This is a genomic window from Kineosporia rhizophila (assembly GCF_021277265.1).
GTDB lineage: Bacteria > Actinomycetota > Actinomycetes > Actinomycetales > Kineosporiaceae > Kineosporia > Kineosporia rhizophila.
Genome location: NZ_JAJSOH010000028.1, coordinates 1 through 104,626 on the forward strand (window position 1 = coordinate 1; position 104,626 = coordinate 104,626).

Here is a 104,626-nt window from a genome sequence, read left to right on the forward strand (position 1 = left end):
CCTGCTCGCCCCCGACCTGGTGGCGCGGCAGGAGATCCCGGCCGGGCACAAGGCGGTCCTGCGGGATCTGCCGGCCGGGGCCGAGGTGCGCAAGTACGGTCAGGTCATCGGTGTGACCACCCGCGAGGTGCAGGCGGGCGAGCACCTGCACACCAGCAACCTGGCCTTCGTCGACGGGGGCGCCGCGTCGGAATCCGCCGTCGGGCACGGTTCCACGCTGGAGCTGCCGGCCGGCCTGCGCCGCACCTTCCTGGGCTACCACCGCGGCGACGGCCGGGTCGGCACCCGCAACAGCATCGCGGTGCTGACCACGGTGAACTGCTCGGCGGGGGTGGCCAAGGCGATCGCCCGCCGCACCGACGAGCTCGTGCGCACGGAGACCGACGGCTCGGTCGACGGGGTGGTCGCCCTCACCCACGGCACCGGCTGCGGCATGGCCAACAGCGGCCCGGGCTGGGACATCCTGCGCCGCACCCTCACCGGCTACGCGCGCCACCCCAACATCGCCGGCCTGGTGGTGGTCGGCCTGGGCTGCGAGATCAACGAGATGTCCGGCGTACTGTCCGATCTCGATCTCTCGCCCGAGGTCCCGGTGGTCTCCTACACGATTCAGGACGCCGGTGGCACCAAGGCGGCCGTGGCCAGGGGAGCGGGCGTGGTGCGGGAGATGGCGCAGTCCCTGGCCGGGCTCCGACGCGAACCGGCCGGGGTCGAGCACCTCGTCCTGGGCCTGCAGTGCGGGGGCTCGGACGGCTGGTCCGGCCTGACCGCGAACCCGGCCCTCGGGGTGGCCAGCGATCTGCTGGTCGCGGCGGGCGGCACCAGCATCCTCGGCGAGACCCCCGAGATCTACGGCGCCGAGGTGCTGCTCATGCGCCGCGCGGTCAGTGAGCAGGTCTCGGCGGACCTGCGCGAGCGGATCGAGTGGTGGCGCGAGTACACGGCCTCGCTGGGCACCACCCTCGACGGCAATCCCTCCCCGGGCAACAAGGCCGGCGGCATCACCACCATCCTGGAGAAGTCGCTCGGGGCGGTGGCCAAGGCCGGCCACAGCCCGCTGTCGGCGGTGGTCGGCTACGGCGAGCAGGTGCCCCGGCCCGGGCTGGTGTTCATGGACACGCCCGGCTACGACCCGGTGTCGGTCACCGGCATGGTGGCCGGCGGGGCGAACGTGCTCTGCTTCACCACCGGCCGCGGATCGGTGCTGGGCAGCCGCCCGGCGCCCACCCTCAAGCTCGGTACCAACGCCGAACTGGCCCGCACCATGGCCGACGACATCGACATCGACTGCTCCGGCATCGTCGAACAGGGCCTGGACGTGGCCGACGTGGGGCGGCAGATCTACGACCGGGTGCTCGACGTGGCCTCCGGCGAGCCCACCCTCAGCGAAGAACTCGGCGCCGGGCAGGAAGAGATCGTGCCCTGGCAGATCGGAGCCGTGCTGTGAAACGACTTTCCCCTGAGGCGCTCGACCGCGGGGAGCACGAGTTCGGGCCGCAGGCTCCGGTCGGCATCGTGCACCTCGGCATCGGCGCGTTCCACCGTGCCCACCAGGCCGTGTACACCCAGCTCGCGGCCGCGCCGGGGGAGTGGGGCATCTGCGGGGTCACCCAGCGCTCGGCCACGGTCGCCGAGCAGTTGCGGCCGCAGCAGGGCCTGTACTCGGTGCTCGAACGCGGCCCGCAGGGCGTCCGCCTCGATGTGATCGACGTGGTGCGTGACGTGGTCGACGGCAGCAGCGAGCCCGAGCGCCTCACCGAGCGCCTGGCCCAGGAACAGGTGCAGGTGGTCACGCTGACCATCACCGAGAAGGGCTACCGCCCCGGCCCGGGCGGCGCCCTCGACCGGCTGATCACCGGCCTGGCCGCCCGCCGGGCTGCCGGGGGCGCGCCGCTGACCGTGCTGTCCTGCGACAACCTCAACGGCAACGGCGAGGTGCTGCGCGAGCTGGTCCTCGAGCACAGCCCGGCCCCGCTGGCCGCCTGGGTGGCCGACCACGTCCGTTTCCCCTGTTCCATGGTCGACCGCATCGTGCCGGCCACCACCGCCGCCGACCGCGCCGAGGCCGCCGAGCGTCTCGGCCTGCTCGACGAGGCGCTCGTGGTGGCCGAACCGTTCCGGCAGTGGGTGATCCAGGACGACTTCGCCGCCGCCCGCCCGGCCTGGGAGAAGGCCGGCGCCGAACTGGTGGCCGATGTGGCCCCCTACGAGCGGCGCAAGCTGCGGGTGCTCAACGGCGCCCACTCCCTGCTGGCCTACCTCGGCGCCCTGGCCGGTCACACCACGATCGCCCAGGCCGCCTCCGACGACGCCCTCGCCGCGGCGGCGTGGCGCCTGATCGAGGAAGACGTCGCCCCCACCCTGGCCCCCGACGGCCTGGAGGTTCTGGAGTACGGGCGCACGGTGCTGCAGCGCTTCGGCAATCCGGCCCTGCCGCACCGCACCGTGCAGGTGGCCATGGACGGCAGCCTCAAGCTCGGCCCCCGCCTGCTGGGCACCATCCGCGACGCCCGCGCGGCCGGCCGCCTGCCCCAGGCCGCGATCCTCGGCGTCGCGGCCTGGATGGCCTACGTAGAGGCGACCACCCACTCCACCGGCCTTCCCCTCGACGACCCGCACGCCGACGTCCTCAGTTCTGCTGTTACCGCTGCCCCCGACAGTGCCGCGGGGCTGGTGGAGGCACTGCTGGGGGTGGACGAGGTCTTCGCCCCAGACTTACGGGACGACGGGGAACTGCGGGCCGCGTTGGTCGAGCAGGTTCAGGTGGCGCGAAGCTGGCGCCGCAAGGGGTAGGTCAGGCTCCCGGCGTGCGGGGGTTCGCGTCCGCGTGCCAGGGAGCCGATATCGTGATCAGTTCATGGACATGGACCGGCGGTTGCAGGCAGGACGCCCTTTGCGCATTGCGCTGCTGTCGTACCGCAGCAAGCCGCACAGTGGCGGGCAGGGCATCTACGTCCGGCATCTGTCCCGTGAGCTGGTCACGCTCGGCCATCAGGTCGAGGTGTTCTCCGGACCGCCGCTGCCGGAGCTCGATCCGGGGGTGCGGCTGACCCACCTGCGCAACCTCGACCTGTACCGCGAGCCCGATCCGTTCCGTACCCCGCGGCTGCGTGAGTTCCGCTCGCCGGTCGACGTGCTGGAGTGGGGGCTGATGTGTACGGCGGCGTTCCCGGAGCCCCTGACCTTCTCGCTGCGGGCGTGGCACCATCTGCGCTCGCGGTTGGGCGAGTTCGATGTGGTGCACGACAACCAGTCGCTGGGCTACGGGTTGCTGGGGTTGCGGGCAGAACTGGCGCGGCGGGGGATTCCGCTGGTGGCCACGATTCACCATCCCATCACCGTCGATCGTGACCTGGAGCTGGCGGCGGCGCGGGAGGCGGGCGACCGGGCGAAGCAGTTGTCGCTGCGGCGGTGGTACGCGTTCTGCCGGATGCAGGGGCGGGTCGCGCGGCGGCTTCCCTGGCTCACCACCGTCTCCCAGGCCTCGCGCGACGAGATCGTGCGGGCTTTCGGGGTGCGCGCTGAGAAGTTGCGGGTGATCGGGGTCGGAGTGAACGAGGAGACGTTCGCCCCGACCGCCGGCCCGGAGCCGGTGGCCGGGCGGGTGGTGGCGGTGGCCAGCGCCGACGTTCCCCTGAAGGGGCTGAACGACCTGATCGAGGCGGTTGCCAAGGTGGCCGTGGAGCGGCCGGTGGAGCTGGTCGTGGTGGGGGCGGCGCGGCCCGGTGGGGCGGCTGATCAGGCCATCACCCGGCTGGGGCTGAGCGGTGTGGTGCGTTTCGTGAAAGGGCTTACGGACGAGGCGCTGGCGGCTTTGTTCCGCAGCGCCCAGGTCGCGGTGGTTCCCTCGCGCTACGAGGGGTTCTCGCTGCCGGCGGTGGAGGCGATGGCCTGCGGTGTGCCCCTGGTGGTCACCACTGCGGGCGCGCTGCCGGAGGTGGTGGGGCCGGACGGGCTGGCCGCCCTGCACGTGCCCTCCGGGGACGTGGACGCCCTGGGCCGCTCGATCGGGCGGCTTCTGGACGATGCCGCCCTGGCCCGCCGGCTGGGCGAGGCCGGAAGGTCGCGGGTGGTCGAGCAGTTCACCTGGCGGCTGACGGCCAGCCGTACGGCGCAGTGGTATTCGGACGCGATCGCGGCCGTGGGTTCCTGATGTGTTCGACGAGCGGAATGGTAGGGCGGGGTAGGTGCTGACGCTGGACTACGACCGGCTGGACGTGCAGGCCGGGATGGATGTGCTGGACCTGGGGTGCGGTGAGGGCAGGCACACGTTCGAGGCGTACCGGCGCGGCGCGCACGTGGTCTCGCTCGACCTGTCGCACAAGGACCTGGCCACCACCCGCACCTGGACCGGCGCGATGGACCTGGCCGGGGAGACGCCGGCCGGTACCCGCACCGCCCCGGTCGTCGGTGACCTGCGCACCCTTCCGTTCCCCGACGCGTCCTTCGACCGGGTCATCGCTTCGGAGGTGATGGAGCACATCGAGGACGACGCAAGTGCGGTGGCCGAGCTGGCGCGGGTGCTGAAACCGGGTGGCCGGGCGGCGATCACCGTTCCGCGGTGGCTGCCGGAGCGGATCTGCTGGGCGTTGTCGGACGAGTACCACGCCAACGAGGGTGGGCACGTACGCATCTACAAGGCCTCGGAACTGGCGTCGCTGTGCCAGGACGCGGGCCTGCAGCACACCGGCACCGCCCACGCCCACGCCCTGCACAGCGTGTACTGGTGGCTGAAGTGCGCGGTCGGCGTGAACCGGGACGCGGCCGTGGTGCGCGCCTACCACCGGCTGCTGGTCTGGGACATCGTGAAGAAGCCGCGCACCACCCGGGTGCTGGAGGCGGCGCTGAACCCGCTGATCGGCAAGAGCGTCGTCCTCTATCTGCACAAGCCGGCGTGAGCCACACTCTTCCGGTACTGCCTCAGGCTGCGGACCTGCTGGAGACGGCGCACAGCATCGCCGCGGTGCAGCTTCCGGGCGGAGCGGTGCCGTGGGAGGCCGGCGGGCAGGTCGACGCCTGGGACCACGTCGAGTGCCTGATGGCGCTGGACGTGGCGGGCCTGAACGACCAGGCGCTGGCCGGTTACGAGTGGTTGCGGCGCGAGCAGCGTGCCGACGGCAGCTGGGCCGCCCGCTACGCAGCGGACGGATCGGTCACCGACGCGACGGCCGAGAGCAACCACGCCGCCTACGTCGCGGTCGGGGTGCTGCACCACTGGCTCAGCGGGGGTGGCGACGAGTTCCTGGCGCGGATGTGGCCCATGGTCCGCCGGGCCCTGGGATTCGTTCTGGGGCTGGCCAATCCGAACGGCACGATCGGCTGGGCCCGCTCACCCCAGGGTTCTGCCGATCCCACGGCCCTGCTCACCGGCTGCTCGAGCATCCACCACGCTCTTCGGTGTGGGGCCCGGATCGCGCACCAGATGGGACGTCTGGACGTTGCGGGCGAGTGGGAGCGCGCGGCGACGCGTCTGGCTCTGATGATCAGTGGACACGGCAGCCCGGTGACCCTGCTCGAAAAGTCGCGCCAAACGTCCGTTTTTGCTGATCGTAACCGCTTCTCGATGGACTGGTACTACCCCGTGCTCGGGGGCGCACTGCGTGGCCAGGCCGCACTCGAACGACTCTCGGCCGACTGGGAACGGTTCGTGGTGCCGGGCTGGGGAATCCGGTGTGTGGACGACCGGCCCTGGGTCACCGGGGCCGAGACCTGCGAACTGGCCCTTGCCCTGGCCGGCGCGGGCGACCTGGGGCGGGCTGCCGAACTGGTCGCCGCCATGCAGCATCTGCGCGAGAGCGACGGCTCCTACTGGACAGGGCTGGTGCTCGAGGACGGCAAGCGCTGGCCGGTGGAACGCAGCACCTGGACCGGCGCGGCGGTGGTGCTGGCCGTCGACCTGATCGGCGGTGGGCGGGCCACCGCCGATGTGTTCGGCCACCGGTCGGCCGAGGACGACGACCTGGACGGCGTCGCGTCCTGACCGGCCTCCTGAGGGCTGATTCAGGGTTTGCGGCGCAGCAGCCGCAGCGAGTGCGTCCCTTCCAGTTCCTCGTAGGCGCCGGTGGCGAGGGCGGCCTGGTACATCCGGTACGGGGCCTGGCCGCCGTCGTCCGGATCAGGGAAGACGTCGTGGATGGCCAGGGTGCCGTTCGGGGCCAGGTGCGGGGCCCAGGCGGCCAGGTCACGCTGCGCCGACTCGTCGGTGTGGCTGCCGTCGATGAACAGGAACGCCAGCGGGGTGCTCCAGATCGCGGCCAGGGTCTCGCCGCGGGCGACCACGGCCACCACCACGTCCTCTGCGTCGGCCTCGGCGATGGTGCGGCGGAACGCCGGGAGGGTGTCGATGCGGCCGAGCCCGTCGAGCAGGCCCGGGTCGTGGTACTCCCAGCCGGGCTGGTGCTCCTCGGAGCCCCGGTGGTGGTCGACGGTGACCACCTGGGTTCCGCGCTGCCGGGCGGCCGCGGCCAGGTACAGCGCCGACTTGCCCATCCAGCTGCCCACCTCCAGCAGCGGCCCCTCGGCGCTCGCGGCCAGGGCGGCCCGGTACAGGGCCTGGCCCTCGTGCGGCGGCATGAAGCCCGGGGCGGCCTGGGCGGCGGCGAGCAGGGCGGTGGGCGAGGCCATGGCGTGAGGATAGGGGAGCCCCTGGTGCAGGGGTTTGTCCGGTGACCGGGGCACTGCGCATAGGCTGCGGACCATGGCTGGGAACCTGACCCGAGACGAAGCAGCACAGCGTAGCCGACTGCTCACCGTCCACTCGTACGACGTCGAGCTCGACCTCACCACCGGGCCCGAGACGTTCCGCTCCACCACCCTCGTGCGGTTCACCTCCTCCCAGCCCGGCGCCACCACCTTCGCCGAGATCGCCGAGGCCACCTGCCGCGAGGCCGACCTGAACGGCACCCCGGTCACCGCCGACCCGCACGGCCGGATCACCCTGGCCGGCCTGGAGGCCGAGAACACGCTGCGGGTGGTCGCCGACTTCGCCTACTCCGGCACCGGCCAGGGCCTGCACCGCTTCGTCGACCCGGTGGACGATCGGGTCTACCTGCACAGCCAGTTCGCCACCGCCGACGCCCAGCGGGTGTTCGCCTGCTTCGACCAGCCCGACCTCAAGGCCCGCTACACCTTCACGGTCACCGCCCCGGCCGACTGGGAGGTGGTCTCCAACTCGCCCGAGACCGCGGTCGAGCCGGTGGCACAGGGCCGGCGGTGGCGCTTCGCCGAGACCGAGCGCCTGTCCACCTACCTGGCCGCGATCGTCGCCGGGCCGTACCACGTGGTCTCCGGCGAGTACCGGGGTGAGGTGGACGGCGCCGAGGTGGTGATCCCGCTGCGCACGCTGTGCCGGCAGTCACTGGCCCCGCACTTCGACGCCGAGGCCGTCCTCGACGTCACCCGGCAGGGCTTCGGCTACTTCCAGAGCGCGTTCGGGATGGCCTACCCCTTCGGCAAGTACGACCAGGCCTTCGTGCCCGAGTTCAACCTCGGCGCGATGGAGAACCCCGGCTGCGTCACCTTCACCGAGACGTACGTGTTCCGCTCGCGGGTCACCGACGCCGAGTACGAGAACCGGGCCGCGACGATCCTGCACGAGATGTCGCACATGTGGTTTGGCGACCTGGTCACCATGCAGTGGTGGGACGACCTGTGGCTGAACGAGTCGTTCGCCACCTACGCCGCGGCCAGCGCCATGGTCGGGGCCACCCGCTGGAGCGACGCCTGGGTCACCTTCGCCGACAACGCCAAGGCCCGCGCCTACCGGCAGGACCAGCTCAGCACCACCCACCCGATCGCGGCCGACATCGTCGACATCCGCTCGATGGAGGTGAACTTCGACGCGATCACCTACCACAAGGGCGCGTCGGTGCTGAAACAGTTGGTGGCGACGATCGGCCAGGAGACCTTCTGGGCGGCCCTGCGCCGCTACTTCGCCCGGCACGCCTGGGGTACCGCCACCCTGGCCGACCTGCTCGCCGCGCTGACCGAGGAGACCGGCCGGGAAATGAACGGCTGGGCCGCCGAATGGCTGCAGACCACCGGCCCGAACACCCTGCACGCCGAGTTCACGCTGGACGAGTCCGGCACCTACAGCAGCTTCGCCGTGCTGCAGACCGCCCCGCCGGAGCACCCCACGCTGCGCTCGCACCGGATCGCGATCGGCCTGTACGACGAGAAGGCCGGTGCCGTGGTGCGCCGGCACCGGGTCGAGCTGGAGGTCTCCGGCGCCCGCACCGAGGTGCTGGAGCTGATCGGGCAGGCCCGCGCCGACCTGGTGCTGGTCAACGACGACGACCTCACCTACGCCAAGGTCCGCCTCGACGAGGCCTCACTGGCCCTGGTCACGGCCCCGGACGGGCAGGGCGTGGGGCGCATCGGCGACCCGCTGGCCCAGGCCGTGTGCTGGACGATCGTCTGGGACATGGTGCGCGACGCGCAGTTCCCGCCCGGGCGCTACGTCGACCTGGTGCTCGAGAACGTGGGCACGGTGCCGAACGCGGTGGTGCGCCGCACGCTGCTGAACCAGGCCGTCACCGCGGCCAAGCGGTACCTGGAGCCCTCGGCCCGCGCGCAGAAGCTTCCCGAGCTGGCCGCCGTGACGCTCGAACTGGCCCGGTCCGTCGGTGCCGGATCTCCCGAACAGCTCGCCTACGTGCGCGCTTTCGCCGCCTCGGCCTCGGCGCCCGAGCAGCTCGACCTGGTCGAGGCGCTGCTCGAGGGTACCGACAGCGAGACCGTGCCGGGTCTGGTCGTGGACACCGACCTGCGCTGGAGCCTGCTGCTGCGCCTGGCCACCACCGGCCGGGCCACCCAGGAGCGCATCGACGCCGAACTGCAGCGCGACCTCACCGACAAGGGGCGCTCGCAGGCCGCGGCCTGTTCCGCGGCGCGTCCGGCCGCAGAGGCGAAGTCGGCCGCCTGGAAGGCGATCACCTCGGGCACGCAGCCGCTCGGCACTCTGCAGTCGGCGCTGGTTGGGCTGCGGGCGGCCGAACACGGCGAGCTGGTGCGTCCTTTCACCCAGGCGTACTTCGACGTGCTGGTCAACGTGGCCGCGGTCTGGCCGAGCGAGCGCACGCAGGCGTTCGCCGAGGACGCCTATCCGGCAGCGGCCGAGACGGCGGCCGAGGCCCTCGCGCTGACGGAGCAGTATCTGGCCGAGGCGCAGCCGCCGTCGTGGCTGCGCCGGCTGGTGCTGGAGGGGCGCGACGAGCTGGTGCGGGTGCAGAAGATTCAGGGCCGCTGAGCGGGAGCCCCTAGCCGGGGGCGTGTGCGGGCAGCTACGGTTCGGTTGCTACGCGCAACGCCGTCGGTGGGTCAGTGTCGACCATGGGGGATCGCATGTCCGTACGCTCCTCGTCCCTGAGTGCTCTGGCCGTCCTGGCCGCGATCGGTCTGCCGCTCGGGGGCATGGCCGCTCTGGAGCGCGACCGCCCGGCGCCCCCTGAACAACAGGTGGTGCAGGCGGCCGGGACGGGACGTTCGGACGTGATGGCCAACCTGTTCGAGTGGAACTGGACGTCCGTGGCGAAGGAGTGCACGAACGTCCTCGGGCCCTCTGGTTACGCCGGCGTCCAGGTCTCCCAGCCCGCCGACTCGCTCAAGCGCACCAAGCTCGGCGACGGTAGCGACACCGTGCTCCATCCCTGGTGGGAGATCTATCAGCCGGTCTCGTACGAGCTGGCCGGGCGGATGGGCACCGAGGCCGAGTTCCGGGCCATGGTGAAGACCTGCCGGCAGGCCGGGGTGAAGGTCTACGTGGACGCCGTGGTGAACCACATGACGGGGCAGGGATCGGTCTCGTACGGCGGCCGCTCGTACTCGCACTTCGAGTATCCGGGACTGTACGACGCGGCCGACTTCCACCAGAAGGGCACCGACTGCCCGTCCGCCACCGGTGGTATCGACGACTTCAACAACCTGCAGCAGGTGCTGAAGTGTGAGCTGGTCGGTCTCGCCGACCTGCGTACCGACCGGCCCGAGGTGCAGAAGGAGCTGGCCGGCTACCTGAACAAGCTGCTCGGCTGGGGAGTCTCGGGGTTCCGGGTGGACGCGGCCAAGCACATCGGCCAGGCCGACCTGATCGCCCTGCAGAAGAAGCTGCGCGACACCGTGGACGGCACCCGCCCCTACGTGGCCTTGGAGGTGTTCGGTGGGGGACCGGGCATCCTCTCGCCGCACGCCTTCACCGAGGCGGGCTCGGCGGTGCTCGGGCTGGACGCCGACATCCAGCTGAAGAACGCGTTCAAGAGCTACCCGGAGAACGCCACCGGCAGTCTGGCCACGTTGCAGGGGTTCGGTGAGGGCTCCGGGCTGACGCCGAGCAGGAAGACGCTGAGCTTCGTGCAGAACCACGACACCGAGCGCAACGGCGACTCGCTGAACTACAAGGACGGCGCGACCAACGTGCTGGCCAACCAGTTCCTGCTCGGCTACGGCTACGGAACCCCGCAGGTGTACAGCAGTTTCGCGTGGGAGACCACGGATGCCTCGCCGCCCGCGGACAAGGATGGGTACATCACCGACACCGACTGCACCTCGAAGGCGTGGGTGTGCGTGCACTCGGACCCGGCGGTGACCGGGATGGTCTCGTTCCACAACCACGTGGGCCGTTCCCCGGTGCGTAACTGGTGGGACGACGGCGGCAACCTGATCGCCTTCAGTCGCGGCAAGGCCGGTTGGATGGCTCTGAACAACGACAAGCAGCCGCGTACGGCCACTTTCGACACCGGGCTGCCCGGGGGCACCTACTGCGACGTCACCACCGGCACGGTGAAGAAGGGCAAGTGCTCGGGCTCGACGGTCCAGGTGGGCTCGGACGGGCGGGCCAAGGTCACCGTGAAGGGCAAGAGTGCGGTGGCGTTCACCAAGGCCGACCGCCTGTAGGGCTCGGGCGCTGGCAGGGACTTCGGCGCTGGTAGGACTCCGGCGCTGGTAGGGACTCGGGCCTTTATGTCCCGGCTGCCCCGGCATCATCTGCACGGCTCTCCCGACACGCCGAGCTAATTACCTCTCTGTAATTCGCGCTCTACCTAGAGTCACCCACGCCACGTCGGGGGATGTGGGGGACTCTGGGGGAGTGCGGGCATGCGCGCGTGGCATCGGTTGCTCGGTGATAACAGGCTGGCAGCCTGGGTAAGTGGACGGGTTCGGGGCGAACCAAGCACGGACGTCGGTGGCCACGGTCCGCTCGATCGACCGGGTCGCTCAGGTGGCCCGGTTGGGTCGCCCGATCCTGGTCGCTTGGGTGGCTCGGTCGGGTTGCTCGGTTCTGGTCGCTCGGGTGGCTTGGTCGGGTTGCCCGGTTCTGGTCGCGCGGAGGGTTCGTCCGGGTGGCCCGCTCCTGATCGGGCGGACGGCCGGGATGGGGTGCCTGGTTCTGGTCGCGCGGGTGGCCGGGTTGGGTTGCCCGGCCTCGGTCGCGCGGGTGGCCGGGTCGGGTTGCTCGGTTCTGGTCGCGCGGTTCGCTCGCCCGGGTTTCCTGGTCCTGGTCGAGCGGACGGCCGGGGCAGGTTGCCCGGGTCTGCTCCGGCGGCGGGGTCGGGTGGGCTCGGTCGGCTGGGCGGGATGCGTCGGGCGACGGCCCGGGGTCTGGCTGCGGCGCTGGTCGCCGGGGCCGTGGTTCCGGTTGCCGCGCAGCCGGGTTCGGCGTTCACCGGCACCGTCATCTCCAATGCCAACGTGCTCAACGGCAGTGTCGCCCTGCTCGGGGCGGCCAACGTCAACATCGCCAGTGTGATCGCCTCGCAGTACCCGGGCACCACCAGCAACTCGGCCGTGAACACCTCCGGTCTGGGCCTGGACTCGGTGCTCTCGGCCGGTGTGCTGCAGAGCGCGGCCACCGCCGATCCGCTCTACGACCGGGCCAACTCCAGTGCCGAACTGGCCAACCTGAACGTGGCCAGCGGCCTGGTGCGGCTCGGCCCGACCCAGTCGCAGTGCGCGGCCACCGGCAGCGGTGTCACCGGCTCCGCCACCGTGACCGGCCTGCAGCTGGGGGGCGGGCTGAATCTGGGGGCGGCGATCCCGGCCGGGCCGATCCCGGTCAACTACACGATCCCGCTGACCGTCACTGTGCTCGGTGCGCCGGTCTCGGCCGGGTCGATCATCCTGAACTACCAGAGCACCTCCAGCCAGGGCGCCGGGCAGTACGCCCGGAAGGTGGTCGCCGTGAGGGTGTCCATCAACGTGGCCGGCCTGGCCGCGGTGAACCTGGACGTTGGCACCAGCGAGTGCGGCACCACCGTGCCGCCCACGCCCGCGGTCACGGGGATCTCGCCGATCCGGGGCAGCGAGGCGGGAGGCACCAGCGTCACGGTCACCGGCACCGGCTTCCTCGGCACTACGGACGTGCGGTTCGGCTCGACCAGCGCCACCAGCTACACCATCAACTCGCTGACCAGCATCACCGCGGTCGCCCCGCCGGGCACGAGCACGGTGGACGTACGCGTGGTGAACCCGACCGCCAGCTCCGCCAACACTGCCGCGGACGACTACACCTACGTCCCCAAACCGGTCATCACCGCGATGAATCCGACGCGCGGCCCGACCGCGGGCGGCACGAGCGTGACCATCACCGGCACCAATCTCACCGGCGCGACCGGCGTCAGCTTCGGCGGTACCGCCGCCACCAGTTTCAGCGTGGACAGCGCCACGCAGATCACTGCGGTGGCCCCGGCCGGCTCGGCCGGTCCGGTGGACGTGCGGGTGAATACGTCCGGCGGCCAGTCCGACGTGGTCACGGCCGATGAGTACACCTACGTCGCGGTTCCGACGGTCTCCGGGCTCTCCCCGTCCGTGGGTGATCTCGCCGGTGGAACGAGCGTCACCATCTCCGGTACCGGGCTGGCCAACGCGACGGCCGTGAAGTTCGGCAACGCAAGCGCCGCCATCACCGCGAACACCGGCACCAGCATCACGGTCACCGCCCCGGCAGGCTCGGCCGGCACCGTGGACGTCGCGGTCACCACCGCCGGGGGGACGTCGGCCAACACGAGCGCCGACAACTTCACGTACGTCACCCAGCCCACCGTGACGAATGTGGCGCCTTCCAGCGGCCCGAGTGCCGGGGGTACGTCGGTTACCATCACCGGCACCGGGTTCGCGGGTCTGACCGGGGCCGCGGCCGTGAAGTTCGGCAACGCCAATGCGACCAGCTACACGGTGAACTCGCCGACCAGCATCACCGCCATCGCCCCGGCGGGCACTGCCGGCACGATCGACATCACCGTCACGAACCCGTCCGGCACCTCCAGCGCCTCGGCCGCCGACCAGTTCACCTACATCGCTCTGCCCACGGTGACCAACGTCAGCCCGTCTGCCGGGCCGACGGCCGGCGGTACGCCGGTCACCATTACCGGTACGGGCTTCACCGGTGCGAGCGCGGTGAGCTTCGGCGCGGGGAACAACGCCTCGGCGTTCACCGTGGTCAGCCCCACCCAGATCACCACCACGGCTCCGGCGCACTCGGCCGGAACGGTCGACGTCCGGGTGCTCACGCCCGGTGGCACGTCGGCCGACACCAGCGCCGACAACTACACGTATGCGGCCGCGCCCACGGTGAGCGGTATTTCGCCGTCAGCCGGTCCGGTGGCCGGGGGTACCAGCGTCACCATCACCGGTACCAACTTCACCGGGGCCAGCACGGTGCGTTTCGGCGGCGTGGACGCCACCAGTTACACGGTGAACAACTCCACCAGCATCACTGCCGTCACTCCTGCCGGCGCAGCCGGCCCGGCAGCCATCGCTGTGACCACCGCCGGTGGCACGGTCACCACCAGCGGAGCCAATCGCTTCACCTACGTGGCGGCTCCGGTGGTGACGTCGGTGACGCCTGATCAGGGGCCGGCCCTGGGGCTGCCGGTGACCTCGGTGGTGATCCGGGGCAGCGGATTCAGCAACGCCAGCGCGGTCAGCTTCGGGGGCACGAACCCGCTGGCCTTCACCGTTGACAACGACACCCAGATCACCGTGCCGGTCCTGCCGGGCCATCCGACCGGGCCGGTGTACGTGCGGGTCAGCACGCCCAACGGCGGGATCAGCGCCCAGGACCCGGGATCGGTGTTCACCTATCGCGGTGCCCCCACCCTGACCACGCTCAGTCCCACCAGTGGTCCGGTCTCCGGCGGCACGAGCGTGACGATCACCGGTACCGGGTTCACTGGTACCACCGGCGCGGCGGCGGTGAAGTTCGGTGCCACGAACGCCACCAGTTACACCGTGGACTCGGACACGCAGATCACTGCGGTGGCTCCGGCCGCGCCCTTGGGGCTGGCCGGACCGGTGAATGTCACGGTGACCACGCCCATCGCCGCCACCCTCAACCTGGCGGCCACGTTCACCTACGTGGCTGCGCCGACCGTGTCCGGGCTGCTCCCGGCCTCCGGGCCGGAGGCCGGCGGGACGAACGTGGTGATCACCGGTACCGGTTTCACCGGGGCCACCAGCGTCACCTTCGACGGTGTCCCGGCCGACGGGCCGATCACCGTCTCCAGTGACCTGAGCATCACCGCCAAGGCGCCGGCTGGCACCGGAACGGCCCAGGTCGTGGTGACCGCGCCCGGCGGAACCTCTTCCACCGCAGGGGCGGGCAACGACTTCACCTACGTCGCCGCGCCGGCCGTCACGTCGTTGTCGCCCAGCAGCGGCCCGGCGATCGGGGGTACCACGGTCACCATCACCGGCACCGACTTCACCGGCACCAGCAGCGTCACCTTCGACGGAACACCGGTCGTGTTCACCCAGTTCACGCCCACGACCATCACCGTCCCGCTGGCTCCCGCCCACGCGGCCGGGGACGTGGACGTCGTCGTCACCACCCTCAACGGTGGACCGGGCGCGCCCGCGACCTACACCTACCTGGGCGCGCCGACCCTGGGATCCGTCGCTCCCGCCCGCGGGCCGCTGGTCGGCGGTAACCAGGTCGTTCTGACCGGCACCGGGTTCAACCAGGCCACCGACGTCGACTTCGGCCTTCTCGCGGCGACGTTCACCATCAACTCGGACACCCAGATCACCGCCACGGCCCCGGCCGGCGTCGGCACGGTGAACGTGACGGTCTCCTCGGGCCTGGGCAACACCTCGAACTCGCGCTCGTACACCTATGCGGGCGTGCCCACGGTGCTGACGCTGTCCAAGAACACCGGGCCGATCGGCGGGGGCACGCCGGTGACGCTGACGGGCACCGGATTCACGGGGGCCACCGAGGTGAGGTTCGGCACGACTTCCGTGGTGCCGACCGTGAGCAGCGACAACAGCCTCGACGTGCTCGCCCCGCCGCACGGGGCAGGCACGGTTCAGGTGACCGTGGTGGCGCCCGGGGGTACGTCGGTGCCTCTGGCCCTGCTGAACGACTTCACCTACATCGCCCAGCCCGTGGTCAGCACGGTGAGCCCGGACGCCGGCCCGACCACGGGGCTGACCGCGGTCACGATCAACGGCAGTGGCTTCGACACGGTGAGCGGCGCTGCGGCGGTCAGGTTCGGCGGGGTCAACGCGGTCAGCTACCTCAAGGTCAGCGACTCCGTGATCACGGCGGTCACTCCGGCGCACGGTGCCGGCACCGTGGACGTCACGGTCACCACCGCCGACGGCGGGTCTTCTGCCCCGGGTACTTTCACCTACCTGGGGGCGCCGGCCGTGAGCGGGATCAACCCGAGCACGGGCCCGCTGGCCGGTGGGAACACGGTGACCATCACGGGTGCCGGGTTCACGCCCGCCAGCACGGTGAACTTCGGCCTGGCCGCGGCCACCAGCGTGGTGGTGAACAGTTCGAGCAGCATCACCGCCACCGCCCCGCAGTCCCTGGTGCCGGGCACGGTGAACGTGCGGGTGAGCACGGCGGGCGGCATCTCGTCGAGCACAGCGGCCGACGACTACACCTACGTGGGGACGCCGGTGGTCTCCGGGCTGTCACCGACAGTCGGCGGGGAGGCCGGTGGTGAGACGGTGAGCATCACAGGCACCGGGTTCACCGGCGTCACCGGTGTCGACTTCGGGGGAACGGCAGCCCAGTTCACCCGTCAGAGCGACACCCTGATCACCGCGAGCGCCCCGGCACACACGGCGGGCACGTTCAACGTGCGGGTGAGCACGCTGCTGGGCGGCACATCGGCGAACGCCCCCGCCAACGAGTACACCTACGTGCCCACCCCAGTGGTCGGCAACCTCACACCCACGTCCGGGCCGGTGGCCGGTGGGACGCTCGTGACCATCAACGGTTCCGGGTTCACCAACGCGACCGGTGTGCGCTTCGGCAACGTCCTGGCCGCGAACCCGAACGTGGTCAACGACAACCAGATGACGGCCGTGGCCCCCGGGGGTAGCGCGGGAACGGTCAGGGTCACGATCGTCGGGCCCTACGCTTCCTCGGCGAGCACCCCGGCGGGCGAGTTCACCTACCTGGACAGCCCGGTCGTCACCGGTGTCTCCCCAGACTCCGGCTCCGCCGCAGGGGGCACGGTGGTGACCATCAGCGGGACGGGCTTCACCCCCGGCTCGACGGTCAGCTTCGGCGCGACCCCGGGCACCAATGTGCAGTTCGTGAACTCCACGACGCTGCGGGCGAGCGCCCCCGCCGGGCCCGCGGGCCTGGTGGACGTCGCGGTCACCACCACGGGTGGCACGTCGTCGACGGCGGGCAGCCGGGACGACTTCCGCTACGTGGGGCAGCCGACGGTCTCGGGGGTGGCCCCGGCGGCCGGACCGCTCGACGGCGGCAACCAGGTCGTCATCACCGGTACCCAGTTCTTCGACGTGACCACCGTGACCTTCGGCGGTACCCCGGCCACCAACGTCACTCGTGACAGCGCCACCCAGCTCACCGTCACCGCCCCCGCGCACGCGGCCGGGCCGGTCGCCGTCGTGGTCACCACCTCAGCCGGCGGCGCCTCGGCGGCCGGGCAGTACACCTACCAGCCCGCGCCCACCGTCACCGGGCTCAGCCCGGCGTCCGGACCCGTGGCCGGCGGAACCCCCGTCGTGATCACCGGAACCGGCTTCACCACCGTCAGCGGCCCGGGCCGGGTCAAATTCGGCACCGAGAACGCCACGTACACGGTGGACTCGGACACCCAGATCACCGCCACCAGCCCGGCGATGAGCATGGCCGGAACCTTCCACGTCACCGTCACCGGCCAGTTCGGTACCTCCCCGGAGACCACGGCCGACCAGTTCACCTATGCCGGCCTGCCGACCCTGGGCGGCATCACGCCCAACCGGGGAGCGCTCGGCGGGGGCACACCGGTGACCGTCACGGGTACCGGATTCACCAGCGCCTCCCGGGTTTTCGTGGACGGCGTGGAGGTCACCCCGGTCACCTTCGTGGACGCGACCGAGCTGCGGTTCCTGACTCCCGCCCACGCGGCCGGGATCGGTCAGGTGAGCGTGCAGACCACCTACGGCACCTCGGGTTCGGTGAACTTCACCTACGTCGACATCCCGCAGATCACCTCGGTGACCCCGGCCGAAGGACCGGAGACCGGAGGGACGGCCGTGGTGGTGCGTGGTTCCGGGTTCGCCTCGGCCAGTTCGGTGCGCTTCGGTGGCGACACCGCCTCGTTCAGCATCGTCGGAGACACCGAGATCCGTACCACCTCCCCGGGCGGCACCGGCACCGTGAACCTGCGGATCACCGGCGACGGCGGGCTCTCGCAGATCAGCCCGGCCACGGCCTTCGAGTACCTCCCGGCCCCGACCGTCACCTCGATCGCACCGGCCTCGGGCCCGCTCGCCGGCCGGGCGGTGGTCATCACCGGAACCGGGTTCACCGGCAGCACCGCGGTGCGCTTCGGTGCCACCGCGGCGACCACGTTCAGCGTGGACAGCCCCACCCAGATCACTGCGACCGCCCCGCCCTCGGGTACTGCCGCCACCGTGGAGGTCGTGGTCAGCACGCCCAACGGTGACTCCGGCACGGCCGGGAACGGCAACGACTTCAGCTACGTGGCCGCGCCGGTGGTCGGCGACGTCACCCCGGACGCGGGCCCGCTCACCGGTGGCACGGTGGTCACGATCACCGGCAGCGGTTTCACCGGGGCGACCCTCGTGCGTTTCGGGTCGCTGCCGGCCACCCTGGTCACGGTCAGCACGGACGGCCTGATCACGGCCACCGCGCCGGCGCAGTCGGCGGGCGTCGTGGATGTGACGGTCACGGCTCCGGGCGGTACGTCGGCGACGAGTCCGGCGGATCAGTTCCGCTACCAGGGCCCGGCGGTGATCACTTCGATCACCCCGGACTCGGGCTCGGTCCAGGGCGGCAGCGCGGTCACCATCCGGGGCTCCGGCTTCAGCGGGACCACCCAGGTGTTCTTCGGTGGGGTGGGCGCGCAGTCGTTCACCGTCGTGGACGACACCACGATCACCGCGGTCACCCCGGCCGGTCTGGTGGGTGACCGCAGCGTGCGGCTGCAGACCCCGGCGGGTCTGTCCCCGGCGGCGACCTACACGTACGTGGCCGCTCCGAACGTCACCGGCCTCGACCCGTCCGTAGGCCCGATCGCCGGTGGCACCCGGGTGACCATCACGGGCACCGGATTCACCGGGGCCACCGCCGTGTCCTTCGGCGGCACGAGCGTGACCCCGACGGTCAGCAGCAACACCTCCCTGACGGTCACCACCCCGGCGCACGCGGCCGGCACGGTGGACATCACGGTCACCGGCCCCAACGGAACCAGCGCCCCGGACGCCAGCAGCCGCTTCCGGTACGTCGAACCCGGTGCTGCACCGCTGCTCTCACGGGTCGATCCGAACCGTGGACCGGCGGCCGGGGGCAACACGGTGACGTTGAGCGGGATCGGGTTCACCGGCGCCACCGCAGTGACGGTCGGGGGTACGGCCGCGCAGTTCACGGTGCTCAGCGACACCCAGATCACGGTGACGGTGCCGCCGGACGGTACCGGCACCCTCACCGTCCAGGTGACCACCCCGAACGGCACCAGCAGCGAGAACGTCGGCTACACCTACGTTCCGCTGTCGGAACTGCCGCGGGTGGACTCGCTGAGCCCGAACGTGGGCCCGGTCGCCGGTGGCACGGTGCTGACCATCAACGGGGCCCGGTTCGACGAGCAGACCATGGTGACGTTCGACGGCGTACCGGGAACCGGCGTGACGCTGGGCCCGGACGTCGGTGGGACGGGTCTGCGGCCGGTGGCACCGGCCGCGTTCCGCGCCGCCTACTCGAACTCGCTCAGCGTGGTGGCCCCGCCGCACCCGGCCGGCCCGGTGACCATCGAGGTCTCCAACGCGGCCGGTACGACCAGCTTCGTGCAGTCGTTCACCTTCATCCCGGTACCCTCCGCGACCACGTTCGCGATCGAGGTGCCGGCCGGGACCACCTCGGTCATCGCGCCGCGGGGCCCGGAGTACACCGGCCTGAAGGTGCAGGCCTGCGGCACCCCCACCGGCGGCGGCTCGACGCAGGTCGGCGCCGGCGACCTGGCCTGCGCGTACACCGCCCCGACGGAACCGGGGACGGACTCGTTCACGATGGACGTGGTCGACGTGATCGGGCAGCAGGCCACCCAGACCGTCCAGATCACGGTCGTGGAGGAGGGCGACGGCACCGGCGGAGGCGGCGGCAACAACGGGGGCGGCGACGGTAGCGGTACCGGCGGCGGGGGAGGCAACGACAACGGTGAGGGCTCGGGCACCGGGGGCGGCGGAGGCAACGACGGCTCAGGTCCCGGCGACGGTTCCGGTGACGGCTCCGGCACGGGTTCCGGCAGTGGCTCGGGCGCGGACTCGGGCGACGGGCTGGCCTTCACCGGCACGCCGTACTTCCTGGTGCCGGCCATCGCCTTCGGTTTCGTGCTGATCCTGCTGGGCAGTGGCCTGATCAGCCTCGACCGGCTGCGCAGCCGCCCGGGCAGGCGCAGGTAACGACCCGGCCGGGGGCATCTCCGTCTCAGGAGGGATGTCCCCGGCCGCCGCCCTGCCTACGGTGGAAGCGTGCTGAACCGGGTGTTGCTGGGGGTGGTGCGCCTGGCCGACGCGGCGTTCCCGTTGGTCCTGGCCCTCTTCCTGATGTCGTTGGTGGAATGGAGCACCACCGACAATTCGTCCGCGGTCCGCTGGGGTACGGCGCTGGCCGCCATGGTCGCGGGCCTGTCGCTGTACAAGCGGCGCACCTACCCGGTCCAGGTGATGGTGGCGAACCTGGTCGCGGGGGTCCCGCTGCAGCTTCATGCCCCCGAAGGCCTGTTCCCCTGGGGGGCGCTGGTGGCTCTGTGGGCCCTGAGCGCGCGCCGCCCGGTGGTCTACTCGCTGCCCGCGCTCGCCGGGGTGGTCGGGTTGACCTTGCTGGTGATGCCGCAGTCGGTCTTCCTGCGTGAGGACGTGGAGTTCGCCGTGATCGTGGCGGTGGCGGTCTGGGCCGTCTCGTGGGGCATGCGCAGTCACCGCCTGATGATCGAGCAGGCCGTGGCCCGTCAGGCCGTGGAGGACCAGTCCCGCCTGGCCCGGGACATCCACGACGTGATCGCCCACAGCGTCTCGGTGATCGTGGTGCAGGCCGCGGCCGCGGACGACGTGTTCGACCGCCGGCCCGAGCGGGCCCGTGAGGCGTTGCGCTCGATCGAGGCCACGGGCCGCGACGCCCTGACCGAGCTGAGACGCCTGCTGGCGGCCGGGCCGGGTCCGAGCTCGCCGGTGAACTCTGCGGTGAACTCGGCGGCTGCCGAGCCGTCCCAGGGGCCGGGGCGTCCGTGGGTGTTCCGTAGGTTCCAGGAGCAGGGCGCGGAGGCCGTGAAGCCGCTGGCCCCCCAGCCCACGCTGGCCCGCCTGCGTCCTGACATCATTTCCCCTCTCGAAGCGGCCGGTCTGGAGATCGACCTCGCTGTGGACGGGGACGTGGACGGGCTGTCCCTGGGAGTTCAGCTGACCGCGTTCCGGATCGTTCAGGAGGCCCTGACGAACGTTCTGCGTCACGGCGGGGGAGCTGGGGCGCAGGTGCGGTTGGACGTGGGGGACAAGGAGCTGTCCATCGTGGTGGAGAACGTGTGCCGCCGCCTGGATGGGGTGCGCCCGCCTGGGATTGCGGGCGCGGGACGGGGTCTGCAGGGGATGCGGGAGCGGGCGGCGCTGGTGGGTGGAGTACTGGAGGCAGGGGCTGTGGGGGACGAGGGATTCCGGGTGGTGGCGCGTCTGCCCGCTCACAGCGCGGTGCGTCTGTGAGCGCGCTGCGGGTGCTCGTGGCCGACGACCAGGAACTCGTGCGCAGCGGTTTCGGCATGGTCCTGGACGCCCGCGACGATCTGGAGGTGGTCGGTGAGGCGGCGGACGGGGCCGAGGCGGTACGCCTGACGGCCGAGCTGGTGCCCGACGTGGTGCTGATGGACGTACGGATGCCGGTGATGGACGGGCTGGAGGCCACCCGTCGCATCGTTGCCTCCGGCGTGGGCTCGCGGGTGCTGGTGCTGACCACGTACGACGTGGACGACGCGGTGCACGCCGCGCTGCGCGCCGGGGCCAGTGGTTTCCTGCTGAAGGATGTGCGCCCGGCCGACCTGGCCGAGGCGATCCGGGTGGTGGTGCGCGGGGATGCGCTGCTGGCGCCCTCGGTCACCCGCCGGCTGATCACCGAGTTCAACGCCCTCTCGCCCGGCGGCCCGCCGCCCGACCTGCAGGCCCTGACCGAGCGCGAGGTCGAGGTCCTGCGGCTGGTGGCCCTTCCGCTGTCGAACGCCGAGATCGCGGCCCGGCTGTGGATCAGCGAGGCCACGGTCAAGACCCACGTCTCGGCGGTGCTGCGCAAGCTGGGCCTGCGCGACCGGGTGCATGCCGTGGTCGCCGCCTACGATGCCGGGCTGGTTCATCCCCGGCGCTGAACGGCTCCGTCCCAGGACGGATGTGCGGGCACCGGCCGCGCTCCTAGCGTCGAGATCATGGACGTTCAAAGGTTCCGTCTCGCACCGGTCATCACCCTCGCTGTGCTGGCCCCGTTCTGCGCGGAGTATCTGCTGGGCGGGATCTCGCTGAGAGATCTGGTCAATCTTCCTTTTCTGATGCCGCTGTACGGAGCGGCGGCGGTGCTCATCCACGAGATCGTGCGCCGCACCGGCCGCGGCTACCCCACGATCGTGGGGCTGGGGGCGGCCTTCGGGACGTTCCAGGCGGGCCTGGTCGACGCCTCCATGTTCGATTCCGGCTACGGCGGCTTCGACCTGGCCGGACCGGTGGTGCCGTGGATCGACTGGAACATCTACTGGGGCATGGCCTTCGTGGTCAACCACGCCGTGTTCAGCATCGCCGTGCCGATCGCGCTGACCGAGGCCCTGTACGACCACGGGGAAGAGCACGGGGGAGAGCACGGGCCGTGGCTGGGGCGCACCGGCTACTGGTCCACGGTGGCCTGGCTGGGGGGAGGGTTCGCGCTGATCGGGACGGACGCCCGGGAGGTCGAGGACTACTGGCTGACGCTGCCGCAGCAGGGCTTCACCTTGCTGCTCGCGGCCGCCTTCGTGGTCGCTGCGTTCTGGGGGGACGAGGAACTCTCCCCATTGTTTGATAACAGGCCGTCGCAAGAACGAGAGTCCAAGAAGCGGAAGTCGCGCACGGACCCACCAAGAATCGAACAGTCCAGCGGGAGCCACAGGTCCAGCGGGGGCCACAGGACCAGCAAGGACCACAAGACCGGCCACAAGACCACGAAGGTCGAGGGAGCCGGCGGGTACCGCGAAGCCAGGTCGTTCCTGAAGAACCGCCGAATCGGCCGGGTCCACCGAGCCGGACACCCGCCCAAGGCGCCCTCTGTGAGCGTTACCTGGCTCGCCTCGTCCATTGTTCTGCTCCTCTTCAACCTCCTGCCCCCGAGCTGGCCCGGCGTCGCGATCGGGATCGCCCTGGCCATAACCACCCTCACCACCGGCCTGCGCTGGAGCCGGCGCACGGGCTGGAGCGAGCGCCATCGTCTGGCGCTGGTGGCCGGGGCCATCACGGTTGCCGCGCCGTTCGCGTTCGTCGTGGGCGACTTCGTGGGGGCGACGGACGGGGTGTCGATGACCGGGTACGCGGTGTTCGGGGTGCTGGGCGCGCTGCTGGTGGGGGTTGCGTTCCGGGCTCAGACACGCCGGGCGGGGTAGCCGTCGAGGGGTGCCCGGTCACGGAGGGTGGTCGGCCGATGGGGCGAATTCGATGCGCGGGCCTGCAGCCCAGAGGTGTTTGGACGATGGACCGAACATGGTGAACCCTGCGGCGCGGAGCCGAGGGCTAGCTGCGCTCGCTGTGCTGACGGCCGTAAGCGTGCCGGCTGCCACTCTGCCTCCGTACAGCGAGCGCGTCTCGTACTACACGTACCTGGTCGCGTTCGGCCTGTGCATGCTCCTGACCGTGGTGGCGGTGCGGCGGATCCCGGCCGTGCAGCGGGGGCCGTGGAACCTGCTGCTGCTGAGCTCCGCGTTCTGGGCCACGGGCGAGGTGTACACCGTGGTGGCCTTCGAGCAGGGGTGGGAGACCTATCCCTCGTTGGCGGACCTGGTCTATTTCTTCGGGTACTTCCCGATGGCCATGGCCGTGCTGCGCCTGGACCGTAAGGACATTCCGGGCCGGCGGTCGGGCTCGCTGCTGGACGCCGCGATCGTCTCGCTGAGTGTGGCCACGCTGGCCGTGACGTTCCTGGTCCAGCCGGTGGTCTCGGACAGTTCGCAGCCTCTGCTGGTGCGGGCGGTCTCCAGCGTGTACCCGTTGATCGACGTGATGCTGGTGTATCTGATCGCCCGTCTGCTGGGGGGCGACCGTACGCGCACGCGCTCGGTGCTGTGGCTGGCGACGGCGATGATCAGCACGCTGACCGCCGACGTGATGATGAACGTCCAGTCGCTGAGCAGCCTGCTGGGCTACACGGCGGTGCAGAACCTGCTGTGGCTGGCGTTCTACCTGTTCACCGGGTTCGCTGCCATGGCCATCGGCCGGCCCTCGCGGCAGGCTGAGCGGCAGGCGGAAGTACGGGCCGAGGAGTCCGGCGTCGATCTGGGGGCGCTGCGCTTGGCCGTGCTCACGTTCGCGGCGATGCTGCCCTCGCTGGTGATCATCACCTACGGTTCGTGGGACTCCCCGGACCTGAGCTCGGTGGTCCAGCTGGGGGTGGGCTCGGCGTTCCTGATCTCTCTGGTGGCGGTGCGGATCTGGGGGCTGATCCGGCAGTTGCGGCGTCAGGCCTGGCGGCTGGACGTGCTGGCGGCCACGGATCCGCTGACCAAGGTGGCGAACCGGCGGACCTGGGACGCGCAGATGAGCTCGACGATGCTGCGGGCGCAGAGCGGCGGGGAGCCGGGCGTGCTCCTGGTGGCGTTGCTGGACCTGGACCACTTCAAGGAGTTCAACGACTCGCACGGTCACCAGGCGGGTGATGATCTGCTGCGCCGTACCGCGCTGGAGTGGCAGGACGTGCTGGGGCCGGAAGGGCTGCTGGCCCGGTGGGGCGGCGAGGAGTTCGCCGTGCTGTTGCGCGCCGAGGACGAGATCGCCGGGTTGGCGCGGCTGGATGCCCTGCGCCGGGTCGTGCCGGAGGGTCGCACGGTGTCGTTGGGTGTGTCCCGGTGGGACGGGCGTACCCCGCCGGGCGAGCTGATGCTGAAGGTGGACCAGGCGCTGTACGAGGCGAAGGCGCGGGGGCGCAACCGGATGGTGGTGGCCGATGACAGCGGTGGGCCGGGGCCGGCCGAGCGGCCCCGGCCGGTCCAGGTGGCCTGAGATTCAGGCGTTGCGGGCGTTCTGGGCGAAGTCGAGCACGCCGTCGGGGTCGTACTTCTTGACCACCTTCCTCAGCCGGGTCAGGTTCTTGCCCCAGTAGGCGCTGCCCCAGTCGTTCTGGCCGGCGTTCAGGTAGTTCACGTACGAGCCGGGGCCGGTGAGCGGGGTCAGGGCCTTCTGCACGGCGAGCACGGCCGGGTCGCCGGTGGCGCTGGAGGTGTAGATCTGCACCGAGGCCAGGGCCTTGCGGTGCACGAAGGCGGTGTCGGTGGGGGACAGGTCGGCCACCTCGCCGCCCAGGGAGTCCAGCAGCAGGACCAGCCCGCGCCGGGCGGCCATGAGGTCGGTGACCTGCTGGGCCTGGGCGGTGCTGAGCGTGCCCTTGAGCACGCGCGAGGCGGCGCGGAACTTCTCCCGGCCGGTGTTCTGGCCCGCGAAGTGCTGCATGGCCCCGAGGTAGGTGTAGCTCCTGACGGTCCTGGCCGTGGGGTCGGTGCCGACGGCGGCGATCAGGGTGCTCAGGTGCGGGGGCAGTTTGGACGGGGTGCCCACGAAGGTACCCACGATCCGGTTGCGTGCGGACGGGTCGGTGGCGGTGCCGCTGTTGATGTGGCAGACCGAGGAGATCGCCTTGGGGGCGGTCTCGATCCACTGGCTCCAGGCGCTGAGCGCGGCCGGGGTGGCCGGGTTGGGGAAGGTCAGTGAGAACACGGTGACGGTGGGCGCGGCGACGGTGGCGAAGGTCAGGTCGGTGACCACCCCGCCCTGGCCGCCGCCCCCGCCGCGCAGGGCCCAGAACAGGTCGGCGTTGCGCTTGGCGTCGGCCCGCAGCAGTTCCCCGCCGGCGGTGACGACGTGCGCGGAGGTGAGGTGGTCGCAGGTCAGGCCGTAGGGGCGGGACAGCACGCCGATGCCGCCGCCGAGGGTGAGCCCGGCGATGCCCACGCTGGGGCAGGATCCCCCGGGCAGTGCGCGGCCCCGCGCGGCCAGCGCGGCGTAGACCTCGGACAGGCGGGCGCCCGCTCCGATCTGGACGGTGCCGTCGTCCTTGATCGTGATCTTGTTGGCCCGGCTCACGTCGATCACCAGGCCGCCGTCGGGCGTGGAGTACCCGGCGTAGCTGTGGCCGCCGGAGCGTGGGGCGATCGGGATGCCGTGCCCGGCCGCGCGGGTCAGGCAGCGTTTGATGTCGGTGCGGCCGTTGACCATGGCGATGGCTGCCGGGGTGCGGGGGCCCAGGGCGCTGTTGTACGGCAGCGCGGCCTGCGCGTAGGCCGGGTCGCCGGGTAGGTACAGCGAACCGTCGAGGGCCTTGCGCAGGCCGGGCCAGTCGACGTCGCCCGCGCCCTGCAGGCCGCCGGCGAGTGCTGCGCTCGAGCCACCGGCGATGGTGAGGGCGGCCGCGCCCCCGAGGGAGAACAGGTTGCGTCTGCTCAGGCCCTTGCCGCTGCGGGGTGCTGTGGTCATCAGGCCCTCCTCCGTCCGTGCTCGTGCGGTGCTTTCCCGCCGGTGATCATTTTGGATGCAGGCGGGACCGGAAAAGTTCGCCCCTTCTGCTCCGGGGTGCGGTCCCGGTTCCCGGTGCTGATCTTCACCCGGACCGGTACAGCTCCGGCCGCCGGGCGAACACCGGTCCGGTTGCGGCCGATGGGGTACCGGTGATCGGGCTGCCCTCGCGTGGACGTGTGCGCACGCCAGGACTCCCACTCGCGCTCGGTCCCTCGTGGACGGCCCTCGTCGTCGCCGGTGGCCTGGCGGTGCTGGCGGCTCCGGTGTGCACCCTGCTGGTGCCGGCCGTCATGCCGGGCAGTCTGCTGGCCCAGCTGGGATACCTGATCTCGGTCGGATTCTCGGCGGTGTTCCTGTGCGTGGCCGCGTTCCGTGTGCCGCGCGAGCACCGGCGGCCCTGGACGATCCTGATGTGGATGATGGTGCTGTCCCTGGTCGCTGAGACGTGGACCGCAGTGCTGGAGATCAGAGGCGACGAGCAGTGGCCCACCGGCGCCGACGTTTTGTTCATCGCCGGTTACGTGATGATGGGGTGCGCGGTCATGGCCCTGGTCCGCCAGCGCAACGACCGCCCGGCCTTCGGCAGCCTGCTGGACGCCGGGATCGTGACCACCGGTGTGGGTGTGCTGGCGCTGGTGTTCGTGATCGGGCCGGCAGCGGCCGACTCCACCCAGTCGGTGGCGGCCCGGGTGGTGGGAAGCGCGTACCCGCTGATCGACGTACTGATCACGTTCCTGGTGGCACGGATCCTGATCGGTTCACGACGTGACTCTGCGCTCTGGTGGGTGGCGGCCGGGCTCGTGGCCTCGCTGGTGGCCGACACCCTGCAGAACGTGATGGTCCTGACCTCCTCGAGCGCGCAGTCCCCTTCCTACATGAACCTGTTGTGGGCCTTCTACTACGCCACTCTCGGCCTGGCGGCGGTGTTCGCCCGCTCGGGGTCCGGGGCGCCGGCCGAGCCGCAGCCGCAGACCGGCCTGACCATGCTGCGGCTGGTGGTGCTGGCGGTCGGGGCCGCCACCCCGGCGATCGTGCAGGTGGTGCTGGCCGCGCTGGGCCGCCCGGAGAACGGTGCGCAGCTGGGCGCGGGCTCGCTGCTGCTGCTGGTGATGGTGCTGGCCCGGATCTGGGACCTGCTGCACCAGGTGCGTGAGCAGTCCGACCAGATGGCCGAGATGGCCCGCACCGACCCGCTCACCGGGGTGGCCAACCGGCGTTCCTGGGACTTCGAGCTGGAGCGCGCGCGGGTGGCCTCGGCCCGGATGGGCGCCGTGCTGCTGGTGGCGTTGCTGGACCTGGACCACTTCAAGAAGTACAACGACGAGCACGGTCACCAGGCCGGGGACGACCTGCTGCGCCAGGCCGCCCAGGCGTGGAGCCGGCGGGTGGAACCGGGTGGGCTGATCGCGCGGTGGGGCGGCGAGGAGTTCGCGGTCGCCCTGCACAGCGCCGACCGGGCCCGGGGGCTGCAGATGGTGCACGCTCTGCGGGAGCTGGTGCCGTACGGGCAGACCTGCTCGATCGGCGTCGCGGAATGGGACGGCACCGAGGACATGGTGACGTTGCTGAAGCGGGCCGACGACGCCCTGTACCAGGCCAAACGCTCCGGCCGGGACCGGGTCGTGCCGGCGGCCGCCGATGCCGGACGTCACACCCGGGCCAGCGCATGAGGCCGGCCATGCTCGCGGCCGGGCTCGGGGTTCTGGTCCTGGCTCTGTTCCCGGGGGACTCCCCGGCGATGTCGGTCGCCTACACCGTCTCGGTCGCCCTCAGCTCGCTGTTCCTGCTGTTGGCGGTGCGGCAGGTGCCGGCCCCGCGGCGGCGCCCCTGGAACTGGCTGCTGGTCAGTGTGGGCCTGTGCGTCGCGGGCGAGGTGCTGGTCCTGGTGATGACCCTGCGCGGGACGAACCGGTGGCCGTCCCCGGCGGACATCCTGTTCGTGCTCTCGTACCTCGCCCTGGCCTGGGGTGTGATCGGTCTGCACCGTCAGGACAACAGCCGCCGGGCCTCAGCCGCGCGGCTCGACGCGGGCATCGTGGCGACCGGCGTCGGAGTGCTCTGCCTGGTGCACTTCGTCCTGCCCGTAGTCGCCGACTCCGCCCAGCCGGTCGCCACCCGCCTGGCCGGCGCCGTGTACCCGCTGATCGACGTGCTGCTGCTGTTCATCGTCGTACGCACCCTCCTGGGCGCACGCAGGCTGGGACCGGCCCTGGCCTGGGTGGTCGCCTCACTGACCGCCACCCTGAGCGCCGACGCCGGCCAGATCGCCGAGCAGGGTGCGGGCGGGCGCGACGGGTCGGGCTGGATGGACGTCGTCTGGGCCGCTTCGTACCTCTTCCTCGGGCTCGCCGCAGCCAGCGCCCAACGCCCGGAGAAGGCCGGCGCCGCCACCGAGGGGCAGACGGCCGAGCTGTCCCTGCCCCGCCTGGCCATCCTGGCGCTCGCCGCCGGTCTGCCCTCGGGGGTGCTGACCGTGCGGGCGCTGAACGGCCGTTACGACGACTCGGTGCTGCTCGGGCTGGGGTCGATCGTCCTGCTCGCCATGGTCGTGGGCCGCGTCCGCGACCTGCTGCGCCAGCTGCGCCGGCAGTCCGAGCAACTGGCCCGCATGGCCCGCACCGATCCCCTCACCGAGATCGCCAACCGCCGCTCGTGGGACTTCGACCTGGACCGGGCGATGGAACACAGCCGCCAGAGCGGGCGGCTGCTGGTGGCGCTGCTGGACCTGGACCACTTCAAGGAGTTCAACGACGCCCGCGGTCACCAGGCCGGTGACGACCTGCTGAAGGAGGCGGCCCGGGCCTGGAGCCTGCAGCTGGGGCCGCACAGCCGGATCGCCCGGTGGGGCGGGGAGGAGTTCGCCGTCCTGATCACCTGCGCGGACCTCGACGCCGGCCAGGCCACCCTGGAGCGACTGCGTGAGCTGGTGCCCTTCGGCCAGACCGCCTCGGTCGGAGCTGCCGTCTGGGACGGCCGCGAGGACGCCACCTCGCTGCTGCACCGCGCCGACGACGCCCTGTACGAGGCCAAACGGGCTGGTCGTGACCGTCTGGTGCTCGCCGGTACTCACTCGTCGGCCGGGGCGGAGTAGGCCGAACCGGTGGAGCGTCACCGTCTGTCGCGGCTAGGGCGGCGGCGCGCCGACCGTGCAGACCATGGACCGGGAGGCTGAGCGACCCACGCACCTACTGGGCGTGCTCGCCGTCGCGGCCGTGCCGGTCGCCGCGGTCCCCGCGCCGGGCACCCTCACCTCCGCAGTCCTGTACCTGGCGTCGGTGTCGTTGTCGCTGCTGTTCATCTCGCGGCTCGTCGGCCAGGTCCCGGCCCACCGCCGGCGCGGCTGGCGCCTGGTGCAGCTGTCGCTGGGGGTCTCGCTGCTGGGGGAGGTGCTGTTCAAGACCTGGCAGCACCACGACCACACGGTCTACCTCACCCCGGGTGACCCCTTCTACCTCCTGTCCTACCTGCCCCTGGCCGCGGGCCTGCTGGAACTGAACCGACGGCGTGGCGGGCACTTCCGGCTCGGCGACCGCCTGGACGCGCTGATCGTGACCGCCAGTGCCGCCTGCCTGGCGCTGGTGTTCCTGGTCCTGCCGGTCATGCGCGACGACCACCTCAGCCTGGCCGGGCAGGCGGTGTCCTCGGCCTACCCCCTGATGGACGTGCTGATGGTCTTCGCCGCGGTGCGGATGCTCATCGACGGCGGGCGGCGCACCCCCACCCTGTGGCTGCTGGTCACCGGTCTGAGCTGCCTGCTGGCCGGGGACGTGGCCCAGCAGCTGGCCGGGGCCGACACCGACTCGGTGCTGTTCCCCCGCTGGGTCAACAGCCTGTGGCTCATGTCGTACCTCGGCCTGGCCCTGGCGATCGCCCCGGCTGCGCGCCCCGGCTACCTGCCACCGCAGCCCTCGCCGGGGCAGTCACCGATGACGGTGACCCGGCTGGCGTGCATGACCCTGGCCGCGGCCCTTCCCCCCACGCTGCTGATCGCCGAAGCCGGCCGGGCCGAGGTAGGGGAGCAGGTCCTGCTCAGCATCGGCACGGTGGTGCTGGTCGCCCTGCTCATGCTGCGCTTCTGGGACCTGCACCGTCAGCTCGAGCAGCACCGGCGCGCCATGGGTGAACTGGCGGCCACCGACGGGCTGACCGGCCTGGCCAACCGGCGGGCCTGGGACCTGCAGGTACGGGCCGGCCTCGAGCACGCCCGCCGGACCGGCACGACCGTGCTGCTGGCGGTGCTGGATGTGGACCACTTCAAGCGGTACAACGACGCCCACGGGCACGCGGCCGGCGACGCGCTGCTGCAGCAGGCGGCCGCCGCCTGGCAGGAACGCATCGGCTCGGCCGGGCTGCTGGCCCGCTGGGGCGGCGAGGAATTCGTGGCCCTGCTGCACTGCCCCGACACTGACACCGACACCGACGCCGACGCCGGTCACGGCCTGCAGGTGCTGGACGGGCTGCGCGCCCTGGTGCCGCACGGGCAGACCTGCTCGATCGGCGTGGCCCGCTGGGACGGCGAGGAGGACGACGCAGCCTGCCTGCGGCGCGCCGACCGGGCCCTGTACGAGGCCAAGCACCAGGGCCGCGACCGGCTCGTGGCAGCAGAGCAGGTCCAGGTCCGTTCGTGAGCCCGAGCCTGAGCACGGCGTCGTGACGGCCAGGGCGATACGTGGCTCGTGAGAGGGTTGGGCGGTGATTGCAACTATTGACGCCGGCCTGGACGACCGTAGCGGCCGGAGAGTCACGCTGCGGGCAGTGAGCGACGAGAACTGGCGTGCCGTGGCCGATGTCGTGCCCCGCGACGACCAGCGCGACTGGGTGGCCGAGTCAGCCGCCCGATACCTGCTGCTGAGCCTGCGCGAAGGTCTCTGGCACTCGCTGGCCGTGTACGCCGGTGACGACGTGGTCGGCCACATCATGCACGCCTTCGACGAGGAGGACGGCTGCAACTGGATCGGCGGGATGCTCGTCGACGCCGCCGAGCAGGGCCACGGAGTGGGCCGGGCCGCGCTGGGGACCCTGGTCAGCTACCTGCAGGACCAGCCCGACGCCCCGGCGATCCGGCTGTCGGTGCACGACGACAACGCGCCGGCGCGCAAGCTCTATACCTCGGCCGGTTTCGCCGAGCTGTCGAAGGACGAGGACGGTGACTGGACCTGCGAACTGCGCACCGGACCAGCGGGCGGCGAACCTGGGGGAGAGCAGGCCTGAGCGCGAACGGGCACCGTCCGCCACCCGGCGAACCGGCCCAATCGGACTAGGCTTCGCAGCGTCCGTGGATCCGAGCGTCTGGGGATGCTGATGCGCGCGGTGCGCTACGCCAGGTACGGCGGGCCCGAGGTGCTGTCCGTCGAGCCGGTGCCCATCCCCCTGCCCGGCCCCACCCAGGTGCGCATCCGGGTGGCCGCCACCAGCGTCAACGCGGCCGACGTGAACGTCCGCAGCGGCTCGGTGAAACTGCTCAGCGGCCGGAAGTTCCCCAAGGGCACGGGAATCGACGCGGTCGGCGAGATCGAGGCGGCGGGCGCCGACGTCAGCTCCCTGAGCGTCGGGCAGCGGGTCTGGGCGGTGACCTGCGACGGCCGGGCCTTCGGCGCTGCCCTGGGCTCGGCCGCCGAGTCGGCCGTCTTCGAGGCCTCCCACGTCACGCCCGCCCCCGCCGGGGTGGACGATCTCGGGGCGGCGGCCACGGTCATGCCCGCCACCATGGCCGTGCGCACGCTGGGCGGCGCCACCCGCCTCCTGGCCGGTGAACGGGTGCTGGTGCGCGGAGCCACCGGTGCCGTCGGCGCGGCCGTGGTACAGCTGGCCAACGCGCTCGGCGGGCACGTGGTCGCCCTGGCCAGCGCGGCCAACGCTGACCTGGCCCAGTCGCTGGGCGCAGCCGAGGTGTTCGACTACGCGACGACCAGGCCCGGTGACATCCGCCCGGTGGACGTGGTGGTCGACACCGCGGGACCAGGTCTGCTGGCCTGGCGGCGGCGCCTGACCCCCGGCGGGCGCATGGTCTCGGTCGTCGCCTCGCCCCGCGCCCTGGCCGGAGCAGCCGCCGGCTCGGTGATCGGCCTGATCAGCGGCCCCCGCGTGCGGACCCTCGTGGCCCAGCCGCCGCAGGAGGCCATCGCCGAGGCCGCCCGGCACGTGCAGGAGAAGTCGATCCGCCCGGTCATCGACTCGGTGTACCCGTTCGAGCAGGCCCCGGCCGCGCACCGCGCGTTCGAGGGCGGGGGACTGCGCGGCCGCGTCCTGCTCACCCCCTGAGGTCCGCCGGGGGAGGGGGGCGCCGGCAGGTTGCAGCACGCGCTCCAACGGCACCTGCTCGCTGGCCAATGCGGTGGACTCCCTCGTCAGAGGCACACGACCCCCCAGCGGCAGTTGCTCCTCCCGGCGGTTGCTCGCTGCCGCCGGAGATGGCCAGGGAATTGAAGGGAAATGTTCCGCAACTAGTGATAACAGGCCGTTGCAGATGAAAAGAATCAGACAGATAGCCCGGCAAGGAAAGAAGGACGAATCCGTTGACCTTGGGGTTCAGGTCGAGACGCAACAATTGAGTCGCGCCGATGAGCCCGCCTCCACCAAACTCCTCTGGATCCAGCCGGGCACGGAAAGGGTTGAGTATGAGCAGATTCCTGGTCACAGGCTCCACCGGGCACCTGGGGGAGGGACTGGTTCGTACGCTTCTGGCTGCAGGTCACGAGGTTGTCGGCCTGGATGTCGCCGCGGGAGAACACACGCAGATCCAGGGCTCGATCGTCGACGCCGCCCTCGTAGCCTCGGCCGTGGAGGGTGTGGACCACGTGCTGCACACCGCGACCCTGCACAAGCCCCACGTCGGGTCGCACACCCGGCAGGACTTCGTGGACGTGAACGTGACCGGCACGCTGAACGTCCTCGAGGCCGCCGCGCGAGCCGGTGTGCGCAGTGTCGTCTTCACCAGCAGCACGAGCACTTTCGGCCGGGCGATGACTCCGGCGGCGGGAGAGCCGGCGGCCTGGATCGACGAGGACGTGGTCCCCCGGGTGAAGAACATCTACGGGGCCACGAAGGTCGCGGCGGAAGACCTGTGCGAGCTGGCTGCGCGTGATCTGGGGCTGCCGGTGGTGGTGCTGAAGACGTCGCGGTTCTTCCCTGAGGCCGACGACCGCGACGACGTGCGTTCCTCGTTCGCCGACCTGAACCTCAAGGTCAACGAGTTCCTCTACCGCCGGGTGGATCTGGCCGACGTGGTCGACGCCCACATCCTGGCGGCACAGAAGGCGCCGGAGCTGGGTTTCGCTCGGTACGTGATCAGCGCCCCTACCCCGTTCACCCGTGACCAAGCCGCGCAGCTCGCGCTCGAGGCGCCCACGATCGTCCGTAAGCTCTTCCCCGACATCATGGCCAGGTACGACGAGGCCGGCTGGAGCATGTTCCCGGCGCTGGACCGGGTGTATGACAGTGCCCGCGCGCAGGCCGAGCTGGGCTGGCGTCCTTCGGCGACCTTCGACCGGGTGGCCCGGCAGGCGCTGGACACCGGCGAGTGGCGCAGCGAGCTCGCGCTGAAAGTCGGCTGGAAGGGCTATCATTCCGAGCCGACCGGCGTGTACACCTCCTGAAGCCGAGCTGTGTGACCGACTGGGCCACCCCCGTCCTCAGTTTGATAACAGGCTTTGCTGCGGATTTCTGAACTGACACCCGAGAACCTGGCCCGGGCGGACCAGGTTCTCGGGTCGGATCAGGAGGTGACGACCTTGGCGTCGCTGATGTACTGCGCGAGCTTGGTCATGTAGTCGGTCTGGGAGACGTAGTCCAGGCCGGGGCTGGTGAAGGGCTCGATCTGGCCGGCCTCGAACGCGGGGGTCTGGGCGATGGTCGGCTGCTTGAGGATCTCTTCCTCGGTGTAGCCGTCCTTCTGCAGCAGGATCAGGTCGCCGCCGATCTTGCCGGCGTTCTCCCAGGAGTAGATGCCCCAGTAGTAGCCCTCGGGTTCGGGCTCGAAGAACTTCACGCCGAGTTCCTTGTACAGCTGGGTGATCGGCTCGTCGTCGGGCTTCATCACGTAGGCGCCGTCGGCGTCGCCGTACATCGCGGTGACGGTGACGTCGGAGGCCTTGGCGACCGCGGTGAGCTTGGCCGCGGCGGCGTCGTAGGCGCTCTTGGTCTCGGCGAGCTTGTCCTCGGGGGCGCCGAGGGCGGTGGCCAGGCCGGTGATGGAGGCCATCACGTCGGAGCCCTTGCCGCCCATCTTGATCGCGACGATGGGAGCGATCTTCTCGATGGTCTCCTGCTGGGCCTTGTCGTTGAACCCGTACAGCGGCTGGGACTCGTCGATCGTGCCCTTGGCGTCGGTCGGGTACACGGTGGTGACGATGAGTTCGGGGGCGGCCTCGATCAGCTTCTCCTCGTCGATCTCGCCGTAGGTGGCGCCGAGGGTGGTGATCCCGGAGATGTCCTTGCCCTCGAAGCGGGGGTCCTTGTCCACGGTGGCCCAGCCGAAGGTGGCGACCGGCTTGACGCCGTAGTTCATCAGCGAGGAGAGCGGGTCGATCAGGCCGGCGACGCGGGTGGGGCGCTGGTCGAGCTCGACGGTGTGGCCGAGGTCGTCGGTGAAGCTCCAGGGGCCCTCGGCGGCGGCGACGCCGGCCTCGTCGTTGCTGCTGTCGGTGTCACTGCCGCAGCCGGCGAGCGCGAGGGTGGCGACGACGGCGAGGAGGCCGGCGGCGAGGCGGTTGATTTTCATGCGGGACCTTCTGTGTTGTTGGTGAGGGGTTTGTGGACGTCGGTGAGGACGTCGGGGGCCACGGCGGTTTCGGGGGTGTCGGCTTCGGGGACGACCAGGGGTGTGCCGGTGGCCGGGTCGGGGACGACGCGGGCGTGCAGGTCGAAGGCGGTGAGCAGGTTCGCGGGGGTCAGGACGTCGGTGGGGGTGCCGTCGGCGACGATGCTTCCGCGGTGCAGGACGACCATGCGGTCGCTGTAGCGGGCTGCGAGGGAGAGGTCGTGCAGGACCATCACGACGGTGGTGTTGGTGTCGGTGTTGATCCGGCGGACCAGGCGCAGGACTGACAGCTGGTGGGTGAGGTCGAGGTAGGTGGTGGGTTCGTCGAGCAGGAGGGTGCCGGCCTGCTGGGCGATGACCAGGGCGATCCAGACGCGTTGGCGTTGTCCGCCGGAGAGGGCGGCGACGTCGCGGTCGGCGACGTCGCTCAGGCCGGTCTCGGCGAGTGCCTGTTCGACGATCTGGGCGTCGTCGGGTGACCAGGGGCGGGCCCAGGTCTGGTGGGGGTTGCGGCCGCGCATGACGAGGTCGCGCACGCTGATTCCGGCGGGGGCGGTGGGGCTCTGGGGCAGGATGGCGAGGCGGCGGGCGACGTCTTTGGTGGAGAGGGAGCTGATCGGGGTGCCCTCGAGGAAGACCTGTCCGGCGGTGGGTTTGAGGATGCGGCCGAGGGTTTTGAGCAGGGTGGATTTTCCGCTGCCGTTGGCGCCGACGAAGGTGGTGATCTGGCCGGGTTCGATGGTGAGGTTGAGGCCGTCGATGACCGGTCGGGTGTCGCGGGTGTCGTAGGTGACCTTGAGGTCCTTGGCCTGCAGGACGGGTGTGCTCACCGGGCGACCTCTTTGCGTTGGTGGATCAGGAGCCAGATCAGGTAGGGGGCGCCGATCACGGTGGTGAGGAGGCCGACGGGGATCTGGTAGGGGAACAGGGTGCGGGCGGCCAGGTCGGCGCCGGTGACCAGGGCGGCGCCGAGCAGTCCGGCCAGGATGATCGGGGGGCGGGTGGCGGCGCTGAGGCGTAGGGCGATCTGGGGGACGACGAAGGCGACGAAGCCGATCGGGCCGGCGGCGGCGACGGCGGCTCCGGTGAGGACGACGGCCAGGGCGATGACGAGCAGGCGGTGGCGTTGGACGGCGAGGCCTACGCCGGTGGCGGTCTCGTCGCCGAGCTGGGCGATGGCCAGGGAGGAGGAGCAGGCCACGGCCAGGGGGGTGGCGATCGCGGTGACGGTGAGCAGGGGCCAGATGCTGGTCCAGGTGGAGCCGGTGAGGCTGCCGACCAGCCAGGCGGCGGCGCGGGCGGCGTCGGTGATCTGGCTGCGCACCAGCAGGTAGCTGGTCAGGGCGGTGAGGACGGAGCCGACGCCGATGCCGACGAGGATCAGGCGGTAGCTGTCGATGCCGTCGCGCCAGCCGAGTCCGTAGACCAGGGCGGAGGCGGTGAGGGCGCCGATGGTGGCGGCGAGGGGGATGCCGCTGCCCAGGAGTGCGTCGGAGACGGTGTAGGAGCCGCCGCCGATGAGGATGGCGGCGACGGCGCCGGTGGAGGCGCCGGCGGTGACGCCGATGACGTCGGGGGTGGCCAGGGGGTTGTTGGTGAAGGCCTGGGTGAGGGCGCCGGCGGTGCCGAGGGCGAGGCCGACGAGGGCGCCGGTGACGACGCGGGGCAGGCGCAGGTCGAAGACGATGAGGTTCTGCTGGTGGGTGCCGTTGCCCAGGAGGGTGCTGACGACCTCGGCGGGGGCCAGGCGGAACGATCCGGCGCCGATGGCCAGGACGATCAGGGCCAGCAGGAGGACGAGGGCGGCCAGGCAGGCGGTCAGGGCGCGGGGGCGCCAGGGCACGCCGAGGGGGCCGGCCGTGACGCCTTGGCGGGTGGGGGTTGTCGTTGGGGTTCTGGGGGTGTTCACAGGGCTACCAGTGATCGGCGTCGGGCGACGTGGACGAAGAAGGGGCCGCCGATGACGGCCAGGACGATGCCGACGCCGACTTCGCCGACGCCGCCGATGAGGCGGCCGACGACGTCGGCGCTCAGGACGAGGGCGATGCCGAGCAGGGCGCTGGCGGGTACGACGTAGCGGTGTCCGCTGCCGACGAGGGCGCGGGCGAGGTGGGGGACGACCAGGCCGACGAAGCCGAGGGGGCCGGCGGCGGCGGTCGCGGCGGCGGTGAGCAGGGTGATCGCGGCCAGGCCGGTGAGGCGGGCGGTGCGGATGTTCTGGCCGAGGCCCTGGGCCATCTCGGTGCCGAGGCTGAGGTTGTCGAGGGCGCGGGTGTTGAGCAGGGCCAGGACCAGGCCGGCGGCGGCGAAGGGCAGGACGGCGTAGGCGGTGGCCAGTTCGCGTCCGGACAGGGAGCCGACGACCCACAGCCGGTAGGCGCCGAGGGCGTCGCGGTCGGACAGGACCATGAAGGAGGTGAGGGCCTCGAGCAGGGCGGAGACGGCGGTGCCGGCCAGGGCCAGGGGCAGGGGGCTGGCGGTTCCGCTGCCGGCGGCGGTGATGGTGAACACGGCGATGCTGGCCAGGAGGGCGCCGGCCAGGGCGAAGAGGACGTCGAAGCTGGTGCTGGTGACGCCGAGCAGGTAGACGCCGACGACCACGGCCAGGCCGGCGCCGGCGGAGACGCCGAAGATGCCGGGGTCGGCGAGGGGGTTGCGGGTGTGGCCCTGCATCAGGGCTCCGGCCACGCCCAGGCAGACGCCGACGATCACGCCGACCACGGTGCGGGGGATGCGCACGCCGTAGACGATGGCGTGCAGTTCGCTGGTGCCGCCGTGCAGGAGGGTGTCGATCACCTGGCCGGGGCTCAGGCGGCTGCTGCCGAACATGAGGCTGGCGCCGACGGCGAGCAGAGCGAGCGCGGTCATGACGGCCAGGGCGGTCAGGGCGGTCAGGGCGCTCAGGCGTCGGGTGGTCCGGGTGGTCGGGGTTCCGGTCGGTGGGGGCGCCGGTGACCGGAGGGGTGGGGCGGCAGTCACGAGGGGGCAGCTTAGGCTAGCCTCACCTTAGGTTGTCGAGGGGGCCTGCTGATCTTGCACGGATCGGCGTAATGGGGGGTCGTGGCGGTCTGGACCTTGCCCCTGGGGGAAGGTCCATGCTGGATCCGTGTCCGAGGCGGCTGAGCATCTGTTCCTGGTCGGGGAGTTCTCCCGGCTGACGCACCTGACGGCGAAGACGCTGCGTCACTACCACGACGTGGATCTGCTGGTGCCGGCGGTGGTGGATCCGGGCAGCGGGTACCGGTACTACACGAGTGCGCAGATCCCCCGGGCTCAGCTGATCCGGCGTCTGCGGGACGTGCGGATGCCGGTGCCGCAGATCCGTGAGGCGCTCGCCGCGCCGGAGGGGGCCGGGCGGGATGCGGTGATCGGCCGTCATCTGGAGCAGTTGCAGCGTGAGCTGCTACAGACGGCGGTCGCGGTGGGGTCGCTGCGTTCGATGTTGTCTCCGCTGCCGTGGACGCCGCCGGTCACCTACCGGCCCGGGGTGGGTGAGAGTGCCCTGACGGTGGTCGGGGACGTGGTGCCGGAGCGGATCGAGGTGTGGTTCGCGGACGTGTTCACGCGTCTGTTCGCTGCGGCCCGGCAGGTGCAGGCCTGGCCCTCGGGGGCGGGTGGGGCCCTGTACTCGGGGGACTGGTTCAGCGGGCAGAGCCTGACGGTGACCGCTCTGCTACCCGTCGGGGCCGGCAGTGATCCAGACGGTGATCCGGGCGGCGAGCGGGGGGTGCGGCTGCTGGATCTTGGGGCGCAGCCGTATGCGGTGGCCGTTCATGAGGGCTCGTTCGCGGATCTGGACCGTACGTATGCGGCGCTGGGTGAGCACGTGCACGCCGCCGGGATCGCGGCCGAAGGCCCGATCCGGGAGAACTACCTGATCAGTCCGGCCGACACCAGTGACCCGGCGGCTCTGCGCACCGAGGTCTGCTGGCCGGTCACCCACTTCCCTACTGACGAAGGAGATCTGTGATGTCTGTCGAGGTCGCGCAGGTCGTGATCGACTGTTCCGACGCCGAGAAGCTGGCCGGGTTCTGGTCGCAGTTGCTGCAGCGCCCGGTCGAGCCCGGCGCCAACGCCTTCTATGCGCTGATCCCGGGCAGCCCGGCGCTCATGCTGCTGGCGGTGCCGGAGGCCAAGCAGGTCAAGAACCGGGTGCATATTGATCTGCGCCTCGCTGAAGGTTCTGGGGATTCGGGCTGGGAGGGTGAGCTGGGGCGGATCCTGGCGCTGGGGGCCACCCAGGTGTCGGAGCACCGCGAGCACGGGGTGCACTGGGTCTGCCTGAGGGATCCGGAAGGCAACGAGTTCGATCTGGCCATCGGCCACTAGCGCTGGGTGCAGTAGTTTCACGCCGTGCCCCGAATGCTGTCGTCGCCCGAGGATCGTCGCGCCAAGCTGCTGCAGAGCGGCACCGGTCTGGCCCTGATCGCCGGCTGGGTGGTGCTGCTGCTGTCCCTGCTGATCTGGGGTGGGTCCGGCGCTTACCTGCCCAGGCCTGCGGGCATCGACTTTCTGGCCGAGGACTCGGACCACTCGGCGCTCGGTGGATGGGTGAACGCGGTGGCGGTCATGGTGGCGGCGGTGCTGTGTGCGGGGCTGCCCAGCGAGCGTCACGAGCCGCGGGTGCTGTGGGGTGCGTTCGGGCAGGTGTTCGGTGGGGTCATCGGGGCGGTCGTGACGTACTACGCGTTGCTGCTGTCGGCGGTGGACGAGGGCACGCGCCTGTGGGTGGCCTACGCGCCCACGGCGGTGCTCGGGGTTTCGATGGTGGTGCTGGGCCTGCTGTACCAGTGGGTGCCGTGGCGGGTGCGGGCGTTCGGGCCGGCGCTGGCCTGGGGTGTGCTGACGCTGCTGGTCACGCTGTTCTGGTAGGGCGGCGGGCCTCGATCAGGGTGCGGGTGGAGTGGGCGACGAAAGGCTCTCCCCCGCGCATGGTCTCGTCCAGGGCCCGCAGGTGGGGTTCGTAGCGGGCGACGGTGAAGCCGGGCACCCACCACACGCAGCGGCGCAGGATCCACACCACGGCCCCCACGTCGTGGAACTCCATCCGGCAGCGAGCGGTGCGCAGGTCGACGACCTGCAGGCCGGCGTTCGTGGCGTCGTCGCTCTCGCGCCGGGGGTCGCGGACGTGGGTCTCGCGCGGGAGCGGGCCGAGGAAGTGCTCGATCAGCTCGAACGCGGAGGCCGGGCCGACGTGCTGGGCGAAGTAGGTGCCGCCGGGGCGCAGGACGCGGGCGATCTGCGCCCAGGCCGGGCGTACCGGGTGGCGGCTGGTGACCAGGTCGAACGTGGCGTCGGCGAACGGCAGGTTCTCGGTCGAGTAGTGCACGACGTTCACCCCGCGCGGTGTGAGCGTCTGCGCGGCGCGGGCCAGGTTCGGTGCCCACGCCTCGGTGACGGTCATGTGCGCGGGCAGTTCGGGTGCCCCGGCGATGATTTCCCCGCCGCCGGTGTCCAGGTCCAGTGCGCTGTGCGCGTGCGCCAGACGCTGGGCCAGTTGCCCGGCGTACCCCCAGGGTGTGCGTTCCTCGGTGGCCCTGCCCTGCAGCCAGGAGAAGTCCCAGCCGGTGACGTCGGCCTGCTCGGCCTCGGCGACAAGGTCTGTGTAGGGGCGCATCTCACTGTCCCAGCAGGGCGAGGGCGGCGTGGGTGTTGTGCTCGGCGATGCTGCGGGCGAAGGCGCGGTCGGGGAAGTCGCCCTCGAGCAGCCGCAGCGGACCTGCGACCAGGGACAGGCGCATGGCCAGGCGGTACAGGTCCATCCGGGGCCCGTCGAGTGGGGTGCGCGGTGCGAGCAGGCGGTAGCGCTCGCCGAACCTGATCTCCAGGAACACGTGCTCCCACTCCACGTCGAAGAACATCAGCCCTTCGATGTCGATCAGCACCGCCCCTGAGCCATTGGCGGGCTCGGCGGTGAGCAGGACGTGGTCGGGGCCGAGTTCGCCGTGGATCAGCGCGTACTCCTGGCGGGGGCTGATCCTGGCATGCAGGTCGTGCAGCCTGCGGGCGAGCTGCTCGGCGACGGCGGCGATCCGGGGTTCGCGGCCGGCGGCTTCGGCCACGTCACCCAGTGCGCGTTCGAGGACGAGGTGTTCGCAGGTGGGGCCGTACGGCTCGATGCCGAGCCGCAACTGCTCGAGCGTGCCGTAGGTGGGGGCGCGGTGGGCGTGCACGACCTGCAGCGTCTCGGCCAGGCGCCGGGTGATGGCGTCCCCCTGGGCCGGGTCGCTGTCGTACAGGGCCTCCAGCGTTCCCCCGGCCTGGTCGGCGACGACGGCGACATCGGCCGGGAACACCTGGTGGCTGTCGTCGGCCAGGTAGACGTGGAGCGTGGGCACCCCGAGCGCCTGGAGGGTGTGAACGGCGTCCAGGAACCGCGGCATCCCGTCCGCGGGGGTGAACGGGTCCCGGGGATCCTGGGTACTGACCGACGGGCCGGGATCGCTCGAGGGGCCCACGGGCGTCCAAAAGTTCTCCTCGTCGGCCCAGCTGTACACGACGGCTGACGCTGGAACCCCCGTCAGGCCCACCCGGTAGACGCCCTTCTTGGTGCCCCCACGCAACCGCTGTACCCCGGTGATCCGCTGCTCAGGCCCGAACGCGGCGCGGATGACGTCGGTGAGGTCGTCGGCAGTGAGGGTTCGGCGCGGGGTACTGGGCACCCAGGGACGCTAGTGCAGCCCCTCGTGCGGGGAACAGCGAGTTTCGCGGGGGCCCAGTCAGGGCTCTAGCTCAGGCTGGGGCGTTCGGCGGGGCGGTTTCCGGCTACCCGAGGACGCCGGCGGGCGGGTTTGGGCGCCCTGGTCACCGGTGCCGGGCGGACAGTCGGGCTCGTGGTGTTCAACTGCTCGTTCAACTGCTGCGCGAGGCGGCGGGCCTCGGCCACGGCCGCGTCGTGGGCCTGCTGCAGGGTGGCGAGCTGGTGGGTCTGCTGCTCGTGGCGGGACTGCCAGTCGGCGGCCGTCTGCTGGTGGCGTTGCTCGGCCTGGTCCAGGCGTGCGCCCAGGTCGGCGGCGCGCTCGGTGGACTGCCGCAGCTCAGCGCTGGTGGTGGCCAGGTGCAGGTCGAGCTGGGTGATCCGCGAGTGCTGGTCCTGGGTGGTCTGCAGGACCTCGGCGTGCTCGCGGCGCAGGGTCTCCAGGGCGGTGCGGGCGGCCTGCAGTTCGGCCTCGACCTGGCCGCGGGCCCGTTCGTGCTCGGCGATCTGCTTCCACGTCTCGTCGCGGGTGGCCTGGAGTTCGGCCTGTGCCTGGCGGGCGCGTTCGAGGGCCTGGTCCTTCTCCTCGCGGTCGCGGCGGGCGGCGGCGAGCGCCTCGCGTCGGGCCTGTTCGGCCTGTTGTTCGGCCTCGGCGGCGCGGGTGGCCTCGGCGTGGGCCTGCTCGGCCTCGGTCTCGGCGGCCTGGACCCGGGCCAGCGCGCCGTTCTCGGCCTGCTCGAACCGGGCCATCAGGCTGGTGAGCTGCTCGCTGAGCTGCCGGGCGGCGGGCAGGACACCCGCGGTGGCCTCGCGGGCCAGGGCCAGGGGGTCGGCCACCGCGGCCAGGTCACTGGCCCGGCGCTGGCGGGAGGCCGCGTCGGCGTGGGCCTTGGAGCAGTAGCGGGCCCGTCGCCCGCCCTTGGGCCGGCCGAGTTCGTCGCGGGGGCGTGGCGGCAGGGGCTCTTCGCAGCCGTCCAGGCCGCAGGTGGGCCGGACGTCGGGCTCGGGGGCGGATTCAGGGCTTTTCGTGCTCACCCCGGAAGTCTGGCGCATCCTGTGCCCCGTCCTCAGCACTGGCCCGTGTCTGGGCCTCAGCGTGGGCGTGGGCTCGGTAGCGGGTGATCCATTCCTGGTTCACGTGGTCGCCCTGGCGCTGGTGGCGGGCGACGGGTGGCTGCGCCGGTGCCTCGAGGCCCAGCGCCTGCAGGACCCGTGTGGTGGTGCCGGTGAGGTCGGCGGTCAGTTCCTCGTACGTCACCCGGTGCGGGCTGACGCCGTTGGCGCTGAACCAGTCCTCCCAGCCCTGCTGGTGTTCCTGGATCAGGTGCAGGTGGTGCTCGATGGCGTTGGCGTCGAACGTGGGCCGGGCACCGGTGGGCTGATTGCTGATCTGCCCGCTGATCTCTCCGTCGCCTCCGGCGTACCACTGCTGGGTCTGCTCGGCGCGTACCCATGACACCGCCTGGGCCAGCACGTCGCGGCGGCTGAGGTGCACGAACCCGACCCGCCCGAACGCCCGGCGCAGCACTGCGAGGTCTCCTGCGGTCGTGGCAGCGCCTTCGGCGTCGGGGTAGGCGTCGGCGAGTCTGGCGGTGAGTTCGCCGATGGTCCCCCACATCAGTTTGGCGCCGAAGACCCCGTTCGCGGTGCGGCCGGCGGCGAGCGCGGCGGTGACGAAATCGGCGTACGGGTAGCCGGTGCGGGGAAGTTGCCAGCGCTCGGCCCACAGTGCTTCGTCGGGTGCACGGAAGTACGCCTGTGGTCGCCCGGCGCAGCCGCTGGATGCCAGAAGGCCGAGGAGGAGGGAGCTGCCGGTGCGGGGTGTGGCGCAGACGAAGTACGCATCGACACACATGGCAGCCACACTGACCCGCTGGCAGTGAGTGTGTCCACTGTCTGACGGTCAACCCGGTCAACTGGTGCAGGCCGGGACCTGGCGGGATGACAGGTGACACGTGCGGGCGTCAGCATGGGCGCCGTGGTCATCCCCTCCAGCCCCGACCTGGATCCGGCCCGGCCCGCGGAGTCTGCTGATGCCGCGGCCCTGGCCCGGCAGGCACGCCGTCTGAGCGCCTGGGCGCGGGTGGTGCTCGTGCCGGTCGCCGTGATCGGTGCCGTGCTGTCGTACCAGAGCCTGTACAAGGCGGCCGAGCCGACGTTCGGTCCCTATCTGGCGGCGGGTTTCCCGTTGCTGGTCGACCTGCTGATCCTCGGCGCCTCGCTGCAGTACGTGGCGGGGGCCAAGGTGGGGCGGCCGATGACGGGGTGGCGTCTGACCGCGCACTGCGGGGTGGCCGGGACGCTGTTCCTGAACGCGCTGGCCTCGCGGAACCTGGGTGAGGTGCCCTGGCACGTGACCGCGCCCGCGGTGTGGGCGGTGCTGGTGGAGCTGACCGGCAAGCAGGTCCTGGGCCAGTGGAAGGCAGCCAACTTCGGGCCCAGCGCCTCGATCGCGCCCTCGTTGTGGCTGTCCGCGCCGATCGAGTCGGTCCGCACCCGCCTGCTCATGGCCCGCACCGGGGTGGCCGACGCCCACCAGGCCCGGATCGGTGTGGGTATGGCGGCGGCCGCCCGGGAGGCACTGAACCTGTCACTGCCACGCCGGGTCAATGCCCGCCGCGACGCCAGGCGGGTACGGCGGGTGGTGAACCGACAGTTGCGCGCGGGCAGCCTGGCCCCCTCCACGGTGATGGACGCGGTGGGCTGGACCGGCGCCGACCAGCACCCCGAGCGCAGCCCCGAGTCGATCCTGCGCGCAGTGGTCCAGTCCGTCCTGCGCCCCGAACCCGACATCCCCCACCCGGCCAAGGGTGCCCAGGGTGAACAGGAGGCGCAGGCCGCGCCGGCGCACCGCGTCCTGGTACTGCCGGACAGCGACAACCCGTTCGATACCGCGGTGCCCGCCACCCCCGTCCTCAATTCTGCTGTGACTGCACCTGCCACGCCTGCCGCACCTGTGCCACCTGTGCCACCTGTGCCACCTGTGCCACCTGTCATGTCTGACACAGCCGCCCGACCGGTGGCTGTGACTACGCCGGCTGAGCCTGCCACTCAGATGCCCTTCGAGCCGACACCAGCTGTCCAGCCGACCCAGCCGACCCAGCCCACGCAGACGTCCCAGCCGATCGAGACGGCTGAGACGACTGAGACGACTCAGCCGGTGCCGACGTTCACTGCGGCGCGTGACCGGGAACGCATTGGTCTGTGGGCTGCGGCGCAGGCCCGTACGAGCGTCCCCGAACCTGAGCCCTCCGTGGGCTCGGGTCCCGGCACGTCGGAGTGGGCCGAGGACTCGGGTGACTCGGGCGACTACCCGCCGGAGTACGGGACGGACGAGCGGTACCCGGGGACGGCGGTCAGTGGGCGCCCGACGGTCAAGCAGAAGGAGGAGCGCCTGGCCGTGGCGGCGGGGATCGTGCATGCGCGTCCGGAGATCACCGGCACCGAGCTGCGGGCCGAGCTGGAGCGGCAGGGGTGGCTGGTCAGTGACCGCACCGCCGCCCGGATCCTGATCGAGGCCCGCAAGACCTCTCCGCTGCGCGCCGTCCAGGCCTAGACGCACCTGGTTTACGTCTGGTTCCAGGCTGGTGGGGGGTTCAGCTGAGGCCGAGGTGGGCGTGCAGGCGTGCGTAGGCGTGGGGCGGGTTGTTGGAGAGGTTGACCCACGGCTGGAACCCGCATCGCTTCCACGTCGGCGGTCAGGTCGAGCGCGTCGCTGGTGAGGGTGTGCTGGTCGGGCTGGTCACGGACCGGCCGCAGGTGCTGCAGCACCAGCTCCACGCGGGCGGGCGCGGTCAGGGTGGGGGCGGTGTCGCAGAGCCGGTCGAGGTTCTCGTCGGCCCAGCACCGGTTCTCGACCATTCGCGCCCGGGCCCCCGGCTGCCGAAGAGGGCCATGGGTCAGCGGACCCCGAGGCGCACGCACAGCTCGGCGTAGGCGCCCTGCGGGTCGTCGGCCACGAATGACCAGGGCATGCTGTGGTAGCGGTGGCGGGTCTGTTCCAGGTGCCAGCGGCCCCGGTCCTGGAAGCGGCTGCTGGTGCCGAGGAACCAGCCGAACAGGTTGTGTGCGCGCAGGGCGTGCGCGTGGGTGGGGGCCGGGCGGCTGCCGTCCCCGGCCCACTTCCACGAGGCGGCCATCACGGCTTCCTCGTCGTCCATGCGCGCTGCTTCCGGGGAGGGCCCGCCGGGGGTGTTGCGGCCCATCATGACCGAGCACAGGTACTCGGCGTGGGCCAGCGGCAGCATCGCGACCAGCGGGTCGCCGGGCGGGGCCTGCTCGGCGACGCTGCGCCCGAAGTCGAACATGAGCTCGTCGCTGCCGTACCACTTGGCGCACAACGCCGTCAGCATCGCCCGGTGCGCGGCGTACAGGGTGGGGTGGGCGGCCCGGGCCACCTCGAACCGGTTCCACCACTCGTCGGAGCGCACGCCCAGGCCCAGCGCGGTGAACAGGCGGAACGTGGCGGCGTCGGGATGGTGGGGGACCATCCGCAGGGCCGCCACCAGGATCTCGTCGGCCTCGGTGAGGATCTCTCGGAAGTCCGGCCAGGCCGACTTGCGCACACTGGAGGCCGGTCCGCTGCCGCGGATCTCCCAGGCCACGTCGACCAGCGTCGTCCCCAGCAGGGCCAGCAGGTCGACCCGGTCGTCGGGATGGGTGTGCGGGTGCGCGCAGCGCTCGCGCAGCACGTCGACCGCGCCCATCAGTTCCTCGCCCATCAGCTCGGAGAGCTGGACGTGTTCCTCGGGGCGGTTACGCAGGGGGCGCAGCATGCCCAGCACGGTCTCCACCCGCTGGATGTTCACGATGTCAGAGCGGGCCGGAATGCCTGAATCTTCACGTTCCAGAACGGGCCAGAACCGGCCAGAACCGGCCAGGACCGGGTGGCGGTGCCTCAGCTGTTGCGGGCCTCCCAGGTCAGGCGGAACCGGGTGCTCAGGCCCTGGGCGGCCGCGCCGGCGGTCAGCTGGTAACCGATGCGGTAGACGCGCACCTGCCCGCTGCCGGTGGGGGCGAAACTGCCGATGCCGCTGCCCCAGTCGCTCGCGGTGCCGGCCAGGGTGTTCAGGCGGGCGCTGTACCCGGCGGCCGCGGGCGTGAATCCGCTGCAGGAGGCGAAAGAGCCGCCGCTGCTGTCGGTGCCCTCGGTCACGGTGAGGGTGAGGTAGCGCTCCAGGCCGGTGCCACTGACGTCACCGGGCGCCACGTACATCCTGACCTGCGCCGGGACGGTGCCGGTGTACGTCAGCGCGATGCACCGGCTGCCGGAGTCGCCCGGGCGCAGCCCGCTCACCGTGAACAGGGCCGTGCCGGAGTCGTCGTCGCCGAGCGCGACCGTCGCGGCCTTGAACGTGTTGGGCCCGCTGCCGGACTGCCCGGTGAACGCCGAGAAGGACACCGGGACCAGGGCCAGACCCAGCAGGAGAACGGCGGCCACGGCGACAGTGGCGGCGATGGCTGTCCGGGTGGGTGGTCGCCGCACTAGGTGTTCGTCCAGTAGTGGCGGGCCACCTGCTGGGCGCTCAGCACGCGGGGGTAGATCGCGACCTCGTCCAGGTCGCCGTAGAAGAACTCGCTGGTCGGTGGGGTGACCCATTTCTTGCCGCCGCCCCAGCGCCAGTAGCCCGAGTAGTTCTGGGGTGCGCCGGGGCTGGGGTTGGTCGCGGCGACCACCCCGTCCACGTACATGGTCATGCCGGTGCCCGGGCTGAGGGTCAGGACGCCGTGGTGCCACCGGCCGTCGTTGTAGGTGGCGGTGGTGGTGGCCGAGACGATCGCGCCGCCGGAGTAGATGCCGAAGGTGATGGTGCCGTCGTCCATCATCTTCCAGATCCGGTCGTAGATGATGGAGTCGCCGGTCATGCTGTTGCCGAAGCTGACCAGGTCCCCGCCGGTGGTGCTGCTGGTGCGGAACCACAGTTCCAGGCTGAACGTGGCCGGGTTGTTCACCGGGGTGGGCCAGTAGCCGATGCCCGAGCCCTCGAACCGCATCGCCGTGCTGGCGGCCTGGTCGCCGATCAGGGCGCCGGGCCGGCCGCCGGTCACGCCCTTGGGCCGCACGTAGGAGTACCAGCCGCGCTTGCTGCTGGCCCCGGTGTGCTCGAGCAGACGCGTCTGGAACTGGATGCCCCGGTAGGAGGTGCCCGGGGCATCGTTCAGGTGGTAGATCGCCCAGGGCCCGTCGGCGGTGAGGGTGGCGGTGTACGAGGCCAGCGAGGCCGCGCTCGCACCGGCCGTGTAGTGGGCGCTCATCCGGGCCGCGGACAGCTGTTTCGTGTACAGCACGGCCTCATCGAGGGTGCCCACGAAGTAGGACACGTCCCCGCCCAGGCGCAGGTAGCCGGTGAAGGCGGCAGCGGTGGTGGTCGCAGCGTCGGAGGCCACCTCCACACCGTCGGCGTACAGGCGCATCCCGGCGGCGCCCAGGCTGGCGCCGAGCAGATGCCAGGCGCCGTTGTTCAGCCCGCTGACGCTGGAGGTGATCGTGCTGTTGCCCACCGTCAGGGTCAGTGCACCGCTCGCGGTCATGGTGACGTACCGGTCGACGGTGGTGCTGTAGCCGGAGCCGGCGTCGCCGAAGCTGACGACCCGGGCCTCCGCGGTGGAGGTGGTGCGGAACCAGATCTCGTAGGTGAACGCGGCGGGCACGCTCATGCTGGGTGAGGCCGCGGTGGAGGAGTCCCCGGAGAACTGCACGGCGGTGTCGGCGCCCGCACCACTGCCCCCGGCCGGCCCGCCGGGCACCTGGAAGCTGGGCGTGACACTGAAATAGCCGCCCGTTGCGTTGTTGCCACTGCTGTCCAGGGCCTGGTCCGAGCCGTCGGGCTCCTCGCCCCGGTAGTACACCGACGGGCTGTCGGCCTTCACCACGTCGGGGTAGGACGGGAACGACGCTGCTGCGGTGAAGTCGTTGCCGCCGTTGTCGGACGTCGAGGTGAAGGCCGACAGCAGGTACCGCACCGGCGGCACCGGCGCCGTGGTCAGCACCATGGCCAGCACTACCGATGCGATCAGGGCGCAGCCCAGCACAGCGAGCACCCGCGTCGCTACTCTGGCCCCTCTGGTCTTTCTGGTCTTTCTGCCTGTCGGCCGCATCTTCCGCATCACTCCCGGCCCCGGACGCCCCAGACGCCCCGGACCATCACACCCGGCACCCGCAGTTCGACCCTCCCGTCAAGCCGCACCTGTCGCTGGCTCCTCGGCCGCTGGGGCGCGACCTTGAGCCTTCTGGTGGCTCCGGGCCGGTTCGGTGCTGGTTCGGTGCTGGTTCGGTGCTGGTTCGGTGCTGGTTGGGGGCCGGTTGGGGGCCGGTTGGGGGCCGGTTCGGTGTTGGCGGAGGTGAGCGTGCCGGTCAGTCGACTCAGTCGACTCCGAGGTCGGCGTGCAGTTGCGCGTAGGCCTGGGCCGGTTCGTCGGACAGCCAGCACCAGGGCGGGCCGCTGATCCGGTGCCGGGTCTGCTGCAGGTGCCAGCGGCCGCGCTCGCGGTACTGGCGGCTGTTGCCGAGGAACCACGCGAACAGGTTGTGGGCGTCCAGGGCATACGGGTGGGGCGGCGCCGGCCGGGTTCCGTCCCCGGCCCACTTCCAGGAGGCGGCCATCACGGCGTCCTCGTCGTGCAGCCGGGCCGCCTCCGGGGAGGGCCCGTCGGGCCGGCTGCGGCCCATCTGCACGGCGCAGATGTATTCGGAGTGGGCCAGGGGCAGCATCGCGACCACCGGGTCGCCGGGCGGGGCCTGCTCGGCGATCTGGCGCCCGAACCCGAACATCGCCTCGTCGCTGCCGTACCACTTGGGGCTCAGCACGGTCAGCATCGTCTCGTGCGCCGTGTACAGGGTGGGCTGGGCGGTGCGGGCGGTCTCGAACCGGGACCACCATTCGTCGGAGGAGACTCCCAGGCCGAGGGCGGCGCTGAGGCGGAACGTGGCCGCCCCCGGGTGCTGGGGGTAGATCCGCTGGGCCTGGGCCAGGATGTCGTCGGCCTCCTCGAGGATCGCCCGGAAGCGGGGCCAGGCCGACTCGGGCACGGTGGAGGCGGGCCCGGTGCCCCGCACGTCCTGGGCCCGGGAGATCAGGGTGTTGCCGAGCAGGGTCAGCACGTCCGCCCGGTCGTCGGCGGGGGTGCCGGGGTGCTGCAGGAGCGCCTGCATCGGTTCGACGGCCAGGCTCATGTTGATCACGCTCGAGGCCTGGACGTGCTGGTCGGGCCGGTTACGCAGCGGATGCAGGTAGGGCAGCAGCAGGTTGAGCCGGGCCTGCCCGTCCTGCCCCTTCACCGCGGCGCACAACTGGTCCAGGGACGGGTCCTGCCAGCACATGTGGTGAACGACCTGGGACATGACCCGATCGGTGCCCCGGGACGCCGACCAGGATGCCGGGGCACCGGACGATGTCCGCCGGCCGAGACCGAAACGCGCCATGGCCTCAGATCACCCGGCCCGTGTGTCCGGTGGGGTTCTTGATCAGCGTCATAAGTCCTGAGGCTATGGCCCACCCGTGTTCACCGGCGCCGGAACCCGGCATTCCGCACTCGCCTGCTCGTTTCCGGACCTGGGCGACCTTGTCCGATAACGCGTAAGCGCGTCGTTTTACTAAATCGCGTTGCGCGTTACGCGATGAAGTGAAGTAGCTGGGTAGGTATTGAGAAGGAAACTTCTAGCTAGTTGATCTGCGGGGACGGCTGCAGAGGAGAGGTGCGCGTGATCCGGGCGGGAAGAAGGGGTTACGCGAATGCTCCAGGCGGGCTTCGACGCCACAAGCCGGTTCGTTCGTCCGCCGAATGCTGAGAAATGGACCGGGGGCCGCTGTCGTGGGCGCAGCCGTGCGTGGCGGTGACCGCGCAAAACGGATAGTGCCCACCGTTGCCGTCCTGCTTTGATCAGGAGCATGCCGGATCTGTTCACGCCCCGCCTGCAGTTACATCCGATCGACGTGGCCGAGGGAGAGCGCATCCACACCCGGACGGCGGGCCCCAACGACACCTGGGCCGACGACTTTCCCTTCGACGGCGACGTCGCTGCGGCCGGGGCCTTTCTCCGCACGACCACGGCCCTGGGGCAGCAGCAGCCGTTCGGCTACTACCGGATCACCCGCCGGTCGGACGGAAAGGCCGTCGGAGGGATCGGTTTCAAGGGGCAACCACAGCACGGCAGCGTCGAGATCGGCTACGGCCTGGCCGGCTCGGCCCGCGGCCACGGATACGCAGCCGAAGCCGTCACGGTCCTGCTGACCATCGCCGCAGGCCACGGGCTCAGCAGAGTGCTGGCCGACACGGACAGGGCCAACGTCGCCTCCCAGCGGACCCTGACCCGCGCCGGGTTCCACCGTGTCCGGGCCGAGGGCGAGGTCCTCTTCTACGAAGTGCAGCTCGCTACCGGACGTTGATCCCGATACTGAGGGCACTGAACCATGAGCTGAGCGTCAAAAGTTCTGCGTCGGCGGACAGCTCGGCCGCCCGGACCTTCGATGTGTATCGCCGGGAGAATGGCTCTGACAGAAGATTGGATCCAGCACGGAACGTCAGGGCCGGGCACGGTGGCGACAAGCTTCCTGCCCCCACCGAACCAACTGTTCGGCCCCGCCCGAGCCGCCGTCCTCAATTCGGTGTTGTTCGGGGCTGGCCTGGTGCGCCGAACCAGCGGGTGAGGTGTTCGTTCAGGTCCTGCTGGTCGTCGCCGGTCCAGGCGATGTAGCCGTCGGGGCGCAGGAGCAGGGCCGGTGTTTGCGCGGCCTCGGTGACGGCCGGGTCGGCGAGGCGGTCGACGCGGGCGGGCCAGCCGTCTGTGTTCAGCCGGCCGGTGCCGTCGACGAGAAGGCCTCTGCCGGCGTGCATCAGGCTGTACAGCGGGCCGTTGCTGCTGGTCTCGATGTCGGGTTGTCGTCGTCCCAGCAGGTCGGGGCCGGGGCCGAAGTCGTAGCGGAGGTCGGTGGCGGTGATCTTCGCGGTCAGCCGGCGGTTCACCTCGTCGATGTCCATGAGTTCGGTGAGCAGGCGGCGCACGGCCTGGGCGCCCGGTTCGGGTGAGAAGAGGTGCTGCTGGGCGCGGGTGTTGTCGAGGACGTCCGCGGCGACCGGGCGGCGTTCTGCCTGGTAGGTGTCGAGCAGCCCGGGCGGTGCCCAGCCGTGCACGTGGGCGGCGAGTTTCCAGCCCAGGTTGAAGGCGTCCTGCAGGCCGAGGTTCAGGCCCTGCCCGCCGATGGGGGGATGGATGTGCGCGGCGTCGCCGGCCAGCAGCACCCGCCCCACCCGGTACTGCTCGGCCAGTCTCGTGGCGTCCCCGAAGCGTGAGAGCCAGCGGGGGGAGTGAATGCCGAAGTCGGTGCCGGCGACGGCGTGCAGCTGGCTGCGGAAGTCCTCGATCGTGGGCGGCTGTGCGGGGTCGGTGATGCCTGCGGCGGGAAGGACGATGCTGTAGATCCCCTCCCCGAAAGGCCTGACCCAGAACGGTCTGACGCTGTGGGCGATCGCCTGCACCCGGGCGGCGATCTCCTGCGCGGGCGCCGCAGCGTGCATCTCACCCATCAGCGTCTGGGCGCGGGTGGGCTCTCCGGGGAAGCCCACGCCCAGCAGTTTGCGGACGGTGCTGCGGGCGCCGTCACAGCCGACGAGGTACCGCGAGCGCAGGTGCTGCCCGTCGCTCAGCTCGACCCTGACCTCCTGCTCGTCCTGCTGTACCCCGGTGATCTCGCAGCCCCGGCGCACCTGGGCGCCCAGGCGCAGGGCGTGTTCCTCCAGCAGGCGCACGATCACCGGTTGCGGGATGCCCAGCAGGTAGCCGTAGGTCGAGTCCGGGCCGGGGGCAGCGGGTTTGCTGATGGCGGCGAAGAGTCCTGCGGCGGGGCGCTTGCGGCCGTGTGCGAGCAGGCCTTCCAGGAGGCCGCGCGTGGCCAGCAGTTCGAGGCTGCGCACGTGCACGCCGACGATGCGGGTGAAGGGGGCGGGTTCGGTGTCGCGTTCCAGGACCAGCACGTTCACCTCGTGCAGGCGTAGTTCGGCGGCGAGCACTGCTCCGCTCGGCCCGCAGCCGGCGATGATCACGTCGTACGTCTCGTTGTTCATCAGGGGGTCGGCCCTTCGTGAGTGGCCTGGTGGCCGGGGGTCGTAGTGTTTGCGGGTTGATCTGTCGGTGAGTGGGTTGTGTCTGCGGGGAGCGCTTCATGGTGATCGCGATCGACAAGGTGGCCTGGATCCACGTCGTGGACGGGCTGATCCTCAGCACCCTCTCGGCCGGTAAGAGCGTCTACTACCTGCCGGGCGGTAAACGTGAGCCCGGGGAGAGCGACGTGCAGACGCTGGTGCGGGAGGTCCGGGAGGAGCTGAGCGTGGACATCGTGGTGGCGAGCGCGGTGCACCTGAAGACGTTCCAGGCGCAGGCCCATGGGCGCCCGGACGGCGAGATCGTGCAGATGACCTGCTACACCGCCGGCTACGAGGGCGATCTGAAACCGGACAACGAGATCGCCGAACTGGTCTGGTTCGGTTACGCCGACCGGCACCGGGTGTCCCCGGTGGACCAGCTGATCTTCGACCACCTGCACGAGCGCGGCGTCCTGCACTGACCCGCTGCACTGGCTCGGCTGACAGTCGGCGCCGGCCCGGCAGGACGCAGCAACGTCACGCCCGGGCCGGCGCGGCCCCTAGCTTGCGGTGGCGAGCGGTTCGAGGTGGCGGCCGAAGAAGGCTGTGGCGCTGTCGATCTCGTGGCGGGGGACGGCTGCGTGGCCGCCGGGGTTGGCGTGCAGGGTCTTGTCGGTGGAGGCGAACGCCTCGAACAGGGCCAGGGACTGCTCGCGGGAGATGAACTCGTCGTCCCACTGCGCCAGGAACTGCACCGGCACGGTGATCCGGGCGGCCTGCTCGGCGCCGGCCAGGGCGCTGCCGCAGCCCAGGACCGCTGCGCGCACGCGGGGTTCGGCGGCCACGAACGGCACTCCCAGGCCGCAGCCCAGCGACAGACCCCAGTAGCCGACCGGCCCGGCGCCCACGTGCGGCAGTTCCTGCAGGGCGTCGAGGACGGCGGTCCACTCGGGCACGGTCTGCTGGGCGACCACGGCCTGGAACTGCGCGATGACCTGCGCCCGGGGCTCGCCCTGCTCGACGCGCTGCTGGTTGCGGGCGGCCATCGGGCCGAACTGCGGATGGTCCGGGCGATCGCCGTGCCCCGGCACGTCGACGCACGCGGCGGCGGCCCCGAGCTCACGGACGAACCGGTGGGCGCGCGCCAGCACACCGGGGGCTCTCTTGTGCTGCCCGCCCCCGTGTCCGAGCAGAATCAATGGACGAGGGGACGTTGCGTCCGCGGGGGAGAACAGGACACCGGGGACCTCGCCCACGGTGAAGGACTGCTCGAGGACGCCGTCGGTGACCGACTCGTCAGTGAGGGACGATGCGGTGGAATGCATGGTGAAGCCTTTCGGGATGCCCTGGTGCGGGCCCTCCCTAGGGCTGGTAGGGGTGGGAGGCCCGGTCCGTCATAGCGTTGATCGGTCTCACCTCCCCTGTGCCGGGCACTCACGCGGGTGCCTCGTACGTTGCTGCCGGTGAAGTTACCACGCCACGCCCGCAGGTGGCGCGGGGTTTTCCGGAGCTCGCCGAATGTGGGCGTATCCACCCAGGTCGGGCAGCGTCGGGCAGTATGCCTGCGGATCTTGCTCACATCGGGTGCATAAGTGTGGCTGCCCGATCGGGCAATAACTAGCCTCGCGAGCGTGTCACCTCTTGCACCTCACCGATCCCCTTCCCCTTCTGCCTCCGCCTGGCGTCCCGCGGTCCGTGCGCTCGCGGCCGCGGCGCTCGCCGGCGTCCTGCTGGCCGTGACCGCTGTCTCCGCCGGTGCTGCCGGCCCGGTCTCCGGTGTCAGCGGGGGTGATCTGGCGGCTGCCAAGGCCAAAGCCGATGCCAAGAAGGCGAAGATCACGTATCCGCGGGCCGGGAGGAAGGCGTTCAAGGTGGCGACGGGCCGCAGTGCGGTGGCGGGGTCGCGGGGGCCGCTGCTGAGGTACCGGGTGTCGGTGGAGAAGGACATCAAGGGCGTCACCGCCAACCAGTTCGCCGCGCGGGTGGTGCAGACGCTCTCGGACGAGCGCAGCTGGGTCGGCACCGGGCAGGTGCGGCTGCAGCGGGTGCCGAACTCGGCCGAGTACGACTTCACGATCTACCTGGCCACACCACAGACCCGCGACTCGCTGTGCGGTGACGCCACCCGCGCGAACCCCGACCGGTACACGTCCTGCCGTAACGGTGACCGGGTGGTGCTGAACGTGGCGCGCTGGGCCAAGGGTGTGCCGAAGTACGGGGCGTCGCTGGAGACCTATCGCACGTACATGATCAACCACGAGACCGGGCACCGGCTGGGCCACCACCACCAGAAGTGCACCGGCAGCGGCCGTAAGGCGCCGGTGATGCAGCAGCAGACGCTGGGCCTGCACGGCTGCAAGGCCAACGCCTGGCCCCGGGTCAACGGCAGCCTGTACGAGGGCCCGGCCGGCGCCTACAACGACCCCATCCCCAGCGCCTGACCCGGCTTTCCTGCTCAATCGTGGCCCCTAGCGGGCACTTCCGGGAGATTTTAGGGTTTCGAGCCACTGCCAGAGGACGTCGGTGACCGCCTTCGGGCGGTCCTCGGGCAGGAAGTGCCCCGCGGGTTCGCCGACGTCGGTGACGGTGAGGTTGGGCAGGTGCCGGGTGCACCAGTCGGTGACCTCGGGGGTGACGATCGGTGTTCCCGGGGCGGTGATCAGCAGCTTGGGCACCGGGGAACGGGTGGCGTTGACGGCGGCTGCCTCGAGGGCTGCGTGGGTGGGTGCCGGTACGCCGGCGACGGGGATCTGCCGGGCCCAGTCCAGCAGGGCCCGCCGCGAGTGCGGGTCGGGGTAGTGACGGCGGTACTCGTGCAGTTCGTCCTCGGTCAGCGCCCGCTGCAGGGCCGCGGGCAGCAGGGTGTCGAGGAAGAAGTTGTCGTGCAGCACCATCTGCTCACCCACCTGTGGGGTGCGCAGACGCTGGAACAGCTCCCGCCCGCCGGGGTCGAACGCCTCCCAGCCGGGCAGGGGCCGGATGTGGCCCTCCATGACCGCGATCGCCGTGACCTGCCCCAGATCGCGCCGCCGACGGCGCCGCAGCAGGTCCAGCCCAAGGGCCACACCCCAGTCGTGCCCGACCACCACCAGCCCGTCCAGCCCACCCTTCTCGTCCTTCTCGTCCTTCTCGTCCTGGGCCGAGCCCTCCGGCCGCTCGAGGGTGAGCAGGAGTTCCTCGAGGTGGGCGACGTGGTCGGCGAAGGAGTAGCTCAGGTAGGGCCGGGCCGAGCGGCCCATGCCGATCAGGTCGGGCGCCAGGCACCGCCAGCCCGGCCTGCGCCCGGCGATCACGTGCCGCCACAGGTGGGAACTGGTGGGGTTGCCGTGCAGGAACAGGACGGGCCGGCCTGCCCCGGTGTCCCGCAGGTACATGGGTGTCCCGCAGGTACATGGTCGTGCCCAGGACGCCCACCATGCTCACGTCCTCCATCATGCGCGCGGCCGGTCCGTTCCGCCCGTTCCGCCCAGCAGTTCGCGGTACAGCCGGGCCGTCCGCCGCGCCACCTCGTCCCAGGTGAAGTGCTGCAGCACGCGCTCACGGTCGGCCCGGCCCATCGTCGCGGCCCGGTCCTGCTCGTGCACGAGGCGCTGGTCGAGGCCTGGACGGGCAGCTACCTCCCGCGGGTCTGGGCGGAGGTTTCGGAACATGGCAACGAAGTGCGTCGCCGGCGATCGGCAGATGGTGGACCGCGGCCCATCGTCCGGCGGCGAGGGGCGTTCACCAGCATGTCTCACGGATTGCGCTCAGCTGCCTCCGAGGCGTCCATATCTTCTGCCGCGTGAGTGTCGTCGTCCGGCCAGCTCAACGCTCGTATGTCCTGGGAAGCTCTCGGGCAGAGGACTGAGGCGAATGATGGTCCGTGTCTGTGGGTGGCGCGCAGGGTCGTGACTCCGTTCATTTCTTCACCGCGCTCGCCCGTCTGTCCGTCCGGCCCGTCCTGTGGAGAACTGAGCAGTCTGCTGGTGGTGGGCGTGCTCAGGCGGACGGCGGGTCCGGGGTGCGCGACTGGTGCGCGGCCAGGGCCAGGGCGAGCGGGCAGGGCTCCGCTCAGGACAGGTGCCCCACGTCGTTGAAGCTGATCAGGGTGGCCGGGCGGCCGGTCTCCCACTGAAGGACAGTGAGCCCGCAGTTGGCCTGGTTCAGGCCGAGCCAGCACCAGTGCGGGGCCTGCATCACGTGCCGCACGAACCAGCCGATGACGAAGTTGTGGGTGACTACCAGGTCCACCCGCTCAGCCTGATCGGTCTGACCCGCCCGACTCGCCTGACTCGCCTGACTTTCCTGGCCCGCCTGTTCCGGGCCGCTGCAGGCACTGAGAGCGCTGAGGTGCTCAACCGCCTGCTGCAGTCGCACGGCTCCGGGGTCACGCTCCTGCAGCGGTACGGCCTCGAAGAAGTCCTGGTAGCGCTGCGGGTAGTCGTGCCCGGGTCGGCCCGGCTGTGGGTCGGCGGGGAACGGGGTGCGGTCCTTGACCAGGTCGCAGGCGTGCATCGGGACTCCGGGCAGGTGCTGGGCCAGGATCGTGGCCGTCTGCTCGGCCCTTGGCAGGCTGCTGTGATGGATGGTGTCGAACCGGGTGCCTGCCAGGCGTCGCGCGAGCTGCTGGGCCTGGACACGCCCCCGATCGGAAAGACCCAGGTCGTTCTCGCCCGGGTCGGCCTCACCGGGGACGGCGCTCGCGGTGGTGAGGGTGGCGGGCCCGGGCGCCTGCTGCTCGCCGTGGCGGACCAGGTACAGCGTGGTGCGTGCCATCGGGCCCCCTGTGGTTGTGACGATTCGTGCGGCTTGGTGCACGTTGTCTACCAGCCCCCTCCGACAGTCTCGAATCCGCCGCTATCGGGCAGAATGCGGTGCATGCTTCCTGATGCCGTGCCGGACCGTGAGCCCGAAACCTGGCCCGGGAGCTCGGAAGTGGTGGTGCCCGGCAGCGGGTCGAGTGGGTCGAGTGAGTCCGGGCTGGACCCGGCCTACGAGTACGTGGCCCGGCTGGCGGTCATTGATGCGCAGGCGGCCGAGGACGCGCTGGCGCCTTCCACTCGGGAGGCGTACCGGCGGGCGTGGGAGGTGTTCGAGGGGTGGGCGGCGAACAACTCGCTGATGGCGCTTCCGGCGACGGCCTCCACGGTGCGGGCGTTCGTGGCGCACCTGCGTGACCGGCCGGTCCCGGCCAGCCTGCCCACGATCAATCAGCACCTGTCGGCGATCTGGGCCCGGCACGCGGACCTGGGGCTGCCCTCGGCCCGGCAGGACGGGCAGTTACGGCTGCGGCTGCAGGGGTACGCCCGGCAGGACCAGGAGCGCCTGGTCCGGCAGATGTCGGCGCTGATGGTCCGCGACGTGCAGCGGATCGTCTCGGTGATGGACGAGGACCTGCAGCAGGCCCGCCGCGAACTGGACGACGAGCGCGCGGTACGCAAGACCCAGCTGCTGTGCGCCCGCGACAAGGGGGTGATCCTGGTCGGCCTGGCCACCGCGATGCGCCGCTCGGAGCTGGCCCGCCTGGAGGTCGCCGACCTGCGCGAGGACGTCGAGGGACTGGTCATCACGCCCCGCTGGACCAAACGCGACCAGGCCGGCACCGAGCGCAACCCACGGGCCGTCCCACGCGGCGCCGCCCGTGCCACCTGCCCGGTCAGCGCCGTGCAGCACTGGCTGTCCCTGGCCGGTATCGACGCCGGCCCGCTGTTCCGCCCGGTGACGCGGTGGGGCACGGTCGGCCCCCGCGGGTTCACGCCGCAGGTGATCCGGACCATCGTGCAGCAGCGCGCGGAGGCGGCCGGCCTGCCGGGCACGTGGGGGGCACACTCGCTGCGGGCGGGTTTCGCCACGCAGTCGGCCAAGAACGGGGTGGCCCGGCACGTGATCATGGCCGACGGAGACTGGCGCTCGGCCGCGGTGGACCGGTACATGCGCCGCGGCGCGCTCTGGGACGGAGCAGCCGCCAAGAGCCTGGGCCTGTAACCAGCCCGGTCAGCCCAGGTCATGCCAGGTCAGACAGGTCGGCCAACTCAGGCGGGTCAGGCGAGCCGGGTCCGGTCAGCCCGGTCAGCCCGGTCAGGCGAGCCGGGCCAGGCCAGATCCGGTCAGGCCAGATGTGGGTCGGGGTGGGCCAGGGTCTTCCGGGTCCCCTGGTGGGCGTCAGCGTCCGGTGAGGCGACGGCGCACCGCGGCCACGTCGTCCAGGAACCACAGCTGCTGCCCGCGGTTGCTCTCGGCCACGAAGTCCCGCAGCGCGGTCCCGGTTGCGGTGTGCGCGCTGATGTCCCCGACCACGGCCAGGCGCACCCGGTAGTTGGCGAACTTCTGGGTGATCGCGCCGGCCAGGCCGGTGCGCAGGCGCAGGAAGTCCGGTCCGAGCCGCGACAGCGGGAGGATCACCAGGCCGACGCCCTGCCAGGCGGCCGTGCCGACCAGGTCCAGGGCATCGGCCTCACCGGCGACCACGGGCCCGTGCGGATCGCAGACCAGCACCTGCACGTCGCCGATGGTCTCCACGACGTCGGCGCCTGGAGCGGAGGGCCGGCCCGCAACGGGCTCACCTGAGGTCATGAGGGGGAGTCTAGGAAGCCCGGAGCCCTCGGCCCGAGTGGTTTTCCCACACCTGGGGGACGGCTGGGCCGGCGAGGCTGCGACGCTCGCCGGCCCGACCCGTCCTCAATTGGAGCTCTTCACCGCAGGCGGGTTCTCAGGCAGAGGCCAGGTGCTTACCGGCCGCGCTGGCGGCGGCGTGCGCCTCGGCCTTCAGCTGCGCGCCCAGCTCGCTGAACTGGTCCAGGGCGGGGTTGACGCCGACCAGGGTGAACTCGCGCTCGACGACGCTGAGCTGGGCGCCCCACACCTCGGCGAGGACACGACGCAGGAACGGGGTGGAGTGGTCCCAGCCGTGCTTGGGGGTGCCGGGCGAGTAGTTGCCGCCCCGGGTGGTCAGCAGCACCACCGGCTTGCCCTCGAGGATCCGCTCGCTGGGGTCGCCGCCGGCCTGGACCAGGTCGATCCAGTTCTTCACGTGGTGCGAGACGCCCCAGTTGTACAGGGGGAACGCCAGCACGACGTGGTCGGCGGACTGCAGTTCGGCGCGCAGGTCCCGGGCCAGGGCCACGGCCGCCTTCTGCTCGTCGGTGCGCTGGTCCTCGGGGGTGTACCCGGCGCCGATCGCGGTGGCCCAGGCGTCGGCGGGCAGCGGCTCGGAGCCGAGGTGGCGGGTGACGACCTGCTCGGCCGGGCGCTCGGCCTGCCAGGCGGACAGGACCAGGTCGGCCAGTTCACTGCTGGCGGAGTTGGGGCCGAGGATGCTCGCGTCGATACGCAGCAGGGTCATGGTGGGGCTCCCAGAAGGACGGGGATGCCCGGGCAGGGACGCTCTCGGCCCACGCCCGGAATCAACCGGATCAGCGAGTTGAATGTTCAACTTCATGATGATGCTGCCAGGCGCGAGTTGAATGTTCAATCCACTATCCTGGTGGTGTGAGTGATGACACCCCCTGGCTGTCACCGGCCCAGCTCTACAACTGGGTCCACCTCTCGGCCACGCTCACCGCCCTGCCGGCCGCGATCGAACAGCAGCTCAAGCAGGACACCGGCCTGAACTTCTACGAGTACTCGGTGCTCGCGGCCCTGTCCGAGGCACCCGGCCGTGCCATGCAGATGTCCACCCTGGCCAGCAGCGCCCTGGGCTCGGCGTCGCGGCTCTCGCACGCCGTCACCCGGCTCGAGCGCCTCGGCTGGGTCCAGCGGCGCAACTGCCGCACCGGGCCCCGCTCGATCGAGGCCGTCCTCACCGACGCCGGAGTCGCCAAGATCACCGAGGCCGCACCGGGGCACGTGCGCACGGTCCGCCACCTGGTCGTCGACGCGCTCAGCGACGAGGAGTTCGACCAGCTCCAGCACGCCCTGCGCAAGATCCTGCAGGCCACCTCACCCGCCACCCTGGAGCAGCTCGACCAGCTCTTCGCCGGCGAGGAGGACCCCAGCGCCCACGAGGCCTGCCGGGCCCTGGCCGGCCTGAACACCCCCCAGACCAACACCCCCACCCAGCCCGACAGCGACGGGGACGACCACAGCGAGTGCCTCGAAGCCAGCTGAGCCGCACCACGACCCGCGCACGTGCCGGACCCATGTGCTGGACCCATGTGCCGGATCAGGAGGCAATAAGGGCAACCGGGAGCGCCGACCCCGGTTCGGGCGGTACAAGTTGTGAAGGCTGTGGGGCTGATCCGTGTCAGGGACGGATCGGCCCCACAGCCGCGCTCGCCGCCAGACCGCCGTCCCCACCGTTTCCCCCGTTTCCACTGCGCGACTCGGCATCCAGGTAGGTGGGCGCGCGGTTCTTCAGCACGAACACGTAGACCACCAGTGACACCGCGATGCACGCCATGACGTAGAACGCGAACTGCGGCACCCAGTCGTTCTTCTTGGCCGCCTCGTACAGCACCGGCGCCGTACCCCCGAACGCCGAGTTCGCCAGCGCGTACCCGAACCCCACACCCAGCGCCCGCACATGCGCAGGGAACAGCTCCGCCTTCACCACCGCATTGATCGACGTGTACCCGGTGAGAATCACGTACCCCACCACCAGCATCACCCACGACAGCAGGGGAGAGGACACCTCACCCAGCACCCGCACCACCAGCCACGTCCACGCCAGGCCCCCGACACCGAAGAAGACCAGCAGCGGCTTGCGGCCCACATGATCACTGATCAGCCCACCCACCGGCTGCAACAGCATCAGCACCGCCAACGACGTGAAGTTGATCCACGTCGCCGTCATCCCCTGCCCCTCGTACGCCGCCTTCACCGTCGAGGGCCCGTTCACGCTGTACGTGTAGAACGCCACCGTCCCGCCCAGCGTGACCAGGAAACACACCAGCAACTGCCGCGGGTACGCCGTGAGCAACTCCACCAGCGACCCCGAACGCCGCCGCGAAGCATCCACCGGCGACAACGACTCGTCCATCTGCCGGCGCAGGTACAACACCACCAGCGCCCCCGCCGCACCGATCCCGAACGCGATCCGCCACCCGAACGACGCGATCTGCTCCTCCGAGAGCACCACCTGCAGAACCAGCAACACCGACTGCGCCAGCAGATGCCCACCCACCAGCGTCAGATACTGAAAACTCGAGAAGAACCCCCGCCGCTCGCGGGTAGCCGCCTCGGACATGTACGTGGCCGACGTGCCGTACTCGCCGCCGGTCGCGAAACCCTGCAGCAGCCGGCACAGCACCAGCACCACGACCGCCGCGGCCCCGATCTGCTCCCGCCCCGGGGTGACGGCGATGACCAGCGAGGCCGCCGCCATCAGACTCACACTGAACACCAGCGCCGGGCGACGCCCGTGCCGGTCGGCGTACCGGCCGAAGAACAACGAGCCGATCGGCCGCATCAGGAACGTCACCGCGAAGATCGCCATCGTGTAGATACCGGCGTTCGGCTCGTCACCGGCGAAGAACTTGTCCTCGAAGTACGACGCGAACACCGTGTAGACGTACACGTCGTACCACTCGACAAGATTGCCCAGCGACCCCCGGATCGTGTTCAGCACCGCCCGCCGGTGCGTGACCCCCGAGGTGGGGGACGGCTGCCCCAGATCCCGAGGATCCCCAGCGTCTGCGAACGTACCCGTCATACGTCACTCACCCCGTTCCGGCGCCGATGCCGACCCGACAACGCTACGTAGACCACAGGTCACCGGAAAACCCTCAGGCCCGAACCTTTACAGAGACTTTGCGCTGCAGGAGCCCACCGGTCCCACACCCCCGACACCGTTGAGCAACCACGAACGGCCGACCCGGGGGAGAGACCCGAGAACAATGAGACCGCACGACCTCCCCGACATCGGAGTGCACCTGGACCCGGCAACCCGCCTCCTGCACGGACCGGCCGGCGCCACCACGCTCACCACCAAGCAGTCCGCGCTCCTGAGCGCCCTCCTGGACGCGCACGCGGACACCGTGCCCCGCCAGAACCTGCTCGAGGCGGTCTGGGACGTCACCTGGGTAGGCGCCCACCGGGCACTCGACGTCCACATCGCCGCCCTGCGCGCCCGGCTCGCCGCGACCGGCGGCCCCCACGGCCCCCGCATAGAGACCGTCCGCGGCCTCGGGTACCGCCTCGTCCCACCCGGCCCCTGAATTATGAACCGGCAGGTGAGACAGACCGGTCAACGTCCAGATGATGACCGGTTGATCACCACTTCATCACCACCTGCAACTATGACCCCGTGGAGACAGCGCGCGACGCTTACCTGCGGATGCTCGGCGACGAGCTGACCCCCCGCCTCAAAGAACTGGGCTTCATCGCTCCCACCCTCGACCCGCGCACCCCCAGCCCACGCCCCGCGTTCCAGATCATCGGCCAGGACCCCGGCCCCACCACCACCGACCCCGCCGACCTCACGGACTTCCGCCTACCGGTACCCGGCCACCACGTCCTGCTGGGCCTGCACGAGTACTGGGCCAACAACAGCGCCAGCTTCCAGTTCACCGTCAACATCCTGGCCACCTCCCACACCGCCTGGGCGACCTTCCGCGCCGGCAGCACCAACTTCAACGGCAACCCCTGGCCCAGCGAACCCACCACCAGCACCCACTACGGCCCCGGCGGCCCACCGATCGCACGACTCGGCCAGCTGATGGGCCTCGCCGACAAGTGGTGGTACATCTCCCCACGCCGGCCCACCGAACCCGTCGCCGAAGAAATCGCCACCGCCGTCCAGCACCACGCCCTACCCGCCATCAACGAACTCACCCACCCCTGACAGCACCGCCCTCAGCGCGTCACCCCAGTAAGAACGCGTCCTCCACCGCCGTCGCCACACTCGCCAACCGCGACAACGTCCCCGCCCCCCGGTCATACGCCTTCGTGTTGTTCAGACTCGCGTGCCCCAGCCCGTCCTGCAGCCGATCGATCTGCGCCCCCGCCTGATCCAGATAGATCGTCGCGTGCGACGCCCGCAACACATGCGGCGTCACATCCAGCCCCACCCGAGCCCGCCGCGACACCCGCACCGTCAGGTTGTACAGATCCCAGTACGACAACCGCCCACCCACCGCATTCACCAGCAACGGCCCCGCCGCGCGCTCGCCGATGTACTCCGACACCAGGTGCCCGGTACCGGGGGAGAGCGGCAGCTCCTGACGCTTGCCACCCTTGTGCGTGACCGTCAGCGTCACGTGCCCGAAGTGCTGACGCACGTCTTCCACATCCAGGCTCACCAGCTCGGTCGCCCGAAGCCCCCGGCCCAGCAGGATCCGCATCGCCACGTACGCAAGTTCCCCCAGCCCCTCGGCCGCCGCCAGGAACTTCGCCGCCTGACCCGTGTCCAGCGCCGCCGTCGCCGAGAAATCCCCACCCCGAGGACGTTTGATGTGAGCCGCGGGGGAGGAGGCCAGAATGTCTTCCCCCACCAGATACGCATACAACGACGAGACCGCAGCCAGCTTCAACCGCACCGTGTTCGCCGACGCCGGCCGCCCATGGAAACCACCCGTCGCCGTGACATGCCCACGCCAGTCGTCCACATCACCCCGCCGCGCCTCCAGCGGATGCAGCGAACGCCCCGCGCAGAACTGACGCCACTGCAGCTCAGCCGTCGCATACGTCCTCACCGTGTTCTGAGCCCGCTGCGCGATCAGCCACGCCCGCACGAAATGAGGCCACGCATCCCCGTTCCCGACCTCGAACTCATCAGGCAGGAACGACCCGGCCTCCGCATCGACCGGCTCCAGCTGGGACTCGAACACCTGTCCATAATGTCAGAGACGCCTCACGCCAACGAGACACACGGCGTGGGGGAGCAGGGGCAACCTCCACCCCTGCTCCCAACATCACGGCTTCACGACGTCACAGCCTCACGGCTTCACGGTGAACGCGAAGTCGGCCCGGACCAGGCCACCCAGCCGGATCCCCGACACCAGCTTCCCGTCCACCACCAGGCGCTTCACCTCACCCCGGGAAAGCCCACACCCTTCCGCGATCAGGCTGACCGGGCGCACCGGCACCGGCGCACCGAACCGCACCGACACCTCCAGCGCATCCACCCCGGGCACCTCCAACTGCTCCAGGCCGACCGAGCCGGACGTGTCCAGCCGCCAGCACCCACGCCAGTCCAGGGCCACGCCATTACGCCCCAGCACTCGCGGATCCTGCAGCAGGTCGGACACCAGGGCGGGGGAGTTCCCGTGCAGCGCCGCGAGCATCTGCGGGCGCACAGCGCGAACACCGACCCGCTCGAGCACCGTCAGCTTCACCGTGTCACCGCACCGCGTGCACAGCAGAAGCAACCACGCGTCGAGAACTTTGTGATGGGCGTTGACCCGGAACTTCCCGGACGCCCGGAACCGGTTGGCGCCGCAGACATGACAACGACGGACGATCGTGGGCAGGTCAGTGGGCACCACAGCCCACGTGTTGAGCCAGGTATTGAGCACAGCAGTACACCGATCTCAGTGAGAAATCCGCAGCACGAAGGAGCACGCCACCCGCAGGGCAACGCGCGACAACTCAGCGCAGGAAGAAACTCACAGGGTGTACAACGGCACGTCCCAACCCCGACGACACGGACTCGAGGGCACCGTACGGTCAGGCGGCAGCATGCAGCGAACCATTTTCCGCAACAGGACCCCAGCACCAGATAATCACAGTTATCTAGGCGAAAGCCGTTGCCTCACAACGCTTTTCGGCACTCCCCGACTGACGCAGAGTAACCGGAACGACCGCCGGACCGGCCGGGGGAGCAGGGCCCCGGTCCAGGCATCCAACCCCGGCATTGATCTCAGGCATTCACCCACTGACCAGCGACATCGGCACATCCCGCTCCGGCCCGAAAACCCGCGCGAAGCGTGCGCCCACCATGCCCAGGTCGAACGGACGATCCAGCTCCAGCACCGACAGTGAACCCGACTCCGGATGCTCGAGCGTCTCGGTCCGGAACCGCCAGGACGACTCCACATCCACCTGCACGACCCCGTCCACAAGAATGACCCACACCAGCCCCGCCGGCACCACTCCCCAGCACCCACAGCAAACGCCGATAATGAACATTATGACATCTAGCCTGCTGAGAAGGTCCCCCACAGATAACCGCCAGGCACCTCAGCCCAGCGCAGCCAACGCGTCATCGATCATCCGCAACCCCTGACGCTCGAACTCCTCATCACCCACCTGCCTGGCCCACACCGCAGTAGAAATCGCCTCCCGCACCCGATCCCGCTGCCACGCCCCAACATCCCCAGGCCGCTCGCCGTACCCCTCGAAGAACGCCGCCTCCAGATCCGGCCGACCACGCCACTGCTGCGCCACCAACCGCGCAAAATCCGTCACCGCCGGCCGCACCGCCGCCCGACCGAAATCAATCACGCTGACCACCCCCTCGTGCACCAGCCAGTTGCGCGGCTGCCAGTCACCATGAGTCGGCACACAAACAATGGACGGCGTTGGCCAGCACGCGACAACCTCCCCCAGACGCTCGACAACAGTTGGGTCGATCCCGTGCGGCTGCCCCAGCCACCACAACGCCTTCACCTTCGCGCTCGCCTCGAAATCCACGTCCACCGTGCTGAACTGCCCGTGGAAACCGGCCAGCAACTCCCCTGCCTGCCGATACGTGTCCGGCACGAACTCACCCTCCGATCCGAGGACAAGAACACCCGGCAGGTACCGGGTCACCAGCACCTTCACAGCAGCGTCGGCCCACACCAGACGCGGCGCCCGGCCCTGCCGCACCCACACCTCGAGCCACTCGGCGTGCGCCCGGATCTCCCGCGCCAGGTGACGATCCCGCTCGTCACCGGCCTTCACCACGAACCGCTCGCCGGCCTGCAGCACCTCCAGCACCGTGGTGCCGACCAGGCCCCAGCTGTGGTCGCGCACCACCTCGGCACCGGGCAGCCACTCCCCCAGAACCTCCTGCTGCCGCTCGCTGAGCTGCTCGAACCCCGTTGTCACAGAACGAGGATAGGCGCCCGGCCAAGACTGTCGGTGGTGCCTGGCAGTCTTCACCCATGGACCAGGCAGCCCTGCACGCGGCCATCACCACCCTTGTCGCAGCCCTGAACCCGTTCGACGAACTCGGCCGCGCCCACCGGGCCACCACGCTCGAGTGGCTGGCCGGCACGCACGACATCTTCCGCCGCGCCAAACCGGCCACCCCGTCGCCGCACCTGGTCTGCTACTTCATGCTCGTCGACCGCGCAGCCGAAAGCGTCCTGCTCTGCGACCACCGCGCGGCCCGACTCTGGCTGCCCACCGGCGGCCACGTCGAACCAGGTGAGCACCCCTACGCAACGGTCCGCCGGGAGGTCGTCGAAGAGCTCGGCATCACCGCCGTCCCCGACCCGATACTCGGCGAGAAACCCTTCCTGCTCACCGTCACCGAGACCAACGACGTGCCCGAGAACCGTCACACCGACATCAGCCTCTGGTTCGCCCTGGCCGGCACCAAGAACCAGGCACTCAAGCCCGACGAGGCCGAGTTCGCCGGGGTGCGCTGGTGGCGGCGCGAGGAGATCCAGGCGGCTGATCCCCGGCGGTTCGATCCGCATCTGGGCCGGGCCCTCAACGCCTTGTAGTGCCGAGAGGCAGGCGCCCCAGCCCCAGCCTTTCGGTCCGGCAGTTCCTCAGCCGGCAGTTCCCTCAGCCGGCAGTTCCCTCAGCCGGGAAGGTCCGTCGTTCCGGGCGGGTTGAGTTCTTGTCCGGAAATCGGTATGGCTGCTCAAAGCCTGTTATCAAAACATGCTGCTACTCATGGTTTTTCGCTCGGAACCGCGTCCAGAACGGCGCGGTAGACAATGAACCTGGAGGTTACCCGAAAAGCGGCCGGATCCTCGTTCGCATCCTCGAAGACGCTGACCAGGGCCTCGCAGGCCTGGTCCCAGCGCGGCCCGGCGCCCACCACCTCCCGCAGCCACGCCCACCGCGGATGGTTGGCCAGTTCCGCCTCGGCGGCCGCGCGCGGGGACTCCCCCACGAAAGCCAGACTGCACATGCGGCGGGAGACCGAGAAGCCCAACGGGTTCAGCAGGCAGGCCACCGCTTCCAGATCGTGCCACGCGAAGCTCGCGGAAAGGCTCTTGTCGCAGGTCAACAGACTCTGGACAAGTACACCCTGAGCAGCCATCGCCCCTTCCGGCAGCCAGGCCGAGAACACCAGACGCCCACCGGGCCTCAGCACCCGGGCGATTTCCTGCACTGCAGCCGACGGATCGGGCGCGAAGATCAGCCCGAACGACGAGATCACCGCGTCCGCCGACCCGGCAGCCAGTGGAAGGTTCGCCGCGTCCCCCTGGTGGAACCGGCCGACGAGACCACGAACGTCCATTTGTTCGCATGCCACCTCGAGCAATCGTGGTGATGGATCGACACCGGTGACCCGCGCTCCCCTACCCGCGACCAGCACCGTCGCGTTACCCGAGCCGCACCCCACATCCACGACGACTTCTCCTGCTACCGGGGCCAACTCGTCCACAATCTGCTCGACCGCCGGCAATAGTTGCCGTGCCTGGCGCTCGTACCGTCCGGCTCCCCAGTCCATGCCTGCGGAGCCTGCCCGTTCTTGCCGGTCCTTGATACATGTTCTGCAGAGGGCAGATTTGAGGCGGTCAGCCTGTTATCATCCGACCCATGCAGGCTAGAACGGCGATCCATTCGTACCTCGGCGTTCTCGAGCGCTCCGGGGCCTCGCGTTCCACCCGCCGGCAACGGGAGTGGGCCCTCAACCAGGCTCTGACCGCGGCCGCCCTGCAGCGTATCCACGGCGACGTACCCACCGAACAGCAGGTCCGCGAGGCCCTCCCCGAGCAGGTCTCCACCACCGCGCAACGGATCGACGTCACCGAGATCATCTCCGAGGAGTTCGCGGCCTGGTTCCTCCCCTGGGCCGCCACCGGCATCCTGGCTGCCAAGGAAGGCGCCGCCAAGAGCCAGGCCGCCTCGCGGGCGAGAGCAGCCGCCCTGCGCGCACTCGCCCTGGCCAACGGCAGCGCACCGATCACGCACACCGAACCCGCCGTCCAACTGCGCACCCCTACCCCGATGAACGCCCGCGCTCTGCGTCATGTGGCCTTCGACCTGGTAGCCATCGATCCTCCGTCCAAAGCGGCGGTTCGGATGGCCGCGATGCTCGGGGTCATGATCACCACGCCGCTGCGGCCAGTCGACCTGTGCCAGATGACCGTGGACGACGTCCGGTCCACCGCTGACGGCACGGTGACCATCCCGGCACTCCCCCTGGCCCCGGACCAGCCCGTCCCCGCGGGTTACACCGGCCGCGAAACGATGGACCAGGCCCTGGGCCGCCTGCTGGAGAAATGGCTCGAGGTACGGCAGGTACTGGTGTCCCGCCTGGAAGGCAGTCCCCCGAACAGCCTGTGGGTGTCGGTGCGAGCTTCCCCGACCGACGAGGGAGTCATTCGGCCGGCCGGACTGCCCCTGCACCCGCGAGGCCTGGAACGCAGCTACGTAGGCCAGGCGAAGAACTTCAACGCCGAACTCGCCGCCGGGTCACGCACCTCGCTCCCCCTCGGGCGCGACGGCGTTCCCGTGAGCCACCTGCCCCTGTCGTTCGACCACCTGCGACGCTCGCTGCAGACGCTCGAGGAGTCCGACCAGCTGGGCTGACCTCCGCCTCCGGGTTGGTCTTGTGGCGAATGTGAAAGCTCATGCAATAGCCTGTTATCACCAATAGCCTCAAGTTGCTTGCCGAACCCCATCACGAGCGGCAGGATCGGGCGTTGTGAACAGCCGTTACGACGCCGCGTTCCTGGATGCTCTTACCCCGGTGGGCGCTCTGTTGCAGCTGCCGGTGCTGGGTGAACGGTGGGATCTGCCGAGTGCTCTGCCGAAGATGTCGGTGGGGGCTCTGGCCTGTCACCTGGGCCGGCAGGTGTCGTTGGCGCAGCAGTTGCTCCTCCCCTCCCCCAGCGACCTCTCCAGCGGCTTGCCCATTGAGCGGCCCACTGAGCTGCCGCTGCTGGAGGACGGGGCGGATGAGCACTATGCGCGGGCGGCGTGGGTGACGTCGACGTCGCCGGATGATCCGGAGAACGACCGGTCCACGGACGAGCAGTTGGCGCAGGAGGGTGTGCAGGCGTTGGTCGAGCGTTTCGCGGCGGGCGCGGCAGAGGTCTCCGCGTTGCTGAGCGGTGGCTCTGCGGGTGAGCGGGTGGCGCTGCCCTGGCAGGGGTGGGCGCTGTCGCGGGATGCGTTCCTGCTGACCCGGATGCTGGAGCTGGTGGTGCATGCCGACGACCTGGCAGTCAGTCTGGACGTGCCGGCCCCGGGTTTCCCCGAGCGGGTGTTCATGCCGGTGGTCGAGCTGATTGCCAGGTTGTCGGTGCGGCGGCACGGTCAGCTGGCCGTGGTCGGTGCGCTGACCCGGCGTGAGCGGCAGCGGCCGATCTCGGCCTTCTGAGAGGTCTTGCGAGGGTCAGATGCTGGGCGGGGGTACGTTCCCGCCGGTGTTGCGCCGTTCGACGACCTCGGTGTGCGAGGTGTTGGTGCGCTGCTTGTTCATGACCAGGGACAGCACGATGGCCAGGACGCCGCCGGCCATGAGCACGTAGCCGATGACGGTCAGGTCGAGGCCGTCGAAGCGGTCGCTGACCCCGAAGGCCAGGATTCCGCCGATCACGAGTAGTGCGATGCCACCGCCGACGTACATGAGTCTCTCCCTTGTTCCGGGCGAACTTCCGCTGGCGAACATTGCGGGCGAATCGGACTAGTGGCGAGTGTTCATCCGGGCAGTGGGGCCTGCAACTCGGTGCGTCCGTCAGTGGGCCGGTCCGGGGAGCCAGGAGGGGTCGCTGCCCAGGATAGTGGTGAGGGCGGCGAGTGCTGGCCGGGTGGTGTCGGCGGGGCGCCAGGAGGCGGCGAGTTCGCGGGTGGCGTGGGGGTCGTCGATGGGGATCTCGGTGAGGTCGGGGGTGTTGCCTTCGGGCGGGAGGATGGCGAGGCCGAGGCCGGCGGCGACGAGTCCGCGGACGGTCTGGACGTCTTCTCCTTCGAAGGCGTAGGTGATGCGGACGCCGGCTTGGCTGAGGAGGCTGTCGGTGATGTCGCGCAGGCCGTAGGCGGGGGCGAGGCCGAGGGTGGGCTGGTTGTGGAGTTCGTTCAGACGCAGGCTTTTTCGGGTCGCGTAGGGGTGGGTGCGGGGTACGGCGAGGATGAGGTGCTCGGTGTAGAGGCTGGCGGTGGCGGTGTTCGGCTGGGGGTCCATGGGTGGGGCGACGAGGACGAGGTCGGCGGCGCCGGCGGTGAATTCGGTGATGCAGTAGGCGCGGCCTCCCTGGCGGAGGTTGACGCGGGTGCCGGGGCGTTCGGTGACGAGGGCCTTGACCAGGGCGGGGATGACGGCGCGGCCGAGTGAGTTCTGGAAGACGACGGAGACGGTGTTGTTGCGGCGGGCGGTGTCGGCGCGGATGTGGGTGATGGTCTCGGTGACGTGCTCGAGGGTGCGGCGGGCGGTGGTGGCGAGTTCGTGGCCGGCCGGGGTGAGGCGGACGCCGCGGCCGTCGCGTTCGAGCAGGCTGGTGTCGAGGTGGTGTTCGAGGCGGGCGATGCCGCGGCTGACGGTGGACTGGGGTAGGCCGAGTTCGTCGGCTGCGGCGGAGATGCCTCCGGTGTCGGCTATGGCTCTGAGCAGGGGCAGGGTGGCCAGGACGGTTCTGAGCGTGGCGGGCTCTTCCATGCGTTGATGCTATGCGTGTGCTTCATTCATGCATTGGTGCGTGTGGTTGAGGCCCGCCTACCGTCGGCGGCATGAGTGTTGTGGCGCGCGGGACGTGGGCGGGGCATCAGCCGGGATCGCGGGAGTACCGGCGGCTGGTGTGGGCCCTGCTGTGTGCGGGGATCGCGTGTTTCGCGGCTCTGTACGCCCCTCAGGGGGTGTTGCCGCTGGTGGCGCGGTCGATGCGGGTCTCGGAGGCGCAGTCGGCGTTGCTGGTGTCGGCGGCAACGATGGGCCTGGCTCTGGGGGTGTTGCCGTGGTCGTGGGTGGCGGACCGGATCGGGCGGCTGACGGCCATGCGGATCGCGATGGTCGCCTCTGCGGTGCTGGGGCTGGCCTGGACGGTGTGCCCCGGCTTCGAGGCCATGGTGGTGCTGCGAGTGCTGCAGGGGCTGGCGCTGGGCGGTATCCCCGGGCTGGCGGTGACGTACCTGCATGAGGAGGTCAGTTCGTCGCAGGCGATGGTGGCGGCCGCTACGTATGTCTCGGGTACCACGCTGGGCGGGATCAGTGGGCGGATGATCGCGGGGCCGGTGGCCGAGGTGTGGGGGTGGCGCTGGGGTGTGGCGGTGGCCTGGCTGGTGGCGGCGCTGGGTTCGGTGACGTTCGTGGTGCTGGCGCCGCCGGCGCGGGGGTTCGTGCGGGACCGGGGTGTGCGGGCCGGGGACGTGCTGCGCAACGTGGGGGTGAATCTGCGCGATGTGGGGATGCTGGTGCTGTACGCCCAGGCGTTCCTGCTGATGGGCGGGTTCGTCGCGGTGTACAACTACCTCGGGTTCCGCCTGGAGGCGGAGCCTTTCGGGCTGAGCGCGGCGGTGACGTCGCTGCTGTTCCTGGCCTACCTGTCGGGCACGCTGTCCTCGCGGCAGGCGGGGCGACTGGCCGGTCGGCTCGGGCGGCGGGCGGTGTTGATGCTGGCCTCGGGCACGATGCTCGCGGGGATCGGCCTGACGCTGGTGGACAACCTGATCGCGATCGCGGCCGGGCTCCTGGTGGTGACCGGAGGCTTCTTCGGTGCCCACGCCATCGCCTCGGGCTGGGTGGGTGCCCGGGCCGAGATCGGCCGGGCCCAGGCGGCTTCGCTGTACACCCTCTTCTACTACCTGGGCTCGAGCGTGCTGGGGTGGGTCGGCGGGGTGTTCTTCGGCGGCTGGCAGTGGCCCGGGGTGGTGGCGTTGTTCGCCGGTCTGGTTCTGGCCGCGAGCGCCCTGGTGGTCATCGGCGCCCGGGCTCTGCGGTCAGATCGAGCAGATCCAGCAGAGGGGTCAGAGGGGTTTGATCCAGCGTGACCAGTCTTCCTGCACCCGGTATCCCCGGGCCCACCAGGCGCTCTGGGCGGTGACGTTCTCGTCGAGGACCATGGCGTCGCTGCGGGTGGCGCCCAGGGCGCGGAAGCGGTTCTCGGCGTGTTCGAGCAGGGCGGTGGCGATGCCCTGGCGGCGGTGGCCGGGGGCCACGGAGAGGCGGTAGAGGTGGTAGCGCCAGCCGTCGAAGCCGGCGATGACGCTGCCGACGACGGTGTCGTCGTCGAGGGCCAGGACGAGGGCCTCGGGGTCGCGGGCCAGGAGGTTCTCCGGGGCAGTGGCGGAGTCCGCGGGCCGGTTGTCGTTCTCGGCGGCGACCTGCCAGAAGGCGAGGACGGCGTCCAGGTCGCCCGGCCGGGCGGTGCGCAGGGTGATCACGGCGTGAGCCTAGGTGCGGGAGGTCACGGTTCGGTCATGAGCTCTTCATCTGCCGGACAGGGTGAGCGGTAGGCACCTAGAGTGGTCCCGACGAGCAGCGGGCCGCCCCCGCCTTGCGCTCGTCACCCCACCTGCGTCTGGGTACCGGGTACGAGGTCTGGACGGCCGCCGGTGCTGATGCGCCCGGCTGGGCCGTCTCTCCTCCACCGCAGGTTGCCGGTTCGTCGGTGGACCCGGTTACCTGCGTGCAGACCTGTACTCGTCACCTGTGCTGCCCGGCCGTGGGCCGGTCCTGGTGGTGCGCCGGATTCGTCGATGCGATCCGGATCCGCTTCAGACGCCGTGCATCTCGCCGGCGGCGATGCCGTCGAGGAAGGCCGCCCACTCGTCGTTGCCGAAGCTGAGCACGGGGCCCAGGCCCTTGGCCTTGCTGTCGCGCACGGCGACGTCGCCGCCGCTGCGGAAGGCGACCTCCACGCAGTTGCCGTTGACGGCGCTGAACGACGACTTGCGCCATTCCAGGTTCTCGTCGGAACTGTGCAGGCTGACTTCGGTTGCGGACATGACCGCTCTCCAATCACTCGGTTCAACAGTGGTTCTGGTGGCCGCCCGGACCGTTCTGTCTACGGATGGGCAGGCCCGGCGGTGCGGTTCAGGGGCTGGTCGGGTGGTACTCAGACGCTGGTCAGACGCTGGTCAGGCGGGACAGTTCGGTCAGCACGAGCGGCTGGTCGACGACCTCCGGCCGGACCGTGAGGAGTGTGCGTCCCTCCTGGATGGTGAACTCCACCCGCCCCCAGCGGCCCGGTTCCCGGATCGGGCCGCGGCGGGCCAGCCAGCCCCGGAGTTCGTCGATCGGGATGTGGGCGTGCTGCACGTCGCAGTACCAGACATCGACGTTCGCTCCGTCACCGCTGCGGGTGAGCGTGACGATCGACCGCTCCCCGGTGGTGGTGACGATGTCGATATCCATCCCGTTACTCCTCGTAGTGAATCTTTTGCGCGCGAGGCGCTGGTGACACCCGGCCGAAAACCTCTCGGCTCGCGAGAAAGATAGCCCGCCGCTCGGGGAAAATCCCAGTTCAGCCATTAAGCCGATGTGTCGTCACTACAGGTGGCGCGGCCTGTGCCCACAGTTCTGGTATCCGTTGCAGGGGCAGGTGCCCCTGTTGCTCTTAGTGACTACTGGGTAAAACGATCACGAAACGGCACTGGCCTCTCACTGGCCTCGCGAGCGCAAGGATGACAACATTGTTGTCATGCAGAGCGATCTGAGGACGTCGGTGGCGGGCCCGCGGGGTCGTCTCCTGGAAGCGGTGCTGGGCGAGGTGAGGCCGCTCGTGCTGAACTCCGCGCGGGCGCTCGAGGCGCTGTGGCGGCCCGAGGGCGTCACGGTCGGGATGCGCGCGGTCCTGCAGATCCTGCAGCAGCAGGGGCCGCTCACCGTGCCGGCTATCGCCGAGCGTCTGGACCTGGCCCGTCAGGGCGTGCAGCGGCACGTCAACGATCTCGCCGCTCTGCACCTGGTGGTGAGCCAGACCAATCCCGGTCACCGCCGCTCCGTCCTGATCGCCGTCACCGGGCAGGGGCGGGACGTGTTCGCCCGGCTGATGACGGCCGAGCGCGAGCGCCTGGAGGGGCACACGGCCCTCGACTGCAGCGCCGAGGACCTGCAGACGGCCCTGCGCGTGCTGCAGGCCCTCAACCGCGACGTACGTGCCCACGCCCAGCAACTGCGCGAGGCCCTACCCCAGGAGAATCCGTGAACGTCGAGGAGATCTACGCGCTGACGGCCGCCAACCGCCGCAAGCTGGCCGACCTGCTGGGGTCCCTGGACGAGCAGCAGTGGCACACCCAGACCCTGTGCGCCGGGTGGAGCGCCCAGGAGATGGCCGCTCACCTCCTGCAGCCCAGCATCACCGGTTTCGCCCACGTGTTCCTGGTCGCCCTGCGCTATCGCGGCGACACCGACCGGACCATCGACCACATCACCCGCCGCATCGCCCGGCGCCCCCGGGCGGAACTCGTGCGGGAACTGCGCAGGCACGCAGACGACCGACTCGACCCGCCCCGCGTCGGCCCGATGGGCCCCTACGTGGACACCTGCATCCACCTGCGCGACCTGGCCCGCCCCCTGGGCCTGGACGTCATCACAACCACCAACGAACCTACGGACGTCGGTGCCCACCAATGGCGGCTGGTGCTGGACTACCTCGCCTCACCGAACCCCGCCCCCGCGCTGCTGGGCGTGCGCTCCCTGGACGGCCTGACGCTGCACGCCACCGACCTGGACCACACCTGGCGTCCCGACGGCCAGAAATCCACCCAGAAGTCCGGCCAGGAATCCGGCCGGGAGGTCGTCGAGGGGCCCGCGGAGGCCCTCGCCCTGGCCGTCACCGGACGATTGGCGGCGCTGGACGACCTGACCGGGCCGGGGGCGCAGACGCTGCGCCGGCGCCTGCAGGAGAAGTAGCTAGTTCGGGCTGCCGGTCTCCCCGCAGTGCTCACCGGCGTTGATGCAGTCGCCCACCAGGTCGCGCAGCACCTTCGGCTGCCACCCGGTGACCACACCGAACCCGAAGTCCTGCCCCCGCAGCCCTGACAGCCGAACCTCCTGCGTCACGTCGATCGGGTACGCCACCCGTACCAGCAGCGTGGGCACGGCCACCGGATGACTGCCCGGGCAGCGCCCCGAGGCGGCCCAGGCCAGGTGCGAGCGGTGCCCGGGAACGTCCAGGTGCCGTCCGTCCCAGCATCCCGGCGCCGCGATCCGCCCGATCAGCCGGTCCCCCTCCTGGCAGGTCGACGCGACGGGCAGGCGCGGCTCGTCGTACCCCGTGCACGACCAGGACACGGCGCTGCCGTCTGCCGCGGAAGGGGCAGCTGCCTGCCCGCCGGCCAGAACGCGCAGCCCCGCAGGGAACGGCTGAACGCTGGTGTAGTCGCTGACTGCCGCCTTGTAGAGCACCTGGAACGACTCCGGCTCCAGCGCGCGGCCCCCCTGCAGCACCTGCGGCACCCAGTACGTGGACCGGTCCCCCGGGTTCAGGCACGAGGTGGCACCCGAGGGAACCCGACCGGGCTCGGCCGGCTTCGCTCGCGTGCTGCCGAACACGTCGTACCCGCCTTCTCCCGCCCCCGGAGAGGAAAGCCCGGCCACCGGCGCCTTGCTGCTGGCGCGTACGAGCGCGCAGGCGCTGGGGAACTCCTGGTAGACCGCGCGCGGCGGGTCCCCCACCGGCCGCGCCTTCACTGCGGGCCGCACCTGGAAGTCCGAGGTGCTTTTCTCCGGCGCAGGGGTCGGCGAAACAGGCGAAACAGTGGACGTCGGTGGCGACGCAGTGGGCACGCCCACGCCGCTGGGGGCAGGGATTCCGCTCGAGGTTCCCGGCGTAGAGCCCGCCTCAGGGCCGGAATCGTCGGGCTGGATCAGCACCGGCACCAACGCGGCCACTGCCACGAACAGCACCAGGAGCACCACCCCGAGGACGACCTGGCGCCACGTCCAGTCCCTCACGCCGGGCACACCGCCGGGCAACCGCATCAACCGCGCTCCTGTCTCACGCCACAAAACGTCTGCCCAACCTGATCCACGCCTGCCCGGCGCCTCTCGCGCACCCTGCCCCACGTCAACCTTGCTCATGAACTCTGCCCGCGAACTCTGCCCTGCCCCTGTCCCTGCCAGGTGCGGCGCCGCCCGGAGCCGCCCGGACCTGAGCTCGCCCGGCCGACGTCTCCTGCCCCCCTGTCGGCTGCCTATGCTGCACCGGTGACCCGGCCGACACCGAGGTCGGCCCCCGGCCCAGCCTCCGCACCACCCCCGGCCTCACAGCCCGGGGCAGGTCAGCCCGCCCAGCCCGCCCAGCCCGCCGGACCGCAGACGCGTACCGGGGGCCGACGTCGGCCCAGGGCCAACAGACCTGGCACCACATCCGGGCCCGGCCCCGAACCCGAACCTGGGCCCGCCCCTGGATCCGAACCCGGATCCGAACCTGGATCCGAACCTGGCCCCGCACCCGCACCCGCCCCCGGACCTGCATCCGAACCTCGGCCCGGACCTGGCCCCGAACCCGGACCTGGATCCGGACCTGGATCCGGACCTGGATCCGGCTTCAGAGCTCGTGCCAGATCTGGCACCCGATCCGGCAGGAGGTCTGGAAGGGCCCGTGACCTGGTCGAGCCCCAGCACTGGGTCAGCAGCGCGACCGAGAGTATCGCCGGGCTGTGCCAGTTCGTGCTCCTGCTGCGGCTGGGCGCCACCCTGATGCTGGTCGTGGCGGCTGTCCTGATCGATCCCCACCCCCGCCGGCTCCTGCTGGGCACGCTCGTCGCCGCCGTGGTGACCACCGCGGAACTGGCCGTCCTCGTGCGGCGGCCCGCCGCCGTCGTCCATTGGCCGTTCTTCGTCGTGCTCGAGCTGGCCGCCGGGGCCGCGATCGTGGCGCTCATGCAGGGCGGACCGGTGTTCTTCTCCTTCTCCTGCGGCTCGGCCGCCGTCTTCGGCGTGGTCGCGGGCCTGCGCGCCTGGCCGGTCTGGGTCGCGCAGACCGTGGCCGCCTACGCCGTGGTGGCCTGGATCGTCCGCCTGGGCAACGACGGCGCCCCCGTGCCGGCCACCCTGGCCGTCTACCTCACCGGCGTGCCCACCCTCTACGTGCTCATCGGCCTGGCCGCCGCGACCGCCCGCGCGGCCGTCGTCCGGCACGTCAACCTCGCCCGCTCCGCCCTGGACGCCACCGAGCGCTCGGCCGTCGCCGCCGAACGCACCCGGATGGCCCGCGAACTGCACGACTCGGTCGAGAAGACCCTGCGTGGACTGTCCTTCGCGGCCGGCTCCCTGCCCGACGCCGTGCACCAGCGGCCCCAGCTCGCCGCCGAACTGGCCCGCACCGTCGCCGAGGGCGCCAGCACCGCGGCCGACGAAGCCCGCGAACTGCTGGGCATGCTGCGCGCCGACGACCTGGACGCAACCCTGGCCGAGGCCCTCGAACGGGCCTGCCGCGACTTCTCGGCCCGCACCGGACTGCCCGTGCACACCGATCTGGCCGACCTGGCCGAACTCGCTGATCTGGGCGACCGGACCGGACGTGGCAGAGGTGGCAGAGGTGGCGGCCTGGCCCGGCCGGGGCAGGTGGGTAGCGCCGAGGTGGATCTGCCGGTGCGCCACGAGGTCCTGCGGATCGTGCGCGAGGCCCTGGGCAACGTCGCCCGCCACTCCGGTGCCACCCAGGCCTGGGTCGAGCTCGCCCTCGAACCCCGCACCCTGCGCGTGACCATCGGGGACAACGGCCGCGGCTTCACCGTCCCGGCCGACCTGACCGCCCTCTCCGCCGCCGGGCACTACGGCCTGGTCGGGATGGCCGAGCGGGCCCAGCAGATCGGCGGACGCCTCAAGGTCTTCTCCGGCGCCGATCTCGGCGCCGTGGGCGGCACCCAGGTGGTGCTGTGGACACCGGCCGCCGGCGGCGGGCCGGCGTCTGAGAGGGTCCGCCCATGACGATCAGGGTCGCGGTTGTCGACGACAACCCGATGGTGCGCGCCGGGCTGCGGGCCATGCTCGAACTGGGCGGGCTGGACGTCGTCGCCGAGGCCGCCGACGGGCTGGCCGCCCTGGACACCGTCGCTCGCCACCGTCCCGACGTCACCCTCCTCGATCACCGCATGCCGGTCGCCGACGGTCTCGAGGTGCTTGCCCGCCTGGCCGACCTCACCCGCGTGATCCTCCTGACCTCCGACGACAGCTCCGAGGTCATCAGCTCCGCCCTGGCGCAGGGGGCCAGCGGCTTCCTGTCCCACAACGGGCTCTCCCGTGAGGACGTCCTGCAGGCCGTACGCGCCGTGCATGCCGGGGAAGGCTGGCTGGCCCCCGTGGCCGCTGCTGTGGCCGTACGCCAGCTACGCGAGCGCGCCGAACGCGAGTCCGCCGCCCGGATCCGCTTCGACCTCACCCGCCGCGAGCGCGAGCTGATGGATCTGCTGGTGCAGGGGCTGACCAACGGCCAGATCGCCGCCCAGCTGGTGCTGTCCGAGAAGACCGTGAAGAACCATCTGAACCACGTGTACGCCAAGCTCGGTGTGGGTCACCGCACCCAGGCCGTCGCGCGGTGGCAGGGCCGGGCCTGAACCCGACTGCGGACCCCCGTGAGCCGGGGGGACCCATGGAAATAGGCCCCGGACGTCCGTGATCTGGGCCCCCTGACCGGCGAGCGCACAGTCGCTGCACAGCCAGACTTCGGCACGTCCGGCTCAACCGTCCGCGCCTGACGGACGTCCCGAAGGGAACCCTGAACAGTGAAAAGACGCTACACAGTGGCCGGTGGCGCCGTCGGCGCCACCGTCGCGGCAGTCCTGATCGCCGTCTCCTCCGGGGTTCCCGCGTTCAGCGCCCAGCCGGGCACCGGCCACCACGGCACCCGGGCAGCCGCTCCGGCCTCAACGGCCGCGGCTGCCACGACGGCTACGGCCGGTGGGCACGCCATGGCCGGCATGGCCGAGCAGCCTGCCTACGGACCCAACCTGGACCCGGGCGAGTCCGACCAGGTGTCCCCCGCCGTCCAGGGCATCGCTCCCGAGCACAGCTTCAACCCCGGCCCCGACCAGGTGACCCACCGCGAGTTCCAGGCCAACTGCTACATGAGCCACCACGCCCCGGACGACCCGATCGTCTACCCCGGGATGAGCGGCGCCGCGCACATGCACACCTTCATGGGCGCCTCCGGCACCGACGCCAAGAGCACCACCGGCTCACTGACCGGCGCGGCGAAGACCAGCTGCATCACCCCCGGCGACAGGTCCGGGTACTGGCACCCCTCGCTCTACAACGGCGACAAGCTCGTCACCACCCAGTACAAGCAGACCATCTACTACAAGTCCGGGGTCTCCGACTTCCGCACCGTACGGGCCTTCCCCCAGGGACTGCGCTACGTCGTCGGCAGCCCCACCCAGACCGAGCAGCAGTTCCGCGAGCACCCCGGCACCGTCGAGGGCTGGGAATGCGGCAACAGCGCCAACAACTGGCAGATCCCCGAGCACTGCACCCCCGGCTCCTACCTCAACATCCGCATGCAGGCCCCCAGCTGCTGGGACGGCGTGCACCTGGACTCCGCCGACCACCAGAGCCACATGGCCTACCCCGTGGTGGAGAAGAACCGCCGCGTCTGCCCGGCCGGGCACCCGGTGGCGGTGCCGATGATCGAGTTCAAGATGGCCTTCAACGTCTCCGGGGACATGACGAAGGTCCGCCTCTCCAGCGGCACCGACCACAGCTGGCACTACGACTTCTTCAACGGCTGGGACCAGCCCACCCTCAAGGCCCTGGTCAGCCACTGCATCAACGGCGGCCTGCAGTGCGACCCGCGCGGCTTCGACCAGTACAAGCCCGGGCGTGGGGCCGCCCTGAACGAGAAGTACGAACTGGCGAGCTGAACGCCCGCCACTGCTGAACCACGCCGCCGGTGAACCCCGTCGCCGCTACCGGGCGGCGGGGTTCACAGGCGCAGGGTGAAGTACGAGCTGTTCGGGTCGTCGGTGTAGCCGGCGAACGGACCGGTCGGCAGGAACCCGTAGCGGGCGTACAGGGTGCGGGCCGGCTCGAAGAAGTCCTCGCTGCCGGTCTCCAGGCTGACCTGCTTGTACCCGGCCTGCCGGGCCTCGTTCACGGCATGCCGCAGCAGCTGACCGGCGATGCCCTGACGCAGCCGCGACGGCAGCGTGCGCATCGACTTCAGCTCCACGTGGTCCTCGTCGAGGCGCTTGAGCGCCACACACCCGACCACCTCGTCACCGTCGCGCGCCGCCCAGAACGTGATCTCCGCCGCGCGCAGCGCCTCCACGTCCAGTGCGTGCACGCTCTCCGGCGGAGACACCTCCCGCATCTGCGCCACATGCCCCTCCAGCAGGGCCACGACCTGCGGATCGGAGACGTCGTCCAGGGAGATCACCACTTCTGCCACGGGGATCATCGTGGCAGAAGCGGTGGCACCCCTCGGACAGTGGTCAGAGGGGGACCCGCTCGAGGTAGCCGTTGTCCACCAGCCACAGAACGTTCAGCGTCGCCGGCGCCCCCGCCACGTACGCCCCCGTCAGCTGGTACTGCCACCCGTCACCACGCTGCTCGAACCAGGCAGCGATCGGGCCCGCGGAGACCTCGAACGCCTTCAGCACCCGGTAGCGGCGGTAGTTGCAGCCCTCCGCCGGGGTACCGGCCAGGTTCGAGGGCGGGATGGCGCGCTCGGCGTACGGAGTCCCGGCCGGGCTCAGGAAGCCCCCGTACTCACTACCGAAGCGATCCAGCTCCCGCCCCACCGCGAGCGTCTTACGCCAGATGATCGGCGAACCGTCGGCCCGCACCTGGTAGCCGTTCTGCGGTGGGTAGATCCAGCTGTTGGCCGAGGCGTCGTAGTACTGGGCCAGGAACTCGGCCGAGGTCAGCCCTCCGGTGCGCTTGTAGCCCTTCAGCTCCCAGCCGACGGTGCCCGAGTTGGGCAAGGTGGCCGGACCCAGCCGGCGGTCCCCCTCACTGAAGTCCGCCGAGCAGGTGCTCGTCACCTGCCGGGACAGCTGAGCCGGCTGCTGGGCCGACAGTGCTGACGGAGCTGACAGGTGGGCCGCCTGCGCGGCACCGGCCGGTGTGAGGACCGACCCCAGAGCCAGAGCGAGCGCCCCCAGACCGAGCGAGGCACCTCGTAGACGCCTGAAAACGGCATGCTTGTATTGCATTTCGGCTCCCCCCGAAACCAGGCCGGACTCGCTCCGGCCTCCCCCGATGTCGCGGCGACCATAGCCGCCGAACCTCCGGGTACCCCGCAGGCGCCGCCCGGTGGGGGTGGCGTCGCGTCAGCGGGTCAGACGCAAGCGGCGCAACACGGGAACCGCCACCACAAGCACCGCCAGCTCGGCCAGCATCGGCGCTGCTGTACCCGGCGACGTCAGAGCGTGCGACGCGTGCTGCGCCGGAGCGAGGTGGACGATCGATCCGGCGGACCGGTGGGCATGACCCGTCTCAGCGAGAGCGAAGCCGGGCGCGACAGCCAGCAGATATCCGGTGTGCACGACCAGCATGAGCGCGGCCATCGCCACCGTCATGCCCAGGGCATGGCACGAACGCGCCCACAGCAGGTGCACCGCGCACAGCAGGCAGGCCACCGCCATGGCGGCGAAGACCCACCCGTGCACACCGAGCGCGCCGGTGGCGCCGGGAGTGAGTGTGGCCAGATGCGCCAGACCTCCCGCCGCACAGAGCCCCGCGATCAGGTTTGCCACCGGTTTGGAACAGGCACCCGGCGCACTCGGGTACGGGTGGCGTGCACGTTCTGACGCTGATGCCCCGGCGCTGGCTCCAGCACTAACACTGGCGTGCTTCGCCGCCGCCGTTCCTTCCACCGTGGACGCCGGTAACCCAGCACTCGCGCTCGCAGCTTCCTGACGGTTCGTACAGCCCATCGCCGAGGACACGGGCATGGTCAGCCAGCGTGCAGCCCGGTCGGCCCGGGAACGCGTCAGCCCGGCCGCCCCGACAGCCAGCCCGGTCAGCCCATTCAGGCCTGTCAGCCCCGTCCGGCCCGTCTTGGCGAGCGCGACCCCGCCGCCGGCGTCCCACGTGGGTGAGCCCGACGGCACAGCGGACATGTCCCCCATCGGCCTCTCCCGCTCGTCCATCCATCCACTCTGACAGATTGGATCCACTTCAGGCTAGGACGGATCCCTTATGGTCACCGCCAGGCACGATCCGATCGCTGGGCCCAATACTCCTCCGGAGACTGCGCCAGCGCAGTGAGCCGGCCGACCTCGAGCGGATTCAGCTGCAGCGCGCCCGCCGCCAGATTGGCCGTCAACTGCTGCTTCGTCACGGCTCCGGACAGGACCCGCCAGGCCCACGGCTGCGCCAGAACCGCAGCTATCGCCACCTGGTCGACGCTCACCCCGTGCGTACCGGCCAGCGCCCGGGCGGCCATCGCGGCCGGGGCGAGGTCGGTCTCGGCCGGGCTGAGCCGGCCGTTGGCCAGGGCCTCCTTCACGATCACGGTGACCCCGTTGCCCGCCGCCTCGGCCAGCGCCGGACCCGCCGAGGGTTCCAGCACGTTCCAGGTGGCCTGCACCGACGTGAACAGCGTCCGCCCGTCCACCTCCAGTTCCAGCGCCCGCCGGATCACCTCCCCCTGCCGGGGGCCGGAGGTGGAGAACCCCACCCGGCAGCCACTGGCACGCAGCGTTGACAGAGCCCGCAGCAGCGCCCGGTCTCCCAGGGCCGGGGAGTCGGGGGTCAGGGAGTGGATGTGATAGATCGACAGACGATCACCCAGGAGTTCGCGGCTGAGCTGGTACTGCTCGGAGAACGCGGACAGGGAGTGGTCCTTGACCTCGTGGGTGTCGGCCTCCATCTCCCAGCCACCCACATACCGGTAGCCCCATTTGGAGCCGACCACCACGTCCTCAATTTCTGGACATGACCGCAACCACCCGGCCAGGAACTCCTCGGCCCGCCCGTAGGAACGGGCCACGTCGACGTAACGCACCCCGCCTGCGTACGCGGCCTCGAGCAGGTCGTGCGTCAGCGAGCGCAACTGCTCCACGTCGCGTCCGCCACCCAGATCAGTGGCCCGGGAAGGAGTGATGTAGGCCGGACGGCCGGCTGCGGCCAGCCCGATCCCGATGCGGCTCGGCACACGCGTCATGGAGCCGATCCTCCCGCACGTCCGGCGTCCGCCCGGCGTCCGTCCGCCGTTCTCCACAGTTGGTGCCGATAGGTTCCGGGGGTGATGTCTGAAACGACGACGACGCCGCAGACCACCGAGCACGTCCGCGTGACCCGCCAGGGCAGCGCCGGGCGCATCACGCTCACCCGCCCCCAGGCGATCAACGCGCTCACCCACGAGATGATCCGCACGATCGCCGCCGCCCTGAGCGCCTGGGCCGCCGACGAGTCGATCGACTGCGTGATCATCGACGCCGAGGGCCCCCGCGGATTCTGCGCCGGCGGCGACATCAAGGCCGTGTCCATCTCGGCCCTGTCCGACGGCGGCGTCGGCGCCCGCGCCCTGTGGTGGGACGAGTACCGGATGAACGAGCAGCTGGCCCGGTACCCGAAACCGGTGATGACCCTCATGCACGGCGTCACGTTCGGCGGCGGGGTGGGCCTGGGCTGCCACAGCACACCCCGGGTGGTCACCCACGACACCCGGATGGCGATGCCCGAGACCCTCATCGGGCTGGTCCCGGACGTCGGTGGACTGTGGCTGCTCTCGCGCGACCCGGCCGGCGACCGAGGCGAGCTGGGCACCCACCTGGCCCTGACCGGACTGCCCGTAGGACCCGGCGACGCGATCCACCTGGGGCTGGCCGACGTCCAAACGCCCTTCGAGGTCTTCGCCGAACTCGCCGCCGCCACCTCCTGGAAGGCCGCCCAGGACATCCTGGACACCCAGGCCGACACGCCCGAGCCCGCCGCGCTGGCCGCCGACGCCGAATGGATCAACCGCTGCTACGGCGGTGACGACGTGGCCGCCATCATCGAGCGCCTGCACAACGACCCGCACCCCCAGGCCCGGGCCGCGGCGCAGGTCCTGCTCACCCGCTCGCCCACCGCTCTGCAGATCACCCTGGCCGCGATCCGCCGCGCCGCCGGGCACCAGGACCTGCGCGAGACCCTGACGCAGGACTACCAGGTGATGTCGCACAGCCTGGACCGCGACGACGTCCGCGAGGGCATCCGCGCCCAGGTGGTGGACAAGGACCGCAACCCCCGCTGGAACCCGGCCCAGGTGCAGGACGTGGACCCGGCCGTGGTGACGCACGCCTTCACCCCGGCCCCCGGCGGGGACCTGACCTTCTCCTGACGTCCGGGTGACAATGCGGGTTCAGTTTCCTTGAACAACCACTTGTGGAACGGACCCCCTTGAACCAGAAGATCGCAGTAAGCGTCGTCTTCACCTCGGCGATGTTCATCAACATCCTCGACGCCACCATCGTCAACGTCGCCCTGCCGGGCATGGCCCGGGACTTCGGCACCACCTCGACCGCCATCGACAGCGTCGCCATCTCCTACATGGTCAGCCTCGCCGTCTTCATCCCGGCCTCCGGCTGGCTCGGCGACCGCTTCGGCGCCCGCCGCGTCCTGCTCACCGCCATCGCCCTGTTCACCATCGCCTCGGCGCTGTGCGGACTGGCCACGAACCTCAGCCAGCTGGTGGCCTTCCGGATCCTGCAGGGCGTGGGCGGCGGCATGCTCGCCCCGGTCGGCATGACCCTGCTGTTCCGCGCCTTCCCCCCGCACGAACGGGTCCGGGCCTCCTCGATCCTGACCATCCCCACCGCCCTGGCCCCCGCCCTGGGACCGGTCCTCGGCGGGCTGCTGGTCACCCACTACTCCTGGCACTGGGTGTTCTGGGTCAACATCCCGATCGGCATCGCCGCCCTCGGGTTCGGCCTGCTCTTCCTCCAGGAGCCCCCGCGCGAGCAGGCCGGGCGCTTCGACCTGCCCGGCTTCCTGCTGTGCGGGGTGGGCCTGGCCACGTTCATGTTCGGCCTGTCCGAAGGCCCCAAACGCGGCTGGGCCTCCCCGGAGATCCTGGCCACCCTGATCGGCGGCCTGACCGTCCTGAGCGCCGCGGTGATCACCGAGAGCCGCACCCGCGAGCCGATGGTCGCCGTCCGCCTGCTCGGCAACCGGCTGCTGCGCTCGGCCAGCCTGGTCAGCGTGGCCGCGTCGATGGCCTTCCTGGGCACGCTCTACGCGATCTCGCTGTACTTCCAGGACGGGCGGGGCATGGACCCCCTCCAGGCCGGCCTGTCCGTGTTCCCCGAGGCCGTCGGCGTGATGATCGGCGCCCAGATGGCCAGCCGCCTGGTCTTCCCCCGCCTCGGCCCCCGCCTCACCGTGAGCCTCGGCCTGATCGGCGTCACCCTCAGCTGCGCCCTGCTGGCCACCCTCGGCACCGGCACCAGCCTCTGGCCGGCGCGCCTCTACATGGTCACGCTCGGCCTGTCGATGGCCCACGTGTTCGTCACCAGCCAGGCCGTCGCCTTCGCCACCATCTCCCCGGCCCAGACCGGCCAGGCCTCCACCCTCTTCAACACCCTGCGCCAGATCGGCGGCGCCGCCGGCGTCGCGTTCCTGACCACCAGCATGATCACCGTCGGAACCACCACGGCCACCGGAGCCCCGAACGTGGACGCCTACCGGGTCGCCTTCGCCGTGGCCGCCGGCTGCGCCCTGATCGCCCTGGCCATCGCCCAGACCATCAAGGACGCCGACGCCCGCGCGGCCACCCGGCAACCCGCGGCCACGCCCGCCTCGGCCGACACACGCGCACCCGCCTGAGGGACACCGTGGCGTGCGGCGCACCGCAGAAGGGTCGATGCTGCCCGGATGCGTAAGTGGACACCGCTGCTGGCGGTCTGCATGGGCACCTTCATGCTGCTCATCGACATCACCATCGTCAACGTCGCCCTGCCCGACATCACCAGCGACCTGCAGGCCGACTTCAGCCACGTCCAGTGGGTGATCGACAGCTACGCACTCAGCCTCGCCGCGCTGCTGCTCGGCGCCGGCGGACTGGCCGACGCGATCGGCCGGCGACGCGTCTACGTCGCCGGCCTGACCATCTTCGCCGCCGCCTCGGTGGCCTGCGGCCTGGCCCAGGACGTCGACACCCTGATCGCCGGCCGCGCCGTCCAGGGCATCGGCGGCGCCGCCATGTTCGCCACCACCGTCGCCCTGATCAACGTCTCCTACGAAGGCCGCGACCGCGCCACCGCCTTCGGCCTGTGGGGCGCGGTCAGCGGCGCCGGAGCCGGAGCCGGGCTGGTCATCGGCGGCATCCTGACCGACCTGCTCTCCTGGCGCTGGGCGTTCTGGGTCAACCTGCCGGTCTCGGTCCTCGCCGTGGTCCTGACCCTCATGGTCTTCACCGAGACCGCCCGCCGCCGGGTCCGGCTCGACGTACCCGGCATGCTCACCTTCACCGCCGCGGCCGCCCTGGTCACCTACGCCATCATCGAGGCCGGCGAGCAGGGGTGGACCGCCCGCGTCCCCGTCCTCACCGCGCTCGGCGGCCTCCTGGCCCTGGCCCTGTTCGTGGTGCTGCAGCGCCGCAGCGAGAACCCCCTGATCGACCTGGGCCTGCTCGCCCGGCCCGTCTTCGCCGGAGCCGTCCTGGCCGCCGCCGTCCTCTCGTGCGCCGCGTTCGGCTCCAGCGTCCTGATCTCGATCTGGCTGCAGTCCGTCGTCGACCTCAGCCCCCTGACCGCCGGCCTGGCCCTGCTGCCCCTGTCCCTGGTGTCGTTCGCCGTCTCCGGCGGCCTCAGCAGCCGCCTGCACCACGTCCCGGTGGCCCGGCCGATCGGCGCCGGACTCTTCCTGATCGGCTGCGGCAGCCTGCTCATGCTGCTCGTACAGCCCGGCAGCTCCTGGACCGCCCTGCTGCCCGGCCTGCTGGTGGTGGGCCTGGGCGTCGGCCTCGCCGCCCCACCCCTGACTTCCGCAGCGCTGTCGGCCGTACCCCTGCAGCGCAGCGGCATGGCCTCCGGCGTGCTCAACACCTCCCGCCAGCTCGGCACCGCCTTCGGCGTGGCCATCCTCGGCTCGGTCTTCACCTCCCTGGCCGCCGACACCCTGGCCGACAACGACGTGCCCGCCGCCTCCCAGGTCGCCTCGGCGGTGTCCGGGGGACAGACCCACACCGTCATCCAGGCCGTGCCGTCCGGACAGCAGGCCCAGGTCGAGCAGGCGATCCACGAAGCCTTCGCCAGCGGCCTGCACGGCGCCTTCCTGGTGGCCGGGCTGGTCGGGATCGCCGGAGCCGCGATCGCCTTCGCCCTGCTGCGGAAGGGAACCAGCGTCGAGGAGCCCGACCCGATGGCCCGGGCCGAGGCCTGATTCCGCGGCCTACTCCAGGACAGGAGGACGTTCGAGGACGGCGTCGACACCAGGCTGCTCGTCGTTGCACAGCACCACCAGATCAAGGCGGCTGTCGGGCAGGTGGGCCAGCAGCGACTGGTAGCCGGGATTGTCACCGGGAACGAACCACGCTGCATGCCCCCGGACCTGCCCGACGAAGGTGCCGTAACCGTAGGCGGCGGCCCCGTTCTGCTCAGACAGTGCGACCTGAGGCTTCCAGAGCAGAGCCTGGGCGTCTGCAGCGAGCAACCGGCCCCCGCGCAGTGCGCGGCTGTAGTTCAGCAGATCTGCAGCGGTCGTCCACAGATCGCCGGTACCGGGAATCTGCGTCCACCCCGGGTCCACGTCGATCCGCAGACCCGCACGGTGGCCTACGGCCGCATCGGCTGGCACCCCGTGGCCAGAGGTGGACGAGGTCATCCCGGCGGGGCCGAAGACGAGATCAGCGACCAAATCTCGGTAGGCGTGTCCGGTCACCGCCTCCAGAACCCGGGCGGCCAGGAAGAACCCCGGACCGCTGTACCGCCAGCTCCTTCCCGGTGGGGTGAGTAAACCCGTCTCGGCGATCAGGGCCTGCAAAGTTTCGGCCGCCGGAGGGCTTTCCGGCCGTCGACCTTCGGCGTACGGTGCGCGCAGGTCGGCCCAGTGCCCGGTACCCGAGGTATGGGTCAGCAGGTGGTGCAGGGTGACCTGGTCGAAGGCCGGTGGCAGCTCGGGCAGCCATGCTCTGATCGGCCGGCCCAACTGCAGACGGCCACGTTGCTGCAGGGCCAGGGCGACCACGGAAAGAACCTGCTTACTGACGGACGAGGCCTGGAACCGCAGATGGGGACCACAGGGGCTGCTGTCCGGGCCGTCGGCGAAGCCGCTGGACTCCTCGTGCACGATCCCGCCCGGGCCGGCCACGAGGAGCGTTCCCGACCATGGCGCGATCGAATCCGACCAGGTGCTCTCCATACCCCGCGACGTTAGCTCTCCGAACGATCCCGCTGGGCCTTGCCCGAGGCTTCCTTCAGGGCCCTTCCATGGGCGTCGTGGGGCGCTGCACCTCTACTGGTGTGACCTGCGCAGGCCTGTCGTGTCGCTCAGGTGGCCCGGCTCGTCCATTGCTGCTGCTTGTTCTTTCATTCGATGCGACGGCCTGTTATCGCTATCTTCCGAGACGGTGGTCGCGGGACGCCCGCGACCACCGTCGGCGAAAGTGCGCTCAGCGTGCGAAGCGGTCCACCAGACGGGTCAGCTCCTTGGCGTTCTCGTCAAGCGTGCGGGCCGCGTCGCGTGAACTGCCCACCGCCTGCAGCGTGCTGGCCACCGTGTCCTTGACCTCGTTGATGCCCACCGTGATCTGCGACCCGCCCGAGGTCACGATCTGCACGCTGCGGCTCATCTCCGCGGTCACCGCGCTCTGCTCCTCCACCGCGCCGGCGATGGCGTCCTGGTAGCCGCTGACCCGCTCGATCGCCTCACCGATGGCCGTGATCGCCGCCACCGCATCGTCCGTGTCCGCCTTGATCGCGTTCACCCGTGAGGTGACGTCAACCGTGGCCTCGGCGGTCTGCCGGGCCAGCTCCTTGACCTCGTTGGCCACCACCGCGAAGCCCTTGCCCACCTCACCGGCCCGCGCCGCCTCGATCGTGGCGTTCAGTGCCAGCAGGTTCGTCTGCCCGGCGATCGCGTTGATCACCTCGATCACGTCGACGATCTGCGCGCTGGAGTTACCCAGCCGGTCGATCACCGTACGGGCCTGCTCGGTGCGCTGCACGGTCTCCTGGGCCACGGACGCCGCCTGGGTGGCGTTGCGGGCGATCTCACCGATCGCCGCGGACATCTCGGTCGCCCCGGCCTCCATCGTCAGCATGGTGCGGGACATCTCGTCGGCCTCGGACGACACGTGCCCGGTGCGCGCCGCCACCGCGTCCGCCGCCCCCGACACCTCGTCACCCACGCTCGAGACCTGACCGGCCGCCCGGGCCACACCGGTGGCGGTGGTGGCCATGTCGGCCAGCAGCGAGCGGATCTCCCCCACCGCCGTGTTCAGCGCCGCACTCATCTGGCCGATCTCGTCCGTGCCCTCCGTGACCTGCACGTTCAGGTCACGATGGGCCACCTTGTCCAGGGCCCCGGTGAGCGTCGAGAGCCGGTTGGCCGTGCGCCGGGCCCAGTACCAGGCCAGACCGCCACCGACCACCGCCAGCAGCACCGCGGCGATGACGAAGATGGTCAGCATGCTCGTACGGCCGTCGCTCAGAGCCTGCGCGGCCGCGGCGTAGTCGGGGTTGTAGGTCTGCACGGCGATGGCCCAGGTGTACGGGGCGTAGTACATGACCCGCATCGTGCTGTCGGCCGCCGGAACGTTGTCGGTACCCGGTAGGCGGAAATCACCCGACCACGACTCGCCCTCGCCCAGGTCGGCGGCGGCATCGACGATCTGCTGCACGTACGGCTTGCCGTCGGCGTCCACCGCCTCCAGCGGCTGGTCGCCCGCCGGGGCCGGCAGCCCCGAGGCGATGATCCGGCCACGGTCGGCGGCACCGTTGCTGTAGATCGAGATACCACCGTGCTGACCGATCTTGGTCGCGGCGATGCTCTCGGTGAGTTCCTTGATCGCGTCGGCCTGCGGGACCCCGAAGAAGACGGCGCCGACCACGTCGCCGTCGGCGTTCTTGAGCGGGTCGTAGGCCGTGACGTACCAGGTGCCCACCACCTGGGCCACACCCCGGTAGGGCTTGCCCGCCTTGATCGCGGCCACCACCGCGTTCGGGGCGCCGTCGGCACCGACCGAGGGGATGTAGGTGCCGATGGCCCGCTGACCGTCGGCGTTCGGGACGTTCGTGGCCACCCGCAGCAGGTCGCCGTCGGCGTTCATCCGCTGGAAGATCGTGACGGCGCCACCGACCTTGGCGGCCATCGAGTCCACGGTCGGGGTGGCCCGCTTCACGTTGCGGTTCTGGCCCAGCCAGGTGCCGTCCACACTGACCCGGGGCAGGCTCACGCTCCGGGCCTTCTGCGTCACCTGGTTCACCGCGTTCCAGGTGACCGAGGGGCCGCCGAGCTGCAGACCGCCCTTCTCGGCGAGGTCGGCCAGCAGCACCGTGTTGGCCCGATTCACGCTCTCCTGCGTGGCCGCCCCGGCGTTCGACACCAGCTGGTAGACCTGGGACGCCAGGCTGTCGAGCTCGTTGTCCCGCTGCCCGGCGATCGTCTCGTCGGCCTTGTCGCTGAAGACACGGCTCTGCCAGGCCGCCACACCCCCCAGCACGACAGAGGTCAGAACGATGCTCCCGACGCCCAGGAGCAGCAGGGTGGTCCGCAAGGACACGGTCCGCGACAGTCTTCTCACGCCACTCCATCGACCGCACTCCCACGGGACTGAAACAAGAATCTGGGCGGATAAACCCCCAAATGGCCCTAGCGCGGCTACGGGCAGCTACGTATGGACGTCCGAACGCCCGGTTTGGTGGACATTTGCGGCGTTCCCCGAACACGTGGGGTTGCCCGGCATCGGCCCGCAACCGGCCACGCCCGCCCCGGCCGGCCTCCCTGCCGCCCGACCGGTCACGGCCGTGTCGTCGTGCCCGCCCGGCGCCCGGCCCGGCAGGATCAGGTGCGTAGTCGCAGGAGTGTCCGAGTTCCGAGTAACAAGGGGTTGTCGTGGATCGTCGCTGGGTGGCTGTTGCCTTCGGTGGGCCTGAGGTACTGGAACTGCAGCAGTTCGAAGCGCCCGCCCCAGGACCCGGCGAGGTGCGGATCGCGGTGCGGGCGGCCGGGATGAACCCGGCGGACGTCAAGGGCTTCGCCGCAGGCGCGGGCAAGGATCCGGCGGTGCTGCCCAAGGTGATCGGCCTGGAGGTGGCCGGAGTGGTGGACGCCGTCGGCGAAGGCGCGGGGTTCGCGGTCGGCGACGAGGTGCTGGCGTACCAGGTGCGCGGCGGGTACAGCAGCCGCATCACGGTGCCGGCCGGCGACGTGTTCCGTAAGCCGGCCGGGATGAGCTTTCCCGAGGCGGCGAACCTTCTGCTGACCGGGGTCACGGCAGCGGACATGCTGCAGGTGACCGGCGTGATCTCAGGCGACACCATCGTCGTCCACGGAGCCTCCGGCGCGGTCGGCGTCAGCCTGCTGCAGCAGGCCCGACTGCTCGGCGCCCGAGTGGTGGGAACGGCCTCCGAGCGCAACTTCGACCTGGTGCGCTCGTTCGGCGCGATCCCCGTGCGCTACGGCGACGGGCTGGCCGAACGTCTGCGCGAGGTCGCACCCCAGCGCTACGTCGCGGCGCTGGACACCGCCGGGACCGACGAGGCCGCGGACGTGTCGCTGGACCTGGTCCCGGACCGGCGGCGGATCGTCACGATCGCCAACTTCGCCCGGGCCCGCCGCGACGGCTTCCTCGCCGTGGGCGGCACCACCCCGGAAAGCCGGGACTTCCGCAACCGGGCCCGCCGGCCCCTGCTCGAACTGGCCGCCGCCGGTGACCTCAAGGTCCCGGTCGGGCGCACCTTCGCCCTGGACGAGGCACCGGCCGCCGTCGAGGCGCTGATCGGCGGGCACGGTACCGGCAAGCTCGCCCTGACCGTCTAGGCCGACCCGGCGACCAGGGTCCGTTGGGCAGGCCCGGCCCGAGAGGGAACGGGCCGCTCGGAGCGCCCTTGCTGAGACGGCTTCAGCTGCAACGGATCCCGCCGAGGCCGCCCCGGCGGCAACGGATGCCGCTGGGACGGTTCCGGCTGGGGCAGCACTGAGCCCGGTGGCCTGAGGGTGGATGCGGTCGGCGCCGGCCCGGGCCGAGCCTGGGCCGCCGGGGGTTCGGACGCCTCCAGCCGGGGCCGGGCGGTCCCGGACGGGAAGAGCCCGGACCGTCAGCCAGGCCAGCATTGCCAGGCCGATCACCAGGTACGCGTTCGTGACCGGCACGAGCGGGATCGGCCCGAGGTCACGTGGCAGCCACCACATCGGCGACAGCACCAGGACCGCACCCACCCCGCGGGCCGCCCACACCCGTCCGTCCCTGACCAGCACGACCAGGGCCGGCAGCGCCCACACCCAGTGATGGCTCCACGAGACCGGCGAGACCATCAAGCTGGTCAGGCCCGCCGCGGCGAAGGCAGCGGCCCAGTCACCCCGGCGGGCATAACGGATCGCGAGCGCCAGCCCACCCGCCAGGAACAGGAGGGGCACCAGCAGGAACCAGTCACCGACGTTCTCCCGGCCCCCGGCCAGCCGCACCACCGCCCCGAACGGAGACTGGTTGCTGATATAGGGAACACCCACCCGCGAGGAGTCGTAGAACACCTCCCGCCAGTACAGCCACGACGCCTCCGGATCAGCCAGAACTCCTGCGAGAGTGCAGACTAGAAAGGTCAGCCCCGCCACGCACGCCGCGCGCACCCGGCCGGCCAGCAGCAGAAGAACCACGAACACCCCTGGCGTCAGCTTGATCGCCACCGCGACCCCCAGGCCCACGCCCACCCCTCGCCCCCGGCCCTCGGCGAACCGGCGCACATCGAAAAGCACCAGCGCGAGCAGGAACAGATTGATCTGGCCGAGGAACAGCGTGTGCCAGACCGGCTCCAGCAGCAGACCACCCGCCACACACCAGCCGAACGCTCTGCGGGACAACCGGATCCGGGCCAGCAGCAGCATCTCGCGGCAGGCCCACGCGAAGGCGGCGACCGAGGCCAGCTCCCACAGCAGCCGGGCCGGCACCAGCGCAAGCCACGACAGAGGCCCGAAGGCCGCGGCCGCGAAGGGCGTGTACGTGAAGAACAACCCGGCCTGACGCTGCAGGTACAGCTCACTGCCGGAACCGACGGCCTGCCCGCCGAGCCGGTAGATGAAGAAGTCGAACGGGTTCCACAGCAGGCTGAAGACCACCACCGCGAGCACCTGAAAACCCAGTACCCGGCCCGGGCCGACTCGGTCGAGTGTGCCCAGGATTCCTTGCCAGAGCCTGCTTTTCGCCATGCCCACAGGCTGGCCCGAGCGCCCCCACCGGCACATCGGCCCACGGACTGCATCCCGCAGGCGTCACCGGCATCCCCACCGGCATCCCACAGGAGTAAGCCTGCGGGCCACCTGACGACCTGGGGCCACTCAGCGCCCGGGGGCCACCAGCCCGAACTCGTAGGCGAGGATGACCAGCTGCACCCGGTCGCGGGCATCGAGCTTGGTCAGCAGGCGGGCCACGTGCGCCTTGGCGGTGGCCGGGCTGATCACCAGCCGGGTCGCGATCTCGGCGTTCGACAGGCCGCTGCCGACCAGGGTCAGGACCTCCTTCTCGCGCTCGGTGACGGCTCTCAGGGACGCGGCCGCAGGCTGCACCGGCCCGTCACCCGGGTCGGGGTCCGGCCTCCGGCCCGCGCCAGCACCGGCCCAGCGCCCGCGACCGGCCCGTCGTTCCCCCTCGGCCGGGGCCGGGCCACGCCCGATGAGGTCGTCGACCAGCCGCCTGGTCAGGCTCGGCGCGATGAGCGCGTCTCCCGCCGCGACCACCCGGATCGCGGCCAGCATGTCGTCCAGCGCCACGTCCTTCACCAGGAATCCGCTGGCCCCGGCCTGCAGCGCCCCGTACAGGTACTCGTCGTCGTCGAACGTGGTCAGCACCAGGACCCGGGTGGCGGGATGCCGCTCGGCGATCAGCCGGGTCGCCCCGATGCCGTCCAGCCGCGGCATGCGCAGATCCATCACCACCACGTCGGGCCGCAGGCTCTCGGTCAGCTCGACGGCCTGAAGACCGTCACCGGCCTCGCCCACCAGCTTCAGGTCGTCGGTCTCGGCCAGCAGCACGCGAAGCCCGGCCCGGATCAGCGGCTGATCGTCCGCCAGCACCACGGTCACACTCACCGGCTCATCCTCGCACCGCCGCAGCCCCCGTACCGAGAGCCACCATCGGCAGCACACCCGCGCGACAAACCAGTCCAGCCAGTCCAGCCGGTCGAGCAGGTTCGAGCCGGCCGGGAACTCACCCCACCGCAGGCGGGGCGGTTCAGCCGCTCGCGGGGATGGGCAGGCGGGCGGAGACCCGGAAGCCGCCCTCGGCCCGCGGTGCCGCGCTGAACTGCCCGCCCAGCAGCACCGCCCTCTCGCGCATGCCGACCAGGCCGTACCCGGCACCGCCCGCCTCGGCGCTGCCACGGCCCTCGTCGAGCACCTCGATCGCGAGTTCCTCGGCCGTGAAGTCGAGACGCACCAGGCACCGTGGGGTGGCGGCGTGGCGGATCACGTTGGTCACCGACTCCTGCACGATCCGGAACGCCGACAGCTCCAGGTCGCCCGGCAGGTCGCGGACCGCGCCCAGCCGCTCCACCTCGACGGCCACCCCGGCCTCCCGCGCGGTGCCGACCAGCCGCCCGAGGTCGCCCAACCCGGGCGCGGGGGCCATCGGCGCACCTTCCGGATCGGCCCGGCGCAGGGCCGCGAGCGTACGCCGCAGCTCGGCGAGGGTCTGCCGGCTGAGGCCCTCGATGGCGCTGAGAGCGTTGCGGGCCTCGGCGGGCTGGGTCTCGATGACCCGGCTGCCCATGCCCGCCTGGAAGGCGATCGCCCCGAGGCTGTGCGCGATCAGGTCGTGCATCTCCCGGGCGATCCGCAGCCGCTCGGCCTCGATCGCGAGCTCGGTCTCCCGCAGCCGGGCCGCGACGGCGCGGCGCCGGGCATCGCCGGCCGAGTTGGCCACCAGCCAGACGACCAGCAGGACCAGGAGGACCACCGGCGCGGCCTGGGCCAGGTCGATGCCGTTCATCTGCCAGGCGAACAGCAACCCCTGCACCACCGCCGACACCAGCAGCGCCGGCAGCGAGACCCTCCAGGTACGGCGCCAGGCCAGGACGGCGACGGCCACGTTGATCGAGGCCAGGGACAGGAGGGTCACCCCCTCGTCGTGGGAGTACCAGGTGGCCAGCAGCGGTGCCATGGCCACCGTGACCGCCCAGCAGGTCACCGGCCGGCTGAACTGCAGGTACAGCGCCGACCCCAGCAGCAGCACCGTGGTGACCATCGCGTTCGGCCCGAACGAACCCACCACCACCACGAACACGGCCAGGAGCCCGGCGCCCCGCAGGATGCGCCCCGCCCAGCGCCGGCTGGTCGCCCCTCGCCCGGGCCGGGCCGTCAAGGTGTCCACCCGGTCAAGGTAGCCAGAACCGCCCCCACACACATCGGCCCGCAGGCGTACGCCCACAGGCCACAACCCCCGTCCGGAGAAGAAAGTTTGGACCACGCCTCAACCTCCGGCCCACCCGCACGTGCCTCAACAGGTGCGACGGGCATTTCGGGCAAGTCGCCGTCCGTAAGCATTGACGCCTCACCCCCGACCACCTTGACTGGTCACCGCACGGCAGGGGTTTTCGCGTCTTCAACGTCGAAGGTGGAGCCTGATGAGCAGTACGCAGCAGTCCCGGCACGACGGGCCCAGCGGGCACGAGGAGGATGACCGGCCCGGCCCCACGCCAGCGCCCACCGACGCCCGTCCCGGCCTGCTGCCTGCCCCGGCTCCCGTGCAGCTCATCGACCCGTCGGGGGCTGCCTGCGCCGAGACCGCCCTCTCCCGGCCCGATCACGCGACCCTGGCCCGGCTCTACCGGGCGATGGCCGTCGGCCGCCGTCTCGATGCCCAGATCACGGCCCTCACCAGACAGGGCCGGCTGGCGGTCTACCCGTCCTCCCGCGGGCAGGAGGCCTGCCAGGTGGGCGCCGCACTGGCACTACGCGGTCAGGACTGGCTGTTTCCCACCTACCGCGACTCGGTGGCCGTCTTCACGCGGGGCGTAGACCCGCACGAGGTCCTGGTCAGCTTCCGCGGAGACTGGCACTGCGGCTACGACCCGTACGAGCACCGGGTGGCGCCGCAGTGCACCCCGCTGGCCACGAACACCCTGCACGCGGTGGGGCTGGCCCATGCCGCCCGGCTGCGCGGGCAGGACACGGTCGCGCTGGTCCTGCTCGGCGACGGCGCCACCAGCGAGGGAGACACCCACGAGGCCCTGAACTTCGCCGCGGTCTGGAAGGCCCCGGTGGTGTTCCTGGTCCAGAACAACGGCTACGCGATCAGCGTCCCCCTGGCCAAGCAGAGCGCGGCCCCCTCCCTCGCCCACAAGGGCATCGGCTACGGCATCCCCTCCCACCTCGTCGACGGCAACGACGTGGCGGCCGTGTACGCAGCCGTGCGGCAGGCCGTCGAGCACGCCGCCGCGGGCGGAGGCCCGGTCCTGATCGAGGCCCGCACCTACCGCGTCGAGGCCCACACCAACGCCGACGACGCCACCCGCTACCGGCACGACGACGAGGTCGCCTACTGGCTGGAACGCGACCCCCTGCGCCGCCTCGAACTGTTCCTCGAGCACCAGGGGCACCCGCTCGACCTGGTGCAGATCTCCGCCGAGGCCGAAGAGGTGGCCGCAAGCGTGCGAGCCCGCAGCACCGGCGGCGTCGCACCCGAACCGGGCGCCCTGTTCGAGCACGTCTACGCCGACCCACCGGCTTCCCTCGCCCGGCAGCGGGCCGATCTGCAGGACGAACTCCAGCGCGACGAGGAGGCCACCGCATGAGTACCACCGTGCAGCCCGTCAAGGCCGTCGAAAGTGCCGCGGCACAGTCCTTCTCCCTGGCCGGGGCCCTGAACCGCGCGCTGGGCGACGCCCTGGCCGAGGACGAGCGCGTGGTGGTCCTCGGTGAGGACGTGGGGCCGCTGGGCGGCGTGTTCCGGGTCACCGACGGCCTGGCCGCGCGTTTCGGCGACACCCGGGTGTGGGACACGCCGCTGGCCGAGTCCGGCATCGTGGGCACCGCCATCGGCATGGCCATGAACGGCCTGCGTCCCGTGGTCGAGATGCAGTTCGACGCCTTCGCCTACCCCGCGTTCGAGCAGATCACCAGCCACCTCGCCAAGATGCACAACCGAACCAGAGGACGAGTGGCCCTGCCCATGGTGGTCAGGATCCCCTACGGCGGTGGCATCGGTGGGGTCGAACACCACTGCGACTCCTCCGAGGTCTACTACACCCACAGCGCCGGCCTGCGCGTGGTCACCTGCTCCACCCCCGGCGACGGCTACCGCCTGCTCCGCCTGGCCATCGACTGCCCCGACCCGGTGATCTTCCTCGAACCCAAACGCCGCTACTGGGCCAAGGAGACCACCGAGCTCACCACCGACGGCCCCTCGATCGGGCAGGCCCAGATCGTGCGGTCGGGCCGGGACGTCACGGTCATCACCTACGGCGGCACCGTGGCCACCGCGCTGGAGGCCGCCACGGCAGGCGCCGAGGAGGGCTACGACCTGGAAGTCGTCGACCTGCGCAGCCTGAACCCGTTCGACGACGAGACCGTCACCGCCAGCGTGCGCCGCACCGGCCGCGCCGTCGTCGTGCACGAGGCCGGAGGCTTCTGCGGCTACGGCGCCGAGGTCGCCGCCCGCCTCACCGAGCAGTGCTTCCACCACCTGGCCGCACCGATCCTGCGCGTCACCGGATTCGACATCCCCTACCCGCCACCCAAACTGGAGGCCCACCACCTGCCCAGCCCCGACCGGATCCTCGACGCCGTGAGCCGCCTGCAGTGGGAGGACGAGAATGCCTGACTTCCTGCTGCCCGACCTGGGCGAGGGCCTGACCGAGGCGGAGATCGTGGGCTGGCTGGTGCAGGTCGGCGACGAGGTCACCATCGACCAGCCGGTGGTGGAGGTGGAGACCGCGAAAGCCTCGGTGGAGGTACCGGTCCCGTTCGCCGGCACCGTCACGGTGCTGCACGCCGAACCCGGGGTGATGCTGCCCGTCGGCGCACCACTCATCAGCGTGGCCGAGAAGGGAGCCGACGAGGCGCTGGGGAGAGCCGGCACCGAGGCTGGTGGTGACAGCGGTGCTCACCACCGGGACCACGGCAGCAGCGGCAGCAGCGGCGGCACCGTTGTCGAGGGCAGCAGTATCGGCTGGGCCAGCGGGATCACCGGGACCGAGCAGGCCAACAGGGCTGGCCAGGCCGCCGGGGTCAACAGGATCGGGGAGGCTGACAACGCCGACAGGATCGGCGAAGCCGAGATCGGCTCGATGGGCGGACTACGCGAACCCGGCATCGAGATCGCCCCGCCCCAGCCCACAAGCACCGGCACAGACCCTGGCGAAGGCACCGGCGAAAGCGTCGGCGGAGGCACCGGCGCCGGTGAGGCGAGCGGCAACGTGCTGATCGGTTACGGCACGCCGGCTACCGCCCGAACCCGGCGCCGCAGGCCGATCCGGACCGGCTGGGCCGCGCCCGGAACGAGAACACCAGACCTCGACGGACGGCTCGAGCCCACCCTGAATGAACCGGGCAACCAGCCGGGCACGGAGCAACGGCCTGGGCGAAAGCCTGAGCGACGACTGGAGCCGGGGCAGGAGCCACGACCTGAGCCAGCGCCGGGACATGCGAACAGCACTGTTGTGCGCGTCATCTCGCCCCTGGCCCGCCGGATCGCTCGCGAGGCCCAGCTCGACCTGCGACTGGTCACCGGCAGCGGACCGGACGGCCTGATCATGCGCGCCGACATCCGTCGTGCCCTCGAGGAACGTGGTGCGGACGCCCGGGCAACCAGCCGGTCCGCTGACCTCTCCGAGCAGGGGGTTCGCAGCGGCGTGGGTGCACCCGCCGAATATGCCGAGCCTGCTGCACATTCACGGTCCGCGGCACATTCACGCCCCACTGCCGACGCACGAGCCACTGTCGACGCTGGACCCGTTACCGACTCGCAGGCCACCACCCACTCACGGCCCGCTGCTGACTCGCAGCGCGCACTGAGGAGCGGGCCCGCAGACCCGGCCGACGACGTCCTCGGGTTTGACCGCCTGCCCCTCACCGGCGTCCGTCGTTTCGCTGCGGAGAAGTTCTCCCGTTCCCGCCGTGAGATCCCCGAAGCCACCATCTGGGTCGACGCCGACGCCACACCGTTCCTGGCCGCTCGCAGCGCCCTGAACAGCTCCGCCCACAACGCCGCCGGCAGCAGCCAGCGGTCAGGCGGGGCGCCGGCCCACTGGGCGTCCCCGGCCCAGCCGGTCAGCCTCGTCGCCCTGCTGGCCCGGTTCGTGGTGGCCGGCCTGCGCCGCTTCCCCGAGCTCAACGCCACCGTCGAGGACGGCGAGATCCACCGTCATCACGCCGTCCACCTGGGCTTCGCCGCCCAGACCGACCGGGGGCTGGTGGTGCCGGTCGTGCGTCACGCCGACCGGCTCACCACTCGGGAGCTGGCCGCCGCCCTGCAGCAGAAGACCGCGGCCGCCCGCGACGGCCGGATCACTCCGGCCGATCTGACCGGCGGCACGTTCACGGTCAACAACTACGGGGTGTTCGGCACCGACGGGGCCGCGGCGATCATCAACCATCCCGAGGCCGCCATCCTGGGCATCGGGCGCATCGTCGACCGGCCGTGGGTGCTCGAGGGGCAACTGGCCGTGCGGAAGGTCACCCAGCTGACGCTGAGCTTCGACCACCGGGTCTGCGACGGGGCCACCGCGGGTGGGCTGCTGCGGTTCGTCGCCGACTGCGTGGAGAACCCGGTCACCGCCCTCGGCGACCTCTGAACCCCGGCCCGGCCCTCGGCCGTCGCAGCCCGCCCACCCCCGACGGAGGCGAAACCTGATGAGATGAACAGGCATTCATGCATTTCGGCCCGCCTTGCCGCCACCGCCACCGGTGATCTAGGTTGACGAGGCCGTGGTGCTCGGGAATTCCGGTGCAGGACCGGAGCGGCCCTCGCCACTGTGATCGGGAAGGTGCCGGTTCGCGTAGTCCGAATCGGGCGCCACTGGGCCCGGCACGACGCCCCGACGAGCTCGTCGAGGTGGCGCGCAGGCCTGGGAAGGTGCACCGGCAGCGTTCGACCCGAGAGCCAGGAGACCGGCCACGGCACTGTTTCGCAACCACGAGGTGCTGGAGGCGGTCCGTTCCATGGACCCTGCACGTTCTGCCAAGACGATCACGACGCTGATCGGGGCGACAATCGTCCTTTCACTGGCCGCCTGCGGCGGTGGCTCCGACGACCAGGCCGCAAGCGGCTCGGGAGAACGCAAGACGCTGCGCTACGCGTACGCCTTCACTCCGGTCGCCGCGCTCAGCCCCTACAGCGACGACGCGGTGACCAGCTACGGCGTGGGCGCCACGGAGACGCTGGTCAAGCTCGACGCCTCCGGTGCGCCGGCCGCCTCACTGGCCACCGGCTGGGAGCAGACCGACCCCGCCACCTGGGAACTCACCCTGCGGGACGGAGTGAAGTTCCAGGACGGCACCGCGATGACAGCCGAGGCCGTGGCCGCGTCCCTGACCAACGCCGCCGAGGCCGAGCCCGCCCCCCGCGCCCTGTCAGGTACTGAGCTGACCGTGAGCGCCGTCGGCGAGAACGCGGTGAGGATCGTCACCAAGACCCCCGACCCGGTGCTCGTCCAGCGCCTCACCTCCCCCGAGCTGGCCATCCTGGCCGAGAAGGCCTACGCCGACCCGGCCTCGCCCTCGGTGGTCGGCACGGGCACCGGCCCGTACACGATGACCGCCCTGAACGGCACCACCTCGGCCGACCTGAGCGCGAACCCGGCCTACTGGGGCGGCGAGCCGGCGCTGGCCGGGATCGAACTGAGCTTCGTGGCCGACGGCGACCAACGGGCCTCGGCGCTGCGGGCCGGGCAGACCGACCTGGCCCAGGCCCTGCCCGCCGACCAGCTCGAGCCGGTCGGGGCCGAGAACGTGCTGGCCGTGCCGCTGCCCCGCACCGTCTCGGTGCACCTGATCCAGAGCTCCCCGGTGTTCTCCGACCCCGGCAAGCGCGAACTGGCCCGCGAGGCGATCGAGGGCCTCGACCTGGCCGGCACCATCTACGCCGGGGCCGCCGACCCGGCCCAGGGCCTGTTCTCCACGGTTTCCACCTGGGCGCAGAACCGCCCGGCCCCCACCTACCCGCAGGCCGAGCCGTGGGGTTCGAGCCAGACCCCGAAGCAGATCACCCTGGCCACCTTCGCCGACCGGCCGGAGCTGGCGGAGATCGCCACCGTCGTGGCCGACCAGTGGCGCAAGGCCGGCTTCGACGTCAAGACGGTGGTGCAGGAGTACAACCAGATGGAGTCCGACTACCTCAAGGGCACCTACGACGCGGTGATCATGAGCCGCTCCTACGGCCAGGACACCGCCGACCCGATCAGCTATCTGCAGGCCGACTTCGGCTGTGAAGGCGGCTACAACCTCAGCCGGTACTGCGACCAGGACCTGGACCAGGATCTCGCCGAGGCCGCCGGGCAGGCCGACGTCGAGACCCGCAACCAGGCCGCCGTGGCCGCCGAGCACACGGTGCTCTCCCAGGTCGCCGTCATCCCGCTGATCCACGACCGCACCCAGTTCGGTGTCGCCGACGGCCTCACCGGCCTGGCCGCCGACCCGTGGGAGCGCGCCGTGATCACCGCCGCGACCGAGCTGGACGACTGACCGCGAACCTGGGCAGCAACCTGAGCAGTCACCTGCGTACCGGGGGCCGATTCGTCCGCGCGGCCCCCGGTACGGTCGGGGCGTTCCTGCTGCTTCTGCTCGTCGTCGCGGCACTTCCCTGGCTGCGCGGCGAAGACCCGGCCCAGACCGTGCTGCGGGTGCGCTACACCGCCCGAGGCGACGACCCGCAGGCCGTCGAGGCGCTGCGCCGGCAACTCGACCTGCCGTCCAACCCGTTCTCCGGTGTCCTGAACTGGCTGCTCAACGCCCTGCGGGGAGACTTCGGCACCAGCTGGGTCAGCAGTCAGCCCGTCGACGACCTGGTGCGCCCAGCGCTGAGCACCTCCCTGACGCTGGCCGGAACTGCCTTGGTGATCGCCGTACTGGTCGCCGGTCTTCTGCTGACCCCTGCCCTGGAACAACCACCGTCCAGAACAGCCCGGCTGCTCACAGGCCCGGTCCCGGCAGCACTCGCAGCCCTGCCGGAAGTAGTGCTCGCCGTCAGCGGGGTCCTGCTTTTCGCCGTCACCTGGAACGTGCTGCCCGTCTTCGGCTGGAACGGCCCGGCGAGCGCGGTTCTCCCGGGTCTGGCTCTGGGACTGCCCGCCGGCGGGCTGCTGGCCAGGATGCTCACGGCCACGGCAGAGCAGACACTGTCTGACCCCTGGGTGCGCAGCTGGCGGGCGAGCGGGCTGGACCGGTGTCCCCTACGGCGGGCTGTGGTGCGGCGTCTGGTCGCGATGGGAGCGCCGCAGATCGTGGTGGTCGGCATGTCGATCGTGGGCTCGTCGGTCGCGGTGGAGAAGGTGTTCTCCATCCCCGGAGCGGGCACGCTCGCCCTCGACGCCGTCCTCGCCGAAGACCTGCCCGTCGTTCAGGCAGTGCTCGCCAGTTTCGTGATGGTCGGGCTGGCCGCTGCGGCGGTAGCTGCGGCAGTGCACCGGGCACTCGCCGTGCCCGAGGCGGAGCGCGCCATCGGGGTAGCCGCCCAGTTGGGGTCAGGGAACTATGGACGTCGGCGCTGGGCAGCCGTCGCACTGCTCACTCTGTTGGTTCTCACCATCGCGGGCGGCCTCTTCCGCGACGGCACCGCGACCGATCTGTCGCTACGCCTGGCCTCCCCCAGCCTGGCGCACCCCTTCGGCGCCGACGCCGTGGGGCACGACCAGTGGGGACGGCTGGCCGAGGGCACCCTGCTGACCGTCTCGCTGGCCGCCGGGATCTCCGCCGTGGCCCTACTCATCGGCGCGCTGGTTGGAACGGTGGGAGGCCTGACCCGCTCGGGTTCTGCCCCGGGCGCCTTGGACGTACTGGCCACGGTGCCCGCGAACCTGGCCGGTCTGCTGGTGGCCGCCGCTCTGGGTCCTGACCTGGCCGGGGCGTGCCTGGCGGTGCTCCTGGTCGCATGGGTTCCCCTGGCCGTGCACGCCCGAACCCTGACCGCGGAAACCCGCTCCGCGGGTTACATCAGCGCCGCCGTCCTCGCCGGCGCCACCCCCTGGCGTCTCCTGCGAGTGCACATCCTGCCCGCCGTACTTTCTCCCCTGCTGCGCCACGCCCTGGTCCGCCTGCCCGCGGCCGCCCTGGGCATCGCAGGCCTGAGCTTCCTCGGACTGGGTGCCGACCCCGACCGCCCCGAACTGGGCGCCATGCTCGCCGCCGGCGTCGGCTACCTCTCCAGCGCCCCCTGGCTGGTCATCGGCCCGGCCGGCGTACTCGTGATCCTGGCCGTCCTCACCAGTTCCGACCGCCCCGAACGCTGACCCGCCAGCGCTGAAGAGCGAAGCATCAGAACGGGATGCGCACAGCCACCAGCAGCCCGAGAACCAGAACGAGCACGGCGAGCACCAGAGACTCCACCCGTATCCCGGCGCGGCGGCGACGCTGCGGGAACACACGAATGCCGAGCCGCGGCATACCTACGCGCGGCAGAGTAGGCAGCCCCAGCCTGGGTGCGGAGGGAAGTCCGAGGCGCGGCAGGGGAGGAAGACCCAGCCGGGGAAGGCGGATACGCCGACGCCGCCGTGAACTCGGCCGACCCCCAGCGCCAGCGGAAGAGAAGATGGGCCGGGATGGAGCTGCAGCCGGGCCCGGGTCAGGCGGTGAGCCAGCCGCGGCCGAGGCACCAGGCGGGCCAGACGTGCCCGGCGCAAAGCCCCCCGCG

91 protein-coding genes, 1 pseudogene and 1 riboswitch are annotated in these 104,626 nt (G+C 71.0%); of the genes and pseudogenes, 48 read left to right on the top strand and 44 right to left on the bottom strand.

Going from position 1 to position 104,626, the window contains the following annotated elements:
* The 5 genes from LWF15_RS28765 to LWF15_RS28785 all read left to right on the top strand — a co-directional run.
* Positions 1–1,447, top strand: a 1,447-nt coding sequence (locus LWF15_RS28765; protein ID WP_232814097.1) for a UxaA family hydrolase, incomplete at its 5' end; no start/stop codon positions are given.
* A complete protein-coding gene (locus LWF15_RS28770) occupies positions 1,444–2,793 on the top strand; it encodes a mannitol dehydrogenase family protein (RefSeq protein WP_232814098.1) in 1,350 nt (449 codons plus the stop codon). The genes LWF15_RS28765 and LWF15_RS28770, both read left to right, overlap by 4 nt.
* Positions 2,794–2,893: 100 nt before the next feature.
* Positions 2,894–4,153, top strand: a complete 1,260-nt coding sequence (locus LWF15_RS28775) for a glycosyltransferase family 4 protein (RefSeq protein WP_408624245.1) — start codon at positions 2,894–2,896, stop codon at positions 4,151–4,153.
* A 34-nt stretch (positions 4,154–4,187) separates the two neighbouring features.
* The gene (locus LWF15_RS28780; protein ID WP_232814100.1) at positions 4,188–4,898 is read left to right on the top strand and encodes a class I SAM-dependent methyltransferase; all 711 of its coding nucleotides are present in this window, start codon (positions 4,188–4,190) and stop codon (positions 4,896–4,898) included.
* Positions 4,895–5,980 carry a glucosidase family protein gene (locus LWF15_RS28785; RefSeq protein ID WP_232814101.1) on the top strand — a complete coding sequence of 362 codons (1,086 nt, stop codon included), beginning with the start codon at positions 4,895–4,897 and terminating at the stop codon, positions 5,978–5,980. The genes LWF15_RS28780 and LWF15_RS28785 overlap by 4 nt, the downstream gene beginning before the upstream one ends.
* Before the next feature lie 20 nt (positions 5,981–6,000).
* Here LWF15_RS28785 and LWF15_RS28790 read toward each other — a convergent pair whose 3' ends face one another.
* Positions 6,001–6,624, bottom strand: a complete 624-nt coding sequence (locus LWF15_RS28790; RefSeq protein WP_232814102.1) for a class I SAM-dependent methyltransferase — start codon at positions 6,622–6,624, stop codon at positions 6,001–6,003.
* Between the two features lie 73 nt (positions 6,625–6,697).
* Between LWF15_RS28790 and pepN the strand changes: the two genes are divergently transcribed.
* The 7 genes from pepN (at position 6,698) to LWF15_RS37905 (ending at position 24,687) form a co-directional block, all read left to right on the top strand.
* Complete coding sequence (gene pepN, locus LWF15_RS28795) at positions 6,698–9,247, top strand: aminopeptidase N (protein ID WP_232814103.1); 2,550 nt, start codon at positions 6,698–6,700, stop codon at positions 9,245–9,247.
* Between the two features lie 95 nt (positions 9,248–9,342).
* Positions 9,343–10,887 (top strand): alpha-amylase, encoded by a 1,545-nt coding sequence (locus LWF15_RS28800; RefSeq protein ID WP_232814104.1) that lies wholly within the window; start codon positions 9,343–9,345, stop codon positions 10,885–10,887.
* 681 nt (positions 10,888–11,568) lie between these two features.
* The gene (locus LWF15_RS28805; protein ID WP_232814105.1) at positions 11,569–19,878 is read left to right on the top strand and encodes an IPT/TIG domain-containing protein; all 8,310 of its coding nucleotides are present in this window, start codon (positions 11,569–11,571) and stop codon (positions 19,876–19,878) included.
* Between the two features lie 69 nt (positions 19,879–19,947).
* Positions 19,948–21,171: a sensor histidine kinase gene (locus LWF15_RS28810; protein WP_232814106.1), complete on the top strand. Its 1,224-nt coding sequence runs from the start codon at positions 19,948–19,950 to the stop codon at positions 21,169–21,171.
* Positions 21,168–21,824: a response regulator gene (locus LWF15_RS28815; protein ID WP_232814107.1), complete on the top strand. Its 657-nt coding sequence runs from the start codon at positions 21,168–21,170 to the stop codon at positions 21,822–21,824. The genes LWF15_RS28810 and LWF15_RS28815 overlap by 4 nt, the downstream gene beginning before the upstream one ends.
* A gap of 57 nt (positions 21,825–21,881) precedes the next feature.
* On the top strand, positions 21,882–23,078 hold the full coding sequence (locus LWF15_RS28820) for a hypothetical protein (protein ID WP_232814108.1): 1,197 nt from the start codon (positions 21,882–21,884) through the stop codon (positions 23,076–23,078).
* A 160-nt stretch (positions 23,079–23,238) separates the two neighbouring features.
* A complete protein-coding gene (locus tag LWF15_RS37905) occupies positions 23,239–24,687 on the top strand; it encodes a GGDEF domain-containing protein (protein WP_232814109.1) in 1,449 nt (482 codons plus the stop codon).
* A gap of 3 nt (positions 24,688–24,690) precedes the next feature.
* On the opposite strand, the gene LWF15_RS28830 is transcribed toward LWF15_RS37905, so the two are convergent.
* Positions 24,691–26,154 (bottom strand): FAD-binding oxidoreductase, encoded by a 1,464-nt coding sequence (locus LWF15_RS28830; protein ID WP_232814110.1) that lies wholly within the window; start codon positions 26,152–26,154, stop codon positions 24,691–24,693.
* Between the two features lie 218 nt (positions 26,155–26,372).
* On the opposite strand from LWF15_RS28830, the gene LWF15_RS37910 reads away from it, so the two are divergent.
* From LWF15_RS37910 to LWF15_RS28860, 6 genes are all read left to right on the top strand, one after another.
* Positions 26,373–27,866: a GGDEF domain-containing protein gene (locus LWF15_RS37910; RefSeq protein WP_232814111.1), complete on the top strand. Its 1,494-nt coding sequence runs from the start codon at positions 26,373–26,375 to the stop codon at positions 27,864–27,866.
* An 8-nt stretch (positions 27,867–27,874) separates the two neighbouring features.
* Positions 27,875–29,287, top strand: coding sequence for a GGDEF domain-containing protein (locus LWF15_RS28840; RefSeq protein ID WP_232814112.1), 1,413 nt, complete (start codon positions 27,875–27,877; stop codon positions 29,285–29,287).
* Between the two features lie 64 nt (positions 29,288–29,351).
* Positions 29,352–30,824, top strand: coding sequence for a GGDEF domain-containing protein (locus tag LWF15_RS28845; protein ID WP_232814113.1), 1,473 nt, complete (start codon positions 29,352–29,354; stop codon positions 30,822–30,824).
* A gap of 127 nt (positions 30,825–30,951) precedes the next feature.
* Positions 30,952–31,407, top strand: a complete 456-nt coding sequence (locus LWF15_RS28850; RefSeq protein WP_232814114.1) for a GNAT family N-acetyltransferase — start codon at positions 30,952–30,954, stop codon at positions 31,405–31,407.
* Between the two features lie 84 nt (positions 31,408–31,491).
* Positions 31,492–32,457, top strand: a complete 966-nt coding sequence (locus LWF15_RS28855; protein WP_232814115.1) for an NADP-dependent oxidoreductase — start codon at positions 31,492–31,494, stop codon at positions 32,455–32,457.
* Between the two features lie 350 nt (positions 32,458–32,807).
* Positions 32,808–33,791 (top strand): NAD-dependent epimerase/dehydratase family protein, encoded by a 984-nt coding sequence (locus tag LWF15_RS28860; RefSeq protein WP_408624221.1) that lies wholly within the window; start codon positions 32,808–32,810, stop codon positions 33,789–33,791.
* A gap of 119 nt (positions 33,792–33,910) precedes the next feature.
* On the opposite strand, the gene LWF15_RS28865 is transcribed toward LWF15_RS28860, so the two are convergent.
* The 4 genes from LWF15_RS28865 to LWF15_RS28880 are packed head-to-tail and all read right to left on the bottom strand — an operon-like array spanning position 33,911 to position 37,933.
* Entirely contained in the window at positions 33,911–34,915 is a 1,005-nt protein-coding gene (locus LWF15_RS28865; RefSeq protein WP_232814117.1) for an ABC transporter substrate-binding protein, read from the bottom strand.
* Positions 34,912–35,784, bottom strand: coding sequence for an ABC transporter ATP-binding protein (locus LWF15_RS28870; protein WP_232814118.1), 873 nt, complete (start codon positions 35,782–35,784; stop codon positions 34,912–34,914). Before LWF15_RS28870 ends, LWF15_RS28865 begins: the two co-directional genes overlap by 4 nt.
* On the bottom strand, positions 35,781–36,863 hold the full coding sequence (locus LWF15_RS28875; RefSeq protein ID WP_232814119.1) for a FecCD family ABC transporter permease: 1,083 nt from the start codon (positions 36,861–36,863) through the stop codon (positions 35,781–35,783). Before LWF15_RS28875 ends, LWF15_RS28870 begins: the two co-directional genes overlap by 4 nt.
* Complete coding sequence (locus LWF15_RS28880) at positions 36,860–37,933, bottom strand: FecCD family ABC transporter permease (protein ID WP_232814120.1); 1,074 nt, start codon at positions 37,931–37,933, stop codon at positions 36,860–36,862. Before LWF15_RS28880 ends, LWF15_RS28875 begins: the two co-directional genes overlap by 4 nt.
* Positions 37,934–38,060: 127 nt before the next feature.
* Between LWF15_RS28880 and LWF15_RS28885 the strand changes: the two genes are divergently transcribed.
* Genes LWF15_RS28885 through LWF15_RS28895 form a run of 3 tightly spaced genes read left to right on the top strand, consistent with a single transcriptional unit; the run spans position 38,061 to position 39,826 of the window.
* A complete protein-coding gene (locus tag LWF15_RS28885; protein WP_232814121.1) occupies positions 38,061–38,924 on the top strand; it encodes a MerR family transcriptional regulator in 864 nt (287 codons plus the stop codon).
* The gene (locus tag LWF15_RS28890) at positions 38,924–39,283 is read left to right on the top strand and encodes a VOC family protein (RefSeq protein WP_232814122.1); all 360 of its coding nucleotides are present in this window, start codon (positions 38,924–38,926) and stop codon (positions 39,281–39,283) included. The genes LWF15_RS28885 and LWF15_RS28890 overlap by 1 nt, the downstream gene beginning before the upstream one ends.
* A gap of 24 nt (positions 39,284–39,307) precedes the next feature.
* The gene (locus tag LWF15_RS28895) at positions 39,308–39,826 is read left to right on the top strand and encodes a hypothetical protein (protein WP_232814123.1); all 519 of its coding nucleotides are present in this window, start codon (positions 39,308–39,310) and stop codon (positions 39,824–39,826) included.
* Here LWF15_RS28895 and LWF15_RS28900 read toward each other — a convergent pair.
* The 4 genes from LWF15_RS28900 to LWF15_RS28915 form a co-directional block, all read right to left on the bottom strand.
* Positions 39,810–40,571 (bottom strand): class I SAM-dependent methyltransferase, encoded by a 762-nt coding sequence (locus LWF15_RS28900; protein ID WP_232814124.1) that lies wholly within the window; start codon positions 40,569–40,571, stop codon positions 39,810–39,812. The genes LWF15_RS28895 and LWF15_RS28900 overlap by 17 nt on opposite strands.
* Before the next feature lies 1 nt (position 40,572).
* Positions 40,573–41,616 (bottom strand): phosphotransferase family protein, encoded by a 1,044-nt coding sequence (locus LWF15_RS28905; protein WP_232814125.1) that lies wholly within the window; start codon positions 41,614–41,616, stop codon positions 40,573–40,575.
* A 65-nt stretch (positions 41,617–41,681) separates the two neighbouring features.
* Complete coding sequence (locus LWF15_RS28910; protein WP_232814126.1) at positions 41,682–42,686, bottom strand: coiled-coil domain-containing protein; 1,005 nt, start codon at positions 42,684–42,686, stop codon at positions 41,682–41,684.
* On the bottom strand, positions 42,667–43,506 hold the full coding sequence (locus tag LWF15_RS28915; RefSeq protein WP_232814127.1) for a Stf0 family sulfotransferase: 840 nt from the start codon (positions 43,504–43,506) through the stop codon (positions 42,667–42,669). The genes LWF15_RS28910 and LWF15_RS28915 overlap by 20 nt, the downstream gene beginning before the upstream one ends.
* Positions 43,507–43,599: 93 nt before the next feature.
* On the opposite strand from LWF15_RS28915, the gene LWF15_RS28920 reads away from it, so the two are divergent.
* Entirely contained in the window at positions 43,600–45,207 is a 1,608-nt protein-coding gene (locus tag LWF15_RS28920) for a DUF2637 domain-containing protein (protein WP_232814128.1), read from the top strand.
* Between the two features lie 11 nt (positions 45,208–45,218).
* Here the strand turns inward: LWF15_RS28920 and LWF15_RS28925 are convergent, their stop codons facing one another.
* From LWF15_RS28925 to LWF15_RS28945, 5 genes are all read right to left on the bottom strand, one after another.
* On the bottom strand, positions 45,219–45,512 hold the full coding sequence (locus tag LWF15_RS28925; RefSeq protein ID WP_232814129.1) for a hypothetical protein: 294 nt from the start codon (positions 45,510–45,512) through the stop codon (positions 45,219–45,221).
* Between the two features lie 38 nt (positions 45,513–45,550).
* Positions 45,551–46,459 (bottom strand): hypothetical protein, encoded by a 909-nt coding sequence (locus LWF15_RS28930; RefSeq protein ID WP_232814130.1) that lies wholly within the window; start codon positions 46,457–46,459, stop codon positions 45,551–45,553.
* A gap of 89 nt (positions 46,460–46,548) precedes the next feature.
* Positions 46,549–47,091 carry a hypothetical protein gene (locus tag LWF15_RS28935; RefSeq protein WP_232814131.1) on the bottom strand — a complete coding sequence of 181 codons (543 nt, stop codon included), beginning with the start codon at positions 47,089–47,091 and terminating at the stop codon, positions 46,549–46,551.
* Between the two features lie 44 nt (positions 47,092–47,135).
* Complete coding sequence (locus LWF15_RS28940; RefSeq protein WP_232814132.1) at positions 47,136–48,692, bottom strand: LamG domain-containing protein; 1,557 nt, start codon at positions 48,690–48,692, stop codon at positions 47,136–47,138.
* A 322-nt stretch (positions 48,693–49,014) separates the two neighbouring features.
* Entirely contained in the window at positions 49,015–49,992 is a 978-nt protein-coding gene (locus LWF15_RS28945; protein ID WP_232814187.1) for a hypothetical protein, read from the bottom strand.
* Positions 49,993–50,539: 547 nt separating this feature from the next.
* Between LWF15_RS28945 and LWF15_RS28950 the strand changes: the two genes are divergently transcribed.
* Entirely contained in the window at positions 50,540–51,037 is a 498-nt protein-coding gene (locus LWF15_RS28950; RefSeq protein ID WP_232814133.1) for a GNAT family N-acetyltransferase, read from the top strand.
* 211 nt (positions 51,038–51,248) lie between these two features.
* Here the strand turns inward: LWF15_RS28950 and LWF15_RS28955 are convergent, their stop codons facing one another.
* Positions 51,249–52,712: an FAD-dependent monooxygenase gene (locus LWF15_RS28955; protein ID WP_232814134.1), complete on the bottom strand. Its 1,464-nt coding sequence runs from the start codon at positions 52,710–52,712 to the stop codon at positions 51,249–51,251.
* A 101-nt stretch (positions 52,713–52,813) separates the two neighbouring features.
* Between LWF15_RS28955 and LWF15_RS28960 the strand changes: the two genes are divergently transcribed.
* Positions 52,814–53,212: an NUDIX hydrolase gene (locus LWF15_RS28960; protein ID WP_352396579.1), complete on the top strand. Its 399-nt coding sequence runs from the start codon at positions 52,814–52,816 to the stop codon at positions 53,210–53,212.
* Positions 53,213–53,290: 78 nt separating this feature from the next.
* On the opposite strand, the gene LWF15_RS28965 is transcribed toward LWF15_RS28960, so the two are convergent.
* Positions 53,291–54,055, bottom strand: a complete 765-nt coding sequence (locus tag LWF15_RS28965) for a dienelactone hydrolase family protein (RefSeq protein WP_232814136.1) — start codon at positions 54,053–54,055, stop codon at positions 53,291–53,293.
* A gap of 306 nt (positions 54,056–54,361) precedes the next feature.
* On the opposite strand from LWF15_RS28965, the gene LWF15_RS28970 reads away from it, so the two are divergent.
* Entirely contained in the window at positions 54,362–55,171 is an 810-nt protein-coding gene (locus LWF15_RS28970; protein ID WP_232814137.1) for a DUF3152 domain-containing protein, read from the top strand.
* A gap of 27 nt (positions 55,172–55,198) precedes the next feature.
* Here the strand turns inward: LWF15_RS28970 and LWF15_RS28975 are convergent, their stop codons facing one another.
* The 3 genes from LWF15_RS28975 to LWF15_RS28985 form a co-directional block, all read right to left on the bottom strand.
* Positions 55,199–56,104, bottom strand: coding sequence for an alpha/beta fold hydrolase (locus LWF15_RS28975; RefSeq protein WP_232814138.1), 906 nt, complete (start codon positions 56,102–56,104; stop codon positions 55,199–55,201).
* A gap of 57 nt (positions 56,105–56,161) precedes the next feature.
* Positions 56,162–56,314: a glycosyltransferase gene (locus LWF15_RS28980; protein WP_232814139.1), complete on the bottom strand. Its 153-nt coding sequence runs from the start codon at positions 56,312–56,314 to the stop codon at positions 56,162–56,164.
* Between the two features lie 466 nt (positions 56,315–56,780).
* The gene (locus LWF15_RS28985) at positions 56,781–57,485 is read right to left on the bottom strand and encodes a histidine phosphatase family protein (RefSeq protein ID WP_232814140.1); all 705 of its coding nucleotides are present in this window, start codon (positions 57,483–57,485) and stop codon (positions 56,781–56,783) included.
* A gap of 102 nt (positions 57,486–57,587) precedes the next feature.
* Between LWF15_RS28985 and LWF15_RS28990 the strand changes: the two genes are divergently transcribed.
* Complete coding sequence (locus tag LWF15_RS28990) at positions 57,588–58,694, top strand: tyrosine-type recombinase/integrase (RefSeq protein WP_232814141.1); 1,107 nt, start codon at positions 57,588–57,590, stop codon at positions 58,692–58,694.
* A 177-nt stretch (positions 58,695–58,871) separates the two neighbouring features.
* On the opposite strand, the gene LWF15_RS28995 is transcribed toward LWF15_RS28990, so the two are convergent.
* Positions 58,872–59,282, bottom strand: a complete 411-nt coding sequence (locus LWF15_RS28995; RefSeq protein WP_232814142.1) for a DUF4180 domain-containing protein — start codon at positions 59,280–59,282, stop codon at positions 58,872–58,874.
* A gap of 136 nt (positions 59,283–59,418) precedes the next feature.
* Positions 59,419–60,051, bottom strand: coding sequence for an FMN-dependent NADH-azoreductase (locus LWF15_RS29000; RefSeq protein ID WP_232814143.1), 633 nt, complete (start codon positions 60,049–60,051; stop codon positions 59,419–59,421).
* A gap of 146 nt (positions 60,052–60,197) precedes the next feature.
* Here LWF15_RS29000 and LWF15_RS29005 point away from each other — a divergent pair, with 146 nt between their 5' ends.
* On the top strand, positions 60,198–60,815 hold the full coding sequence (locus tag LWF15_RS29005) for a MarR family winged helix-turn-helix transcriptional regulator (RefSeq protein ID WP_232814144.1): 618 nt from the start codon (positions 60,198–60,200) through the stop codon (positions 60,813–60,815).
* A 136-nt stretch (positions 60,816–60,951) separates the two neighbouring features.
* Here LWF15_RS29005 and LWF15_RS29010 read toward each other — a convergent pair whose 3' ends face one another.
* A complete protein-coding gene (locus LWF15_RS29010; RefSeq protein WP_232814145.1) occupies positions 60,952–62,358 on the bottom strand; it encodes an MFS transporter in 1,407 nt (468 codons plus the stop codon).
* Between the two features lie 184 nt (positions 62,359–62,542).
* On the opposite strand from LWF15_RS29010, the gene LWF15_RS29015 reads away from it, so the two are divergent.
* Positions 62,543–62,863, top strand: coding sequence for a winged helix-turn-helix domain-containing protein (locus tag LWF15_RS29015; protein ID WP_232814146.1), 321 nt, complete (start codon positions 62,543–62,545; stop codon positions 62,861–62,863).
* 89 nt (positions 62,864–62,952) lie between these two features.
* Positions 62,953–63,489: a hypothetical protein gene (locus LWF15_RS29020; RefSeq protein ID WP_232814147.1), complete on the top strand. Its 537-nt coding sequence runs from the start codon at positions 62,953–62,955 to the stop codon at positions 63,487–63,489.
* A 19-nt stretch (positions 63,490–63,508) separates the two neighbouring features.
* Here LWF15_RS29020 and LWF15_RS29025 read toward each other — a convergent pair whose 3' ends face one another.
* From LWF15_RS29025 to LWF15_RS29040, 4 genes are all read right to left on the bottom strand, one after another.
* A complete protein-coding gene (locus tag LWF15_RS29025; RefSeq protein ID WP_232814148.1) occupies positions 63,509–64,474 on the bottom strand; it encodes a tyrosine-type recombinase/integrase in 966 nt (321 codons plus the stop codon).
* Positions 64,475–64,582: 108 nt separating this feature from the next.
* Complete coding sequence (locus LWF15_RS29030) at positions 64,583–65,131, bottom strand: DUF1062 domain-containing protein (protein WP_408624232.1); 549 nt, start codon at positions 65,129–65,131, stop codon at positions 64,583–64,585.
* 382 nt (positions 65,132–65,513) lie between these two features.
* On the bottom strand, positions 65,514–65,720 hold the full coding sequence (locus tag LWF15_RS29035; RefSeq protein ID WP_232814150.1) for a hypothetical protein: 207 nt from the start codon (positions 65,718–65,720) through the stop codon (positions 65,514–65,516).
* Between the two features lie 105 nt (positions 65,721–65,825).
* Positions 65,826–66,677, bottom strand: coding sequence for a phosphotransferase family protein (locus LWF15_RS29040; RefSeq protein WP_232814151.1), 852 nt, complete (start codon positions 66,675–66,677; stop codon positions 65,826–65,828).
* A 56-nt stretch (positions 66,678–66,733) separates the two neighbouring features.
* Here LWF15_RS29040 and LWF15_RS29045 point away from each other — a divergent pair, with 56 nt between their 5' ends.
* Entirely contained in the window at positions 66,734–67,300 is a 567-nt protein-coding gene (locus LWF15_RS29045) for an NUDIX hydrolase (protein ID WP_232814152.1), read from the top strand.
* Positions 67,301–67,473: 173 nt separating this feature from the next.
* On the opposite strand, the gene LWF15_RS29050 is transcribed toward LWF15_RS29045, so the two are convergent.
* Positions 67,474–68,262: a class I SAM-dependent methyltransferase gene (locus LWF15_RS29050; RefSeq protein ID WP_232814153.1), complete on the bottom strand. Its 789-nt coding sequence runs from the start codon at positions 68,260–68,262 to the stop codon at positions 67,474–67,476.
* Positions 68,263–68,351: 89 nt separating this feature from the next.
* Here LWF15_RS29050 and LWF15_RS29055 point away from each other — a divergent pair, with 89 nt between their 5' ends.
* On the top strand, positions 68,352–69,347 hold the full coding sequence (locus LWF15_RS29055) for a site-specific integrase (protein ID WP_232814154.1): 996 nt from the start codon (positions 68,352–68,354) through the stop codon (positions 69,345–69,347).
* A 115-nt stretch (positions 69,348–69,462) separates the two neighbouring features.
* Positions 69,463–70,140 carry a maleylpyruvate isomerase N-terminal domain-containing protein gene (locus LWF15_RS29060; protein WP_232814155.1) on the top strand — a complete coding sequence of 226 codons (678 nt, stop codon included), beginning with the start codon at positions 69,463–69,465 and terminating at the stop codon, positions 70,138–70,140.
* Between the two features lie 15 nt (positions 70,141–70,155).
* On the opposite strand, the gene LWF15_RS29065 is transcribed toward LWF15_RS29060, so the two are convergent.
* Together LWF15_RS29065 and LWF15_RS29070 are read right to left on the bottom strand one after the other, a co-directional pair.
* Positions 70,156–70,389: a DUF6458 family protein gene (locus tag LWF15_RS29065; protein ID WP_232814156.1), complete on the bottom strand. Its 234-nt coding sequence runs from the start codon at positions 70,387–70,389 to the stop codon at positions 70,156–70,158.
* 108 nt (positions 70,390–70,497) lie between these two features.
* Positions 70,498–71,415, bottom strand: coding sequence for a LysR family transcriptional regulator (locus LWF15_RS29070; RefSeq protein WP_232814157.1), 918 nt, complete (start codon positions 71,413–71,415; stop codon positions 70,498–70,500).
* Between the two features lie 71 nt (positions 71,416–71,486).
* Between LWF15_RS29070 and LWF15_RS29075 the strand changes: the two genes are divergently transcribed.
* Complete coding sequence (locus tag LWF15_RS29075) at positions 71,487–72,743, top strand: MFS transporter (protein WP_232814158.1); 1,257 nt, start codon at positions 71,487–71,489, stop codon at positions 72,741–72,743.
* Here LWF15_RS29075 and LWF15_RS29080 read toward each other — a convergent pair.
* The 3 genes from LWF15_RS29080 to LWF15_RS29090 form a co-directional block, all read right to left on the bottom strand.
* Complete coding sequence (locus tag LWF15_RS29080) at positions 72,720–73,136, bottom strand: GNAT family N-acetyltransferase (RefSeq protein WP_232814159.1); 417 nt, start codon at positions 73,134–73,136, stop codon at positions 72,720–72,722. The genes LWF15_RS29075 and LWF15_RS29080 overlap by 24 nt on opposite strands.
* Positions 73,137–73,469: 333 nt before the next feature.
* Positions 73,470–73,700 (bottom strand): DUF397 domain-containing protein, encoded by a 231-nt coding sequence (locus tag LWF15_RS29085; protein ID WP_232814160.1) that lies wholly within the window; start codon positions 73,698–73,700, stop codon positions 73,470–73,472.
* Positions 73,701–73,821: 121 nt separating this feature from the next.
* Positions 73,822–74,109 (bottom strand): hypothetical protein, encoded by a 288-nt coding sequence (locus LWF15_RS29090; RefSeq protein ID WP_232814161.1) that lies wholly within the window; start codon positions 74,107–74,109, stop codon positions 73,822–73,824.
* A gap of 286 nt (positions 74,110–74,395) precedes the next feature.
* Between LWF15_RS29090 and LWF15_RS29095 the strand changes: the two genes are divergently transcribed.
* Both LWF15_RS29095 and LWF15_RS29100 read left to right on the top strand, forming a co-directional pair.
* Entirely contained in the window at positions 74,396–74,902 is a 507-nt protein-coding gene (locus tag LWF15_RS29095) for a MarR family winged helix-turn-helix transcriptional regulator (protein ID WP_232814162.1), read from the top strand.
* The gene (locus tag LWF15_RS29100; protein ID WP_232814163.1) at positions 74,899–75,609 is read left to right on the top strand and encodes a maleylpyruvate isomerase family mycothiol-dependent enzyme; all 711 of its coding nucleotides are present in this window, start codon (positions 74,899–74,901) and stop codon (positions 75,607–75,609) included. The genes LWF15_RS29095 and LWF15_RS29100 overlap by 4 nt, the downstream gene beginning before the upstream one ends.
* Here LWF15_RS29100 and LWF15_RS29105 read toward each other — a convergent pair whose 3' ends face one another.
* Positions 75,610–76,653, bottom strand: a complete 1,044-nt coding sequence (locus tag LWF15_RS29105; RefSeq protein WP_232814164.1) for a DUF1996 domain-containing protein — start codon at positions 76,651–76,653, stop codon at positions 75,610–75,612. It abuts the gene before it with no gap.
* A 717-nt stretch (positions 76,654–77,370) separates the two neighbouring features.
* Between LWF15_RS29105 and LWF15_RS29110 the strand changes: the two genes are divergently transcribed.
* The 3 genes from LWF15_RS29110 to LWF15_RS29120 all read left to right on the top strand — a co-directional run bounded on the left by LWF15_RS29110 (position 77,371) and on the right by LWF15_RS29120 (position 80,561).
* A complete protein-coding gene (locus LWF15_RS29110) occupies positions 77,371–78,633 on the top strand; it encodes a sensor histidine kinase (RefSeq protein WP_232814165.1) in 1,263 nt (420 codons plus the stop codon).
* Positions 78,630–79,259 (top strand): response regulator, encoded by a 630-nt coding sequence (locus LWF15_RS29115; protein ID WP_232814166.1) that lies wholly within the window; start codon positions 78,630–78,632, stop codon positions 79,257–79,259. Before LWF15_RS29110 ends, LWF15_RS29115 begins: the two co-directional genes overlap by 4 nt.
* A gap of 168 nt (positions 79,260–79,427) precedes the next feature.
* The gene (locus LWF15_RS29120) at positions 79,428–80,561 is read left to right on the top strand and encodes a DUF1996 domain-containing protein (protein WP_232814167.1); all 1,134 of its coding nucleotides are present in this window, start codon (positions 79,428–79,430) and stop codon (positions 80,559–80,561) included.
* A 62-nt stretch (positions 80,562–80,623) separates the two neighbouring features.
* Here LWF15_RS29120 and LWF15_RS29125 read toward each other — a convergent pair whose 3' ends face one another.
* From LWF15_RS29125 to LWF15_RS29140, 4 genes are all read right to left on the bottom strand, one after another.
* Entirely contained in the window at positions 80,624–81,079 is a 456-nt protein-coding gene (locus tag LWF15_RS29125; RefSeq protein WP_352396580.1) for a GNAT family N-acetyltransferase, read from the bottom strand.
* Positions 81,080–81,131: 52 nt separating this feature from the next.
* Positions 81,132–81,854 carry a TNT domain-containing protein gene (locus tag LWF15_RS29130; protein WP_232814169.1) on the bottom strand — a complete coding sequence of 241 codons (723 nt, stop codon included), beginning with the start codon at positions 81,852–81,854 and terminating at the stop codon, positions 81,132–81,134.
* Positions 81,855–81,971: 117 nt separating this feature from the next.
* Complete coding sequence (locus LWF15_RS29135; RefSeq protein WP_232814170.1) at positions 81,972–82,793, bottom strand: hypothetical protein; 822 nt, start codon at positions 82,791–82,793, stop codon at positions 81,972–81,974.
* A 53-nt stretch (positions 82,794–82,846) separates the two neighbouring features.
* Positions 82,847–83,809 carry an aldo/keto reductase gene (locus LWF15_RS29140; protein WP_232814171.1) on the bottom strand — a complete coding sequence of 321 codons (963 nt, stop codon included), beginning with the start codon at positions 83,807–83,809 and terminating at the stop codon, positions 82,847–82,849.
* Positions 83,810–83,893: 84 nt separating this feature from the next.
* On the opposite strand from LWF15_RS29140, the gene LWF15_RS29145 reads away from it, so the two are divergent.
* Genes LWF15_RS29145 through LWF15_RS29155 form a run of 3 tightly spaced genes read left to right on the top strand, consistent with a single transcriptional unit; the run spans position 83,894 to position 88,011 of the window.
* Entirely contained in the window at positions 83,894–84,970 is a 1,077-nt protein-coding gene (locus tag LWF15_RS29145; RefSeq protein ID WP_232814172.1) for an enoyl-CoA hydratase/isomerase family protein, read from the top strand.
* A 59-nt stretch (positions 84,971–85,029) separates the two neighbouring features.
* On the top strand, positions 85,030–86,454 hold the full coding sequence (locus LWF15_RS29150; protein WP_232814173.1) for a DHA2 family efflux MFS transporter permease subunit: 1,425 nt from the start codon (positions 85,030–85,032) through the stop codon (positions 86,452–86,454).
* A 48-nt stretch (positions 86,455–86,502) separates the two neighbouring features.
* Complete coding sequence (locus LWF15_RS29155; RefSeq protein ID WP_232814174.1) at positions 86,503–88,011, top strand: MFS transporter; 1,509 nt, start codon at positions 86,503–86,505, stop codon at positions 88,009–88,011.
* 9 nt (positions 88,012–88,020) lie between these two features.
* Here LWF15_RS29155 and LWF15_RS29160 read toward each other — a convergent pair whose 3' ends face one another.
* The gene (locus LWF15_RS29160; RefSeq protein WP_232814175.1) at positions 88,021–88,989 is read right to left on the bottom strand and encodes a serine hydrolase domain-containing protein; all 969 of its coding nucleotides are present in this window, start codon (positions 88,987–88,989) and stop codon (positions 88,021–88,023) included.
* A gap of 250 nt (positions 88,990–89,239) precedes the next feature.
* Entirely contained in the window at positions 89,240–91,351 is a 2,112-nt protein-coding gene (locus tag LWF15_RS29165) for a methyl-accepting chemotaxis protein (RefSeq protein ID WP_232814176.1), read from the bottom strand.
* Between the two features lie 332 nt (positions 91,352–91,683).
* Between LWF15_RS29165 and LWF15_RS29170 the strand changes: the two genes are divergently transcribed.
* Together LWF15_RS29170 and LWF15_RS29175 are read left to right on the top strand one after the other, a co-directional pair.
* Positions 91,684–92,610 (top strand): quinone oxidoreductase family protein, encoded by a 927-nt coding sequence (locus tag LWF15_RS29170; RefSeq protein ID WP_232814177.1) that lies wholly within the window; start codon positions 91,684–91,686, stop codon positions 92,608–92,610.
* A gap of 322 nt (positions 92,611–92,932) precedes the next feature.
* Positions 92,933–93,079 (top strand): hypothetical protein, encoded by a 147-nt coding sequence (locus LWF15_RS29175; protein WP_232814178.1) that lies wholly within the window; start codon positions 92,933–92,935, stop codon positions 93,077–93,079.
* A gap of 74 nt (positions 93,080–93,153) precedes the next feature.
* Here the strand turns inward: LWF15_RS29175 and LWF15_RS38270 are convergent.
* The 3 genes and pseudogenes from LWF15_RS38270 to LWF15_RS29190 form a co-directional block, all read right to left on the bottom strand.
* Positions 93,154–94,029, bottom strand: a pseudogene (locus LWF15_RS38270) (glycosyltransferase family 87 protein); the annotation flags it as partial.
* 93 nt (positions 94,030–94,122) lie between these two features.
* Positions 94,123–94,872, bottom strand: coding sequence for a response regulator transcription factor (locus LWF15_RS29185; protein ID WP_232814180.1), 750 nt, complete (start codon positions 94,870–94,872; stop codon positions 94,123–94,125).
* Positions 94,873–95,014: 142 nt separating this feature from the next.
* On the bottom strand, positions 95,015–96,151 hold the full coding sequence (locus tag LWF15_RS29190; RefSeq protein ID WP_232814181.1) for a sensor histidine kinase: 1,137 nt from the start codon (positions 96,149–96,151) through the stop codon (positions 95,015–95,017).
* A 253-nt stretch (positions 96,152–96,404) separates the two neighbouring features.
* Between LWF15_RS29190 and pdhA the strand changes: the two genes are divergently transcribed.
* The 5 genes from pdhA (at position 96,405) to LWF15_RS29215 (ending at position 104,225) form a co-directional block, all read left to right on the top strand.
* Positions 96,405–97,574, top strand: a complete 1,170-nt coding sequence (pdhA, locus tag LWF15_RS29195) for a pyruvate dehydrogenase (acetyl-transferring) E1 component subunit alpha (RefSeq protein ID WP_232814182.1) — start codon at positions 96,405–96,407, stop codon at positions 97,572–97,574.
* Positions 97,571–98,602 (top strand): alpha-ketoacid dehydrogenase subunit beta, encoded by a 1,032-nt coding sequence (locus LWF15_RS29200; protein WP_232814183.1) that lies wholly within the window; start codon positions 97,571–97,573, stop codon positions 98,600–98,602. The genes pdhA and LWF15_RS29200 overlap by 4 nt, the downstream gene beginning before the upstream one ends.
* Positions 98,595–100,574, top strand: a complete 1,980-nt coding sequence (locus LWF15_RS29205) for a dihydrolipoamide acetyltransferase family protein (RefSeq protein WP_232814184.1) — start codon at positions 98,595–98,597, stop codon at positions 100,572–100,574. Before LWF15_RS29200 ends, LWF15_RS29205 begins: the two co-directional genes overlap by 8 nt.
* A 117-nt stretch (positions 100,575–100,691) precedes the next feature.
* A riboswitch (cobalamin riboswitch) is annotated at positions 100,692–100,913 on the top strand.
* 28 nt (positions 100,914–100,941) lie between these two features.
* Positions 100,942–102,462 (top strand): ABC transporter substrate-binding protein, encoded by a 1,521-nt coding sequence (locus LWF15_RS29210; RefSeq protein WP_232814185.1) that lies wholly within the window; start codon positions 100,942–100,944, stop codon positions 102,460–102,462.
* Positions 102,417–104,225 carry an ABC transporter permease subunit gene (locus tag LWF15_RS29215; RefSeq protein ID WP_232814186.1) on the top strand — a complete coding sequence of 603 codons (1,809 nt, stop codon included), beginning with the start codon at positions 102,417–102,419 and terminating at the stop codon, positions 104,223–104,225. The genes LWF15_RS29210 and LWF15_RS29215 overlap by 46 nt, the downstream gene beginning before the upstream one ends.
* Positions 104,226–104,250: 25 nt before the next feature.
* Here the strand turns inward: LWF15_RS29215 and LWF15_RS36965 are convergent, their stop codons facing one another.
* Positions 104,251–104,379, bottom strand: a complete 129-nt coding sequence (locus LWF15_RS36965) for a hypothetical protein (protein ID WP_269811009.1) — start codon at positions 104,377–104,379, stop codon at positions 104,251–104,253.
* Between the last annotated feature and the right edge of the window lie 247 nt (positions 104,380–104,626).

What these genes read in the sequence shown, in the direction of transcription:
- LWF15_RS28790 (WP_232814102.1), bottom strand. Translation starts at nt 6,624, where the DNA reads ATGGCCTCGCCCACCGCCCTGCTCGCCGCCGCCCAGGCCGCCCCGGGC.
- pepN (WP_232814103.1), top strand. Translation starts at nt 6,698, where the DNA reads ATGGCTGGGAACCTGACCCGAGACGAAGCAGCACAGCGTAGCCGACTG.
- LWF15_RS28800 (WP_232814104.1), top strand. Translation starts at nt 9,343, where the DNA reads ATGTCCGTACGCTCCTCGTCCCTGAGTGCTCTGGCCGTCCTGGCCGCG.
- LWF15_RS28805 (WP_232814105.1), top strand. Translation starts at nt 11,569, where the DNA reads ATGCGTCGGGCGACGGCCCGGGGTCTGGCTGCGGCGCTGGTCGCCGGG.
- LWF15_RS28820 (WP_232814108.1), top strand. Translation starts at nt 21,882, where the DNA reads ATGGACGTTCAAAGGTTCCGTCTCGCACCGGTCATCACCCTCGCTGTG.
- LWF15_RS28830 (WP_232814110.1), bottom strand. Translation starts at nt 26,154, where the DNA reads ATGACCACAGCACCCCGCAGCGGCAAGGGCCTGAGCAGACGCAACCTG.
- LWF15_RS28840 (WP_232814112.1), top strand. Translation starts at nt 27,875, where the DNA reads ATGCTCGCGGCCGGGCTCGGGGTTCTGGTCCTGGCTCTGTTCCCGGGG.
- LWF15_RS28845 (WP_232814113.1), top strand. Translation starts at nt 29,352, where the DNA reads ATGGACCGGGAGGCTGAGCGACCCACGCACCTACTGGGCGTGCTCGCC.
- LWF15_RS28855 (WP_232814115.1), top strand. Translation starts at nt 31,492, where the DNA reads ATGCTGATGCGCGCGGTGCGCTACGCCAGGTACGGCGGGCCCGAGGTG.
- LWF15_RS28865 (WP_232814117.1), bottom strand. Translation starts at nt 34,915, where the DNA reads ATGAAAATCAACCGCCTCGCCGCCGGCCTCCTCGCCGTCGTCGCCACC.
- LWF15_RS28890 (WP_232814122.1), top strand. Translation starts at nt 38,924, where the DNA reads ATGTCTGTCGAGGTCGCGCAGGTCGTGATCGACTGTTCCGACGCCGAG.
- LWF15_RS28900 (WP_232814124.1), bottom strand. Translation starts at nt 40,571, where the DNA reads ATGCGCCCCTACACAGACCTTGTCGCCGAGGCCGAGCAGGCCGACGTC.
- LWF15_RS28915 (WP_232814127.1), bottom strand. Translation starts at nt 43,506, where the DNA reads ATGTGTGTCGATGCGTACTTCGTCTGCGCCACACCCCGCACCGGCAGC.
- LWF15_RS28925 (WP_232814129.1), bottom strand. Translation starts at nt 45,512, where the DNA reads ATGGTCGAGAACCGGTGCTGGGCCGACGAGAACCTCGACCGGCTCTGC.
- LWF15_RS28945 (WP_232814187.1), bottom strand. Translation starts at nt 49,992, where the DNA reads ATGTCCCAGGTCGTTCACCACATGTGCTGGCAGGACCCGTCCCTGGAC.
- LWF15_RS28950 (WP_232814133.1), top strand. Translation starts at nt 50,540, where the DNA reads ATGCCGGATCTGTTCACGCCCCGCCTGCAGTTACATCCGATCGACGTG.
- LWF15_RS28955 (WP_232814134.1), bottom strand. Translation starts at nt 52,712, where the DNA reads ATGAACAACGAGACGTACGACGTGATCATCGCCGGCTGCGGGCCGAGC.
- LWF15_RS28965 (WP_232814136.1), bottom strand. Translation starts at nt 54,055, where the DNA reads ATGCATTCCACCGCATCGTCCCTCACTGACGAGTCGGTCACCGACGGC.
- LWF15_RS28975 (WP_232814138.1), bottom strand. Translation starts at nt 56,104, where the DNA reads ATGTACCTGCGGGACACCGGGGCAGGCCGGCCCGTCCTGTTCCTGCAC.
- LWF15_RS28985 (WP_232814140.1), bottom strand. Translation starts at nt 57,485, where the DNA reads ATGGCACGCACCACGCTGTACCTGGTCCGCCACGGCGAGCAGCAGGCG.
- LWF15_RS28990 (WP_232814141.1), top strand. Translation starts at nt 57,588, where the DNA reads ATGCTTCCTGATGCCGTGCCGGACCGTGAGCCCGAAACCTGGCCCGGG.
- LWF15_RS28995 (WP_232814142.1), bottom strand. Translation starts at nt 59,282, where the DNA reads ATGACCTCAGGTGAGCCCGTTGCGGGCCGGCCCTCCGCTCCAGGCGCC.
- LWF15_RS29000 (WP_232814143.1), bottom strand. Translation starts at nt 60,051, where the DNA reads ATGACCCTGCTGCGTATCGACGCGAGCATCCTCGGCCCCAACTCCGCC.
- LWF15_RS29010 (WP_232814145.1), bottom strand. Translation starts at nt 62,358, where the DNA reads ATGACGGGTACGTTCGCAGACGCTGGGGATCCTCGGGATCTGGGGCAG.
- LWF15_RS29015 (WP_232814146.1), top strand. Translation starts at nt 62,543, where the DNA reads ATGAGACCGCACGACCTCCCCGACATCGGAGTGCACCTGGACCCGGCA.
- LWF15_RS29045 (WP_232814152.1), top strand. Translation starts at nt 66,734, where the DNA reads ATGGACCAGGCAGCCCTGCACGCGGCCATCACCACCCTTGTCGCAGCC.
- LWF15_RS29050 (WP_232814153.1), bottom strand. Translation starts at nt 68,262, where the DNA reads ATGGACTGGGGAGCCGGACGGTACGAGCGCCAGGCACGGCAACTATTG.
- LWF15_RS29055 (WP_232814154.1), top strand. Translation starts at nt 68,352, where the DNA reads ATGCAGGCTAGAACGGCGATCCATTCGTACCTCGGCGTTCTCGAGCGC.
- LWF15_RS29065 (WP_232814156.1), bottom strand. Translation starts at nt 70,389, where the DNA reads ATGTACGTCGGCGGTGGCATCGCACTACTCGTGATCGGCGGAATCCTG.
- LWF15_RS29070 (WP_232814157.1), bottom strand. Translation starts at nt 71,415, where the DNA reads ATGGAAGAGCCCGCCACGCTCAGAACCGTCCTGGCCACCCTGCCCCTG.
- LWF15_RS29075 (WP_232814158.1), top strand. Translation starts at nt 71,487, where the DNA reads ATGAGTGTTGTGGCGCGCGGGACGTGGGCGGGGCATCAGCCGGGATCG.
- LWF15_RS29085 (WP_232814160.1), bottom strand. Translation starts at nt 73,700, where the DNA reads ATGTCCGCAACCGAAGTCAGCCTGCACAGTTCCGACGAGAACCTGGAA.
- LWF15_RS29090 (WP_232814161.1), bottom strand. Translation starts at nt 74,109, where the DNA reads ATGGATATCGACATCGTCACCACCACCGGGGAGCGGTCGATCGTCACG.
- LWF15_RS29095 (WP_232814162.1), top strand. Translation starts at nt 74,396, where the DNA reads ATGCAGAGCGATCTGAGGACGTCGGTGGCGGGCCCGCGGGGTCGTCTC.
- LWF15_RS29115 (WP_232814166.1), top strand. Translation starts at nt 78,630, where the DNA reads ATGACGATCAGGGTCGCGGTTGTCGACGACAACCCGATGGTGCGCGCC.
- LWF15_RS29130 (WP_232814169.1), bottom strand. Translation starts at nt 81,854, where the DNA reads ATGCAATACAAGCATGCCGTTTTCAGGCGTCTACGAGGTGCCTCGCTC.
- LWF15_RS29135 (WP_232814170.1), bottom strand. Translation starts at nt 82,793, where the DNA reads ATGGACGAGCGGGAGAGGCCGATGGGGGACATGTCCGCTGTGCCGTCG.
- LWF15_RS29140 (WP_232814171.1), bottom strand. Translation starts at nt 83,809, where the DNA reads ATGACGCGTGTGCCGAGCCGCATCGGGATCGGGCTGGCCGCAGCCGGC.
- LWF15_RS29145 (WP_232814172.1), top strand. Translation starts at nt 83,894, where the DNA reads ATGTCTGAAACGACGACGACGCCGCAGACCACCGAGCACGTCCGCGTG.
- LWF15_RS29155 (WP_232814174.1), top strand. Translation starts at nt 86,503, where the DNA reads ATGCGTAAGTGGACACCGCTGCTGGCGGTCTGCATGGGCACCTTCATG.
- LWF15_RS29160 (WP_232814175.1), bottom strand. Translation starts at nt 88,989, where the DNA reads ATGGAGAGCACCTGGTCGGATTCGATCGCGCCATGGTCGGGAACGCTC.
- pdhA (WP_232814182.1), top strand. Translation starts at nt 96,405, where the DNA reads ATGAGCAGTACGCAGCAGTCCCGGCACGACGGGCCCAGCGGGCACGAG.
- LWF15_RS29200 (WP_232814183.1), top strand. Translation starts at nt 97,571, where the DNA reads ATGAGTACCACCGTGCAGCCCGTCAAGGCCGTCGAAAGTGCCGCGGCA.
- LWF15_RS29205 (WP_232814184.1), top strand. Translation starts at nt 98,595, where the DNA reads ATGCCTGACTTCCTGCTGCCCGACCTGGGCGAGGGCCTGACCGAGGCG.
- LWF15_RS29210 (WP_232814185.1), top strand. Translation starts at nt 100,942, where the DNA reads ATGGACCCTGCACGTTCTGCCAAGACGATCACGACGCTGATCGGGGCG.
- LWF15_RS36965 (WP_269811009.1), bottom strand. Translation starts at nt 104,379, where the DNA reads ATGCCGCGGCTCGGCATTCGTGTGTTCCCGCAGCGTCGCCGCCGCGCC.